We start from the raw sequence: 111,523 nt of genomic DNA, 5'->3' as shown, positions 1-111,523 counted from the left end.
CGGTCCCGACGCCGGCGGTGACGTCGACATAGCCGCCGAACCAGCGCGGACCGGCGGGCGGCGCGGGCGCCGCGCGGTCCTGCAGCATGAACCACGGCACCGCGACGAGCCCGGTGGCGACGGTGAGCGCCACGAGCGCGCCGGTCAGCACGGTCCAGCCCCGGCGGGGCCGGTCCGGGCGGGCCGAGGAGGGAGCGGTCATCGCGGATGCCGCCTTCGGCGGGGGCGACGGATCTGGTGCGGCGCGGGGAGAAGAGGTGCCGGATCCGCGTTCGGGCCGCGGATCCGGCGACGGAGGGGGGTTCCGTCTGTCAGCGATGCTAGGCGGCGCGATATCCCGGTTGAACCGGCTTCGGTGCTTCTTTGGATAACCTTGCGGAAGCGTTGAGCGGACGGGATCCGGATCTGGCCCGTGGACGCATCCGGTGGCGGCGCGGCGCCGCGCAGGGGAGAGGATCGGCATGTCCCGCAGGGCGTCGATCTGGCGTTGGCAGCTCATCTTCGTCGGCACCACGGTCGCCATCGCGGTGCTCGTCGCGGCCCTCAAGCCGACCATCTTCGCCACCCCGGGATTCACCGCAGGGCTGGCGCTCTCGGTGCTGACCACGGTCACGGTGCTCGTGCTGCCGTGGGACCGGATACCGCCCGCGGGCATCCTCGTGGTGCCGCTGGTGGACATCGCCGCGATCGGGCTCACCACCCAGGCTCCCGACTTCCGGCTCGGCTTCCTCTGGGTGATCCCGATCACCTGGATCGCCACCTACTACTCGATGCTCGCCGTCGTCGGCGGCATCGCGCTCATCACCGCCTTCCTGTTCACCATCGCGAACCAGACCGGGCTGTTCTCCGACGTCGTGCTGCGGGTGCTCATCACGGCCTTCGCGCTCGGGTTCCTCGGCACCACGATCCGGGTCGGCGTGCGGCGCTCGCGCGCCTCCAGCAGGCTGCTCCGGCGCCGTTCCGAGCAGATCGACCGGATCGCGCGCCGCGCCGAGACGCACGAACGCCGGGTCACGCAGATCATCGACGCCCTCGACACCGCTCTCGTCGCGATCGGGGACGACGGCGTGATCCTGAAGATGAATGACGCGTACCGGCGGCTGTACGGGGTCGACGCGGACGGCATCGCGCTGCCGGCGACCGCCGTGGAGTACGACGACCGCGAGGGCGAGCCGGTGCCGGTGCGGCGCACGGTGCTCGCCCGGGCGGCGCGCGGCGAGCACCTGGAGGGGGAACGGGTGTGGCTGTACGACGCGGAAGGCACGTGGCGGGCGCTCGAGGTCGACACCCAGCCCATGGCGAGCGACCCCGAGCAGGGCGCCGTCGTGCTGGTCAAGATCGATGACGTGACCGCTCGGCTTCAGGCGGCCGAGGAGCGCCGGCTGATGTCCGCGATCCTGACGCACGAGCTGCGCAATCCGCTCACCGCGATCGTCGGGCATGTGGATCTGCTGCTGGAGCGGGACGACCTGCCCCCTCGGGCGGCCGACCAGCTCACCGTGGTCGCGGGCGCGGCCGAACGCATGCAGGACCTCGTCACCACGGCGCTCGATGCGTCGCGGCCGGCACCCCGCGTGCTGTCCGAGCCCGTCGAGCTGCACGGTCTCGTGCGTGCGTCGGTGGCATCGTTCCTCCCGACGGCGGCGGCGAGCCGGCTCCGGGTCGACGTCACGGGGCCCTCTCCGCTCCTCATCTACGGGGACGCCTTCCGGCTGCGTCAGGTGATCGACAACCTGCTGAGCAACGCCGTCAAGTACACCGCCCCCGGCGGATCCATCGCGGTCTCGCTCGGCGTGGCCGACGACGCGCAGGCGGAGCTCGTCGTCGCGGACACCGGATCCGGCATGGCGCCAGCCGATGTCGAGCGGCTGTTCCAGCCCTACTTCCGCAGCGAGCAGGCTGCGCGCAGCGGCGTGCCGGGCACCGGTCTGGGCCTGGTCGCCGTTCGCGACATCGTGACCGCGCACGGCGGCACCGTCGACGTGCACAGCCGACTCGGCGAGGGCACGCGCGTCCGCGTCCGCCTGCCCCGTCGCCCCGAGAGGAACGACGCATGATCACCGTCACCGCCCCCATCGGCATCACCGTGAACACGTCGGCCACACTGGTGGCCCTGGTGACGCTGTCCACCGCGCTGGTGTTCGGGCTCGCCCTGATGCCGCGCCCGAGCAGAGCCACCATCACGTGGTCGGTCGGATTCGGGATCGCCATGCTCGCGACGTACCTGTGGGTGGCGGCGAACCAGTTCGACAGCGCGCCGCTGCGCGCCCTCTCATCGGGCCTCATCGTGTGCTTCGAGCCGCTGCTGTGGCTCGGCATCCGCTTCTACGCCGGCAGGCGCGCCTTCTGGCCGGCCGCGGTCGCCTACATCGCCGTCGGGCCTGCGCTGCTCACCCTCACCTCGACCACCGACGCGTATCCGCTCATGTTCCGCATCGTGTTCACGGCCGCGGCCGTGTTCGCCGGGATGTCGGCCTGGGAGCTTTTCCGGCTGCGGATCAGCGCACGGGACGTGGTGCTGCCCCTTGCCCTCATCTCCTCGGCGTTCGTCGTGGGGGCCGTGCTCGGGGTGGCCGCGGGGATCGCCGGCATCGGATCAGCACCCGGGGACGAGCTGCGGATGCTCCGGGACGTCAACGGGGTCGGGATCCTGCTGACCAGCCAGTGCGCGGCGATCACCATCGTGCTGCTCGCCCGGGGGGAGACCCTGCTGCGCGGGGGAAGCAGGAGCGGCCAGGACGACCATGCGGCGCTGCGGGCCCGACTCGCCCGTGCGCAGGAGCACCAGGATCCGGACTGGTCGCTGCTGGAGATCCGCCTCGACGATCCGGCGGACGTCCAGGAGGCCGTGGGACCGGCAGAGTTCGCGAGCATCGTGCAGGCGTTCCACGCGCATGTGCGTGACGCGCTGCCCGTGGTCGCCGACGTGGAGCGAGCGGCGGAGGAGCGCGCGCTCGCGCTGCTGCCGGGCTCGGACGAGGAGGTGCGACGGCATCTGCGGGCGCTGCTCGCGCGGGTGTCGACGATCGAGGACTCCGGGCCCGGTGCGGCACTGAGGGTATCGGCGAGCGTCGGCTGGGCGAAGGCGTTCGACGCCGGCTACGACCTGGACGCGCTGACCGCGGCCGCCGCGGACGCCGGGGCCCGCGCGCAGAGCCGTGGCGGGGATCGCTGGGAGAGGGCCGAAGCCGCGGTGCGGTGATGCGGACGGCACCCTCGCCGCGCAATAGCTAACCTGGAAGGGTGATTCTCGGCGTGGACACCTCGCTCGGCTCGGCCGTCGGCCTGATCGGCCGCGACGGCCGCACCCTGGCCGAGGTCGCCCAGGCGGGCCACCTCGGGCACGCCGAGGCGATCGGCGCCCTGCTGGAGCAGGTGCTCGCCGCGGCGCCCTCTGCCGCAGCCGCGGCTCCGCGGTCGTCGGATCCGTCCGGGCCGGCCGGGGAGAGCGCGGGCCGCGACGCCGAAGAGCTCACGCACGTCGCGGCGGGGATGGGCCCGGGTCCGTTCACCGGACTGCGGATCGGGATCGCCGCCGCCCGCGTCTTCGCGCTCGGCAGGGGTGTGCCCGTGGTCGCGGTGCCCAGCCACCACGCCGCCGCGCTCGCGGTCATCGAGGGCGAGCACCCGCCGCAGCACCCGTTCGCGATCCTCACCGACGCCCGGCGGCGGGAGACCGCGGTGACGGTGTACGAGGGGATCGACGTCGACGGCATCCCGCACGTCGTCGTCGACACCGTGCTCGTGCCGCAGGCCGACGTCGACCGCAAGCTCGGCGCGCTCCGTCGCTTCGAGGTGACCGAGATCTCCGGTGCGGCGATCGCACGCGTCGCCCGTCGCGCCGTCGCCGCGGGGCGCACCCTGACCGGATCCGAGCCGCTCTATCTGCGTCCGCCGGACGCCCGCGTGCCCGCCGCACCCAAGAAGGTGGGCCCGTGATCCGCGCCGCGACCCCCGACGACCTCGACGCGATCATGCTCATCGAACGGCGCTCCTTCCCCACCGACGCGTGGAGCGAGGAGATGATGGCGGCCGAGCTCGCCAGCCCGCACGGGCGCTACATCGTCGACGTGGAGCCCGGCGGCGACAGCGAGCTGGTCGTGGGCTACGGGGGAGTGCGAGCCCTGCGCGGTTCGCCCGACGCCGACATCCAGACCATCGCCCTCGACGCCGCGTATCGCGGATCGGGGCGAGGCAGGGCCCTGCTGCGCGCGCTGCTCGCGGAAGCGGCGGAGCGCGGCGCGCGCGAGGTGTTCCTGGAGGTGCGCGCCGACAACCCCGTGGCGGAGGGACTGTACCTCGCCGAGGGCTTCGTCGAGATCGGGCGCCGCGCGGGCTACTACCAGCCTGACGACGTGGACGCGATCGTGATGCGGCTCATCCTGCCCACGACCGGCCGAGGAGGATCCGATGTCTGAACCCCTCGTGCTCGGGATCGAGACGAGCTGCGACGAGACCGGCATCGGCATCGTGCGCGGGCGGACGCTGCTGTCCAACACGATCGCGTCCAGCATGGACGAGCACGCCCGCTACGGCGGCGTCGTGCCGGAGGTGGCGGCCCGGGCGCACCTCGAGGCGCTGCAGCCGGCGATCGAGCGGGCGCTCGCCGAGGCGCAGGTGCGGCTGCAGGATCTCGACGCCGTCGCCGTTACCAGCGGGCCGGGGCTCGCTGGGGCGCTCATGGTCGGCATCGGCGCGGCCAAGGGGCTCGCGGTGTCGCTCGGCAAGCCGCTGTACGCCGTCAACCACCTCGTGGGCCATATCGCCGCCGACATCCTCACCCCGGACTCGGTGCCGCTGGAGTACCCGACGATCGCGCTGCTCGTGTCCGGCGGGCACACCTCGCTGCTGCACGTGCGCGACCTCACCACCGACGTCGAACTGCTCGGCGAGACGGTCGACGACGCCGCGGGAGAGGCATTCGACAAGGTCGCCCGGATCCTCGGACTGCCCTACCCGGGCGGGCCGGAGATCGACCGCGCGGCCGCCGGCGGGGATCCGGATGCGATCCGGTTCCCGCGCGGTCTCTCCCGCGCCTCGGATCTGGAGAGGCATCGGTACGACTTCTCCTTCTCGGGGCTGAAGACCGCGGTCGCGCGCTGGATCGAGCGCGAAGAGGCGGCCGGGAATCCGATCCCCGTCGACGATGTGGCGGCGAGCTTCCGCGAGGCGGTCGTGGACGTGCTGGTGACGAAGGCGCTCGCCGCCTGCGCCGACCGCGGTGTGCCGAGGCTGCTGCTCGGCGGGGGAGTGATCGCGAACCGACGGCTGCGCGATGTCGCGCTCGCCCGCGCCGCCGAGGCCGGCGTCACCGTGCGCATCCCGCCGCTGTCCCTGTGCACCGACAACGGCGCCATGATCGCCGGACTCGCCGCCGAGCTGATCTCTTCGGGTCGGCGCCCGTCGACGCTCGCCTTCGGAGCGGACTCGACGCTGCCGGTGACCGAGATCCAGGTCGCGGAGCGCGACGACGACACCGGGACCGAGGTCGGATGATGACCCACACGGGCGGGAAGGATCCGGAGCGGTACACCCGGCTGCCTACCGCGCCCGTGCCCGCCGTCGTGGAGAGCGGGCCCCTGCTCGACGCGCCGGCGCCCGAGCCGGTGGAGCTGGATCGCGACGGCGCCACCGTGCACGAGGAGCACTGGCATCCGAGCGACGGCACGGAGTTGCCGGCACACCCCTCAGCCGAGCCGCGGCTCGCGCCGTGGGCGCTGCTGTCGGCGATCGTGGCGCTGTTCGCCTCGCTGTTCGTCGGCTGGGGGATCCCCGTGGCGATCGTGTCCGTCGCCGCGGCGATCATGTCGCTGCGCCGGCCGGGGGAGAGCCGCGGGATGTCGGTCTGGGCACTCGTGCTCGGGATCGTCGCGACGCTGTACAGCGCGGGCTGGCTGCTCTGGGCCGCGTACCGGTTCGGCTGGTTCGGGTAGCGGCATGTCGGATCCGGCGGATGACCGCGAGCGCCGCGAACTGGAGCGGCGCGCGTTCGCCCGCGACGGATCCGGCCTGAGCGAGGCCGAAGCCGCGCGTCTTGCGGAGCTGTGGCGGATCGACCTGCCGTCTCCGGTTCCTGAGCGCCCTTCGTCTCGTCGGTTCCTGAGCGAGCGCAGCGAGACGAAGGACGCTCCTCGCTCAGGATCCGTGCAGCGAGACGAAGGACGCCCGTCCGAAGAAGCCCTGGTTCCGGAGCGGGCGCAGCCGGATGAAGGAAGCACCCCGCCTCCGTCCGATCCGCCGACGACGTCGCGTTCCACCGACGGATCCGGCCGGATCCTCGGTCGTTCGGGACCTGCTCGGCTGTTCGGGACGGCACGGGCGCGGATCCGGACGTGGATCGCCGGCGGAGACTGGCAGCGCCCGCGCTACCTCGTCGGCGGACTCGGTGCGCTCGTGCTCGTCGGCGTGCTGATCGGGTGGGCGATCCCGCGACCGCCGGACGTCGGCCTCGCCCTGCGCGCCGGCGAGGCCGAGCGGGAGTCGGCCGTGCGGAAGCACCACGACGACCTGGATCCCGGATCCCTGCTCCTGCTCGCCCGCGAACGCGACGGCCTGCTCTGGTACGCGACCCAGGCGAACGGGCAATTGCTCTGCGCGATCCTCGACGTGCGCGCCATCCCGTCCCAGAAGCAGTGCCTTCCCCGCGACCAGCTGGCAGGGCATCCCCTCGGCGTCTCCAGCCCCAGTCAACGGGAGGGCGTCGTCGCCCAGGACGGTTACTCCGGCACGGTCGTCCTGTCCGGCCGCGGCGTGCCGTTCGGAGTTCTGACGCGCTTCCAGATGATGTACGACGGGAGTCCTGAAATGGGCGCCGAGGAGCGCGCCGCGATGAGACGGGTCGTCGTGCAGAACAACCTCGTCTTCGCGCAGGTCGTCGGCAGAGTGGGCAAGACGCCCGTGTGGCTCGGCGATGACGGCAGAGGCAGGCGATGCCTGGTGGTGGAGGAGCGCGCCATGCAGAAGACCTGTGCACCCAGCACCGCAACCGCCGTCGATCCGTTGTCGGGGCAGGAGCAGCCGGCGCTCAGCATGCGGCTGGTGGAGACGCCCGCGCACCCGGCCGTTCGCCTCGACTTCTGGGCGCCGCCCGATGCGGGGCAGTACCTGGTGATCAGCCCCGATACCGGGGGGTTCCGGACAGCGGCGGACTGAGTCAGACCCGGTCCGCGAGGATCGCGTGGCGCTTGTCGCCGATGCGCACCAGGATGAGCGTCGCCTCCTCGGGACCGCGCAGATTCAGCTTCTTGCGGAACGCCGCCGGATCCACGTCCACTCCGCGCTTCTTGATCTCCAGACGGCCGATGCCGGCCTTCTTCAGGGCGGCGGCGATCGCCTTCGTGTTGACGGGCAGCACCTCACGCACCCGGAACGACGCCGCGAACGGGCTCTCGGCCGGCGCATCCGAGGTGAGGTACGCGATGTGCGGATCCAGCATCCCGGCGTCGAGCGTGCGGGCCAGGTCGCCGATGAGGCGGGCGCGGATGACCGCCCCGTCGGGCTCGTGCACATAGGCGCCGAGGGCGCGGACCTCGGCATCCTCGGCGTCGGCGGGCGCGGTGAGCTCGTAGCCGCGGTCGCCGCGGATCACGAGCGCCGCCCGGCGCACCCCGTCCCGCGCCAGCGGACCCGACCACAGCACGAGCTCGACCACGTCGCCGTCCGCACTGACCCACTGCGCCTCGACATCGGCGGGGATCGTCTCCCGGTCGTGCGCGGGCCCGAGCTTGATCCCGGTCGGCACGCGCTCGGCGAGGGCGAACGCCCAGTCCAGCGACGGGGAGTAGTCGTCGGCGGACACGCGCCGGGTCTCGGAGTGCCCCGCCGTCCGCCGAGCCGGATCCAGCCATACAGCGTCCACGCCGGTCCCTGAGCCTCCGGTCCCTGAGCCCGCGGTTCCGGTCCCTGAGCCTCCGGTCCCTGAGCCTGTCGAAGGGCCGGGCGCGTGCTCCTCCGCGAACCCGTGCCGCACCTCGGCGTCGGAGCCGAACGGCGCCAGGTTGTACGCGGCGAGAGCGGCGGTGACCTCGTCGGCGTCGACCGCCGTCACCGTCAGGCCGGCGCCCGCGAACGCGAGCGCGTCCCCGCCGATGCCGCAGCCGAGGTCGGACACGTGCGTCACCCCGGCGGAGCGCATGCGCCCCGCGTGCCGTGCGGCGACGCCGAGCCGTGTGGCCTGCTCCAGGCCGGCTCGCGTGAACAGCATCCGTCCCGCGAACTCGCCGAACTTCGCCGCCGCCTTCGTGCGCAGTCGCGCCTGCCCTACCACGGCGGACACGAACTCGGGGGAGTGCCCCTCCGACCGCAACCTCATGACGGCGCGCGCGGCCGCGTCCGTGGATCCCACCTCGCCGAGGGCGTCGAGCATGCGCAGCGCCTCGGGCGTCAGCAGGATCCGCAGTTCGCTCATGTCCACGCGCTCCAGGCTATCCGTCGCACCCGGGGCGGCCCGCGGTGGTCGCTCGCGCTCATGACGGCGATTGGCACTCTGATTGCGTGAGTGCCAACGATGCGCCTAGACTGTCGTTAGCACTCTCGGGTCGAGGGTGCTAACAATGTCTTGAACCGTCAAGAAAGAGGTAGACCGTGTCGGTTTCCATCAAGCCGCTCGAGGACCGCATCGTCATCAAGCAGGTCGAGGCCGAGCAGACCACCGCGAGTGGCCTGGTCATCCCCGACACCGCCAAGGAGAAGCCCCAGGAGGGCGAGGTCGTGGCGGTGGGCCCCGGCCGCATCGACGACAACGGCAACCGCGTTCCGCTCGACGTCAACGTCGGCGACCGCGTGCTCTACAGCAAGTACGGCGGCACCGAGGTGAAGTTCGGCGCCGAGGAGTACCTCGTGCTCTCCGCGCGCGACGTGCTCGCCGTCGTGGTGCGCTGAACCCGCACTGACCTTCCGAAGGCCCGGATGCCCCGCGCATCCGGGCCTTCGCCGTCCCCGGACGCCGACGCGGGGAAACGGAGGAGCTCACGGCGTGTCGGCGTCGGATCCGGTCCCGGGAAGCGGGACGCGCCGCCGGCCTCCGCCGTTTTCCGACGCAGCTGACCGCCCCGACGCAGCCGACCGTCCCGACGCGGCGACCGCCCCGGCGGCGCCGGCCCTGCCTGTCCGCTCCCGGCAATAGGGTTGATCGGTGACCACCACCCGCAGCGCGCAGACCATCGGCGTCGCCTCAGCGATCGGCGCCTACCTGCTGTGGGGCGTGCTGCCCCTGTACTTCCTGCTGCTCGCGCCCACCGGTCCGTGGGAGCTCGTAGCCTGGCGGGTCGCGCTCTCCCTGGTGTTCTGCGTGATCCTGCTGGCGATCACCCGGGGCTGGAAGCCGCTGCTCGCGATCATCCGGCAGCCACGCCTGCTGGCGCTCACCGCCCTCGCTGGTGCGCTGATCTACATCAACTGGCAGGTGTTCGTCCTCGCCACGCTGAACGGCGAGATCGTCGAGACGAGCCTGGGCTACTTCATCAACCCGATCGGCACGATGCTGCTCGGCGTCTTCGTGCTGAAGGAGAAGCTGCGCCCGCTGCAGTGGGGCGCCGTGGGCATCGCCACGATCGCGGTGCTCGTGATCGTGTTCGCGCACGGGACGTTCCCGTGGATCGCGCTGTCGCTCACCGCCTCCTTCGGGATCTACGGGCTCGTCAAGAAGCAGATCGGCCCCTCCGTCGACGCGATCAGCGGCCTCACCCTGGAGTCGCTCTGGCTGCTGCCCGTCGCGATCGTGCAGCTCATCGCGGTGGGGCTCACCACGGGTATCACGATGGGCCAGAACGGCCCGCTGCACGCGGGCCTGCTCGCCTTCGCCGGCGTCGCGACCGCGGTTCCGCTGCTGCTGTTCGCGGCCGGCACGCGCCGGATCGGGCTTACCGTGATCGGGATGATCCAGTTCATCACCCCGATCATGCAGTTCCTCGTGGGCGTGCTCGTCATGCACGAGCCGATGCCGCTCGAACGGTGGATCGGCTTCGCCATCGTGTGGGTGGCGATCGCGGTGTTCCTCGTCGATCTCGGTCTCGCCGCGCGGCGGCTGCGGAGCGGCCGCGGCACCGCCGACGAGCCGCCCGTCAGCACCGACTCGATCCCCGTGCCCTGACACCCGGCGGCGGCGCCCGCCCGCGCCGTTCCTGGGAATACCACCCCCCTGCGGACGTTTAGACTCGATACACGCGCGCGAGAAAGAGGAGCCCCGCAACCCATGGAGCAGCACGACCCGTTCGGTTTTGTCGGATTGACCTACGATGACGTCCTGCTCCTCCCGGGGCACACCGACGTGATCCCGAGCGAGGCGGACACGTCGTCCCGCGTGACGCGCCGCATCTCGGTCGCCACGCCCCTGCTCTCCAGCGCCATGGACACCGTCACCGAGGCGCGGATGGCCATCGCCATCGCCCGTGAGGGCGGCCTGGGCATCCTGCACCGCAACCTCTCCATCGCCGACCAGGCCGCGCAGGTCGACCGCGTCAAGCGCAGCGAGTCGGGCATGATCACGGATCCGATCACGACCACCCCCGAGGCGACCATCGCCGAGGTCGACGCGCTGTGCGCGAAGTACCGCATCTCCGGGCTCCCCGTCGTCGACCCCGAGGGGCACATCGTCGGCATCGTCACGAACCGCGACATGCGCTTCATCTCCGGATCCGCGAAGCAGACCACGCTCGCCCGCGACGTGATGACGAGCGAGAACCTCGTGACCGCTCCCGTCGGCGTGCCCGCGGAGAAGGTCATCGAGCTGTTCGCCAAGCACCGCGTGGAGAAGCTGCCCCTCATCGATGAGGACGGCAAGCTCGCCGGCCTCATCACGATCAAGGACTTCGACAAGAGCGAGAAGTACCCGCTCGCCACCAAGGACGAGCAGGGTCGCCTGCGCGTCGGTGCGGCGATCGGCTTCTTCGGCGACGCCTGGGAGCGCGCCGAGGCGCTGCGCGACAAGGGCGTGGACGTGCTCGTCGTCGACACCGCCAACGGCCAGTCGCAGGGCGTGATCGATCTCGTCAAGCGGCTCAAGGCGGATCCGTCGTTCGCCCACATCGACATCATCGGCGGCAACGTCGCGACCCGGGAGGGCGCGCAGGCGCTCGTGGACGCGGGCGTCGACGCCGTCAAGGTGGGCGTCGGGCCGGGCTCGATCTGCACCACCCGGGTCGTCGCCGGTGTCGGCGTGCCCCAGGTCACCGCCGTGTACGAGGCGTCGCTCGCCGCGGGCCCGGCCGGCATCCCGGTCATCGCCGACGGCGGTCTGCAGTACTCCGGCGACATCGCGAAGGCCCTCGTCGCCGGCGCCGACGCCGTGATGCTCGGCTCGCTGCTCGCCGGCACCGACGAGGCGCCGGGTGAGATCGTATTCCAGGGCGGCAAGCAGTTCAAGCAGTACCGCGGGATGGGATCCCTCGGCGCGATGCAGACCCGCGGCAAGCAGACCTCGTACTCGAAGGACCGCTACTTCCAGGCCGACGTGCCCAGCGACGACAAGCTCATCCCCGAGGGCATCGAGGGCCAGGTGCCCTACCGCGGTCCGCTGTCGGCCGTCGCGTACCAGCTCGTCGGAGGGCTGCGCCAGTCGATGTTCTACGTCGGTGCGCGCACCATCGAGGAGCTGAAGGCACGCGGCAAGTTCGTGCGCATCACCCCGGCGGGGCTCAAGGAGTCGCACCCGCACGACGTGCAGATCGTGGTCGAGGCGCCCAACTACAAGCGCTGAGTCGAGACCTCGTTCGACGGCGAAGGCCTCGGATCCTGCGATCGGATCCGAGGCCTTCGTCATGTCGCTCAGGCCGAGACGGGTTCGGCCGCGATGGCCGTCGTCTCGGCGGCACCGTCCCGGTGCCCGCCCTTCCCGGCAGGCAGGAGCAGCGCCACGAGCGTCGCCACCAGCAGCACCGCGGCCCCGGTGAACACCGCGGGGCGCGCGGCGTCCACGTAGTGATCGGGGCGCAGCTGCCCGCCGGCGCCGACGAAGATCGCCGTCATCACGGCGGTGCCCAGCGCCACGCCGAGCTCGCGCACGGTCGAGTTCACGCCCGACGCCTTGGCGTGGTCGACGAGGCCGAGGGTCGCCAGCAGGGCCGTGGCGGAGGGTGCGAACACGAGCCCCATCCCGACGCCCGCGAGGACGAACGGCGCCACCAGCGCCGGGTACGGCACGTCGGCGGAGAGCAGCGCGGCGAGCCAGCCCAGGGCGACGCCCTGCAGCAGCAGGCCCGCGACCAGCAGGGCCCGGGTGCCGACCCGCGGGGCGATGATGCCGGCGATCGGGGCCACGAACATCGGGGCGAGCGTCCAGGGCGTGGTCTGCACGGCGGCCTCGAGCGGCGTCGCACCCTGCACGACCTGCAGGAACTGGATGAGGATGAACACGGATCCGAACGTGCCGAAGCTGAACGCGAAGCCGACGACGTTGGTGACGGAGAACGAGCGGTCCCGGAACAGCCGGAGCGGCACCAGCGGGGCCGTGGCACGCAGCTGCCAGAGAAGGAACGCGATCACCAGCGCGCCGCCGAGAGCGAGCTCCGAGATCACGCCGATCGTGTCCCAGCCGTCGTCGTTGCCGCGGACGATCGCGTGCACGAGCGCGAGCACTCCGGCGGCAGCGAGCAGCGCGCCGGGCACGTCGATGCGCACGCGCGCGCCGAAGTCGTTGTTCAGCACGAGCAGCGCGAACGGGATGGCGATCACCGCCACCGGCACGTTGATCCAGAAGATCGCCTGCCAGTTCCAGCCCTCCATGATCGCGCCGCCGATCAGCGGACCCACGGCGACGCCCAGTCCGGACACGCCGCCCCAGATGCCGATCGCCAGGGCGCGCCGCGCAGCAGGCACGGCCCCGGTGAGCAGGGCGAGGGAGAGCGGCATGACCGCGGCGGCGCCGAGCCCCTGCACCGCCCGGGCTGCGATGAGCTGACCGGGATCGGAGCTGAGCGCGGCGAACAGGGATCCGGCCCCGAACAGCGCGATCCCGAGCGCGAAGACGGTGCGGCGGCCGAACCGGTCGCCGAGCGCGGAGGCCACGAGGATCGCACCGGCGAAGGCCAGGGTGTACGCGTTCACGAACCACTGCAGCTGCTCGATGGTCGCGCCCATCTCGCGATGCAGCACGGGCAGCGCGTTGGTCATGACGAGGTTGTCGAGCGTGGCCATGAACATCGGCAGCGACGCTGCGGCGATGACGAGCGCCACCGGGCGAGGGCGGCGCGGCGAGAGCGACGCGCGTTCGCGACGCACCGGCGTGGGAGAGGAGGTGTCGGTCATGGTGGACTCCGGTTGTAATTGGATGATCACAAGCTCTGAGCACAATGTAGTAATCGCATGATTACAAAGTCAAGTCATTCGCTGATAACCTTTCGGCATGACTTCCGCAGCGACCTCCGCCACCGACGCGACCGAGGACCCGGGTCGTCGCCTGTCCTCCGACGAGCGACGCGCGCAGATCATCCTCGCCGCGCTCACGATCTTCGGATCGCGGGGATACGAAGGCGCCACCACCGATCAGGTCGCGCGCGCCGCCGGGGTCAGCCAGCCCTACGTGGTGCGCCTGTTCGGCACCAAGGAGAACCTCTTCCTCGCCACGATCGAGTTCGCCCTCGAGCGCCTCCTCGCCGCCTTCCGCGCCGCGCTCGCGGCTTCCGACGAGGGCGGTGAACGCCCCGTCGGCAGGCGCATCGGCGAGGCCTACGTGGATCTCATCGAGGTGCGCGGACTGCATCAGACCCTCGCGCACGCCTATCTGCTCGGCAGCAACCCGGCCATCGGCGCCGCCGCACGACGCGGCTTCGCGACGGTGTGGCGCTTCTTCCGCGATGAGATGGGTCTCGACGCCGACGAGGCGCGCGAGTTCCTCGCCGAGGGCATGCTGATCAGCACCATGATCGGCCTGCGGATCGTGGACGATTACGGATCCGATCCGCAGATCACCGAGCTGTTCCGCGCCTGCTTCCCGAACAAGCTGCCCCACGTGCTCGAGGTGCTTCCCCGCAGCGAGCACCGGCTCTGACGCGCGGCGACGGCCGGCGGACCGTGCTTCCGCACGTCGGCGGTGCGGCGTAGCCTGGCGGGCATGTGCCGGAGCATCCACACCCTTCACAACTTCGAACCCGCCGCAACCTCCGACGAGGTGCACGCCGCCGCACTCCAGTACGTGCGCAAGATCGCGGGGACGACGAAGCCGTCCAAGGCGAATCAGGAGGCGTTCGACCACGCCGTCGCCGAGATCGCGCACGTCACCCAGCACCTGCTCGACGCGCTCGTCGCCACCGTGCCGCCGAAGAACCGCGAGGAGGAGGCGGAGAAGAAGCGCGCTCGGGCGATCGCCTCGGGCCGCTACGCCGCCTGATCCACTGGCACCCTGCCGTGGTACATTCGCGGCATGAGTACCACATTCGCTGCAGCCATGGGAGATCGCGGGCGCCTGGTGGTGCCGGCCGAGCTTCGTGCACGTCAGCACTGGGAGTCCGGCACCCCGCTGCTGTTCCTCGAGACGGACAATGGCGTGATCCTCATGACCCGAGACCAGGCGAAGCGTCTGCTGCGCGAGCAGCTCGCCGGCGTCGACCCGGTCGGAGATCTGCTCCGCGAGCGCCGCGCGGCCGCTCGTCAGGAAGACGCGGCGTGATCGTCCTCGACGCTTCGGCGCTGCTCGCCTTCCTGCGTGCCGAACCCGGGGCCGAGCGTGTCGAGGCGGAACTGAACGGCGGCGTCATAGGTGCGGCCAATTGGTCAGAGGTTGCGCAGAAGATCCGTGCACTCGGAGGCGACTGGAATGTCGCGCGAACTCTTCTGCTGAGCTACGACCTGCGTATCGAGCCGGTCACGGTAACCGACGCCGAGCTGGCGGCTGCGTCATGGCGGAAGGGCTCGGGCCTGTCGCTCGGCGACCGACTCTGCCTCGCGGTTGCGGATCGCCTGGGCAGCGCAGCACTCACAGCCGATCGTGCCTGGGGCGAATCAGAGCGCGTCGTCCAGATCCGCTGAGAGATCCGCGCACAACTGCCGGAGGCGAGTGACGGATTCGGCCCGCTGAGAGGCAGGGGCAACCCGGGTAGTCTGAGGGGGTGACCCAGGAGATCGAGCTCGGCCGAGGCAAGCGCGCGCGCCGCGCATACACGTTCGACGACATCGCGGTGGTGCCGTCGCGGCGCACCCGCAACCCGGAGGACGTGTCCACCGCGTGGACGATCGACGCCTTCCCGTTCGAGATCCCGGTGCTGGGCGCGCCCATGGACTCCGTGATCAGCCCGCGCACCGCGATCACGCTGGGCCGGCTCGGCGGACTGGGCGTGCTGGACCTCGAGGGGCTGTGGACCCGGTACGAGGATCCGGAGCCGCTGCTCGCCGAGATCGCTGGTCTCGACGAGGGCACCGCGACCACCCGCATGCAGCAGCTCTACGCCGAGCCGATCAAGCCCGAGCTCATCAAGGCGCGCCTGGCCGAGATCCGCGAGGCGGGCGTCACCGTCGCCGGATCCCTCACGCCGCAGCGCACCCAGGAGCTCTACCAGACGGTCGTCGAGGCCGGTGTCGACCTGTTCGTCATCCGGGGCACGACGGTCTCCGCCGAGCACGTCTCGAGCGTCGCCGAGCCGCTGAACCTGAAGAAGTTCATCTACGACCTCGACGTCCCCGTGATCGTCGGCGGCGCAGCCACCTACACCGCCGCCCTGCACCTCATGCGCACGGGCGCCGCGGGCGTGCTCGTCGGCTTCGGCGGGGGAGCGGCGTCCACCACGCGCGCCACGCTGGGCATCCACGCGCCGATGGCCACCGCCGTGTCCGACGTCGCCGCGGCGCGCCGCGACTACCTGGACGAGTCGGGCGGGCGCTACGTGCACGTGATCGCCGATGGCGGCGTGGGCACCTCCGGCGACATCGTCAAGGCGCTCGCCATGGGCGCGGACGCGGTGATGCTCGGGGTCGCCCTCGCGCGCGCCACCGACGCCCCCGGCCAGGGCTTCCACTGGGGTCCGGAGGCGCACCACCCGAAGCTGCCCCGCGGCCGCCGTGTCCGCGTCGACGGCGTCGCCACGCTCGAGGAGATCCTGTACGGCCCTGCTCCGGTCGCCGACGGCACCGCCAACCTCATCGGCGCGCTGCGCAAGTCGATGGCCACCACGGGCTACTCCGACCTCAAGGAGTTCCAGCGCGTCGAGGTCGTGCTGGCCCCGTACCAGTCCTGAGCTCCGCCCGTTGAACCATCCCGTGTCGTCTCAGCAGCGCCCCGCCGCCCCTGCCCCGGAGTTCCCGCCGACCCTGCGCGAGGTGATGCTGCGCGGCCGCTGGATCGGGATGCTGCTGCTGTGCCTCGTCGTGGCCGGCGTGTTCGCCTGGCTCGGCCAGTGGCAGCTCGGGCGCGCCATCGACACCAGCCCGCCGCCTCCGGGCGCGACCGAGAAGGTGCTGCCGATCGACCAGGTGGTCAAGCCGGGCGCCTACCTCGACGCTCCACTCGTCGGACAGCGGACCGAGGCCAGCGGATCCTGGATCCCCGGTGACTTCCTCGTCGTCTCGTCGCGCTTCAACGACGGCGTGGAAGGGTACTGGGTCACCGGACAGCTGCGGATCTCGGGCACCGCGAAACCCACCTCGCTCGCCGTCGCGATCGGCTGGGCCGCGGACGAGCGGGCCGCGAAGGCGGCCGCAGCACGTCTCGAGAAGACCGCGGACGGATCCGTCATCGCGGTGAAGGGCCGGCTGATCTCCGATGAGGGCCCGGTCGCGCCGCCGAAGGATCAGCCCACTCGCATGGATCGGATGTCGCCCGCCGCTCTGCTCGGCTTCTGGCACGACACGGCCGAGCTCGACGTCTACCGGCCGTATCTCGCGTCCGGCAGCCCGCTCGGCGGCCTCGCGGCGATCTCGTCGCCCGCGCCCGAGGAGCACTCCTCGGTCAACTGGCTGAACATCTTCTACGCCGTGGAGTGGGTGATCTTCGCCGGCTTCGCGTTCTACCTCTGGTACCGGCTGGCCAGGGACGCGTGGGAGCGCGAGGTCGAAGAGGTCGAGGAACGCCGCGGCGCCTCCGGCTCGGATCCGCGCGCCGTCTGAGACTCCCGAAGGGATCCGGTCCGTCGGCGCTGTCACCGAGCCCGTCCTGCTTCACCGGCGTCGTCCCGTTTCGCCGACGGATTCGGCAGGATCCTCGGCTGTTCGCGACAAGGTCCGCCGTTCGGGACGGCCTCCGCGAACGCCTCAAGAACCCGCCCCGACAAACCGGGGCGGCTCTCGGTGCTCTTTCGAGCGCGGATCGCAGTCGTTCTGCACCTTCGCGCGTGAGCCGGTGAAGATCCGTTGTCCTGACAGTGAACTCCTCTCAGCGCGTCCCTAAGGTCCTTGAAGCTCGCACATAGCCTCGCTTAGGGTCTGGTCGTATGCGCCGTCCCCAGGCGGCGCCGTCGGCCATCCCACGAGGGGGTCGGCGTCCCACCCCTTGAGGAGACAGCACCTTGACGAACGCCCCTGCCGACGAGAGCCGCGCGGTTCCCGTCACGAATCGCAGAAGGCGGGCGCGCCTGTGCGCACTCGCCGTCACCACCGTCAGCGCCGTGGGCGCGGGAGCCCTGATCGCGCTCCCGGCCTTCGCCAACACCTCGGGAACGGGGGTGGTGATCAACGAGGCGTACCTCTCCGGCGGCAGCACCGGTGCGGCGTTCACGAACAAGTTCGTCGAGCTCTACAACCCGACCGGATCCGCGATCGCGCTCGACGGCACCTCGATCCAGTACCGCTCGGCCGGCGGGACCGGCGCGTCCAACGGCGTCGTCCCGCTCGCCGGATCCATCCCCGCGCACGGCTACTACCTCGTCCAGGGCGGCAGCAACGGCACGAACGGGGCCGCCCTTCCTGCCGCCGACGCCACGGGCGGCCTGAACCCCAGCGGCTCTGCCGGCACGATCGCCCTCGTCAAGGGCACCGCGGCGATCACCCTGCCGACGGGATCCGTCGTCGGCAGCACCGACGTGATCGACCTGCTCGGCTACGGCACGTCCAACACGTTCGAAGGCGCCGCGGCCGGCGCCCCGGCGGGCAACACCGACGTCAAGTCGCTGAACCGCGCCCAGGGCGCCGACTCCGACGCGAATGCGACGGACTTCACCCTCTCGGCGACCATCACGCCGACGAACACGAAGAACAACGGAACCGACCCCGGCCCGGAGCCCACGCCGACTCCGACGCCTACGCCGACGGACACGTCGGCTCCGGTGGAGACCAAGAGCATCGCCGAGGTGCAGGGCACCACCGACGTCTCGCCGTTCGTCGACCAGACCGTCACCGTCCAGGGCGTCGTCACGGGCGACTACCGCACCGGCGGGTACAAGGGCGTCACGATCCAGACCCAGGGCACCGGCGGCGACACCAAGACCGCCGGCGCCTCGGACGGCATCTTCGTCTACCTGAACGCGCTGGCCCCGGCCGTCGCACGCGGCGACCTCGTCTCGGTCACCGGCAAGGTGTCGGAGTACTTCGGTCAGACCCAGATCACCCCGGCGTCCCTCGGCGACGTCACCGTGGTGACCGCCGGTGCGGGCGTTCCGCAGCCGGTCGCGCTGCCGGACAGCGTGCGCGGCGGCGACCGCGAGGCGTACGAGAACATGCTCGTCGCGCCCAGCGGCACCTACAAGCTCGCCTCCAGCCACCAGCTGTACAACTACGGCACGCTGTGGCTCAACGCCGGCGAGGCGCTGAACGTCAAGGCGACCGAGGTGGTCCGCCCGGGCCCCGAAGCCGACGCGATCACCGCGGCGAACCGCGCGAACCGGATCCTGCTCGACGACGGCTGGTCGTCGCAGATCGGCAAGAGCGGTCACACCGGCGGCCAGCCGTACTTCACGAAGGAGACGGTCGTCCGCAACGGCGACGTCGTGCACTTCCCCGCAGAGGGCGAGATCCTGCAGTACGGCTTCGACGACTGGCGCCTCCAGCCGGTGGTGCCGATCTCGGGCACGAGCGACGCCTCGCACAAGCCCACGTTCGGCGACGAGAACCCGCGCACGGATGCGCCTCCGGCGGTGGGCGGCGACGTGAAGGTGGCGTCGTTCAACGTCTACAACTTCTTCACGACCCTCTCGAGCCAGGATCCGAACGCCCGCGGCGCCAAGACGGATGCGCAGTTCCAGATCCAGCGCTCGAAGATCGTCTCGGCCATCAACGGCCTGGGCGCGGATGTCGTCGGCCTCATGGAGGTCGAGAACGGGCCGAAGTTCGGGCTCCCGCTCGACGCCCCGCTGCAGAACCTCGTGCAGGGGCTCAACGACGCGGCCGGCTCCGAGGTGTGGGACTACGTCCGCACGCCGGCGGCGCTGAACGACACCTCGATCACCGACGTCATCACGACGGCGATCATCTACAAGAAGGCGTCCGTGACCCTCAAGGGCGACGCGTCGACCATCGTGGACGAGACGGTGTTCGGCAACGCCCGCGAGCCCATCGCGCAGACGTTCCAGACGGCGCAGGGGGGCGTGCTCTCGGTCATCACCACGCACCTGAAGTCGAAGTCGCCGCCGCAGAACGCCGGTCCGGAGCCGGCCGACGGCCAGGGCTTCTTCAACGCCGACCGCGTGGCGCAGGCCAAGGCCGAGCTGGCTTTCGCACAGCAGGTGCAGAAGAGCTCGGGCAGCGACGACGTGTTCCTCGTGGGCGACTTCAACGCCTACGGCAAGGAGGATCCGATCGACGTGTTCGCCCAGGCCGGGTGGACCGACGTTGAGCCGACCTTCGCGCACGGGCAGTACACGTACTCCTTCGACGGCGAGCTGGGATCGCTCGACCACGTGATCGCGTCGCCGTCCGCGGCGAAGGCGATCACCGGCGCCGGCGTGTGGAACATCAACTCGCCGGAGTGGAGCGACCGCGGGTACGCGTTCGCGGCCACCGAGCCGGGCACGCCGTACCGCTCCAGCGACCACGACCCGATCGTCGTCGGCCTCAAGGGCGCGGCGGATCCGATCGACATCAACATCGCGACGATCAACGACTTCCACGGACGCATCGAGGCCGACGGCGCCGCCGCCGGTGCCGCGGTGGTGGCCGGTGCGGTCGAGCAGTTCCGGAAGCAGAACCCGAACACGATCTTCGCGGCCGCGGGCGACCTCATCGGCGCCTCCACGTTCACGTCCTTCATCCAGCAGGACAACCCCACGATCGACGCGCTCAACGCGGCCGGTCTCGAGGTGAGCGCGGCGGGCAACCACGAGTTCGACCAGGGCTACGCCGATCTCCGCGACCGGGTGATCCCGCGCGCGGACTGGACCTACCTCAGCTCCAACGTGTTCCTCACCGCCGACGGCACGCCGGCCCTCACCCCGTCGTGGGTGAAGGACGTGCAGGGCGTCAAGGTGGGCTTCATCGGCGCGGTGACCGAGGATCTTCCGACCCTCGTCTCGCCGGACGGCATGAAGGGCCTCGAAGTGCGCGACATCGCCACGTCGGTGAACAAGGTCGCCGCCGAGCTCAAGGACGGCGATCCGTCCAACGGCGAAGCGGACGTGATCATCCTGCTCGTGCACGAGGGGGCGACCACGACCGACGTCGCGAGCATCACGCCCGAGTCGCGTCTCGGCGAGATCGTGAACGGCGTCGACAAGAGCGTGAACGCGATCGTCTCGGCGCACACGCACCTCGCGTACAACCACGTGATCGACGGCCGCCCTGTGGTCTCCGCCGGCCAGTACGGCGAGAACATGGGCCTGATGGATCTGAAGGTCGACCCGGCCACGAAGAAGCTGCTCTCGATCACCAACGAGATCAAGCCGCTCACCGTCAACAAGGTGCCGCAGTACCCGGCCGACCCGGCGGTGCAGGCCATCGTCGACGCCGCCAAGACCAAGGCGGACGAGCTGGGCTCGGTCAAGCTCGGCGACATCACGGCCGACTTCAACCGTGCGCGCCAGAGCGACGGAAAGACGGAGAACCGCGGTGGGGAGTCCACCCTGGGCAACTTCGTCGCCGATGTGCAGAAGTGGTCGACCGGTGCGGACTTCGCGTTCATGAACCCGGGCGGTCTGCGTGCCAACCTCACCTATGCCGCCAGCACAGCTGCAGGGGATGCGGACGGCAGCGTGAGCTACCGCGAGGCGGCCACGGTTCAGCCGTTCGCCAACACCCTGATGACGGTGAAGCTCACCGGCGCCCAGGTGAAGCAGGTGCTCGAGCAGCAGTGGCAGCCCGCAGGATCTGCGCGGCCGTTCCTGAAGCTCGGCGTCTCGAAGGAGCTCACCTACACGTACGACCCGTCCGCGGCGGCGGGCTCGCACATCACGGGCATCCGTCTGAACGGCACCCCGATCGACCCGACCAGCACCTACACGGTGGGCGCGAATGCGTTCCTCGCGGCGGGCGGCGACGCCTTCACGGCGTTCCAGCAGGGCACCGACAAGAAGGACACCGGCAAGGTGGATCTGCAGTCGATGGTCGACTGGTTCGCCGCGAACAAGACGGCATCCCCGGACCTCGCGCAGCGCGCGGTCGGCGCGGTGCTCAGCGCGCCCGCCGACGCGGCCGGCTACAAGCCGGGGGAGAGCGTCACCCTGAACCTCAGCTCGCTCGCGTTCAGCGCGGGGGAGCCGGCTCCGGGCGACGTGACCGTCTCGCTCGGCGGCACCGCGCTCGCCACGTCGGCGGTCAACGCGGCGGTCACCGTCGACGCCTTCGACGAGGCGGGCACGGCGACGCTGACGTTCACGATCCCGCAGGGCGTGAACGGCGCGCAGACCCTGCACGTCGCGGTCGCGGGCACCGGCACGGCGGCCGACCTGCCGATCACCGTCGCCGGGGTCGTCGACCCGGGCCCGTTCACCGGGAAGATCAGCGTCGGCAGCGGCAAGGTCGCAGCCGGCGACACCCTCACGGTGCGCGGCACGGAGTTCCTCGCGAACGAGACGCTCACCCTCGAGCTGCGCGGCAAGAAGGGGGAGACGTACGACCTGGGCACTGCCGTGGTGACCTCCGACGGAACCTTCGCGGTGACCGTCACCATCCCGCGCGACGCGAAGGCCGGGAAGTGGACCCTCGCCGTCGTGCAGCGAAACGGCGAGGCCACGGCCGAGCTGAGCCTCAACAAGGGCAGGAACAGGTGATCCGCTGACCGGCTGATCACGCCGACACGGCCGCCGGATCCGGGCAACCCCGGATCCGGCGGCTTCGTCGTTCCCGGGGGGTGGCCGGCGGCCCGGAGGGTGGCCGGCGGCCCGGAGGCGCACAGGATCCGGCGGCTAGGATGGATCCATGCCCGAACCCAAGCCTGAGAGCTTCCAGGCCATCCGCGGCGCGCTGAGGTTCTACCAGATCGCCTCGATCATCACGGGAGTCATGCTGCTCCTGCTGGTGGCGGAGATGGTGCTCAAGTACACCCCGATCCACCTCGAGCTCTTCGCGGGCGGATCCGGCGGCTTCCTCTGGTTCGCCCCGGTCGTCGAGGGCGTGCACGGTGGCCTCGAGTCCACGGGCAACGGCCTCAACCTCTCGATGGGGATCCTGGTCGCGCACGGCTGGTTCTACGTCGTGTACCTGTTCGCCTGCTTCCGGGTGTGGAGCCTCATGCGCTGGCCGTTCCTGCGCTTCATCCTGCTCGCGCTCGGCGGCGTCGTGCCGTTCCTCTCCTTCATCATGGAGACCCGCGTCGCCCGCGAGGTGAAGGCCTACCTCGCCCGCCGCGAGGCTGCCGGCGCCCCACAGTCCTCCTCGACCGCTCCCGCCACGGAAGGTGCCCGTTGACCGACAAGACTCCCGACACCGAGCAGCGCCCCGCCCTCGTCGTCGACTTCGGCGCGCAGTACGCGCAGCTGATCGCCCGACGCGTCCGTGAGGCGGGCGTCTACAGCGAGATCGTGCCGCACACCGCGACCGCCGCCGAGATCGCGGCGAAGAACCCGGTCGCGCTGATCCTCTCCGGCGGTCCGTCGTCGGTGTACGAGGAGGGCGCGCCGCAGCTCGACCCGGCCGTGTTCGACCTCGGGGTGCCCACGCTCGGCATCTGCTACGGCTTCCAGTACATGGCGCGCACGCTCGGCGGCGAGGTCGCGAACACGGGCCTGCGCGAGTACGGCGCCACCGACGCCATGATCCCCGTGAACGACTCCACGCTGCTCGGCGGTCAGCCCGCGGAGCAGAACGTCTGGATGAGCCACGGCGACCAGGTCGCCAAGGCGCCGGAGGGCTTCGAGGTGCTCGCCTCGACCCCGTCGACGGCCGTCGCCGCCTTCGCCGACGAGGGCCGCAAGCTGTACGGCGTGCAGTGGCACCCCGAGGTGAAGCACTCCGACCACGGCCAGGAGATCATCGAGAACTTCCTGCACAAGGGGGCCGGGCTGCCCGCCGACTGGAACAGCGGCAACGTCATCGCCGAGCAGGTGGAGCGCATCCGCGCCCAGGTCGGCGACGCGCGCGTCATCTCCGCGTTGTCCGGCGGCGTCGACTCCGCCGTCTCCACGGCGCTCGTGCACAAGGCCATCGGCGACCAGCTCACCGCGGTCTTCGTCGACCACGGACTGCTGCGCAAGGGCGAGCGCGAGCAGGTCGAGCGCGACTACGTCGCCTCCACCGGCGTGCGCCTGATCACGGTCGACGCGGCCGACACGTTCCTCGGCCACCTGGCGGGCGTGACGGATCCCGAGACCAAGCGCAAGATCATCGGCCGCGAGTTCATCCGCGCCTTCGAGCAGGTGCAGCGCGACCTCGTCGAGGAGGCGAAGGCCTCGGGCGAGAAGGTGAAGTTCCTCGTGCAGGGCACGCTCTACCCCGACGTGGTCGAGTCGGGCGGCGGATCCGGCACCGCGAACATCAAGTCGCACCACAACGTCGGCGGCCTCCCCGACGACCTCGACTTCGAGCTCATCGAGCCGCTGCGCACCCTGTTCAAGGACGAGGTGCGCGCGATCGGCCGTGAACTCGGGATCCCCGAGGCGATCGTCGGCCGCCAGCCGTTCCCCGGCCCCGGCCTCGGCATCCGCATCATCGGCGAGGTCACCCGGGAGCGCCTGGACATCCTCCGCGAGGCCGACGCGATCGCCCGCGAGGAGCTGTCCCTCGCCGGGCTCGACCAGGCGATCTGGCAGTGCCCCGTGGTGCTGCTCGCCGACGTGCGCTCCGTGGGCGTGCAGGGCGACGGCCGCACCTACGGCCACCCCATCGTGCTGCGCCCGGTGTCGTCCGAGGACGCGATGACCGCCGACTGGACCCGCCTGCCGTACGACGTGCTCGCGAAGATCTCGAACCGCATCACGAACGAGGTGCGCGAGGTCAACCGGGTGGTGCTCGACGTCACGTCGAAGCCGCCGGCAACCATCGAGTGGGAGTGAAACTCCCGCTCGACAGGAGGCGCCGGTGGCACTCGGCCGCGCCAGCGGTCGAGTGGGAGTGACGCAGCAGCTCCGGGATATGACGAGAGGGCGCGGGCTTCGGCTCGCGCCCTCTCGCGTTCCGTGGGCGCTCAGGCCAGGTGCTTCAGCGCCTCGCGGCGGCTGAGCGGCGAGAGGCCGGGATGGGCGTCGACGAACGCGCGCACCCAATCCGGATCCGTCCTCGCGCAGTCGCGCAGCGCCCAGCCGATCGCCTTGCGGAGGAAGAACTCCGGATCCGCGATGTTCGCCTCGATCGCGTCCGTCAGCAGCGCGCGATCCACGCGATCCCTGCGGCCCAGCTGCGCGATGATCGCGGCGCGGCGGATCCAGAGGTCCTCGTCGTCGGCCCAGACGCGCAGTTCCACGGACAGCTCGGCGGGATGCACGTCCAGCAGGTCCGCCAGGCGGTGCGCGACCTCGTCGACGTGATCCCACCAGGCGCCGGTGCGGATCATCTCCTCGTGCACCTCCAGGAGATCGAGCCGTCCGCGCAACGGCTTCAGCGCCATCAGCGCCTGCGCGGCGTAGCGCTCCTCGCGATAGGCGGCGTGGCGCCACAGCTCGAGGGCGGCCTCGCGCAGCAGGTCCGGATCGCCGATGCTGCGCGCGGCCTCCGTCGCGAGCCGACGCGCCTCCGGCACGCGCACGCCCAGGAACGGCATCGCCGACTTCATGTAGGCCTGCTGGCCCGGAGCGAGCGCAGGGTCCGCCGCCGCGCGCAGGGCATCACGGATGTCGGCGGCCAGGGCGGAGGAGACGCGCACCCCCGGAGTCTACGCGGCTCCCGGGGTGGTGGCCGGTGCGATCCCGCCCTCAGCGGACGACGTCGTAGACGAGCTTCTGCACGCCGTTGCCGTAGACCTCGTGCTCGGCGATGGCGAGCTTCTGCGCGTCGCGGTCGGCGGTGCTGAACAGCCTCTCGCCCGAGCCGAGCAGAACGGGGAACACGAGGACGTGGTAGCGGTCGACCAGTCCGGCATCGGCCAGCGCGTGGCCGAGGGCGAGGCTGCCGTGCACGAGGATGGGCCCGCCGTCGGTCTGCTTGAGAGCGGCGACGTCGTCGAGCGAGCGCAGCACGGTCGCCGGCCAGCGCGGGTCGCCGTCCGCGAGCGTCGTGGAGACGACGTAGCGCGGCATGGCGTTGTAGCCGGCGAACTCCTCCATCCGCGGCCACGCCGGGGCGAACATCTCGTAGCTGCGCCGGCCGAGCAGCACCGCGCCGGCCTCCTCCTGTTCGCGGCCCTTCAGCTCGTACGCGGCCATGTCGAACTCGGCCGAGGTGAACGTCCACCCGGCGTTGCGATACGAGTCGTCGTTGCCCGGGGCCTGGGCGACCCCGTCGGCGGAGACGAACGCGGAGACGATGAGCGTGCGCATGGGTGGTTCCTCTCGAGCGCATATTTAACTAATTGGTTGAATGGAAGATACGACGAATGCAGCGACGGCGCAAGCGCGCTCAGTGCGCGGCGATCTCGCCGAGCACGTCGAGGAACGTCTGCCAGCCGGCGATCGTGCCGAGACGCTGCTCCGTGGTGAACCCGGGGGTCTGCTGGTTCATGACGAGCCGCGTGCCGGAGGCGATGGGCGTGAGCTCCACGGTCAGCAGGGCTGCGCCGCCCTCGGCCGGGCGGTCGGTGAGCGTCATCACGATCCGCGACGGCGGATCCACCTCGAGGAACTCGCCGGCCCACGCGATGGTTCCGCCGTCGGGCAGCACCATGCGGGCGGACCACGAGCGGCCGGGCTCGGCGCGGTAGTCCAGGCTGTCCAGGGGGACCTGCACGTCCTTGCCGCCGAACCAGCGCGAGAAGGCCTCCGGCGTGGTCCATGCGGCGAACACCGCATCCGGCGGTGCCGCGAATTCGCGCTCGATCTGGATGCCGTCCTCGGTGATGCCGGTCACGGGGCGTCCTCTCCGTCGGTGGGTTCGGGGGGCGGGGCCATGGTCGCGAGGACGTCGTCGAGGGCGTCGAAGCTGTCGGCCCAGAAGCGGCGGTAGTCCTGGATCCAGGCGGAAGCGGTCTGGAGCGGGCGCGCATCGAGCATCGCGGGCCGGTACTGCGCGTCTCGGCCGCGGGAGACGAGTCCGGCGCTCTCCAGCACGCGGAGGTGCTTCGAGACGGCGGCGAGGCTCATGGAGAACGGCGCGGCGAGGTCGCTGACGTTGGCAGGGCCGCGGCTCAGCCGAGCGAGGATCGCGCGACGAGTGGGGTCGGCGAGCGCGGCGAACGTCCTGCTGAGCGGATCCTCGGCAGCCTTGCTCATCTCGACCTCGCCTCGGTGTTGAACCGATCGGTTCAGTACAGGATAGCGCCGGGGACGACGAAGGCCGCCCTCCGAGGAGAGCGGCCTTCGGGCGGTGTCTGCGACGGCGTCAGTTGTTGCGGGCGATCGCGATCATCCGCAGGATCTCGACGTACAGCCACACCACGGTGACCATGATGCCGAAGCCGCCGAGCCAGCCGTACACGCGCGGGGCGCCGTTGCGCACGCCCTGCTGCACCTGGTCGAAGTCCATCACCAGCGAGTACGCGGCGAGGAAGACGACGAGCACGCCGATGATGAGGCCGAGCGGGATGCCGGCGACCTTCGCGCTGTACAGGCCGAACATCTGGTTCGCCGGCAGCACGTTGAACACCATCAGGACGACGTTGAGCAGCGAGAAGACGAGGTAGCCGAGCATCGCGATCATCACGATCTTGGTCATCTTCGCCGACGCGCGGACCTTGCCGCTCGCGAACAGGGCGAGCGTGACGGCCACGACCGCCGCAGTGGCGAGCGTCGCCTGCAGCACGATGCCGGGCCACAGCACCTCGAAGAATGCGGAGATGCCGCCGATGAAGAGGCCCTCGAACGCGGAGTAGGCGAGGATCAGCGCCGGCCGCACCTTCTTGCGCGAGGTGAAGCTCACGACCATGGCGAGCACGAAGCCGCCGAGCGCGCCCACGGCCCACGGCCAGATCGTGACGGCGGACGCCGTGCGCGGCACAGCGACCCCGCCGAGGGTGAAGACCCAGCCGATCGCCGCGAAGACGAGCAGGATCCCGAACAGGCCCGCGGTCTTCCAGACCGTGTCCTCGACGGTCATCCGGTCGGTCTCGATGGCACCGGCGGACGGCGCCGCGTACATGCCCTCGAGGTTCGCGTTGACGGCGGCCTGCTGGGCGGCGGCCAGCTGGCTCGCCGGGGGCGGCGGCGCGTACTGACCGTTCTGGCCTGCCTGGGCGCCTCCGGGATAGGTCGCGACGGCGCGCGGATCCCGCTCCTGGAACGCCGGATTGTTGAACGCGAAGTTGCTCATGGTCGGCCTCACTCCTCAGAAGTGCTGGTCATCTTCCTTCTACGATAGCCGCGGAACTGTGCGCGGGCACTGCCGTACGCTGAGAGCGTGACCCGACGGATCCCGCCCGACGTCTCGCCGATCCACCGGGCCGCCGGTCCGCTCCTCATCGGGCACCGGGGCGCCCCCGGCTACCGCCCCGAGCACACCGCCTCGTCGTACCGCCTCGCCTTCGCGATGGGCGTGGACGCCGTCGAGCCCGACATCGTCGCCACCGCTGATGGCGTGCTCGTGATCCGCCACGAGAACGAGATCTCCGGCACCACGGACGTCGCCGACCATCCCGAGTTCGCGGATCGGCGCACCACGAAGACCGTCGACGGGGAGCGCCTCGCCGGCTGGTTCACCGAGGACTTCACCTGGGCCGAACTCGCCACGCTGCGCTGCCGGGAGCGGATCCCTGAGCTGCGCCCCGGATCCGCGGAGCACGACGACACCGAGCCGATCCTGCGGCTGACCGACCTGTTGGCGCTCGTCGGCGAGGCCACGGTGCAGCACGGGCGCGACATCGGCGTCGTCCTCGAGATCAAGCACGCCACACACTTCGCCGCGATCGGCCACGATCTGGCCGCCCTGGTCGAGCGCGATCTGCGCGCTGCCGGATGGGCGTCGGGGGAGCATGCTCTCTGGATCGAATCGTTCGAGCAGACGGTGCTGACGGAGCTGCGCGGACGCGGCGTGCGCGGCGCCTTCATCCATCTCCTGGAGGCGTCGGGGTCACCGGCGGATCTCGTCGCGCGGGACGGGAGCCTCGCCGCGACCTACGCCGATGCGCTCACCCCTGGGGGACTCGACCGGCTCGCGGGCGACGGCCTCGACGGCATCAGTGTCGACAAGCAGCTCCTGCTGCGGGACACGGGGGCGAGCCTGGTCGACGAGGCGCATCGGCGGGGACTCCGCGTCTTCACCTGGACATGCCGTCCGGAGAACGCGTTCCTGGATCGGCGCTTCCGCGGCGCCGGGGGAGATGCCGCGTTCGGCGACTACCGCGCGGAGTGGGCCGCGATCGCCGGAACCGGACTCGACGGAGTCTTCCTGGACCACCCCGACCTCGGTGCGGAGTCGTTCCGGAACTGACGGGGCAGTGCGGGCGGCCGGACTCGAGGTCGGTGGCCCGACCTAGACTTGAGGGGTCATGAGCGAAGCCCCTTCTCCCGTCATCCTCCCGCCGGTCCCTGAGCCTGTCGAAGGGTCCTCTCTCGGAGGGCGCCAGGGAGCGGCTCCCGGCGCGCACGCCGATCTGCTCGCGGGACTCAACCCGCAGCAGCTCGAAGCAGTCACCTACCGCGGTCAGGCGCTGCTCATCGTCGCCGGTGCGGGATCGGGCAAGACCAGCGTGCTCACCCGCCGCATCGCCCTGCTGCTGCGTCAGCGCGAGGCGTGGCCCAGCCAGATCCTCGCGATCACCTTCACGAACAAGGCCGCAGGGGAGATGCGCGAGCGCGTCGAGCAGCTCGTCGGCGACACGGCGCGAGGCATGTGGATCTCGACGTTCCACTCGGCGTGCGTGCGGATCCTGCGGCGCGAGGCCGAGCAGTTCGGCTTCACGAAGTCGTTCACGATCTACGACTCCGGCGACTCGCGCGCGCTCATCAAGCGGCTCGTCAAGGAGCACGAGGCCGACGCGTACGGCTACACCCCTGCAGCCATCCAGTCGCGCATCTCGAAGCTGAAGAACGAGCTGCAGGACGCGGAGTCCTTCGCGCGGCAGGCGAACATGTCGGATCCGGCCGAGCGCGTCTTCGCCGAGGTGTTCGCCGACTACCAGCGCCAGCTGCAGAAGGCGAACGCCTTCGACTTCGACGACCTCATCGGGCAGACCGTCTACCTGTTCCGTGCGTTCCCGCAGATCGCCGACACCTACCGCCGCCGCTTCCGGCACATCCTGGTCGACGAGTACCAGGACACCAACGCCGCCCAGTACGCGCTGATCCACGAGCTCACCCGGCCGGTGCAGGGCGGCGGCGCGCCGGAACCGTATGCCTCGAACGGCATGATGATCTTCGAGCCCGACCCTCAGGACGCCGCGGGCGCCGAGCCGGGCGCCGCCCTCACCGTCGTCGGAGACTCCGACCAGTCCATCTACGCGTTCCGCGGTGCGGACATCCGCAACATCAGCGAGTTCGAGCGCGACTTCCCGGGCGCCAAGGTCGTGCTGCTGGAGCAGAACTACCGGTCGACGCAGAACATCCTGTCGGCGGCCAATGCCGTGATCAGCAACAACTTCGACCGCAAGGAGAAGAAGCTCTGGAGCGACAAGGGATCCGGTGACGCGATCGTCGGCTTCACCGGCTACTCCCAGCACGACGAGGCCCAGTTCGTCGCCGACGAGATCGAGGCGCTGCGCCGGGCCGGCATGCCGTACGGCGAGATGGCCGTGTTCTATCGCACCAACTCGCAGTCCCGTGCGCTGGAGGAGATCTTCATCCGCTCCGCGGTGCCCTACAAGATCATGGGCGGCACCAAGTTCTACGAGCGCGCCGAGATCAAGGACGCGCTGGCCTATCTCGTCGCGGTCGCGAACCCGGCCGACGAGATGGCCGTGCGGCGGATCCTGAACAAGCCGCGCCGCGGCATCGGCGACGTCACCGAGACCTCCATCGCGCGCTTCGCGGAGGAGCACTCGCTGAGCTTCCGCGACGCGCTCGCGCACCCGACCCAGCTCGGTGTGGGGCCGAAGATCCAGGCCGCGATCGCGCAGCTGGACGCGCTGCTGCGCGAGGCGACGGAGATCATGCTGCCCGCCAGCGGCGAGATCGCACCTCCGACAGCCGTCGCCGAAGGGCTCACGCTGCTGCTGCAGAAGAGCGGCTACATGGACGCACTGCGCGCCAGCCGGGACCCGCAGGACGAGGCGCGCCTGGAGAACCTGGACGAGCTCATCGCCGTCACCCGCGACTTCGCGCGCAACAACCCCGAGGGCACGATCTCCGACTTCCTCACCGAGGTCGCGCTCGTCTCGGATGCGGACGACCTCGACGACGAGTCCGGGGTGGTGTCGCTGATGACGATGCACACCGCCAAGGGGCTCGAGTTCGACGCCGTGTTCGTGACCGGTGTCGAGGAGGACCTGATCCCGCACCGCATCTCGGTGAACGAGCCGGGCGGGCCGCAGGAGGAGCGCCGCCTGTTCTACGTCGGCATCACCCGCGCCCGTAAGCGCCTGCATCTGTCGCTGGCGATGACGCGTGCGCAGTTCGGCGAGGTGTCGGTGGCGATGCCGAGCCGGTTCCTGCAGGAGATCCCCTCCGAGCTCATCGACTGGCGGCAGTCGCCGGGCGACGTGAACTCCCGCGGCGGAACGCAGTCGCGCGCGCTCAACGCCCGCCGCCCGGGCGGCTTCGGCGGCTCCGGGGGTTCGGGCGACCGCTTCGCCCCCCGAGCGCTGCCCCAGCGCGAAGGCCTCAAGCCCCTGTCGACGGCGATGGACAAGTTCCCGAACCGGGTGACCGCGAAGGTGCGCGACAATGGCGATCTCGAGCTGAACGCCGGGGATCGGATCCGCCATGACGACTTCGGCGAGGGAAAGGTCGAGGCGATCACGGGCGAGGGCGCCAAGCGCATCGCCCACGTGCGCTTCGACTCCGCGGGGCAGAAGAAGCTGCTCGTCAAGATCGCGCCGATCCACAAGCTGTGAGGAACCGGAGGAGCCGATCGGCGGCTTTCGCGGCCGGCCCGCGCGGTTAGGCTGGGCCCATGGGCCTTTTCTCGCGCCGTAACAAGCAGGACGACTTCGTCACGCCGGAGTCCGCTCCCGCCGCAGCCGAGGAGGCCGCCACGGAGGCTGCTCCCGATACGACCACGGACGCCGGCGTCGACACCGCCGCGGACACGGCCGCCGACGCGGCCCCCGTGGTGAACGTCTCCGTGCAGGCGTTCCGCGGGCTCGGAGCACCGGCCGGCCCGGAGGTCGCGGCGCCTGCTCCCGCCCCCGAGGCCGGCCACGACCTGATCGATCCCGGTATGGACGAGGTGCCGGCGGCGCCCGCCCCGACCCCGTCCGCCCCGGCATCGTCCGGCCGCCCGCCGCTCCCGCTCGCTCCCGCGGACCCGCCGGAGCAGACCGAGTCGATCCCGGGCATGCCCGACAACGTGCTGCTGCGCGAGGCGCTCGCCATGCTCGGGTCCGACCCGAGCCAGGCCGAGCTGCTCGGCGTGCTCCGCCAGTCGCTGCAGGGCAACCTCTTCCTCCGTGTCAGCGGGGATGCCAGCGAGCAGATCAGGGAGGGCAAGCCGCTCGCCGTCGCCGTGGTGAACGACGGGGAGAACTCGTTCATGCTGGCATTCAGCTCCGCGGCCGCGGTGCGCGACTCCGTGCAGCAGGGCGATGAGGACCCGTCCGAGACGTCCGCGGTCGTGCAGCCGGTCCAGGCCGTCTACCAGAACGTCGTGCAGGGGCCGTTCGCCGGCCTGATCATCGACAACGCCTCCGAGCCGCACCGTGTCGTGTTCCCCTCCGAGATCCTGCAGAAGGCGCTGGAGGAGGCGGATCCGACTTTCGCCGTCAAGTCGCTGCTCGCGACGCCGCGCGCCGCGGACTCCGAGGCGCGCGTGGCGGAGGCCCTCACCACGGCGCGGCTGTGGGTGGCCGTGAGCGATGTGGACGGCGATGGTCAGTACGGCGTCGCCGAGGCGCACACGCCCGACGGGCGGCGGTTCTTGCAGCTGTTCAGTCACCCGCTCGAGGTGATCGCGCTCGGCCGGGGAGACCAGCCGCTGCCGTTCTCCGCAGAGCAGATCGGCGCGGTCATGGTCCAGCAGCCGGGACTGGACGGCGTGCTCGTCGATGCGGCCGGCCCCGCCATCACGGTGAGCCGGGGAGCCCTGACGCCGGTGATCGCGCTCGCTCCCGCGGAATAGGGCGCAGAGGGGCGGTTCTGCCCGTACGGGGCGGTCGCTCCTCAAGGTTGTGTGAAGGAAGCCTGAAGACCCGTTCAGTGGTCTTGTCAACCGGTATTCCGGAATCCGCCATGGACATAAAGATCCCAGCCGATTCAAAGGATTCCTCATGACCACCGTGACACGCACCACCCGCACTCGCCGCAAGGTCCTGGCCGTCTTGGCCGGCGGTCTCGTCCTCGGCGTCGGCGCCGCCATCACGCTCGCCGCCTGGAACGACTCCGAGTACGCGACCGGCACCTTCACCGCCGGCTCGTTCAACCTCCAGGGCTCGACCGACGGCACCACCTACGCCGATCACGCCACCGCGCCCGGGGCGGGCCTCACGTTCACCGCGAACTTCAGCAACCTCACGCCGGGTGACAGCGTGTACGCGCCGTACTGGCTGCAGCTCGACAAGAACACGACCAACCCGGCGACGGTCACCCCCGCGCTCGACGCAACGTCCGGCACGGGCGTGAACGCGTCCGCCATCTCGTACAAGGTCTACACGATCCCCAGCGCCACCGCGTGCGACGTGAACGTGGCCACGACCGGCACCCTCATCCTCTCAGGAGCGAACCTCAGCACCGCCACCGGAGCGACCACGTTCTCGCTCGCCAAGGGCACGCCGCCGACCACGGCCGGCGTCGCGCAGAAGCTCTGCTTCGTCGCGACGGCCGGAACCCAGGCGGTGCTGCAGCAGGGCGGCGCCGGAACGGCGGTCTGGAAGTTCACCGCGACCTCGAACTGACCCGTGATGCGGGCCAGCGGGGGGAGGCGGGCCGCACGGCCCGCCGGCGAGCGGAGCATCCGACTGCTTCGGATCCGGGCCCTGCTCGCCGGCGGGCTCGTGCTCGGCACGGGCGCGACCTCGACACTGGCGAGCTGGAACGACGCGGAGTACGCGAACGGCACGTTCACGGCGGCGAGGTTCGGCATCGAAGGCTCGCTGGACGGGACGAACTACGCGAAGCACACCAGCACGAGCGCCGCGGCGCTGAGCTTCAGCCCCGCGGTGACCGGGCTGTTCCGGGCGGCACGTCGTACGCCGCGTTCGCCGTGCGAGCGACGAGCGGCTCGATCGCGGTGCACGTCCTGGTCTCCGCGGGAACGCCGAGCGGCGGCCTGTCGGACCTCCGATACGGCGTGAGGACCGTGAGCGCCATGGGTCAGTGCAGCGCCACCGGTTACGCCGGCGGCGCGTCGGTGATCCCGGACGGCTCGACCCTCGGGACCTCGGCCGTCGTGTCGCAGACGCTCGCCGCCGACCGCACCCCGGTGTACTACTGCTTCGCCATCTCGCTGCCGGTCGCGGCGTCGAACGGCATGCAGGGCCTGGCGCTCAGCCAGACCTGGCAGCTCGTTGCGACGTCGGGCTGATCCCTCCGCAACGACCTGCAGCTCCCCGATCCATCACCGCACATCCGCCGCCGTTCACACCGAGAGAAGGACAGCATGACCGAGACGACGCAGCCGACCACTCGCCGTGCCGCGCGCGACCAGGCGGCGACGGCCACGCATCGCGATGAGCCGCCGGTCACGGACCGCATCGCCACCGAGGAGGCCCGCGACACCGGGCCGGGCGCGGACGACGGCAGGCGGCGTCGCGGCTCCGTCCGGGGAGTGCTCAGCGAGGTCCTGCTCTGGATCGCGGCGCTGGCGGGCCTCGTCTGCATCGTGCTCGTGATCCTGGCCTTCGCTGCGCACATCACGCTCATCATGTTCCGCACCGGTTCCATGGCACCGACGATCCCGACCGGATCCGTCGCGATCGTGCAGCAGATCCCCGCATCACAGGTGCATGTCGGCGACGTGGTGACCGTGGATCGCCCGGGGGAGCTTCCGGTGACGCACCGCGTGCGAGCGATCGCGGACGGATCCACGTCCGGTGAGCGCCTCCTGACGCTGCGAGGCGACGCGAACGCGCAGGACGATGTGGCCCCCTATCCGGTCTCGACCGTGCGGATCGTGCGCTTCGCGATCCCCGGTCTCGCGCCGGTCATCGTGGCGTTCGGCAATCCCTTCGTGCTCGGCGGGATCACGATCGGCGTCGCCGTCCTGGTGGTGTGGGCGTTCTGGCCGCGCCGTCGTGCGTCCGAGGACGAGGCGGAGGCTCCCGGGCCCCGTCGGGAGACCCATGAGTCGCCGTGACCCGCGGGTTCGGTGGGTGACGGCAGCCCTCTTGTCGGCGCTGCTGCTGGTCGTCGGGGCGCCCGCGGCCGACGCGGATCCGGCGACCCAGGTCGTGCAGGGCCGCTACGTCCGCATCGTGTCGAGCGCCGACTGGGCAGCTGCGGCCGCGATGGGGCCGGGTGCCGGTGTGCGCTGGGACCTCGAGATCAGCGCCGCCGCGCCGAGCCCCGGAACCGTGCGGGTCGGCGTCAGCGCCACGGGAGACGCCGCGGTCTCCGCGGACGTCCGCCTCTGCGCCGTCGCCTGGCAGGGGGACGCGTGCGCCGGCGCCACTCGGGTGCTGCGCAGGGCATGGGATGTGCCACGCGACGGTCGGACCGTCGCGCTCGACGCGATGTCCTCGGACGACGTGGCGCACGTGCGGCTGGACGTGCGGCTCGCGGCAGGCGGCGGCACGGGAGCGACGCAGATCCGCGTGCACGCGGACGGGCTCGGCGATCGGATCCAGGCCGGACCCGGCGCGCAGCTGCCGCCGACCGGCGGAACCGTGCCGCTTCCCGCGGTCGTCGGCGGAGGAGTCCTGCTCTCGGCTGCGACGCTGCTGCAGCTGATCGGGCGCCGCCGCGGGAGGGAGGGCTCATGACCTCCGCGTTGCGAGCGCCGTGGCGCCGCTCCGTCCTCGGTGCACTCGTCGTGGCCGCGTGCGCGGCAGCGCTGTTCTGGCACCGGCCGGCGCTGACCGATGCGTCGTACACGGATTCGGAATACGCCGCGAGCGGCACGATCACGGCCGGAAGGCTGTCGAACCCGACCAACATGACCTGCACGGTGACGAAGGCCGCCGGAATCCTGACGGAGGTCACGGTGACCTGGCAGTCGGCGTACCCCCTGTCACCGACGACGGCGCCGATCTCGACGCTGACGGCCAACCCGTCGAACTACGTGGGCACCTTCAGCTCCATAGGCACGGGTCCGTACACGCACACGATGGTCCTCAACCAAGGGCTGCTCGGCGGGATCCTCAACAATATTCTGGGCAGCACGGTCACCTTCACCGTCACCGATCAGGTGGGGACGAATTGGAAGTCGGCGAGCCTCACCAAGACGTTGACCACGGGCGCGCTCGGAGCCAACCCTCAGTGCCGCTGACCGCCTGAGACCCGGCGGCTCGCTGGATCAGTCCGCGAGGGCGAGCGCGCGGAACATGTCGCGCTCGCGCAGCGCATCGCGACGGCTCTCGGCGACGACCTGCGTGCGCGACGGGGGAGTGCGGCCGGTCGTGCGGTGGTAGAGCTCGTCGATGAGCCGGGTGGCGAGGCGCACCAGGTTCTCGATCTCGCGCTCATCGCGATCGATCCAGACGCAGTGCGGCTCGTCGTGCACCGGGCGGAAGTCGTCGTGCTCCTCCCAAACGAACAGAGTGCGCTCGGCGCCGAGCACATGCTGCTGCCACCACACCTGGCGCAGGTACGTGCGCGGGATCTGGCGCCACGACTTGTTGGTGGTCTTGATCTCGGCGAGGGTGATCCGGCCGGTCGGGTCCTGCATGATGCCGTCCGGCGTCGCCAGGTGCCGCGCCTCGACCTCGGCGCGGAACAGCGCGGACGACGGCATGATGCCGTGGGTGGCGGCGACCCAGGCGGCGATCTCGGGCTCGCGCCGGCGCCCGTGATCGGTATAGGCGTTGCCGCCGAAACGCGGACCGGCGCCGAGCTTGGCGTCGGCGGCGCGGGCGATCGAGGTCTCGCTGGTGAGCCCGGCGACGTCGGTCGCGGTGATGCCGCGAGCTCGTGCGCGCAGCCATGCGACCCGGTCACGCGAGTCGGCGACGATGCGCGCTTCGAGTTCCGGGGTCACCCATCGAGGCTACCTCCGCACGCCGACGCCGACGTGCCGGGCACGCCGATGCGCCGGACAGGCCAGGGCCGATCGCGCGGCCCGATTTGGGGGGAGGGCGCCGATGCCGTAGTCTGGGGGTAACCGAAGACCGCTGGTCATCGTCGTGTGCGCGAGCACGGGACGATCGAAGCACTGCCGGATCCCCGGATCCGTACGGCAGAGGCCCGCGCAGGTGACACGAACGATCTCCAGATCCTGGATCCCGCTCCGTGCGCTTGCGCCGGAGCGTTTTTGTTTGCCTGCAGAGCGCGGCGGTCGAGGCCGGTGCTCCACCGCCGTGGAGCATCCCGTACTCATCAAGGAGTGACCATGGCGCAGAAGGATGCATCGGTCGCCGAGCTCACGAAGAATTTCGAGGACTCGAACGCCGTTCTGCTGACCGAGTACCGCGGTCTGACGGTTGCCCAGCTGAAGCAGCTGCGCAACAGCATCCGTCAGGACGCGAGCTACGCCGTGGTGAAGAACACGCTGACCAAGATCGCCGCGAACAACGCGGGGATCACGGCGCTGGACGACGACCTCAAGGGTCCGTCGGCCGTCGCGTTCGTGCACGGTGACTTCGTCGCCACCGCCAAGGCTCTGCGTGACTTCGCCAAGGCCAACCCGCTTCTCGTGATCAAGGGCGGCATCTTCGAGGGCAACGCCCTGAGTGCCGACGAGGTCAACAAGTACGCCTCCCTGGAGAGCCGCGAGGTTCTGCTGGCGAAGGCCGCGGGCATGATGAAGGCGACGATGGGCAAGGCCGCGGCCACCATCGACGCTCTTCGCGAGAAGCTGGAGACCGCCGAGGCCGCCTGAGCCTCGAGGTCTTCATCCCACAAACCCCCATCTATCTAGGAGATACATCATGGCGAAGCTCACCACTGAGGAGCTGCTGGACCAGTTCGCTGGTCTGACCCTTGTCGAGCTCAGCGACTTCGTGAAGGCGTTCGAGGAGAAGTTCGACGTCACCGCTGCTGCCCCCGTCGCCGTCGCCGGCGCCGCTGGTGGCGCCGGTGCCGCTGAGGCCGAGGAGGAGAAGGACTCGTTCGACGTCATCCTCGAGGCTGCCGGCGACAAGAAGATCCAGGTCATCAAGGTCGTCCGCGAGCTCACCTCGCTCGGCCTCGGCGAGGCCAAGGCCGTCGTCGACGGTGCCCCGAAGGCCGTCCTCGAGGGCGCCAACAAGGAGACCGCCGAGAAGGCCAAGGCTTCCCTGGAGGAGGCCGGCGCGACGGTCACCCTCAAGTAAGGTCTGTCGAGTCGAGGCGCACGGCGCCTCTCCTCGCGTTCCGACGCTGCGAAGGCCCCGGGTTCTCCCGGGGCCTTCGTGCGTTCACCGGGAGGCCGCGAGGCGCGGGGCAGCGGTCGATTGCCGGGCCATGAGGGTCGAGGGGGCGATCACGTGCTCCAGCGGCGCATCGGGAGCCTGCATCCGGGCGAGCAGCAGCCGGACCGCTTCAGCGCCCTGCTCGCGCGGGTTCTGCCGGATCGTGGTGAGGCTGAACATCTCGGCGTAGCGGTGGTCGTCGATGCCGATCACGCTGAGTTCGCTGGGAACCCCGATCCCCAGCCGCTGCGCGGCGAGGATCGCACCGATCGCGGCCTCGTCGCACACGGCCGCGATCGCGGTCGGACGATGGCGACGGTCGGCCAGCAGTGCTGCGACGGTCTCGAACGATTCGGGAATGGACGAGCCGGTCGGCACCGCCCGGATCCGCGGACTCAGGTCCGCCGCCGACATGGCGAGGCAGTAGCCCTCGTGGCGCTGACCTTCGCCGTAGTTGAACAGGTCCTCGCGGCGCTCGTCGCCGAGGAACGCGATGTCCTCGTGCCCCAGTTCGATGAGATGCTCCGTGGCGACTCTGGCGGCGGCGACGTCGTCGATCGTGACGGTGTCCGCGAGCTCCGGGAAGGGTCCGGCGGAGACCAGGGGGAGTCCGGTCTCCGCGAGCCGCTCGAGCTCGTGCGCACCGGGTTCCAGGCAGATCGCGATGATGCCGTCGAAGCGCCGACCGGCGAGGGCATGATCGAGCATGCGGGCCCGGTCGGCGCTGCCCTCGGGCGCGCAGTACAGGCCCAGGTCGAGGCCGTTCGCGATCAGCGCATGCTGGATGCCGAGCAGGATCTCGGAGAAGAACCAGCGGTCCACCATGGGCATGATGACGCCGATCGTCGAGGTGCGCCCGGTGGCGAGACTCGAGGCACTCGAATGCGCGGAGTACGCGAGCTCCCGGGCGGCGCGGACGACCCGCTGGCGTGTCTCCGCCGACACATAGCCGTTGCCGCTGAGCGCGCGACTGGCCCTCGATTTCGCCACGCCCGCGCGCAGCGCCACATCGATGATCCCCGTCACGGGCGTCTCCTCCTCGAAACCGATTCCCTCACCCTAGCGATATCCCGGAACGCATGGAACCGGTTCCTTGAAAGCGCTCCCACGATTCCCGCGTCCGCGCGGCTCAGGTTATCCAGTTGTGATCCGCACCACGTTGCGCAACCGGCGGGAGGGTCACTAGTGTCGCCTGGAAGCGGTTCCTGAGAGGAGCCCCCAGCGTTGGGGAAATGGCCCCCGCGAATTCGAAGGAGAAAACGTATGGGAATGTCTCAGCGACGTCGCCTGATCGCGCCTCTGGCGCTGATCGCGGTGTCCGGCCTCGCTCTCGCGGGTTGCGCCGAAGGCGGCTCGTCGGGCGGCGGAGATTCGTCCGGCAAGGGTGAGACCGTCAAGATCTCCGGCGGCATCACGGGATCCGAGGCGGACCTGCTGAACAAGTCTTTCGACCAGTTCACCAAGGACACCGGCATCAAGGTCGTCTACACGGGCGACAAGGGCTTCGAGGGCAACATCGTCACCAAGGTGTCCGGCGGCAGCGCCCCCGACATCGCGATCGTGCCGCAGCCGGGTCTGCTGAAGAGCCTGGTCGGCACGGGTCAGGTCAAGGAGGCGCCGTCCGAGGTCTCCGCCAACGTCGACAAGAACTGGTCGAAGGACTGGAAGACGTACGGCACCATCGACGGCAAGTTCTACGCCGCCCCGATGCTCGCCAACGTCAAGGGCTACGTCTGGTACTCGCCCGCGAAGTTCAAGGAGCTCGGCGTCGAGGTTCCGAAGACCTGGGACGAGCTGCTCTCACTGACCAAGACGATCCAGGAGAAGACCGGCGCCGCCCCGTGGTGCGCGGGCTTCGCCTCCGGTGATGCTTCCGGCTGGCCGGGCACCGACTGGATCGAGGACCTCGTCCTGCGCCAGAGCGGCACCGATGTCTACGACAAGTGGGTCGCCGGCGACGTGAAGTTCACCGACCCGCAGATCAAGCAGGCCTTCGACGCCGTGGGCTCGATCCTGCTCGACCCGAAGTACGTCAACGCGGGCTTCGGCGACGTCAAGAGCATCAACTCGACCGCCTTCGCGGACGTCGCGGCCAAGGTCGCCGACGGCACCTGCATCATGACCCACCAGGCCTCGTTCCTCTCGTCGAACTTCCTCGACGTGAAGACCAAGGCCGGGGCCGCGCCGAAGGTCGCCCCCGACGGCGACGTGTACGCCTTCGTGCTCCCCGGTCTGAAGGAGGGTGAGAACACCATCGAGGGCGGTGGCGAGTTCGTCGCCGGGTTCAGCGACAACGCCGCGACCAAGAAGGTCCTGGAGTTCATGTCCTCGCCCGAGTTCGCGAACGCCCGCGTCAAGCTCGGCGGCGTGATCTCCGCGAACAAGAACGCGGACGCCTCGCTCGCCTCCAGCCAGTTCCTTCAGGACGCGATGAAGACGCTGCAGGACCCCAAGACCACGCTGCGTTTCGACGCGAGCGACCTGATGCCGGCCACCGTCGGCTCCGGATCGTTCTGGAAGGGCATGGTCAGCTGGGTCGATGGCAAGCCGACCGATCAGGTGCTGAGCGACATCCAGGCCGGTTACAAGAACTAGTCTGAGTACCACCTGGGAGACTGCGGGGCTGTCCGCCGGCGCGGGCGGCCCCGCAGTCGTCTCCAGGAGGTCCTGAAGTGTTCACCGTCGAACCGTCATAAGGGGTCCACATGTCGCAAACCACAGCGACCGAGACCACGCGATCCGCTCGCAAGACCGAATCCGTGCACTCCGGCCGCACGACCGCTTCCCGATCAGTCACGGTCGGCGCCTACATCGTCGGCGCCGTCGTGATCATCGGGGTCTTCATCGCTCTCCTCGCCGGTGGTCCGGCGGACAACCCGAAGCCGACCTCTCTCGGCTTCTCCCTGAACAGCTTCTTCACCTGGCTCGGCCAGTTGAACCCGCTGCTTCAGATCCCTCTCGTGCTCCTCGTCTTCGCCGTCGTCGCCGGGGTGCTGCTGGTGCTCATCGAGTACGCGCCGCGGCACGGGAAGGGCTACTTCTGGCTGCGCCTGGTGGCGTGCTTCGCCATCCCGGTCCTGGCGTTCATGATGCTGCGGCCCTACCAGAACGCCGTCGTCTACGTCATGATCATCGCGCTGGTCGCCGGCGGGCTGCTGTTCTTCGCCGACTACCGCGCGCGCGAGGGATCCGGCTACCTGTTCCAGCTCACGCTGTTCATGGCGCCCGCCACGCTGCTGCTCCTCCTCGGACTCATCTACCCGGCCGTGAGCACGATCATCCAGTCGTTCTTCGACAAGACCGGCAAGGACTTCGTCGCGCTCGAGAACTACCAGTGGGTGTTCACGAACCCGGAGGGCTTCTGGTCCGTCATCAACACGCTGATCTGGGCGCTCATCGCCCCGATCGTCTCGACCATCTTCGGGCTCGCGTACGCCGTGTTCATCGACCGGGCGCGCGGCGAGAAGATCCTCAAGGTCTTCGTCTTCATGCCGGTCGCGATCTCGTTCGTCGGCGCCGGCATCATCTGGAAGTTCATCTACGACTTCCGGCAGGGCGCGCAGATCGGTCTGCTCAACGCGATCGTCACCCTGTTCGGGGGCAAGCCGGTCTCCTGGCTCGACACCACCCCGCTCGTCAACACCATCTGCCTGCTGATCGTGTTCATCTGGACACAGACCGGCTTCGCGATGGTGATCCTGTCGGCGGCCATCAAGGCGGTCCCGACCGAACAGATCGAGGCCGCGTCGCTGGACGGCGCGAACGCCTGGGAGAGGTTCCGCAACGTCACTGTGCCGGGGATCCGCTCGTCGCTCATCGTGGTGCTGACCACGATCACGATCGCCTCGCTCAAGGTCTACGACATCGTCGCGGTGATGACCGGCGGCCGGGCGAACAGCACCGTGCTCGGCTTCGAGATGGTCAACCAGCAGCAGCGGTTCCAGAGCTACGGTCACTCGTCGGCGCTGGCCGTGGTGCTGTTCCTGTTCGTGCTGCCGCTGATCATCTACAACGCCCGGCAGATGGCCAAGCAGAGGGAGATCCGCTGATGAGTGCGACACAGGCGATCGTCACCGACAATCGCAGCAAGCGCCAGGTGGAGCGCGACACCCGCCGCAACGAGGCGACTGCGCAGAAGCGGCTCACGTCACGGGGTGCCACGATCGCGGCGGTGATCATCGCGATCTTCTGGACGATCCCGACGTTCGGCCTGCTGGTCACGTCGTTCCGTCCGGGCGCTGACTCGAACAGCACCGGATGGTGGACGGTGTTCGTGGATCCCTCGTTCACCCTCAGCAACTACGCCTCCGCCCTCACCTCGGGGGGAACGGCGCTGACGCTGGGAGCATCGTTCATCAACTCGCTGGCGATCACGATCCCGGCCACCGTGGTGCCGATCTTCATCGCCTCGCTCGCCGCCTACGGCTTCGCATGGATGAACTTCAAGGGCAAGAACCTCGTGTTCGTGTTCGTGTTCGCCCTGCAGATCGTGCCGATCCAGATGGCTCTGGTGCCGCTGCTGTCGTTGTTCTCGCGGGGGCTCACGCTGTTCGGGACGCAGATCTTCCCGGGCTTCACCCTGCGTGATGTCGACCACAGCTTCGCCACGGTGTGGATCGCTCACGCGATCTTCGCGATGCCGCTGGCGATCTTCATGCTGCACAACTTCATCGCGGAGATCCCCGGTGAGGTCGTCGAGGCGGCCCGCGTCGACGGGGCGGGCCACGGACAGATCTTCTTCCGGATCATCCTCCCGCTCGCGATGCCGGCCATCGCGTCGTTCGCGATCTTCCAGTTCCTGTGGGTGTGGAACGACCTGCTCGTGGCGACGATTTTCGCGCCGGAATCCTCCCTGCCACTGACCCAGACGCTGAACTCGCTGTCCGGCACCTGGGGCAACCAGTGGTACCTGCAATCGGCCGGAACCTTCATCTCGATCATCGTCCCGCTGATCGTGTTCTTCGCGCTGCAGCGCTTCTTCGTGCGCGGTCTGCTGGCCGGCGCGACGAAGGGCTGAGCGCCTGAGGGTCCGGAGCGGGGTGCGATCACGTCGATCGCACCCCGCTCCGCGTCCACGGCCCGGAACCGTGCCCTTCGACGGGCTCAGGGTCCGGATCCGGGGGAGAATGGCCCGATGACGCGTCGGCTGGCTCTGATCCTCGGTCTCCTCGGCGTGGGGGTGACGCTGGCAACCGCGGTCGTGCTCGCCACAGCACCGCACCTCATCGCGACCATGGACGATGCGTGGAACCTCGAGATGGTCGAGTGGCGCAATCCGGCGCTGACGGGCTGGGCCCTGGTGATGAACGTGCTCGGCGGCGGATGGGTCGCGACCATCCTCAGTCCGCTGCTGGTCGCGGCGCTGGCCTGGATCGCGCGCGGGTGGCGCGGCGCCCTGTTCACCCTGATCGTGTTCGTCGTCAGTGCGGGCCTGGTGCAGCTGGTGAAGAAGGCGCTGGGGCGCGATCGGCCGCAAGACCTCCTGATCGCCTCGGATTTCGGATCCTTCCCCTCCGGGCACACCGCCCACGCCGCGACCTTCGCGGTCGTGCTGTGGCTGCTGTTCCCGACGCTGTGGGTGGCCATCGGCGGCGCCGTGTGGACGATCGCGATGGGCTTCTCGCGGACCGTGCTCAGCGTGCACTGGTTCAGCGACACCGTGGGCGGCGCGCTGATCGGTGCCGGTGCGGCCCTCCTCGTCGCCGCCGTGCTGTGGCGGTGGGTGCGGCTGCCGGGTGAGCTCGAGGCGCCCGCGGACGGGAGCCCGGATCCGCGTCGCTAGGCTGAGCAGATCCGCAGATCCGCAGGCCCGCGAGCGCGCAGCGATCGAGGGCGTCGATCGAAGGGCACTCCGTGGCACGCATCCGACCGTTCCGCTCCGAAGACGTCGACGGACTCTACGACGTGTGCGTGAAGACGGCCGACGTGGGCGGTGACGCCACCGGGATGCTCTCCGACGACGCGCTCTGGGGCGACTTGTTCGCCGTGCCGTACGCGCTGCGGGATCCGGGCCTGTGCTGGGTGGTGGAGGCCGAGGACGGTCGCGTGATCGGGTACGTGGTCGCCACGGACGACACGAACGCGTTCGCCGCCTGGTTCCGGGACGAATGGTGGCCGTCGCGTCGCGACCGCTACCGTCACTCCGGGGCACCGGAGCCCACCGCCCAGGATCGGTTCCTCGCCTATGGCGACCGGCAGGCGCCCCGCGGTGACGCGATCGCGCGCGACTACCCGGCGCACCTGCACATCGACCTGCTGCCGGAGACCCAGGGACAGGGCCTCGGTCGGCGCTTGATCGACACGCTGCTCGCCGAACTCGGGCGCCGAGGCGTGCCGGCGCTGCACCTCTCCATGAACGCGGACAACGCCGCGGCCGGCGCGTTCTACGAGCGGCTCGGGTTCACGCAGTTCGCCACGGGGGAGGGCAGCACGACCTACGGCATCCGGATCCCCGGTCCGGAGAGCTGAGGACCTGCGGCGGATCCGCGGCCCGGGGCGATGGCGGTGCGCGGCGGGCGGGAGATCCCCCGACATCCCGTCCGCCGCACACCGCGTCTGCTCCCTCGCGCCGAGACCGACGGTCGCGCATGACCGTCCGGCCCCGCCGCGGGGCGTCTCATCCTCGGCGCTCCCCGAGCAGGTTCATCCCGAGAAGGTCGCTGAGCTCGGCGCCGGTGAACCCGGCACGCGCCAGCGCGCCCAGCTTTCCGAGTGCGGCTTCGCTCGTCATGTCGCCGGCCCCGATCGCGCCGGCCTCGGCCAGCGCGGATCCGACCGCGTAGCGGTCGAGCGTCACGGGCCCGTCCTCGCACTGCGTCACCGCGAGCACGACCGTGCCCCGCTCGGTCGCCGCGTGGATCGCGGCGCCGAGCCCGCCGCTCGCCATCGGTGCGGTGCCGGATCCGTAGCATTCGAGGACGATCCCGGTCGGGCATTCGTTCATCACGGCGGCGAGCTGCGCGGCGTTCACTCCCGGGACGACCTTCACGAGCCCTGTTCTGGGGGCGGAGGTGCCGGCCGCCTGCCGCAGGGCCGCTGCGACGCGCAGGTCCACTCCGATCGGGTCGTCCGCGAGCGGCCGTGGGGCCGCGAACGCCTGACGACTCTCCGTCGAGCGCTTGGTCGCACGGATGGCAGGCAGGAGGTACCCGCCGAACGCGATGTGCACGCCGCTCGAGGCGGTTCCATCGGCCGAGGCGACCGCGAGCGAGAAGTTCTCGATCGCGTCCGTGTCCTCGAAGCCGATCGGGTGCTGAGAGCCGGTGAACACGATCGGCGTCGGCAGATCGGCGAGGGCGAAGGCTGCGAAGGAGGCGCTGTAGGCGAGGGTGTCGCTGCCGTGGATAACGACGACCCCGCGCGGTTGGTCCCGGACGACGATCTCGCGGATCTGATCCGCCAGGCGACCGAGCGCGTCGCAGTCCATCTCGGCGCTGTCGACCGCCTGCGCCGTCTCGGAGTAGGTCCAGTCGAGCGCCTGCCTTCCGCGTGCGCGGACGACGGTCATGAGCGCTTCGATCTCGTTCCGCAGACGCGGGTTGGGCACCAGGCCGCGATCTGACGGCAGCATGCCGAACGTGCCCCCCGTGTAGAGGATCGCGAGCGGACCGGCGGCCGCGGATCCCTCGAGCGGGAGGAGTCCGCCGCTGCTTCGTCCCGGCTCAGTCATCCGCATCCGCACCTTCCCGCACGACCGCGCGGGTGGGTCCTTCCGGCACCTCGATCGCGGTGGTGAGCGCCTGCGCGTCGACCCGCCCCCGCACTGCGTACCAGCCGACCACCAGCAGCACGATCACGGCGACGAACGCGATGAGCGTGATGCGGCCGACGCCCTGGTCCAGGGCCATCAGCAGGACGACGAGTGCGAGGAAGCCCAAGGTGACGCCGTTGGTCACGGGTGCCCAGGGAAGCCGGAATGCCGGGCGCTCCCGTCCCTCCCGCTTCATCTTCCGGATGAACAGCCAATGGCAGACGATGATGGACGCCCAGACGCCGACGATCCCGAGTCCCGCGAGGTTGAGCACGATCTCGAACACCTGTCCGGGGACCACCATGTTCAGGAACACGCCGATCACGCCCAGACCGGTGGTGATCAGGATCCCGCCATAGGGCACGCCGGCCTTGTTCATCCGCTTGGCGAACTTCGGGCCGGTGCCGGCCATCGCGAGCGAGCGGAGCGTGCGGCCCGTGGAGTAGAGGCCGGCGTTCAGACTGGACATGGCGGCGGTGAGCACGACGAGGTTCATGATGTCGCCGGCGTGCGGGATGCCGATGGCGCTCATGACCGTCACGAAGGGGCTCTCGTTCGCCTTGTACGCGTTCCAGGGCATCAAGAGCGTGAAGAGCACGACTGAGCCCGCGTAGAAGAGCATGATGCGCCACATGATCGAGTTGACCGCGCGCGGGACGACGGAGCGCGCGTCCTTGGCCTCGCCTGCGGCGACCCCGACCATCTCGGTTCCGCCGTACGCGAAGACGACGCCGAGCGCGATCACGAACATCGCGCCGATGCCCATCGGGAAGAAACCGCCGTTGTCCGCGATCATGGCGAGGCCGGGACGGTGCCCGTGGATGGGGGTCTGGGTGACGATGAGGAACACGCCGAGGATGCCGAACAGCACGATCGCACCCACCTTGACGAGCGCGAACCAGTACTCCAGCTCGCCGAACAGCACGGCCGAGGTGACGTTCATCGCCATGACGATCAGGAGCGCGACCAGCGCGATGACCCATTGCGGGATCGGCGTGAAGAACGACCAGAAATGGGTGTAGAGAGCGATCGCGGTGATGTCGGCGATGACCGTCGTGCCCCAGTCGAGGAAGAACAGCCAGCCGACCGTGAAGGCCCCCTTCTCGCCCATGAACTCGCGTGCGTACGAGACGAACGCGCCCGAAGACGGCCGGTACATCACCAGTTCGCCGAGCGCCCTGACGACGATGAAGGCGAACAGACCGCAGACGATGTACACCACCGCCAGTGACGGGCCCGCGATCTCCATGCGGCCGCTGGCGCCCAGGAACAGGCCCGTTCCGATCGACCCGCCGATGGCGATCATGTTCATGTGCCGGCGCTTGAGCGCCTTCCGATACCCCTGGTCGCCCACATCAGCGACGGCTTCCCGCATCCCGTTGTCGACCTGAACGTCGTTGTTCCGCGTCACCTCGAACCTTTCCTTCACCATTGACGGTATTTCTGTCTAGCTGTCGGACAGCTTAGAGTGCGCGAAGAGCGGTCGCAACAGCCCCGCTCGGGCGCCTGCGGGGCGCCGGTATGCTGGGGCTTCCCGAAGAGCTGGGGGAGATCGTGCTCGACGACGCAGTTCCCGTCACCCCGATCAAGCGTGTGAGCGCTGCGGAGGCGACGTTCCAGGCATTGCTGTCCCTCATCGCGAGCGACGGCGTGGCGGTCGGGGACCGCCTTCCCGGAGAGGTCGAGCTGGCGAAGCGGTTCGGGGTGAGCCGTGCGATCCTCCGCGAAGCGCTCGGGGCATGTGCGACCCTCGGCCTGACCGAGACGCTGACCGGCAGCGGCACATACGTCCGCGCGAAGAGCCCTCGACCGAAGCTCACGTTCGGCGGCTATTCGGCGGTCGACCTGATCGAAGCGCGGCCGCACATCGAGATCCCTGCCGCAGGCTACGCCGCGGAACGGCGAACCCCCGAGCAGCTCGACCGCATGCGCTCGCTCGTCGACCGGATGCGTCACGCTGCCGATCTGCGGACGTGGGTCCGCCTGGACGGGGATCTTCATCGCCTGATCGCGGAGGCGAGCGGCAACCCGGTGCTCGCGGCCATGGTCGATTCGCTGCGGCACGCGCTGGATCCTCAGTCGGATTTCCTCAACATCACCAAGGCCAGGCAGTCGTCGTCGGACGAAGAGCACGCGCAGATCGTCGAGGCGATCGCCTCGGGGTCGGCCGAGACCGCGCGGGAGATGCTGGCCCGACATCTGTCCCAGGTCGCGGAGGCGCTGATCGAATAGCCGCCGGCTCATGACGAAGGCCCCGCCTCCCCGTGTTTCTCGGGGAGGCGGGGCCTTCTGCCTGGCGGTGACGGCGGGATTCGAACCCGCGGTTGCTTGCACAACACACGCTTTCCAAGCGTGCTCCTTCGGCCGCTCGGACACGTCACCAGGAGGACAACCTGATCAGTCTATCGGATCCCGAAGACTGATCCGGACCAGGCCCCGCGCGCAAGGCGGTCGCCCGTGCCAGGATGAGGACGACCGCGAAGGAGGATCCTCGTGACCGGCATCGATCCCGCGCACGCAGACCGGCAGCACCCGTCGAGGCGGCGCTGGGCGCTGCGGATGCAGCAGCCGCTGCCGTCAGCCACGATCTTCGACCGGATCGCGTTCCTTGTGGGGACGGCGTCCGCCGTCTGGCTCGCGGTGATCATCTCGCTGCAGACGTTCCGCTACGCCTGGTCGGTGCTGCTGTTCGTGCCGGTGTGGGCGATCATGGCCTACCTGGTGCTCCCGCGTCTGCATCGGCTGCTGTCCGATCTCTACGTGCCGGACTACTTCTTCGGGCGCACCCGCACCGCGGACGGCCTGCTCGGGGATCCGGTCAATCTCGGCGTCGACGGCACGGCGGAGCAGCTGGACCAGGTGATGACACGCGCCGGCTGGCACCGCGCCGACGAGATCACCGCCGCGTCCACCTGGGGGATCATCGTCTCGACGCTCACCCGGCGCAGCTACCCGACGGCACCTGTGTCGCCGCTGATGCTGTTCGGCCGTCGTCACGATGTGGCGTATCAGCAGGAGGTCGCCGGCAACCCGAAGCAGCGGCACCACGTGCGGTTCTGGCACAGTCCGCCCGGCTGGCTGCTGCCCGGCGGCGCCAAGGCCGACTGGCTCGGCGCCGGCACTTACGACACGGACGTGGGGCTCAGCCTGTTCACGCTGCAGGTGACGCACCGCATCGATGAGAACACCGACATCGAGCGCGACTTCGTGGTGCAGAGCGCGTGCGACGCCGATCCGGCGGTGCGGGTGCGCGATCTGCGCGATTTCACCACCGGGTACCACTCCCGCAACGGCGGCGGCGACCGCTTCATCACAGACGGGCACCTGCCGATCCTCGACATGACGCGCGTGTCCGTGCCCGGCGAGGCGGACTCGCTCGCCGCCGGCCCCGGGGCGGTTCCGGCTGCGGGCACCGAGCACGCCGCGGACTCCGGCCCGGCCCCGGCGCGGCATCGCGTGCGCGAGGGCCACGGCGAGTCGCTCCGCACCACGGCCGAGCGGTCGATCCGGCGCGCCCCGCTCGCGACCTTCTTCGCCGTGGGCGTCGTGGTGCTGGGTGCGCTCGTCGATCTGGTCGGCCTCGTCGTCGGGGTGGTCGCCGATCCCGACGCCCGTCGGATCCTGACCGACGGGCCCTCGGACGAGGCGACCGTGCTGCTCGTCGCCATCGGGTTCGGGGCGCTCGTCTCGGTCGCGCAGCTGCTCATGGCCTGGGCGGTGCTGCGCCGCGGCCGGCGCTCGCGGGCGGTGCTGATGGTTCTGCTCGCGATCGGCGTGCTCTCGACGGCGATCGACTACCTCGACGGCCGGACCGCGCTCGCCGTCAACGGCACGCTGCTGTCGGCATCGCTGCAGTGCCTCGCACTGCTCGCCCTGTCCAGCGAGTCGGCCGGGGCGTGGGCGCGGCGGCCGTCGGCCGCGCACGAGGAAGCGTGACGCACGACGTCCACCCGAAGGGGGCCGACACGGACGGACCCGAGGCGCGGGCGAATTAGGATCTCTGGGTGCCCACCCCGAAGATCGTGCTGTTCTACGCATTCGCGCCCCTGCCGGATCCCGAGGCGATCCGGCTCTGGCAGCGCGACGTGTGCGACGCGCTGCATCTGCGCGGCCGGATCCTGATCTCCCGGCACGGCATCAACGGCACCCTCGGCGGCGACCTGCCCGCCGTGAAGAAGTGGCTGAGGTCGTTCCGCGGCTACGCGGCCTTCCGCGACGCCGACGTGAAGTGGAGCGAGGGCACCGCGGTCGACGCCGACGGCTACAGTGCGGACTTCCCCAGGCTGAGCGTCAAGGTGCGCGACGAGATCGTCTCGTTCGGCGCTCCGGACGAGCTGCGCGTCGACGAGCACGGCGTGGTCGGCGGCGGCACGCGGCTCACGCCGGACGACCTGCACGAGCTCGTGGCCGAGCGGGGCGACGAGGTGGTGTTCTTCGACGGGCGCAACGCCCTCGAGGCGCAGATCGGCCGGTTCCGCGGCGCGATCGTGCCCGAGGTCGAGACCACGCGCGACTTCGTGAGCCTGCTGGACTCCGGCGCCTACGACGACCTCAAGGGGCGGCCGGTCGTGACGTACTGCACGGGCGGGATCCGCTGCGAGGTGCTGTCGAGTCTGATGACCGCGCGCGGGTTCGGCGAGGTCTACCAGCTCGAGGGCGGGATCGTCCGCTACGGCGAGCGATTCGGCGACGACGGGCTGTGGGACGGATCCCTGTACGTGTTCGACGGTCGCGGATCCGTCGACTTCTCCGACCACGCCGCGGTCATCGGCGTGTGCGCGGGCTGCGGCGCGGCCACCAATCGCACCGCGAACTGCCCGGATCCGTCGTGCCGCCACCAGGCGGTGGTCTGCCCGACCTGCATCGCCGTGCCCTGCGCGGAGCACGCCGGCGCCGCCTGAGCACGCGTCGCTTCCGCTCACGCCGAGCTGGGTGAACAGTTCGGAACATCACTCTCCGGGATGACGACCGCGGTTCGTGCGGGACGTAGCGTGGTGCGCATGGACCTGCTGAACACCTGGCTGCTGCATGCGGCGGGGCAGCTCTGGCTGTTCCCGGTGCTGCTGGTGTTCTTCTTCGTCGACGGTTTCGCGACGATCCTGCCGAGCGAGACGGCGCTGGTCGCCCTCGCCGCCCTCTCGCTGCACAGCGGGCAGCCGAACCTGGTCGTGCTCGGCCTCATCGCGCTCGTCGGCGCGGTGGCGGGGGACAACACGGCGTACCTGCTGGGGCGAACGATCGGCACCGAGCGGTGGGCGTGGATGCGCCGACCGCGCGTGCACAAGATGTTCGAGTGGGCCAGGTACGAGCTCGACAAGCGCGGCGCCGCCCTCATCTTCACGGCGCGGTACATCCCGTGGGGGCGGGTCGCGGTGAACTACGTGGCGGGACAGACGGGGTATCCGCACCGCCGGTTCTTCCTGTTCGACCTGTTCGCCTGTGTGACCTGGGTCGGGTACGCCCTCGCCATCGGCCTCGTCGCGGGGCAGTGGGTGCACGAGAACCCGCTGCTCGGAGTGGGCATCGCGGTCGTGTTCGCGGTGGTCCTCGGCTTCGGCATCGATCACGTCCTGCGCTGGTGGCACGGGCGTCATGGCGTCCCGGAGCCGGCTCGACCGGGATCCGGATCCGCCGGAGCGTCGCCGGCGGCCCCGTCTTCGACCGCCGTCTCGAGGAACACCGCGTCGAGGACGACGCCGGAGCGCTGACGAAGCCGCACCGTGCCGTCGATCAGGAGGCGGAGGCCGCCAGCAGGCGCGCCCCGAGCAGGGACCTCGGCGTGAACGCCGCGGTCAGCCGGTCCCGGCGGGACACGGTCTCGCGCAGTTCGCGCCGGAGGGCGTCGAGCGGCGCCCGGAGGTCCTCGCGTGCCGCCGTGCCTGAGCCGGGCGGGGCGTAGCTGCTCCGCTCGATGGCCCGCACGAGCGCGTCCGCGGCCTGCGGATCCACGCCCCGCTCCCGCACCAGGCGCTCGCCGCGGGCGCGCGGCGACTCCGACGGCGGGGCGGGCAGTCCCAGGTCCTGCAGAGTGGCGCGCAGCTCGGCCCACGCGGCGACCGCGTCTCCGCGTGCGGCGGCGGTGCGCCTGCGCAGCCACTGCACACGACGGACGAGCGCCGGGATCAGCAGCACCGCGAGCACGCCCGCCACGGTCCACAGCACCGGGGCGGTGGCCAGCGGCCGCGGGCCCGCCGCACCCGCGGCACCGGCGTCGGGCACGTCGAGGTTCTTCGGATCCTTCGCGTTCCCGCTCGAGGTCGGGGCGGGAGTCGGACCGGCCGAGGGTGTGGCGCCGGTGTTCCCGCTCGTGCCGGAGGACTCTGCGAACGCCGTCGGCACGCCGCGCGTCGCCGTCGGATCGAACGGCACCCAGCCGAGGCCGGCGAAATACACCTCCGGCCAGGAGTGCAGCTGGTCCGTCGACACCTCGAAGACGACGCGACCGTCGTCCGAGCGGCGATCGGTCGCGGTCCCCGGCAGGTAGCCCACGACGATCCGCGTCGGCATGCCCAGAGAACGCGCCATGAGCGCGAAGGCCCCGGCGAAGTGCACGCAATAGCCTTCGCGAACGCTGAGGAACTTCGCGACCGCTTCCACGTTGGTGCCGTCGAAGCGGTCGTCCACGGGGGTCTGCAGCGAATAGCGGAAACCGGCGCGGAACCAGGTCTGCAGGGCGATCAGCTTGTCATAGTCGGTGGTCGCGCCCCCGACCACCTGCCGTGCTTCTTCGGAGATGATCGCGGGCATGTCGGCGGGCAGCGCCCGCAGCTCCGCCGGGGCGTCGGCACCGGTCGAGGTGGCGGCGCGGATCTGGCCCACGGTCGGGACGAGGCTCTTCGTGTCGATCGTGTAGTTCTGGCCTGCGGCGTCGGCGTTGGCCGCGATCACGGTGCGGTTGTCGGCAGCCGCGCTCCAGCTGCCGACCTCGCCGCGCACGGCGGTGGCCTGATACGGCACCGGCAGCCAGGATCCGGCGATCCCGGCGGTCCGGATCGTCGTCCTGGTCGCATGCACGGCGACGCCGGGCGGCGCGGCGACCTCGCCGAAGCCCTGCGCGAGCGGCACGGTGGACGGGTGGTCCGGCTGCCAGGTCGACCCGTCGAAACGGCTGAGCGTCGCGATGCGCAGGTACGGAGGCGTGCCGTCCTGGGTGATGAGGGTGAGTGCCGTCACGGGGGAGGGGCGGCGCAGGTCCTGCCCCAGGTTCAGCGTGGCGCTCAGGGTCGCGGTGCCGCTGCCGGCGCTGATGCCCGAGGCGGACAGCGGCAGCAGCGGGGTCACGACGAGCGCGCCGACGACCGCGAGCGCGCCGATCACGACGGCCGGCAGCCGCCGCGTGCGCACCGGGGTGTCGCCCGGCGTCTTCGTGCGCCGCGGGACGGATCCGTCGTCTGCAGGCTGCGCGGACCATCCGGTTCCTGTCGGGGTGAAGCGCACGCGCAGGAACAGCAGGATCACGACGGCGAGCCCGACGAACCACACCGGGTCGAGGCCGTGGTGCACGATGATCGCGGGCACCGCACCGAGCGCTGTGACCAGGACCGCGGCGATGATCGGCGCCCGCAAGGGCACCAGCACGAGATCCAGGACGACGGCGATGAGTCCTGCGGCGGCAGCGATGGACGCCGCGAGTGCGGCGGAGGACGCCAGAGGGGCGACGCCCCCTTGGATCTCACGTACCGCCGCGGAGACGAGAGCGTCGACCGCGCGGGACAGCTCGGGCGTCGGCAGCAGCCACCCCCTCCCCAGCTGGCGTCCGGCGAAGACCGTCAGCGCGACAGCGCCCACGATCAGCTGCATCACGGGGACGGCAGGGATCGCGACCCACGCCGGCGCGCGCCGGCCCAGAAGCCGCACGACGGCGCCCGTCAGGATCACGGCGGCACCCGTGGTCGCGGTGCCGCTGCTCCAGCTCCCGGGCTGCACCACCGCGGTCAGCGGCCACACCGCGGCGAGCAGGCCCAGCGCGGTGAGCACGGCGGCGGCGACCGGCCCCGCCTCGGCGCGCGGCGGTCGCGGCGGGCCCGCGTAGGCGCTGGTGTCAGCGGGCATGCGACGGCTCCGGTGTCACGGTGGCGGTGGCGGATCCGGTGGCGGATCCGGGATCCGTCGCACCCGCGTCGGCCCAGGCGTCCGCGGGATCGTCACCCAGGACGGCTGTGTGCCAGCCGTGGTTCCCCGCCGCGGACAGCGCGTCGGTCGTGGGCGCGGTCGCCAGCAGGATCGGCGTGCCGGCGCCGCCGTGCGGCAGCGATCCGGCGTCGGCGGCGTCGATCGCGCCGGTGATGACGACGAGGGGACCGACGGTGTGCCCCTCGGCGGCGGCCGGGAGACCGTGGTCCCGCTCCCCGGTGCGCGGCGACGTGCCCGCCAGCACGACCAGCAGGCCGTCGCGCTCGTCCTCCGCGCCGCGCAGCCGTCCGATGAGCACCCCCGTCGCGTCGACCACATCGACGGCGAACCCCTGATCCACGAGGTGCACGGCGATCGAGGCGCAGGCGGTGACGGCGCGGTCGAAGCCCTCCAGGTCGGTGTCGCCGTCGGCGGTCTGCCAGCGCGTCCCGGCGCGGTCCAGCACGACGAGGGCGTCAGGGCTGGACTCCTGCTCCTCCTGGCGCACCATGAGATCGCCGCGATGCGCCGTGGCGCGCCAGTGGATGCGGCGCATCGAGTCGCCCGGGACGTACCGGCGCGGCGACAGGTTGTCCGACCCCTGGCCGAGGCGGTGCGAGGAGGTCTGCGCGGTGCCGCCCGCGCGGCCGGTGCGGTCGGCGAGCCGAGGCAGGGGCAGCACCGCCGGCACGATCGTGATCGGTGTCACATCGCCGAGCTCGTCGGTGCGGGCGAACAGGCCGAAGGGGTCGGTGGTGCTGAGCTGGAGCGGCCCGAGCGAGGCGAGCCCGCGGCGCGCCCCCGAGATCGGGTACACCATCGTCATCGTGGCGCCGCCGGGGACGCTCTCCGCGTCCTCGGCGGGGAACGCTCCCGACGCGGAGCCGTGCACGGCGCGCGGCAGAGCGTCGCGCCAGCGGCCCGCGGGTGCGCGCAGCAGGGTGCGCACGTCGACCCGCATCCGCACCGTCGTGTCGTCGCCGACGGTCAGCAGGTCGGCCGCGACGGTGCGGTTCACCCGTGCGCGTCGCCGTGGGGCGAAGACGAACAGAGCGGCGAGCACGAGCAGGCTGAACAGCAGCACGGCGACGGCCAGCAGTGCGGGGGCGGCGAGCACGTTCGCGCCGATCACGAGCATGACGCCTGCCAGGAGCGTGCTCACGCCGCGGCCGGTCATCCGCCGGCCGGGTGGATCCGCCGCGCGCCGCGGCCGCTCCCGCCGGTTCACCGTGACAGGCCGACCGGCACCGGGATCCGTCGCACGATCCCCTCGAGTGCCGCTTCGATCGGGCGGGCGCCGGCCCGGTGCAGCCCGCGGGCGGCGATCAGCCGGTGCGCGAAGACCTCGGGCAGCAGTGCGGTGAGGTCGTCGGGGATGACGTAGTCGCGCCCGTCCAGGGCCGCCTGCACCTTCGCGGCCCGGACGAGCTGCAGAGTGGCCCGCGGGCTCGCGCCCAGGTGCAGGTTCGGATCGCTCCGCGTCGCCTGGGACAGCGCCACCGCATACTCCTCGAGCGCCGGGGCGACGTGCACGGCGCGCGCCCAGGTGATCAGCGCGCGCACATCGGTCGCGGCCAGCACCGGCCGGATCGCGTCCAGCGGGTTGACGGTGTCGCGCTGGCGCAGCATCAGGGTCTCGGACGCGGCGTCCGGATAGCCCATCGAGATGCGCATCATGAAGCGGTCGCGCTGGGCCTCCGGCAGGGCGTAGGTGCCCTCCATCTCCAGGGGGTTCTGCGTGGCGACGACGAGGAAGGGATCCGGCAGCGGTCGCGAGTGCCCGTCGACGGTGACCTGGTGCTCCTCCATCGCCTCGAGCAGGGCCGACTGGGTCTTGGGGGAGGAGCGGTTGATCTCGTCGGCGATGACGATGTGCGCGAACACGGCGCCGGGCTTGAACTCGAACTCCTGGGCGACCGGGTTGTACACACTGACGCCCGTGACGTCCCCGGGGAGCAGATCCGGGGTGAACTGGATCCGGCGCACGGTGGCGTCGATGCTCGCGGCGAGGGCGCGGGCGAGCATGGTCTTGCCGACGCCCGGGACGTCCTCGACGAGCAGGTGCCCCTCCGCGAGCAGGCAGATCAAGGCGCTGCGCACGGCGTCGTCCTTGCCGTCGATCACCTCCGTGATGGAGCGCAGGATCGCCGAGGTCTGCCGGGCGAACTCGGCGGCGTCGATCCCGCCGGAGGAAGCGGCGCGCGTCGGCGCCTCGTCGGTGGCGGCAGTCGCAGCAGTCGTGGTGCTGGTGGCGACGTCGGCGGCGTTCGTGGCGTGCATGCGTCCCTCTCACCGGGCGCCGCGGTGCGCCCGCGTCTCGATCGTAACCCGGGGCGGCGACGGACGGGCGGGAGACCGGATCCGACGGTCGGCGAAGCATCCGGGGAGAGCACGGGCGGGCGACCGGATCCGACCGTCAGGCGAACTGCACGCGAGGTACCGGCTGATCGATGTAGCTGCGTCCGTCGGGGTGGATCCATTCGAGGACGCCGCCGGGACGCTGGATCACGGACCAGCGCCATCGATCGTCCAGGTCGGGGTGCTTCAGGGCGTGATGACCGCGACAGAGGCAGGCCAGATTGCCGAGGTCGGTCGGCCCGCCGCGGGCGTGGTCCTCGTTGTGGTCGATCTCGCAGGGACGAGCCGGCATCCGGCAGCCCGGGAAGCGGCAGTGCTGGTCCCGCGCGCGCAGGTGCCGGCGCATCCGCTCGGTCGGGGCATAGGTGTCGGTGCGGGTCAGCATGCCCCGCGGATCCAGGAAGAGCCGATCCCACACCTCGGCGGACGCAGCGAGGAGGCGGGCGAGGTCGACATCGATCGGGCCGTGCCCGTCGAGCTCGGCCGGGCGGTCATCGGCGCCGGCCAGGGTCGAACCGGCGATCGTGACCTGGACGCTGCCGCGGATGCTGTCGAGCCCGCTCTCCCGCATCCGGTCGGTGTCGGCGGCGAGCAGCAGGTCGGCCGCGATGTCGGCCCGGATCTCGTCGAGCGAGCGGGGATCCGCGGCCGGCTCCTGCAGATCGTCCGCCATCGACGCGAACAGCTCGAGCCGCCGCCAGTCTTCGTCGGTGAGCTCCTGCCCCGGCTGCGGGGCCCTTGGGCCGTGAAACGCGCCGGACACCTCTGCGGCGCCCGTCATGCGGATCTGCCGAGCGATCGCCGTCAGCCGATCATGGGCGGCATGCGCGAGCGGCGCGGGCATCAGGATCCCCAGCCAGGACATGCCGTCGTCGACGTCGGTGACCCGCACCTGCCGGTCGCCTCGGGCGCGACGGTGACGTTCGGTCACGCTCTGCGGCGCGACCGCGGCGGCCGCGGACTTCGCGAACGCCTCTGCGCGGGGCGCGGTCTCGGCAGTCGCGTAGGGCACGACGAGCTCCTCGAACCGCCGGTGCGCATCGAGGTCGGTGGTCTCCAGCGGCGCTGCCGCCTGCACGATCACGACCGCGTGCCGGAGCGAGATCTCGCCGGCCGCGAGCGCCGCCCGCGTCGTGGGGAACCGGTCGTTCAGCGACCAGCCCGTCGCGAGAGCCCTGGCCGCTGCGGCGCGCGAGATGCGCAGCCCTGCCGACACCTCCGCGAACATGGAGCGTTCCGCCGACTCGAACCCGTCGGATCCCGGCGGCGCCTCGTCGAGCAGCAGTTGCACTCGCTCCCCGAGCAGCCCTGCCTTCTCCGCCTCCAGCGCGGCGATCCGGCGATCGATCTCGGCGCACCGCTCCACGATCTCGCCGCGGCGGGCGAGGTGCGAATCGGTGCTGCCGGCCATGGGTCAAGTATAGAACAGAAGTGCGAATACGGGAAGGGAGTCAGAAGACGTGTATAGAAAAGAAGTACAAGATGGAAGCGTCCGCCACCCGTGACCGCGAGGCCCTGGCCGTCGTGCCCGACGTCTGCCGGTCCCGAGCACGGCGCGGCCTCGGGTAGACTGGTCCTCGGCTCTCCGCGTGGCGGCATCCAGGCCAACTCCCCCAGGGCGGAAACGCAGCAAGGGTAACCGGGCTCTGTCGGGTGCGCGGAGGGTCTTTTCTTTGCCCGGCATCTGCCTGATCCGGCTTTTCCGAGCTTCCCCAGATCCGCCGCGCGCGCTGGTCAGGGCTCGTCTGCTCTCCGAGTGCAGGAGCGACCTCGCCGAATGCAGGAGCTTCCGCGCGGGGCCTTCGCGGCGCAGCCCCGATTTTCCGCGGGTGACCCGCCGGTTTCACCGGCTTCCGGCGAGCCCGGTCCTGCATTTCGCAGGAGGGCTCCTGCATGCGGTTCGCAGCGGCGAAGCACCGGGCGGATTCGGGCGTCGCGCGCCTTCCCGGGCGCACGCGCGAGCACTACTCTGGACAGGGTGGCACCCCGACGTGCCGATCCGATCGATCCCGTTCCAGCCACCCGGAGGCCTCGCCGTGCCCGACACCCCCGACGCCCTTCCCGACCTGCACCGCGCGGCAGCTGTGCTGTTCGACCTGGACGGCGTGCTGACGCCGACGGCCGAGGTGCACATGCGGGCCTGGAAGGCCGTGTTCGACGAGGTGTTCACGCTGTGGGACATCCGGCCCGAGTACACCGACGACGACTACTTCGCCTACGTCGATGGCAAGAAGCGCTACGACGGCGTCGCGAGCCTGCTGCGCAGCCGCAACGTCGAGATCCCCTGGGGGTCCGTCGACGACGACCCCGAGGCGGACACGATCTGCGGCATCGGCAACCGCAAGAACGTCGCCTTCTCCGAGGCGCTGCGCCGCGACGGCATCGCACCGTATCCGGGATCGCTGGCGCTGCTGGAGGAACTGCGCGCCGCCGGCGTGCCCCTCGCCGTCGTGTCCAGCTCGAAGAACGCGGAGGAGGTGCTGACGAGCGCCGGCATCCGTGACTTCTTCACGGTCGTCGTCGACGGCGTCGTCGCCGAGCGCGAGCACCTGGCCTCCAAGCCCGCCCCCGACGTGTTCCGCGTGGCGGCCGAGCGCATCGGCGTCGAGCCGGCAGCGGCCGTCGCGGTCGAGGACGCCACCAGCGGCGTGGCGTCCGCCGCCGCCGCCGGCTACGGCACGGTCGTCGGCGTCGACCGCGGTGCCGGCGCCGAATCCCTCCTCGCGAACGGCGCGACCGTCGTGGTCGACGATCTCGCCCGCTTCCTGTCCTGAATTCATCCCCCTTTTCACGGAGACCACTGCATGATCGACCGCGACCTCTTCCCCGTCGACCCGTGGCGTCTCATCGAGACGCAGTATCCGCACGCGAATCAGGGCGTCTCGGAGACGCTGCTCGGACTCGGCAACGGCTATCTCGGCCTGCGCGGCAACCACATCGAAGGGCGGAGCGCCCTCGAGCACGGCACGTTCATCAACGGTCTGCACGAGACCTGGAAGATCCGCCACGCGGAGCAGGCGTACGGCTTCGCCGAAGTGGGCCAGACCATCGTGAACGCCCCCGATGCCAAGGTCATGCGCGTGTACGTCGACGACGAGCCGCTGAGCTTCGATGACGCGGACGTGCGCGAATACCGGCGCTCGCTCGACTTCCGCACCGGGATCCTGGAGCGCGAGGTGCTCTGGGTGACGCCGTCCGGCAAGCGCGTCCGGATCCGCGACGAGCGGATCGTGTCCTTCGTGGAGCGTCACCTCGCAGTGCTGCGGCTGGAGGTCGTCGTGGAGAACGCGGACGCCCCGGTGACGATCTCCTGCCAGATCCTGAACCGTCAGGACGGCGAGGACGTGTACGGCGGCGTGCCGTCGATGGCCGCCGGGTCTCCGGGGGAGAAGGCCGGCTTCGACCCGCGCAAGGCGGAGCGGTTCGGGGATCGCGTGCTGCAGCCCGCCGAGTACTGGCAGGACGGCGGGCGCTCGGCGCTCGGGTATCGCGTGGCAAACTCGGGCATGACGATCGGCGTCGTGGCGGACCACCTCGTCGAGACCGAGAACGACTACACGGCGCGGCAGCTCGTGGAGCCCGACATCGCGAAGAACGTGTTCCGCGTGCAGGCGAAGGCCGGCGTCCCGACCCGTGTCACGAAGCTCGTCAGCTATCACACCTCGCGCGGCGTGCCCGCGCGGGAGCTCATCGACCGCTGCCGGCGCACCCTCGACCGCGCCGCCGTGGAGGGCGTGGAGGCGCAGTTCGCCAAGCAGGCGGAGTGGCTGACCGCGTTCTGGGCGCGCAGCGACGTGCGCATCGCCGGCCACGACGACCTGCAGCAGGCCACTCGCTGGTGCCTGTTCCAGATCGCGCAGGCATCCGCGCGCGCGGACGGCGCCGGGGTCTCGGCGAAGGGCGTGTCGGGATCGGGCTACGGCGGGCACTACTTCTGGGACACCGAGGTGTACGTGCTGCCGTTCCTCACCTACACGTCGCCGCAGTTCGCCCGCAACGCCCTGCGCTGCCGGGTGCACATGCTGCCCGCCGCCCGCCGTCGCGCAGGCCAGCTCAACGAGGGCGGGGCGCTGTTCCCCTGGCGCACCATCAATGGCGAGGAGGCCAGCGCCTATTACGCTGCGGGCACCGCGCAGTACCACATCAACGCCGACATCAGCTATGCCCTCGGCAAGTACGTGCGCGCCACCGGCGACGACGACTTCCTCTACCGCGAGGGCGTCGACATCGCCGTGGAGACGGCGCGGATGTGGGCCACGCTCGGCTTCTGGCGGTCGGCGGGCGGCGTGGAGACCTTCCACATCCACGGCGTCACCGGCCCCGACGAGTACACGACGGTCGTCAACGACAACCTGTTCACGAACGTGATGGCGCGGTACAACCTGCGCTTCGCCGCCCGGGTGGTGCGGGAGATGGCCGCGGACGCGCCGGAGGCCTACGACGCGGCTGTCGAGCGGCTCCGGATCGAACCCGCCGAGGTGGAGCGCTGGGAGCGCGCCGCGGACGCCCTGCACATCCCGTTCAGCCCGGCTCTGGGGATCCACCCGCAGGACTCGCTGTTCCTCGAGCGCGAGGTCTGGGACCTGCCGAACACGCCGGCCGAGCAGCGCCCCCTGCTGCTGCACTTCCACCCGCTCGTGATCTACCGCTTCCAAGTGCTGAAGCAGGCTGATGTGGTGCTCGCCCTGTTCCTGCAGGGCAACCACTTCACCGAGGCTGAGAAGCTCGCCGACTTCGAGTACTACGACCCGCTCACCACGGGCGACTCGACCCTGTCGGCGGTGGTGCAGTCGATCCTCGCCGCGGAGGTCGGCTACCAGGATCTCGCGCACGAGTACTTCGAGCACGCGATCTTCGTCGACCTGGGCGACCTGCACCGCAACGCCTCGGACGGCGTGCACGTGGCGTCGGCAGGAGGGGTGTGGACGGCGCTCGTGTGCGGCTTCGGCGGCATGCGCGACTACGACGGCGAGCTCAGCTTCGACCCGCGCCTGCCGTCGGACTGGCCGGAGCTGTCGTACGCCCTGCAGTGGCACGGATCCGCGCTGCAGATCACGCTCACGGTGGATCGGCTGCTCGTCGAGGTCCGCGACGGAGATCCGGTCACGTTCTCGGTGCGCGGCCGGTCGTGGACGGCGGCCGTCGGCGCGCCCGCCAGCGTGCCGCTGCCCGACCAGGGCCCGATCATCCACGGGCGTCCGGAGTTCGGCCGCCAGGCGCGCCGCGAGGACGGCACGATCCTGTCGCCGACCGTGCCGACGACCTCGGCGATCCCGATCGTCGGATACGTCGGCGAGTCGGGGGAGTAGTCCGTCGCGTCCCGGGAACGGCCCCGTCCCCGGGACGCGACGCATCCGATCTCCTGCTCGGCTCTACTGCTCGGCGTGCCTGATCTCACAGTCGCTGCCGGGGGAGAGCACCGCTTCGTGCCCGTCGTCGTAGCGCACCACGAGAAGCTCGCCGCGCACCTCGACGACCACGCCGGAGCGCTCCCCGTCGCCGACCACTCGGCCGTGGATGCGGATCCGGTCGCCTGCCACCACCTGCGTCATCGTTCCACCTCCGTCTCCAGGGTACGTCCGTCCGCGCCTCCGCGGCAGGGGTGCGAGGAGTCCCGGCGGCGGGGTGCACGGCTCCCGGTCCGAATGTCGCGGGCACGCTCTAGGCTTGTCGGGTGAGCACAGCCCTGTACCGCCGTTACCGGCCCGAGAACTTCGGGGAGATGATCGGGCAGTCGCAGGTGACCGATCCGCTCATGACGGCGCTGCGCAGCGACCGTGTGGGCCACGCCTACCTGTTCTCCGGCCCCCGCGGCTGCGGGAAGACCACGTCCGCGCGCATCCTCGCGCGCTGCCTGAACTGCGCCGAGGGGCCGACCGACACCCCGTGCGGCGTCTGCCCGAGCTGCGTCGAGCTGTCGCGCAGCGGCGGCGGATCCCTCGACGTGGTCGAGATCGACGCGGCCAGTCACAATGGTGTCGACGACGCCCGCGACCTGCGCGAGCGGGCCACCTTCGCGCCCAGTCGCGACCGGTTCAAGATCTTCATCCTCGACGAGGCGCACATGGTGACGCCGCAGGGTTTCAACGCGCTGCTCAAGCTCGTCGAGGAGCCGCCGCCGCACGTCAAGTTCATCTTCGCGACCACCGAGCCGGAGAAGGTGCTCGGGACCATCCGCTCCCGCACGCACCACTATCCGTTCCGGCTGGTGCCGCCTGCCGCGATGCTCGAGTACGTCGAGAAGCTCTGCGCCGAAGAGGGCGTGACGGTCGCCCAGGGCGTGCTGCCGCTCGTCGTGCGCGCCGGCGGCGGGTCCCCGCGTGACACGCTCTCCCTGCTCGACCAGCTCATCGCGGGATCCGACCCTTCGACAAGCTCAGGGACCATCGCCGTGACCTATGAGCGCGCGGTCGCGCTGCTCGGCTACACCCACTCCGCCCTGCTCGACGAGATCGTCGATGCGCTCGCCGCAGGCGATGCCGCGGCCGCGTTCCCGGCCGTCGACCGGGTGGTGCAGACGGGGCAGGATCCGCGCCGCTTCGTGGACGACCTGCTCGAGCGGCTGCGCGACCTCATCGTGATCGCCGCGGTCGGCGATGCCGCGTCGGCCGTGCTGCGCGGCGTGCCCGAGGACGAGCTGGCCCGCATGCGGGCGCAGGCCGCCGCGTTCGGCGGTCCGCGGCTGTCCCGCGCCGCGGACCTGGTGAGCGCCGCGCTCGACGACATGATGGGCGCCACCTCGCCGCGACTGCACCTCGAGCTGCTCGTCGCCCGGGTGCTCACCGCACTCGCCGGTGGCGAGAGCGCCCCGGCGGCTCCCGCCGTGACCGCCTCCGCCGTCCCTGCCGCGGCGCCCGCCGCGTCCGCGGCTCCTGCCGCCACAGCGCCTGCCACCGCGGCGGCGCCGACACCCGCGTCTGCTCCCGCATCGGTCGCGGAGCGCTCCGACGCAGCCGGAGCGGAGACGAGACGCGGCCTCCCGCCGGAGCCCGCCGGAGACCCCGTTTCGTCTCGGTCGGACGCTGCGCGTCCGTCCTCGCTCGACGACCACGATGAGACCGCGGGTTCGACGCCCTCCGCTCCCGAGCCCTCGCCCGAGCCGACGCCGGCAGCCGGACCCATCGACATCGACCGGATCCGCGCCGCCTGGCCCGCCGTGCTCGCGCGACTGGAGAAGATCAGCCGCGGGTCCTGGCTCGTCGTCACCGCCGTGCAGCCGCTCGCCTACGACACCGCGTCGGACGTGCTCACCCTCGGCTTCCCCGGGCCCAACGACGTCGCCCGGTTCAAGGGCACGACGCCGGGCAGCGGTCCCTCCGACCACCTGCGCACGGCGATCGAGGGCGAGCTCTCCGTCACGGTCAAGTACCTGCCCGCGCCCCTCCCGGCTGCGGATCCGGCCGGCGCCGAGCGGAACTTAGCCGAGAGCGGGAAGGCCCCGCGCCCCTCCGACCAGAGCGGTACCGATCAGAGCCGTCCCCAGCGCGAGGAGCGCCGATCCGCGACCGGCACGCCCGCGGACGCCGCTCGTGCGACCCCCGGAACCACCAGCGGGCGCGCTGCGGCGGCACCCGCCCCCGCAGCAGCCGCTTCTGCGCGCACCGCGGCCGCGCCTGTCACCGAGTGGGCCGTGGCGGCGATCCCGCAGGGCGACCCCGAACCCGCGCCCGAGCCCGCACGGGCACCTGAGCCTCCCGCACCAGCGACGAGCACGCGGATCGGCCAGTTCCCGGTCGACGAGGAGCCCGCGGACGTGGAGGCGATGCCGGCCTCCGGCTGGTACGAGCCCGGCCACGACGGCGACGTCCTGGACGACGAGCCGCCGTTCCCCGACGACGCCGACGCGCCGCCCCCCGACGACGAGCGCGACGCCTACCGCCCCGTCCCGGAGCCCGCGATGGCCGCGGTGCCGAGCGGGCCCGGGCGGTCCGGAACGGAATCGGCACCGGTTCCGGGCGCCTCCGCTGCGCCTGACCGGTCCCCGCGACCGGATCCGGCCCCGCGGCCCGCACCGGCCGCCGATCGTGCCCCGCGCTCCGGCCCGCCCGGTGTGCAGCGCTACGGCGAGGCCGTGGTGCGACAGGTGCTCGGCGCCACCTTCCTGCGCGAGGAGCCCTACGAGCCGCAGACCCGATTCCAGTGACGACATGACCGGTGAAGGAACCCCTTAGATGTACGACGGCATCGTCCAGGAGCTGATCGACGAGTTCGGCCGTCTGCCGGGCATCGGGCCGAAGTCCGCGCAGCGCATCGCGTTCCACATCCTGCAGACGCCCTCCTTCGACGTGAAGCGGCTCGCCGAGCTGCTCACGGAGGTGCGCGAGCGCGTGCGGTTCTGCGAGATCTGCGGCAACGTCGCCGAGCAGGAGCGCTGCGCGATCTGCCGCGACCCCCGCCGCAACGCCGCGCTCATCTGCGTCGTGGAGGACGCGAAGGACGTCGCCGCGATCGAGCGCACCCGGGAGTTCCGCGGCCTCTACCACGTCCTCGGCGGCGCGATCAGCCCGATCGCGGGCGTCGGTCCCGACGACCTGCGCATCGCCCAGCTGATGACGCGCCTCGCGGACGGCACCGTGCAGGAGGTCATCCTCGCCACGAACCCGAACCTCGAGGGCGAGGCGACGGCGAGCTACCTCAGCCGTCTGCTGACCAGCATGCAGATCACCGTCTCGCGGCTCGCCTCCGGCCTGCCGGTGGGCGGAGACCTGGAATACGCCGACGAAGTGACGCTCGGTCGTGCGTTCGAGGGCCGGCGCGTCCTGTGAGCGGCACCGGCTTCAGCCGCCGCGGCTGGCTGCTCTTCGCGGCGATGTGCCTGCTCTGGGGCGTGCCCTACCTCCTGATCAGCGTGGTGGTGGAGTCGTTCTCGCCCGCCGCGATGGTGGCGGGGCGGACCCTCATCGCCGCCGTGCTGCTGCTCCCGTTCGCGCTCCGCAGCGGCGCGCTCAAGGCGGCGTGGAAGCACTGGCCCTGGGTGCTGGCGTTCGGCCTGGTCGAGATGGCGGGTCCCTTCTTCCTGCTCGGTCACGCCGAGCAGTCGCTGCCGTCCGGGCTGACCGGGCTGCTCGTCGCCACCGTTCCGCTCTTCGCCGCGCTCATCGCGCTCGGCGGCGGCGACCGCAGCGTGCTGCGCCCGGCCCGGCTGATCGGGCTCCTCATCGGCTTCGTCGGCGTCGGCGTAGTGGTGGCCGGCCCCAGCCTCACCGGCGGCAAGGTGGACCTCCTCGCGGCCGGGGAGGTGCTGCTCGTGGCAGTGCTCTACGCGACGGCGCCGTTCATCGTGGCCCGCAAGCTCGGCCATGTGCCGTCGATGGGCACGATCACCCTCGCCATGCTCTTCATCGGGATCCTGTACCTGCCCATCGCGGTGCTCACGCAGCACACTGTGCCGACCGTCCCGTCGATCGCGGCGCTGGTCGCGCTGGGCGTCGTGTGCACGGCGATCGCATTCCTCGCCTTCTTCGCCCTCATCAAGGAGGTCGGGCCGGTCCGCGCGCCCCTGTTCACCTACGTCAACCCGGTGATCGCGATCATCCTCGGCGCGATCGTGCTCGCCGAGCCCCTCACGGTCGGTCTGCTGATCGGGTTCCCGCTCGTGATCATCGGGTGCTGGTTCGCGGGAACCGGCGGCCGACTCCGTCCCCGGGCGGCGGTCGACGAGGCCGCGGTGGAGCTGACGGCCGAGCCCGTGCCGCCGGCGTCACCGGAACGGTAGGGCGTTCCAGCGACGCCGCACGGGACCGGCCCGGCCGAGTGGCCGGCGGTCAGGACGCCCGGCGGATCCCCTTCCACAGAGTGATCAGCAGCAGCACGAAACCGGCCCCGACGAGGATGTGTCCCGCGCCGGCGATGCCGGCGATCGCCTTGGACGCCTCGACCTTCTGCACGTCGAGGATCCCGTGCCAGGTCATCATCGTCGCGGTCAGCAGCACGCCGGCGTTGTAGATCCAGAAGAACCAGCGGAACAGGCGGCTCGCGGACAGCGTGAACAGCTTCTCCAGCGCGAGCACGATGAGCGTGACCAGGGCGCCGAGCGCGAGCAGGTGCGTGTGCACCAGCGCGAGCTGCCCGCTGAAGCCGTTGGGGAATCCCTGCGCCTTCGTGAACTCGCGATAGAACAGCCCTGCCGCGAGTCCCAGGGCGATCCAGGTGACCGTCGCGATGAAGAGCTGGGACAGCGCGCGGCGCTGTGCGGGGGAGGAGGGGGCGATGAGGTCGGTCGAGGATGTCATGATCCCAGCCTGCTCCGGCCCGGGTCTTGGCGGATCCATCGAACGATCGATCCTGACGGTACGGCAGTCGCGGCGGCGACGCGGGAGAATCGGACCATGAGCAGCGCGCCGGCCTCCGCCCGCAGGAGGATGCTGCGCGGCGCGCGCTTCGCCCTGCATCTCATCACCGTGGTGCTCGTCGTCGTCACGACCACGCGCGCAGGGATCGAAGGGGAACTGCTCCCGGTCCTCCTGGCGGCAGCGGTCTATCTGGCCTGGTACGGCGCCGGTGCGGGCTTCGCGCACAAGCGCGCCGCCGCGTGGTGGATGCTCGGCCTGTTGGCGATCTGGATCGGAATGCTCGCCCTGTCCGCCGAGTTCGTCTGGCTCGCATTCCCGTTGTTGCTGCTCGCGGGGCACGTGCTGCGGCTGCCGTGGTCGCCGCTGTTCGTGGTGGTCGTGCTGGCGGCGGCGATCGCGGCGCCGCTCCTGCATCCGGGAGGAGTGCAGCCCGGCACCGGCGTCGCGCACCTCATCGGGCCGATCGTCGGCGGCGGTTTCGCGTTCGCGGTGTCGCTGGGCTACGACGCCATGCTCCGGGACGCCGTCGAACGCGAGCGGCTCATCGACTCCCTGCTGCGCGCCCAGCGCGAGGCGGCGCAGCTGCACGACGAGCTCGCGGCGACGCAGCGCGAAGCCGGGGCGACACGCGAGCGCACGCGGCTCGCCCGCGACCTGCACGACACGATCGCGCAAGAGCTCAGCACGATCGTCATGCTGGCGAGAACGGATCCCGCCGCCGACCTCCCGCGCCCCGATCGCACGGCGCAGATCGAGCAGCTCGCCCAGCATGCCCTGACCGAGCTGCGCCGGATCGTGGCAGCGCTGGCTCCGGCGGATCTCGACGAGTCTGCGCTGGCCGGGGCGCTCGGCCGCATGCTCGACGCCCTGCACGCGGACATCGGGATCGAAGTCCAGCTCGACGTGGATCCGGAGCTGCCCGCCCTCACCACGCCCACGGAGGTGGCGCTGCTCCGCGTGGCACAGTCGGCGCTCGCCAATGTGCGCCAGCACGCTGCGGCAGGGCGGGTCGCCGTCGAGCTGGGCGCCGACGCCACCAGTGTGCGGCTGCGTATCGACGACGACGGCGTGGGGTTCGACCCGGCGGTGCGGCCGTCCGATGCCTCGTACGGACTCGCCGCCATGCGCTCGCGGTTGCGCGAGGCCGGGGGAGAGCTGACCGTGCGCTCGGCCCCCGGCGAGGGCACGACGATCGAGGCGGCGCTGCCGCGCGTCGCCGTCGCGGTGCCGTCCGTCGGGCGGGAGGGAGCGGCATGAGCGCCGGGCCCAGCGATCGAGGGGAGCGGACATGAGCGTGCGGCTGATCATCGTCGACGACCATCCGATCGTGCGGGCGGGGATCCGCGCCGTCGTCGAGGCGCGAGGGTTCGCGGTCCTCGCCGAGGTGGGCACCGGGGAGGAGGCCGTCGAGGCGGCGCGAGAGCTGCGTCCCGACGTGGTGCTCTGCGACCTGCGCCTCGGCGAAGGCATGGACGGGGTGGCCACCACCGCCGCCCTGCGTGCGCTGCCGAACCCGCCGGCCGTGCTGATCCTCACCACCTTCGACCACGACGCGCAGATCGTGCGCGCCGTGGAGGCGGGCGCGGCCGGATACCTCCTCAAGGAGGTGGGCGTCGAGGTCATCTCCCGGGCGATCGTGGATGCCGCCGGCGGCGCGAGCGTGCACACGCCCGGCGGCGACGAGCGGCTCGTCGCCGCGCTGCGCGCACCCCGGGTGGAGCTCACCGCGCGGGAGCAGGAGGTGCTTGCCCTGGTCGCCGAGGGCCTCAGCAACCGGGAGATCGCCGTCCGCCTCTTCGTCGCCGAGGCCACCGTGAAGACGCACATCGTGCACCTGCTCGACAAGCTCGGCGCGGACAGCCGCACGGGCGCGGTCTCGGAGGCCCGCAGACGCGGCCTGCTCTGACCCGTGCCGACGGCCGCGGAGCCGTCACATACCGGATCGGGCATGGACGGCGCTCGTAGAATGTGCGATGGTGCGCCGCTTCCGGCGCCCGGCATCCCCCAGGAGTGATCCCGTGGCACTCATCGTGCAGAAGTACGGCGGCTCGTCCGTCGCCGACGCAGAGAGCATCAAGCGCGTCGCGAAGCGCATCGTCGACACCCGCCGCGCCGGTCACGACGTCGTCGTGGCCGTGAGCGCCATGGGCGACACCACCGATGAGCTGCTCGACCTCGCTGCACAGGTCGCGCCCATCCCGGCGCCGCGCGAGCTCGACATGCTGCTGTCCAGCGGTGAGCGCATCTCGATGGCGCTGCTCGCGATGGCGATCCACTCCATGGGCTTCGACGCGCGCTCCTTCACCGGCCCGCAGGCCGGCATGCGCACCGACAGCCGGCACGGCTCCGCCCGTATCGTCGAGGTCGCCCCGACGCGTCTGCGCGAGGCGCTCGACGAGGGCGCGATCGTCATCGTCGCCGGGTTCCAGGGCATCAACGAGGACACGCAGGACATCACGACGCTCGGCCGGGGCGGATCCGACACGACCGCGGTCGCACTCGCCGCCGCGCTCGACGCGGACGTGTGCGAGATCTACAGCGACGTCGACGGGATCTTCACCGCGGATCCGCGCGTGGTGCCGCTCGCGCACAAGCTCTCGCACGTGTCCAGCGAGGAGATGCTCGAGCTCGCCGCCAACGGCGCCAAGGTGCTGTACATCCGCGCCGTCGAGTACGCCCGCCGGCACGGCGTCCTGATCCACGCCCGCTCGACCTTCACGTCGAACGAGGGCACCTACGTTCTGGGCGAGGGCATGAAGAACCCCCGCGAATCCGAGGGAGAAGCCATGGAAGAGCCGATCGTCGCCGGTGTCGCCACCGACCTCAGCCAGGCCAAGGTCACCGTCGCCGGCGTGCCCGACGTGCCGGGCAAGGCCGCGGAGATCTTCAAGATCGTCGCGAAGTCCGGAGCCAACGTCGACATGATCGTGCAGAACGTGTCGGCGGCGTCGACCGGACGCACCGACATCTCGTTCACGCTGCCGAAGTCCGACGCCTCTGCGGCGCTCAAGGCGCTCGCCGCCGAGCAGTCGGACGTGGGCTTCGAGAGCCTCCTGCACGACGACCAGATCGGAAAGCTCTCGGTCGTCGGCGCCGGCATGCGCACGCACTCGGGCGTCTCCGCCATCCTCTTCGAGGCGCTGTCGACCGCGGGCGTGAACCTGGAGATGATCTCGACCTCCGAGATCCGCATCTCCGTGGTCGTCCGCGGCGACGAGCTCGCCGAGGCCGCGCGCGTCGTGCACGCCGCCTACGGCCTGGACGGCGAGGTCGAGGCCGTCGTCGCCGCCGGCACCGGTCGCTGACCGCACTGCGCCAGGTCCCCCTGCGGACCCGGTAGAATCACCCAAACCCTGACACCGGCGCCAGGCGCGGAGGCTCCGCCGTACCCGGCGACCGCGCCTGCGTCTCGTCCGCCGCCCGTCGCGGCGCCAAGCCGAGGAACAGCATCCCCATGACCCGCATCTCCGACTCAGGATTCTCCGTCGCCATCGTCGGCGCCACCGGCCAGGTGGGCACCGTCATGCGCGACATCCTCGCGGAGCGCTCCTTCCCCATCCGCGAACTGCGCCTGTTCGCCTCCGCCCGGTCCGCCGGCACGGCCATCGACTTCGGCGGCATCCCCGTCATCGTCGAGGACGTCGAGACCGCCGACCCCGCCGGCGTCGAGATCGCGCTGTTCTCCGCCGGTGCCACCGCGAGCCGCGCCTACGCGCCGCGCTTCGCCGCGGCCGGCGCGATCGTCGTCGACAACTCCAGCGCGTGGCGGATGGATCCGGAGGTCCCCCTCGTCGTCAGCGAGGTGAACCCCGAGGCCATCGCGGAGACCCCCAAGGGCATCATCGCGAACCCGAACTGCACCACGATGGCCGCGATGCCCGTGCTCAAGGCGCTGCACGCCGAGGCGGGCCTCGAGCGTCTCATCGTGTCCACGTACCAGGCGGTGAGCGGATCCGGTCTCGCCGGCGCGCAGGAGCTCCTCGGTCAGCTCGAGGGCGTGCTCGCGCAGGGCGACACCCTGCGGCTCGTGCACGACGGATCCGCGCTCGACTTCCCGCAGCCGGAGAAGTACGTCGCGCCGATCGCCTTCGACGTCATCCCGCTCGCCGGCTCCGTCGTCGACGACGGGCTGAACGAGACCGACGAGGAGAAGAAGCTCCGCAATGAGAGCCGCAAGATCCTCGGCCTGCCCGACCTGCGCGTCGCCGGCACCTGCGTGCGGGTGCCGGTCTTCACCGGGCACTCGCTGTCGATCAACGCCGAGTTCCGCGACGACATCACCCCGCAGCGCGCGTACGAGGTGCTCGCCGACGCCCCGGGCGTCGTGGTCGAGGAGGTTCCCACGCCGCTGTACGCCGCAGGCAAGGACCCGAGCTACGTCGGCCGGATCCGCGCCGATCAGTCCGCTCCGGAGGGCAAGGGTCTGGTGCTCTTCATCAGCAACGACAACCTGCGCAAGGGCGCCGCGCTGAATGCCGTCCAGGTGGCGGAGCTCGTCGCAGAGCGTCTGCACGCCGGAGCCGCGACGCCCGCCGTCTGAATCGACGGACGCGACACCGCGGATCGTGGAGCGCTGGCACTCCCCACCGGAGGGCCGGCGCTCCTGATGTCCGGGGTGGCGAATGTGCGCCGCGGGATGGCCGCCCGGGCGAATATGGCGGCTCGTGCGGCGAACTAGACTGAACGCGTGACTGAATCCGTCGACGTCGTCCTCATCGGCGGTGGCATCATGAGCGCCACCCTCGGAACCCTGCTCCGCGAGCTCCAGCCCGACTGGAAGGTCGTGGCCTTCGAGCGCCTGGGCGAAGTCGCCGAGGAGAGCTCGAACGCGTGGAACAACGCTGGCACGGGCCACGCCGCCCTGTGCGAGCTGAACTACATGCCCGAGGGCAAGGACGGCGCGCTCGACCCGGCCAAGGCGATCGGCATCAACGAGCAGTTCCAGCTCAGCCGTCAGCTGTGGTCGACTCTCGTCGACCGCGGCGTGCTCGACGCGCCCAGCACGTTCATCAACTCCACGCCGCACATGACGTTCGTGCGCGGGCAGAAGGACGTCGACTACCTGCGCCGCCGCTACGAGATCCTCAAGGAGCAGCCGCTGTTCGCGGGAATCGAGTACAGCGAGGACTCCCGTGTCATCAACCAGTGGGCGCCGCTGCTGATGGAGAAGCGTCGCAAGGGCGAGCCGTTCGCGGCGACGCGCGTGCCCAGCGGCACCGACGTGGACTTCGGATCCCTCACGCATCAGCTGTTCGACCACCTCGCCGAGAGCGAGAACTTCACGCTGCTGCGCAACCACGAGGTGCGCAAGCTCCGGAAGCAGAAGGACGGCTCCTGGAAGGTCCGCTACCGCAACACGATCGGGAACACCCCGGGCGAACTCAACGCGAAGTTCGTGTTCGTCGGCGCCGGCGGCTGGGCGCTCAAGCTGCTGCAGGGCTCGGGCATCTCCGAGATCAAGGGATACGGCTGCTTCCCGATCGGCGGCCAGTGGCTGAAGACGTCCAACCCCGCGATCGTCGCCAAGCACAAGGCCAAGGTGTACTCGCAGGCCCCCGTCGGCGCCCCGCCGATGTCGGTGCCGCACCTGGACACCCGCGTCGTCGACGGCGAGACCAGCCTGCTGTTCGGCCCGTTCGCGACATTCAGCCCGAAGTTCCTCAAGCAAGGCCACATGCTCGACATCGTCACCCAGGTGCGCACGCACAACCTGGGCAGCATGCTCAAGGTCGCCTTCACCAACTTCGACCTCATCAAGTACCTGGTCAGCGAGCTGCTCAAGACGCACCGGCGCAAGGTGGCGACCCTGCGCGAGTTCATGCCGACCGCGGAGGACGGCGACTGGGAGCTGCTCCAGGCCGGGCAGCGCGCCCAGGTGATGAAGGGCGGCAAGCTGCAGTTCGGCACGGAGGTCGTCGCGGCCGCCGACGGCACCATCGCCGGCCTGCTCGGCGCCTCGCCGGGCGCCTCGACCGCGGTGCCCGTCATGCTCGACGTGCTGCAGCGCTGCTTCCCGGAGCAGTACGCGGCGTGGGAGCCGAAGCTCCAGGAGCTGATCCCCACGCTCGGCGAGAAGCTGAACGACTCGCCGGCCGACGCCGCGGCGTCAATGGGCGCCACCGCGAAGACGCTCGATCTGACCGCCTGATCGCGCGCCGTGGCCAAGCTGTACTTCCGCTACGGGGCGATGAACTCCGGCAAGTCCACGGCGCTGCTGCAGGCGGCGTACAACTACGAGGAGCGGGGGCAGGGGGTCCTGCTGGCCAAGCCGGCGATCGACACCAAGGGCGCCAGCCAGATCGAGAGCCGACTGGGGATGACCCGCGAGGTCGACTTCCTGATCGCCGCAGGCGAGAGCGCGCGGAACCTGTTCCGTGCCGAGCGCGAGAAGGCGCGAGAGGACGGGTCCGACATCGCGTGCCTCCTCGTCGACGAGGCGCAGTTCCTCGAGCCCGAGCAGATCGACGACCTCTTCCGCATCGCGGTGGAGGACGAGATCCCCGTGCTCGCCTACGGGATCCGCAACGATTTCCTCACCCAGGCGTTCCCCGGATCCGGACGGCTGCTGGCGATCGCGCACACCCTCGAGGAGCTGAAGACGATCTGCCGCTGCGGTCGCAAGGCGGTGTTCAACGGACGCAGGGTCGGGGACCGGTTCGTGTTCGACGGCGACCAGGTCGCGATCGACGGCGAGGCCGTCACGTACGAATCGCTCTGCGGCCATTGCTACCTCGAGGAGTCCGGCGGGCGCCTGGGCTGACCGCGGCGCCTCCGGCTGCCGTCTGAGCTGACGGCGGTACCTCCGGCTTGCGTGGTCTGACCACACGTTCTATCCTGTGGTCAGACCACAGGAGGACCCATGCCCGACGGCAGCGACGCCCCCGCCCGCACCTGGCGCGCGGTGCTTCAGCACGTCGAGCGGCGCCTGCTCGACGGCGAGCTCGGACCGGGGGACCGCCTGCCCAGCGAACGCGACCTCGCGGCGGAGCTGGGCGTCGGCCGCTCCAGCGTGCGCGAGGCGATCCGCGTGCTCGAGGTGATGGGCCTGATCCGCACCTCGACCGGATCCGGCCCGCAGGCGGGAGCGATCGTCATCGCCGCGCCCGGGGGAGCGCTGTCGGCGCTGCTGCGCCTGCAGGTCGCCGCGCAGGGCTTCCCGATCGCGGACGTCGTCGGAACCCGCCTCGTGCTCGAGCAGGCCGTCGTGGCCGCGCTCGCCGCCGGACCGCGGGACACTGTCGCGGCGCACCGGATCCTCGACGCCATGGAAGCCGACCTCGGAGCCGACGACTTCCTCGCCCTCGACGCGCAGCTGCATCTCGCCCTCGCCGAGGCGAGCGGCAACGCCGTGGTCGCGGCGATGATGACCGGCCTGCGCGACAGCATCGAATCGTACGTGCGGGCGGGATCCGCACGTCTCACGGACTGGCCGCGGATGGCCGATCGGCTCCGCGTCGAGCACCGCGACATCGTGCGCGCCATCGACGAGGGCCGCGGCGACGACGCTGCCGCACTCGTCCGCGACCACATCACCGGCTATTACGCCGCCACCGACCTCGCCCGCGAGGGCGACATCCCCGCCTGATCGGAAGGACCACACAGATGGTGCAGCGCCAGCTCCCGAACCCCGCCGAGATCTTCGAGCTGATGAAGTTCAAGGCGCCCGAGCTCGACGGCACGAAGCGCCGGCTGCAGGCGGCGCTCACGATCGCCGACCTCCGCACGATCGCGAAGCGGCGCACGCCGAAGGCGGCCTTCGACTACACCGACGGCGCGGCCGAGGGCGAGCTGTCGCTCGCGCGGGCTCGGCAGGCGTTCCAGGACGTGGAGTTCCACCCCGGGATCCTCGCGCCCGCACCGCTGCTGGACACGTCGACCACGGTTCTCGGCGGCCCCAGTGCGCTGCCGTTCGGCATCGCCCCGACCGGCTTCACCCGGCTCATGCAGACCGAGGGCGAGGTCGCCGGCGCCGGTGCCGCGGCCGCAGCGGGAATCCCGTTCACCCTCTCCACGCTCGGCACCACCTCGATCGAGGACGTCAAGAAGACCAACCCCGCCGGGCGCAACTGGTTCCAGCTCTACGTGATGCGCGAGCGCGAGATCTCGTACGGGCTCACCCGCCGTGCGGCAGAGGCCGGATTCGACACGCTGATGTTCACGGTGGACACGCCCGTGGCGGGCGCCCGGCTGCGGGACAAGCGCAACGGCTTCTCGATCCCGCCGCAGCTCACCCTCGGCACCATCATCAACGCGATCCCGCGCCCCTGGTGGTGGATCGACTTCCTGACCACGCCCAAGCTGGAGTTCGCCTCGCTGTCGACGACCGGCGGCACGGTCGGCGAGCTGCTGGACGCCGCCATGGATCCGACGATCGGCTACGACGACCTCGCCGTGATCCGGGAGATCTGGCCGGGCAAGCTCGTCGTGAAGGGCGTGCAGACCGTCGAGGACGCCGTGCGACTGAAGGACACGCACGGGGTCGACGGCGTCGTGCTGTCCAACCACGGCGGCCGCCAGCTCGACCGCGCGCCGATCCCGTTCCACCTGCTGCCCCAGGTGCGGGCTGCGGTCGGCGACGACTTCACCGTCATGATCGACACCGGCATCATGAACGGCGCCGACATCGTCGCCTCGGTGGCCCTCGGTGCGGACTTCACGCTGATCGGCAGGGCGTACCTGTACGGCCTGATGGCCGGCGGCCGTCGCGGCGTCGACCGGGCCATCGAGATCCTGCGCAGCGAGATCGAGCGGACCATGCGGCTGCTCGGGGTCTCCTCGCTCGCCGAGCTCGAGCCGCGCCACGTGACGCAGCTCACGCGTCTGGTGCCGGTGAACCCGGCCGTCGCGGGGGCCGTGGCACGATGACCGCTGGCGCGGCGCTGCGCGTCGAGGAGCACCGGATCCCGGGCCCGCACGGCCCCATCCCGGCCCGAGCCTACACGCCGGACGAGCCGGCCGGCCCTGGCCTGGTCTGGCTGCACGGCGGCGGCTTCTGGGCCGGCGACCTGGACATGCCCGAGGCGGACTGGGTCGCGCGCTCCTTCGCCGCCCGGGGGATCGCGGTGGTCTCGGTCGACTACCGGCTGGCGCCCCCGCTCGCGGGCGCCCCGGGGCGCGATGGCGTGAACGGCTTCCGCCATCCCGTGCCCGTCGAGGATGTGGTCGCGGCGTTCCACTGGGCGACCGGATCGGGCCTCGCCGAGGGGCCCTGGGCGATCGGCGGCACCAGCGCCGGGGGCAACCTCGCCGCGGCAGGAACGCTGCGCCTCGTCGCCGACGGAGACGTCCGCCCCGCGCTCGCCCTGCTGGCGTACCCCACTCTGCTCGCCGTGCAGCCGGCGCCGGATCCGGCGCTGCGCGCGGCTCTGGATGCGGATCCTGCGGCGGACGTGTTCGGTCCGGAGTCGGTGCGCGGGATGTACGAGAACTACCTCGGGCTGCCCGCGGAGGAGGCGATGTCGTCAGCGGCGCCGGGCCTCGCCTCCCCGGGCGAGCTCGTCGGCTTCCCGCCGGTGATCATGATCAACGCGGAGGTCGACGAGCTGCGCGTGTCGGGAGAGGCGTTCGCGCGGACGCTCGCCGAGGCCGGGGTGCCGGTCGACGTGTCGATCGAGCCGGGTACGACGCACGGCTACCTGAACCGGCCCGAGGAGGCCGCGGCGAGCAGATCCCTCGACCGCTACGCCGAGCGGATCCTCGCGCTGTCCTGAGGTCCTGAGCGTCCGCGGGGGGCGGTCAGGAGGCCGCCGTGGGCGCGGGAGCGCTCAGGGTCGGCAGGAGCGCGTCGAGGCGGTCCGCGGTGTCCTCCCAGCCGTCGACGGCGACGCAGGGCACGCCGAGGGCCTTCACGGGGTAGTCGTTGCCGCCTTCGTCGAGGCGGTCGCCGTAGAACAGCATCTCGGCGAAGGGGATGCCCGTGCGTTCGGCGAGCTCGGTCATCCCGTAGGCCTTGTCGATGCCCGCGCGGGTGATATCGATCGAGGTGGATCCGCCGGAGCGGACCTCCAGGTCGGGCACGCGAAGGGCCACGGCGTCGCGGAGCGCGGCGCGGCGGGATCCGTCCGGGTCCCAGGCCTTCTTCGCGTCGTGCGGGGCGCGCTGGCCGAGGGCGGAGAAGGTGATCTGGGATCCGCGGTCCTCGAGGATGGGACCCCACGTCTCGCTCTCCCACAGGCCGAGGCGACGGGCTTCCTCCTCGAGGGCGGCCAGGGCGGCGTCCTTCTGCTCGGTGCTGAGGTCGCGGGCGTAGACCAGCGCGAATCCGTTCCCGTCGTGGCGGAGGTAGCGGGTGCCGCAGGTGGGCAGCAGGTGGATGCGCTGAAGGGTCGCGGCGCCGGCGTCCCCGAGGCGCGAGACGACCTGGGTGCGGAACTGCTCCTCGTTGCCGCCCGAGATGATCGCGACCTCGACGCGCTCGGCGAGGGCGAGCAGGAGAGCGGCGATGCGCGGTTCGATCGCGCTCTTGGAGGCGGCGAGGGTGTCGTCGAGGTCGAAGGCGACCAGGCGTGGCGTCGTCATAACGGTTCCAGGATACGGGAGAAGCCTGAGCGGAGCCGTCGAGGTGCTGCTGCGCCGGGCTGTCGTGAGAAATGCAGGATCCTGCGAACGAACTGCAGGAGCATCGTCTTGGCCGGACGATCGCCCGCATGATCTCGCGGGCGTTCCCGTCGATTCCGCGTCCCGCTCCTGCATCTTGCGGCATGGCTCCTGCACTTAAGGGAAGACAGCGACAGCGCCACGCGCGGGTTCCGCCTCGATTCGCACCGACGCCTCGCTCCGTATAGACTTGAACGGTTGCCGCGGGGTGTGGCGCAGCTTGGTAGCGCGCTTCGTTCGGGACGAAGAGGCCGCAGGTTCAAATCCTGTCACCCCGACCAACGAGAGAGGGACCGACCCAGAGGGTCGGTCCCTCTCTCGTTGTCTCGGTAAGTCAGGCGGGGCCCCAGCGCAGAGGCTCCACGCGTCGCGAATGCGACGTGTGGAGAGGCGCCGGGGGAGCACCCCTGGTGACCAGACCTGCAGATCGCCCGGGGGGCGATCGTAGACGCAACCCCCTCACCGGTGCCGTTGCGGGCAAGCGTCGAGCGCACGAAGTGCCGCTCGAAGAAGTGCGGTGCTCTCCTGGACCGGCGTCGAGCGCACGCAGTGCCGCTCGATATCGTGCGGTGCCTTCTAGACCAACGTCGAGCGCACCCAGTGCCGCTCGAAGACGTGTGCGGTGCCCCTGGCGGACGCCGACGTTCTCAGTCGCGCGGCAGCAGCGTGAGCAGGGTGGCCTCGGGGCGGCAGGCGAACCGGACCGGGGCGTAGATCGAGTGCCCGCACCCGGCGCTCACGTTGAGCGGCACGGTGCGTCCGGCGTGCGACCAGGAGCTGAGACCCTTGGCCTGCTTCAGCGGGATGTCGCAGTTCGCGACGACGGCCCCGAACCCCGGGATGCACACCTGGCCGCCGTGCGTGTGACCGCCGAGGATCGCGTCGGCGCCGAGATCCGTGAACGCGTTCAGCACGCGCTGATACGGCGCATGCGTCACGCCCAGCACGGGTATGTCGGCAGAACGGGGGCCCAGCGCGTCGATCGCCGACGGCAGCGCCTCGAGGTCGTCCCAGTCGCGATGCGCGTCGTCCACGCCGAACAGGTCGATGCGCGAGCCGGCGACCGTGAGGGTGGCGGCCGTGTTGTTCAGGTCGGTCCAGCCCAGCTCGTCCGTGAAGAAGGCGTCCATCGCGGCGGTGTCGAGCTTCGGGGCGGTGGGCACCCGTGCCGACGGCCCCATGAAGTACCGGAACGGATTGCGCGGCGACGGCGCGTGCACGTCGTTCGAGCCGTGCACGAAGACGCCCGGGATGCCCGCGAACGGTGCGAACGCGGCGCGCACGCCCTCGAGGCCGCGCTCGTGACCGAGGTTGTCGCCGGTGTTCACGACGAGGTCGGGTCGCAGCTGGGCGAGCGAGGCGAGCCAGCGCTGCTTGCGGTACTGCCACGGCGCCATGTGCGCGTCCGAGACGTGCAGGATCCGCAGCGGGCGGGATCCTGCCGGCAGCGACCGCGCCGTGGCGTGGCGCAGCGTGAACAGGTAACGCTCGATGCCGATGCCCCAGGTCGCCGCCGCGACACCGGCGGCCCCCACCGCACCGAGTGCGATGAGGGCCGGACGCGTGGCGCGAGCAGACGTCATGGCTTGCAGTTCTTCGTCGTGTAGTTCAGCGTGACGGAGGATCCCTTCGGGGCGGCGGTGCCGGCTGCCGGATTCGTCGCCGTCACTGTGCCGGATTCGTCGCCGTTACCGGGCGTGCAGGCGCCCTTCACCGCTTGGAAGCCCGCTGTCTTGAGCGCGTTCGCGGCGTCGCCCATGGTCATGCCGACGACGTTCGGCACGGTCGCGCCCTGCCCGTTGCTCGGGCTGATCGTGATGGTGCTGCCGGAGACCACCTGACCCGGACCTGGATCCTGCTGCGCCACCTGGTCGGTCGGCAGATTGCTCTGCACGGGGGCACCAACCGAAACCGAGAACCCGACGCCCTCGAGCGTCTGCGTCGCCTGGTCGACGGTCATGCCGACGACGTTCGGCAGATTCGTGTACGACTGCTTGAGTAGACTCTGCGCCGGATCAGGGAACGGCCCGCCGGGGAAGAGCTCGTCGGCCGCCCCCGTGATCTGGCGGCTGAGCCCGTAACGAATGTCGGGGACGTTCACGTCGTGCGAGTAGAAGTCGTAGATGTCTGCGTTGCCGTTGGCCTGGCCTACCCACACGGCCGTGGTCGCGGCGGTGGATGAATCCACCAGCATGGTCTGCGCGCTCTCGTGGGTACCCGTCTTGCCGATCAGCGGGGTGCCGTCGTCAGGGTTCGCGCGCGATCCGGTGCCGCCCGAGTTCATGACGCCCTGCAGCGCGTAGGCGGCGGTTGCCGCGATCTCGGGCTTGATGACCTGAGTGCACGTAGTCGGAGGGATCGGCAGCTCGGAACCGTCGGGCCCCGTGATCTTGTCGATCGCGTGCGGTTCGCAACGGGTGCCGTTGTTGGCGACCGCGGCGTACGCGGAAGCCATGTCGAGCGCGGCGATGTTCTTCGGACCGAGCACGTCGTAAGGCACGTTCTCGTCGGTCACGCTGCCGCCGTCGCCGAGATGCACACCCATGCGCTGGGCCAACTGGTTGATCTCGCAGATATCCAGTTTCGATGCCATCGCCAAGAACCCGCTGTTGAGCGAGTCGCGCGTGAACTCCATTGGGGTGCCGGTGTAGCCGCTGCGGTTCTGGAAGTTCTTGATCGGGGTGTCGCCCGTCGACATCGTCGAGGTGCCGCACTTCATGGTGTAGTTCTTCACGGGAGCCGCCAGCGTCTCCCGCACGGAATGGCCCTTCTCCAGCCAGTCGAGAAGCGTGAAGATCTTGTACGTCGAACCCACGGAGAAGCCGATGCCACCGCCATGCGCGGAGTCGGCGGCGTAGACGATGGACGTCAGACCGCTGGTGGCGGTGTCTGTCTGTTCCTCAGTGAAGCCGGTGTTTTGTGCGATGGCGAGGATCCGGCCCGTCTTGGGATCGATCGTGGTCGCGGCAGCGCCGAAGTCCATGCCCTCGATGGTCGGCGTGGTGTGATCGGCCATCGCCTGCACCGCCGCTGCCTGCATGGGGGCGGAGAGCGTCGTGTAAACGTTCAGACCACCGCGCAGGAGTTTGTCGGAGCGGTCCTTGGTCGGTCCGAGCACCGAGTCGAGCGACGGGTCGTTCTCGAGGGTCGCCTTCACGTACTGGCAGAAGAAGGCGTTGCTCCCGGCATCGCCGCAACCCGAGCTCGGAGCCTTGATCACCGGAGCGACCGGCTGCTTCTTGGCTTCCTCGTACTCGGCCGTCGTGATCTTGCCGAGCGTGTGCATCCGGCTCAGCACGTAGTTCCGGCGCACAAGAGTGTCGTGGTAGCCGTCGGCCTGCGAGTTCTTGCAGTTCTTGCCGTCCTTGTCGCAGTCGTACGTTCCGCCGGGCAGGTCGATGCGGAACGCGTTCGGGTTCTGCACCATGCCGACGAGGGTGGCGGCCTGAACGGCGTTGAGCTGCGATGCCGAGACGCTGAAGTAGCGCTGCGCGGCGGCCTCGATGCCGTAGACCGTGCCGCCGAAGTTCACCAGGTTGAGATACCCGATGAGGATGTCCTGCTTGGAGTACTGCTTCTCGATCGCCGTCGCATAGCGGATCTCCTGCAGCTTGCGCGCGATGCCCTTGGAACCGACGGCGGAAGCCGCATCGACCCAGCACTGGTGCAGCTTGTCGTCGCGCTTCTTGTCGTCGAGCGCGACGCCCTTCTCGCACTCCTGCAGCAGCACGTTCTTCACATACTGCTGGCTGATCGAGGATCCGCCGTTGGTGGCGGATCCGGTCACGTTGCCGACGATCGCCTTGAGCGTGCCGGCGATGTCAATGCCGCCGTGCGAGTAGAAGTTCTTGTCCTCGCTGGCGAGCAGCGCGTCGTACAGCACGGGCGCGACCTGGTCGTACTTCACCGGGACGCGGTTCTGGTCGTAGAAGCGCGCCATGACCTGGTCGGTGCCGTTGGCGTCCTTCGCGTAGATCGTCGTCGGCAGCATCGGACGGTCGACCTTCAGGTTGGAGGGCAGGCCCTCGAACAGGTCGATCGACTGAGCGGCGGTCGCGCCGGTCACCGCGAACACCGGAGTGACGGCGGCCGTCACGAGCACACCGGCGACGACGCTGAGACCGACGAGGCCGGCCAGGCCGCTGAGCACACCGGTGAGCGTGCGTTTGGTCTGAGGCATACGCTTGATCGTAGGGGAGTTCCCTGAATGCAAACTTTGACGCGCCCGCGCGCGTCCGTCCCTCCGGGAGAACCATGACCACGTGGGAGTACCTCACCACTCCGCTGCTGATCCACAACACCGCCGCGATCCTGAACAACTGGGGCAAGCAGGGGTGGGAGCTCGTCCAGGTCGTCACCGGTCCCGAGGGCGGGCTCGTGGCGTATCTCAAGCGTCCGGTCGGCGGCGACGCGGCCGCCAACACGGGTCTCGGCGCCGCCGCGGAGGCCGCTCGTCAGTTCGAAGGAGACAACGCATGACCATCAGTTCCCGCCTCGCCGAGCTCGGCATCGAGCTTCCGGCCGTTGCCGCACCGGTGGCCGCATACGTGCCCGCCCGGGTGCACGCCGGACTCGTGTACACCTCGGGGCAGCTGCCGTTCGTGTCGGGGTCGCTCCCCGCGACCGGCAAGGTCGGTGCCGAGGTTCCGGCGGAGGACGCCAAGGGGCTCGCACGGCTGTGCGCTCTGAACGCCCTCGCCGCCGCGGCGGATGCTGCCGGCGGTGTGGACCGGATCGGCGGCGTGCTGCGCGTGGGCGGGTTCGTCGCCTCGGCCCCGTCGTTCTCCGGCCAGCCCGGCGTCATCAATGGCGCGAGCGAGGTGCTCGGCGAGATCTTCGGCGATGCCGGTAAGCACGCCCGCGCCGCCGTGGGCGTCGCGGTGCTGCCCCTCGACAGCCCCGTCGAGGTCGAGGTGGTCTTCACCCTCGCCTGACCCATCGACAAGACCCCCGATCCGGGCCCTTCGACAAGCTCAGGGACCGGATCGGGGGTCTTGTCGTAGACCGGCGGCCTACTTGACCTGGGCCGAGATCACGCTCATCACCGCGGTGTCGGCGAGAGTCGTGGTGTCGCCGACCTCACGGCCCTCCGCGACGTCGCGCAGCAGGCGGCGCATGATCTTGCCGGAGCGGGTCTTCGGCAGCTCGCCGACGATGTATACGTCGCGCGGACGGGCGATCGGGCCGATCTGCTCGCCGACCCAGCCGCGCAGCTGGTGGGCGAGGCCCTCGGGGGAGTGCGCCCTGATGTAGCTCTCCTTGATGATGACGAAGGCGACGACGGCCTGTCCCGTGGTCTCGTCGGACGCGCCCACCACTGCGGCCTCGGCGGTCGCCTCGTGGGCGACCAGGGCCGACTCGATCTCCGCCGTGGACAGGCGGTGGCCGGAGACGTTCATCACGTCGTCGACGCGGCCGAGCAGCCAGAGGTCGCCGTCCTCGTCGAAGCGGGCTCCGTCGCCGGCGAAGTAGTAGCCCTTCTCGGCGAACTTCTCCCAGTACGTCTCGACGAAGCGCTCCGGGTCGCCCCAGATGCCGCGCAGCATGCTCGGCCACGGCTCGGTGATCGCCAGCAGGCCACCGCCGCCGACGCCCACGGAGTTGCCGTCGTCGTCCACGACGTCGATGGAGATCCCCGGCAGCGCAACCTGCGCCGAGCCCGGCTTGGTCGCGGTGACGCCGGGCAGGGGAGAGGCCATGATGGCGCCGGTCTCGGTCTGCCACCAGGTGTCCACGATCGGCGTGCGTCCGCCGCCGATCACGTCGCGGTACCAGATCCACGCCTCCGGGTTGATCGGCTCGCCGACCGATCCGAGCAGGCGCAGGCTGGACAGGTCGTACCGGTTCGGGATCTCGCGACCGAGCTTCATGAACGACCGGATCGCGGTCGGCGCGGTGTAGAGGGTGGTCACGCCGTACTTCTGGATGATGTCCCACCAGCGGCCCTGCTGCGGGGTCTCCGGGGTGCCCTCGTACATGACCTGGGTGGCGCCGTTCGCGAGCGGCCCGTAGGTCACGTAGGAGTGGCCGGTGACCCAGCCGATGTCGGCCGTGCACCAGTACACATCCGTCTCCGGCTTGAGGTCGAAGACGACGCGGTGCGTGTACGACGCCTGGGTGAGGTATCCGCCGGAGGTGTGCAGGATGCCCTTCGGCTTCCCGGTGGTGCCGGAGGTGTACAGGATGAACAGGGGGTTCTCCGCGGGGAACGCCTGGGCCTCGTGCTCATCGGACGCGGCAGGGACGGCCTCGTGGTACCAGATGTCGCGGGCATCGTCCCATTCGATCTCGTTCTCGCACCGCTTCACGACGATGACGTGCTCGACCGTCTGCTGCTCGCCCTCGCCGCGGTCCGCCAGCGCCTGGTCCACGGTCGGCTTCAGCGGGGACGCCTTGCCCTTGCGGTATCCGCCGTCCGCCGTGATGACGACCTTCGCGCCGGCGTCGTCGATGCGCGAGCGCAGGCTGTCCGCGCTGAACCCGCCGAACACGACGGAGTGGATCGCGCCGATGCGGGCCACGGCGAGCATCGAGGCGACGGCCTCGGGGATCATCGGGAGATAGATCGCGACGCGGTCGCCGTGACCGACGCCGAGACCCTCCAGCACGTTCGCGAGGCGCTTGACCTCGGCGGTGAGCTCGGCGTAGGTGATGCGGCGCTCGTCGCCGGGCTCGCCCTCCCAGAGCAGGGCGACGCGGTCGCCGTCGCCGGCCTCCACGTGGCGGTCCAGGCAGTTGTAGGCGACGTTCAGCTCGCCGTCGGCGAACCACTTCGCGAACGGCGGCGTCGACCAGTCCAGCACCTGGGTGAACGGGGTGTGCCAGTGCAGCTCCCGCGCCTGCTTCGCCCAGAACGCCTCGCGATCGGTGGCGGCTTCCGAGTAGATCTCGGGCTGCGCGACGGCTGCTGCCGCGAATTCAGGAGAGGGCGGGAACACACGGGTCTCATCGAAGACGTGATCGATCTGGCTGCTCATGTGACAGGGCGCTCCTTTGCGGCGGTGATGCGTCGGGGCGTAGGCCACGACATCGGTGAATCTAGCCGTGCCCATCGTCCCTCAATACCGCCGGAAGTCGGTAGCGTCGTTCGTTTTGTTCGGTCTCTTTTCAGTCGTACACTGTCCGACGGCCGATCATTCGAATCCGGCTTTCCCGTGGCAGCGACGGCCCCCCTCCGTCCACCGCGGCTGGGCGGCATCCCATTCCCCCCGTGGGGTGCCGCCCACTTCCGTTTCCGAGGCTCCCGCCCTCGGTTCCCGCCCGACGCCCCCGGTCCACGCTCGACTTCCCCGGTTCCCGCCCGGCGTCCCTCGCCCTGCACAGGCGCTGCGGGCGCGGACTTCTGCACGGGATGCGCGCAGCCCGCTCTGCGGGACCCGGCGGGTGCCTAGCGTCGGGTCATGCCCTCGCCCTTCGTGATCGTCCCCCGCGGTTCCACCGGCAGCGTCGACCAGCTCGAGCTGGATCCGGCCTTCGGCGAACTGGCCGTGCATGCCACCGATCCGCGGGTGACCGACCTCTTCCTCAACGGGGCGGGCGGCCTGTTCCTGGATCGCGGTGCCGGCGCCGAGCCCGTGGCGGGGTGGAGCGCGTCGGAACGCGAGGTGCGCGAACTCGCCGTGCGCCTGGTCGCGCTCGGCGGCCGACACCTGGACGACCAGGCGCCCTGTGTCGACGTGCGGCTGGCGTCGGGCGTGCGTGTGCATGCCGTGCTCGCGCCAGTCGCCACCACCGGGACGGCGGTCTCGGTGCGGATCCCGCGGGTGCGCGCGGCCGATCTGGACGATCTGGGTCGCCTGGGCGCGATCGACGCGGCGCAGCGGGTCTGGCTGGAGCATCTGGTCGCCGCTCGCAGGAACGTGCTGATCACCGGGGGAACCGGGACCGGCAAGACCACCATGCTCGCGGCGCTGCTCGCGCACGTGCCGCCGCACGAGCGGATCGTGACCATCGAGGATGTCGCGGAACTGCGGCCCCGACACCCGCACCACGTCTCCCTCGAGGCGCGGCAGCCGAACCTCGAGGGCGTCGGCGCCATCACGGTCGCCCGGCTGGTGCGAGAGTCGCTGCGGATGCGGCCCGACCGTCTCATCGTGGGCGAGTGCCGCGGCGAGGAGATCCGGGATCTGCTGACCGCGCTCAATACCGGCCACGACGGCGGAGCGGGCACGCTGCACGCGAGCGGGCTCGCCGATGTGCCGGCGCGTCTGGAGGCGCTCGGCGCGCTCGCCGGGATGGATCCGCCCGCCCTCGCCCGGCAGGCCGTCAGCGCCTTCGCGTACGTGCTGCACCTGGTGCGCGCAGGCGGCAGTGTCCGTCGGCTCGCGCAGGTGGGGGCGCTGAGGCTGGACGGCGAGCACCTGGGCATCGAGGAGGTGCGGCCGTGGTGAGGAGCATGGATCGTGGCGGGGGACCGACGCGGACCGCGCGGCGCTCGGGCCCGCTCTTCAGATCACACGCGCGGGGGCGGCGCCTCAGGCTGCCGCGGCGCACGGTGCGCGTCCGCGAGGCCGAGGTGGCCGAGGTCGTGCGGACGCTGGCGGTGCTGCTGCAGGCGGGCGCGGCGCCCCTGTCCGCCTGGCGGCATCTGGCCGAGAGCGGGGCCGCCGTCGCGGTGGAGGTGGTGACCGAAGCGGAGGAGCACGGGCGCCCGCTGGTCGAGGCGATCCGCGCGCAGGGCGGCTTCTGGCGCATCGTGGCAGCGGCGTGGGGCATCGCGGGCACGGTCGGCGCTCCGCTCGGCGAAGTGCTCCGGGCGATCGCCTCCGCGCTCGAGGGCGCCGGCGATATCCGCGACGAGGTGTCGGTCGCCCTCGCCGAGCCCGCGGGCACCGCACGTCTCATGCTGTGGCTCCCGCTCGTGGGGCTGCTCCTCGGCACCGCGCTCGGCTTCGACACCGTGACGGTGCTCCTCACCCGGCCGGCGGGGTGGATCCTGCTGGTGGCAGGTCTGTCACTGCTGCTGCTCGCACGGGCATGGACTCGTGCGATGGTCCGCCGGGCGGCCCCGCCGCCGGGGATCCCGGGGGTGCGCGCGGAGCTCCTCGTCGTCGCGCTCACCGGCGGCACGGCGATCCCGCGGGCCCGCGCCCTCGTGGAGCAGGAGCTGGCCGAGGGCGACGACCCGGCGGCCGCCGAGGAGACGATCGAGCGCGTGCTGCGTCTGTCCGCAGCGGCCGGCGTGCCCGCGGTGGAGCTGCTGCGCGCCGAGGCGGATCGCGCCCGCCGGGACGCCCGCACGGCGGGGCGGACGGGGGCGGCGCGGCTGAGCTCGCGCCTGCTGCTCCCGCTCGGCGCCTGCACGCTGCCGGCGTTCATGCTCCTCGGCGTGGCCCCCCTGATCCTCAGCGTGCTGTCGACGACGCCGCTGCCGTTCGCCTGAACCCCGACGGCGCCGGCCGGCGCCGTCGTCCGAGAGAAGAGAGAAGGAAGACCATGGAACAGACGAATCCCAACCCGGTGACGCAGCTCCCGCCGTTGACCCGGCGGCGCGCCGCGCGGCTGTTCGGCGACGAGACGGGAGCCGCGACGGCGGAGTATGCGATCGCCACGATGGCCATCGTTGGTCAGTTAGAGCATAGGTCTAGAACTCAGGCTCGACGTCTTCGGGGGAGAGCTTCACCTGGCACTGTTCGCACCACCAGATCGGGAACCGCGGGTGCAGCTGCATCGGCTCCAGGCACTCGGGGCAGTTCGGCGCGAGGATCATCGGGCCAGGCTACCCGTCTAATAGAAGTCGTCCGGCCGGGGGTCTTACCGTTGCGCGAAACCTGAGGAAGATCAACGGCATGACGAACACACTCTGGTCCGAGATCATCGACGGGACGGCCACCGGCCCCACGGTCGCCGTCGTCGCGGAAGGGCAACTCATCGCGACGCTGGCGGCCATCTGGAGCGACGTGGACGGCGTCCGGGTATCCCTGGACTACCAGCGTGCCCTAGGCGATCTGAGCGGCCTCCAGGCGCTCGCGCTGGCCGACGCGCTGCGCGAGGTCGCGGGGATGATGCCGCCGAAGTGACAAGCCGGTGCCTGCCCTTCGCGGATCCCATTGCCGCTCCCGTTCCGGGTGTTGCCGTACAGCTCGGCATGAGTAGCGAAGTCGTAGGGTGAGGCGGGCACTTCTGTGCCTGTCGCAGAAGTGCCCTTGGTGCTCCCCGCGACGCCAGGGGCGTGCACGTTACCCATGCCCTGACTCCGGATCGACCCATCCGCCTGCCCATCGCGGAGGGCGATACCGAGAGCGTTCTCGGCACGGCGCTGGAGGATCTGAGCGCCCGTGTCGATGTTCTCCACGGCCTCACGCGCTGCCTCTCTCGTCTCAATGGGCTGGGTTTCGTCGGTCGCGGTCGTCACCAGCGTCTTCATGCGCCGGTAGGACGCCTCCCCCATGCCGATGGCTTCGGCGGCGATATCACGGGGACGGACCTCGACCTTCGGGTCCCGGGACCCGGAAGTTGACTTCAGGTCATTGCGCGCGCCCTGCCTCGCGCGTGGATCCGCCCTTCTCCGGGAAGAACGCTTCCGGGTCCGTCTCCGCGCACAGGGCATCGACCCGCCACGCCTCGCGGCCCTCGTCACGCTCGGAGGGCGGCGACTCCCCGGTCACGGGATCCGCCGACCGGTGATGACGTCGAACAGCTCGCCGTCGTACAACTCGACCTCGACCAACGGGCCGCCCGACAAGCCAGGGACCAGCCAGAGGCGCGCGTCCTCGGGATCGGTCGCGTGAATGTGCTTGGAGGCCTCGGCGTCGAGTCCGGCGAACATGCAGTCGGAGAACAGCTCGGAGCTGGTCAGAATCATGTCCTCCCCGGCATCCCAGGATGCCCGCTCGGCGCTCCAGGCGGCTTCGTTGGCCTCCGTATGCCACTGGGACACGTCGCGGTCCCTGCGGGCCACATGCGCCTCCCGGATGGCCTGCACAACCGGATCGACACGGCCCCGGCGCGGCCCAGCAGCCCTAACCACGAGCCCGCCACCTTGCATCAGCAGCAGCACGAGCCTGCTCAGAGCGGGTGCGGTACTTCCGCCCCTCCTCCTTCGCCTCCGGCACGTCGAGCTGCAGTTGGCGGAGGTTCGCCGCGATCTGAGCGCGGCTGCGGCGGGCCTCCGCGACGTGCGGATGCGTCACCAGCTGCCCCATGCTCCCGCGCGTCGTCAAGGTGCCTGCAGCGGTTGCTGCGGCCAGCTCCTCCTGCAGCAGCGCGAGAACGTCGGCCTCGTGGCAGGCGTCAGCGAGCAGCCGATGTTCGCGAGCGTCCGGCAGCACGTTGTTCTCGGCCCAGTCGGCTGCGATCTGCCTCCATAGCGCGCGGCCTGCGGATCCGAGCCCTGCGGGAGCGCGGAGCTGCTTCGGTGTGGCCATCGTCCGGCCTCCTTGTCTGAATCGTTGAATGCGGATCCCAGCTCGTGGGCTGGCTGGCTGAAAACCGGCGATGCTGCGATTAGCACGCTGGATGGGAGCCCGTATACGCGAGTCGCCCTAGAGGCCGGGGGGCGGGGGGTTACCCCGGTCCCCCCCCCTGTTCGCGTGCGGTGCCGGTCATGTCTCGGCCTTCCTGATCAAGTCGGCCGGGGTGATGCCGAGCGCGGTGCAGCAGCGTGACAGCATCGTTGCGAGCGACATGCATGCTGCGAGACGTTCGGCGGTGTCCATCGTCAGCGTGACCTGAGCGACGGCCAGTAGGTCATCGTTCATCAGGGCCGTGGTGAGTGCCACGGCGTCGGCCTGTGCGTCGTCGGTCACACGGTCCAGGTTGGTGAGTGCAGCGAGCAGCGCTGCGGCGTCAGCATCCATATCAGGCACTTCCCGTTCGAGCCTGGACCCGGTTGGCCGATGCCAGCTCCCTGGCGGTGAAGGCCTTGCCCGCCATGCTCTGCAAGTAGCCCTCGATCTTGGCCAATCGGTCGTTAGTGGTGCTTGCGGTCCCGCCGCCCAGGGTGGACATGTCGAGCTGCGCCGCCATGGTCGCGCTGGCGGTCGCCGTGATACCGGGGATGCCGTTGCGGAGCTGTGTCTTTGCGGAGTCGAGTGCCGTACCGATGGATGACGTCATGCCCTGCTGAAGGCCGAGCCCGACGTATCCGCCGATTTCCGCGAAGACCTTCGACGGCGACGCGATGCCGAGCACGTCGCGAACCGCCTTCGGAATCTGATCGATCATGCCCCGGATCCAGCCCAGGAACCCGTCCCAGGCGTTCCTGATGCCATTCCACAGCCCCTGCACGATCTGAGCGCCCGTGTCGAGCAGCCATTGTCCGGCGCTGGCGAAGATGCCCAGGATCGTGCCGGGGAGGGAGTTGAACCACTGGACGACGGACGACACCATGTTGGAGACGCCCTGCACGAGCCCGTTCCAGATGCCTGCGAAGAACTGGCCGACGCCTGCGAAGAACGACATGACGGCGCCCCAGACGGCCTGCAGTTGGTCCCCGGCTTCCTGGTTCCCGGTGGCGAGCTTCACGAGCCAGTTGACGGCATCGGTGATCCACGTGATGACGGCCGTCAGGACGGCGACGAGCACCTGCAGCACCGGCACGAGCAGCGCGACGATGACTTGCGTGATCAGCGTGGCGGGCGGCACCAGGGCGGCGATCAGCGGAGAGATCGCGGTGAAGAGCGGGATGAGCGGCTGGAGGAGCTGGCCAAGGATCCCGAGCGCCGGGGTGAGCAGCTGCAGGATCACTTCTCCGAGAGGCGCGAGGGCCTGCAGCAGCGGCCCGACCACGGCAAGCAACGCCCCGAGAAAGCTCGCCACCATGGGCGCTTCCTTCATGACGGTGGCCAGGAAGTCCTTGAACGCCTGCGTGTTGGCGAAGTCAGCGAAGGCCGCCGACATCTTCACGAGCCCATCGAGCAGTGTTCGCCCGAACGGGGCGAAGGCGGCCATCATGCGCCCGAGCCCGAGGGCAACGTTCTCCAAGATCTTCCCGAATCCGGTTATCGCTGGTCCCACCAGGGGCGTGAGTTGCGCGATGAACTTCGAGAACTCCCCGTTGTTCACGGCATCCTGGATCGGCTTCATGAGCGCCACGAGCGCCTGAGAGCCCGCCTGCAGCAGCGGGGAGAGCTGCGGGAGGATCGACGCGAGCAACTGCAGCCCCGACTGCAGGGGGGCGAGGATCGCGCCCTGGTTCGCGTTGACGAGGTTGTCGAACGCGCCTTTGAGCCCGTCCAGGGAGGGCTGCAAGGCGTTCTTGAATCCGTCGTTGGTGGCGAGCGCGGCCACGGTGACGCCTGCCAGCGCGCCGACCCCGAGCGTTGCGGCGCTGACCATGGCGGCGAGCCCGAGCGCCGCGCCGGTCGCGACCGATGCAATCGGGACCAACGCCGGAGAGAGCGCGAGCGCTGCCTGCATCAAACCCTGCATGCCCTGGGCATCCGGCGGCCCGCCGTCCCCACTCCCACCAGGGCCACCACCACCGGGGCCGTCCGCGACGACGGGCGCGACGCGGGGGTGGGTCAGCTCATCCAGCTCAGCCCGCGCCAGCGCATCGTGCAGGTCCACGTCAACGCCGACTTTCAGGTCGGTGATCTCTGCCACGCGGGCGCGGAGCCCGAGAATGTCGGGGTCCAGCTGGACCGATGCCCTCAGTTCACCGATCAGGGCGTCGGCCTTCGCGTCGAAGCCCTTCGCGGACGGGACGAGCTCAACTTCTGCGGATCCGACGACGTAGCTCACAATGTCTCCAGGTTCTTGCGCGGCCTAGGGATTGTCTTGTGGGATCCGGGGCGGCAGGCACCACACCGCCGCCCCGGTGCCCGCGCCAGGGGAGTCGCGGGCGGTCTTTGGTCAGGCGCGGTAGCCGTTACTGTTGCTCACCTGCGCCGCGAGCATGGCCGACTTCGCCCTGATCGCGTCGCGCGTGCCCTGGAGCCGATCCGGCGTCGATCCGGTCTGCAGCCCGAGCTGCGCCTGCTGCTCGGCCAGCTCCGCGACGCTCTCGTGGAACTCGACCTCTTCGTTCTCGGCGGCCTGGCGGGCGGCGGCGGCGCGGCCTTCGGGGGTTGCGAGGTATGCCGCCTCTGCCTGGCGGCGCGCCTGCAGCGCCGCGTCACGTTCGTCGCGCTCCCGCTGTTCCCGGGCGGCGATGACTTCGGCCAGCGCGGCGCGGGCAGCGTCCTCGGCTGCGTCCACGCTCGTGATGATCTGGGTATGCTGCTCAGCCTTCTGGATGGGCTGTCCGTTGCGGATCATGATGTTCTTCCTCTCAGTGCGAGCCGGTCGGCTCGGGGTCGGATGCCTCGGCCGGGGTGGCCTCGACAAGGTGGGCTTCGCTCAAGTGCTGGACGACGACGGGCGCGCTGCTCTCCGCGGTCCAGCCACACGTGCAACGGGCGTGATGCTGTGGGTCGCGGCGCTGCGTGGACCAGTAGGCGGCGACGCCGTGAGGCCACTGGGTCGGCCAGGAAACGCTGCGGGTGATCTCGTGCCCGGCCACGGTCAGCTCGCTCATCGCTGGCTCCAGGCTTCGGCGGGCAGCGGTTCGAGTCGGCGGGCGCGGGTGCGCTCGACGTCCTGGATCACGCGCTCGACGGCGTGCGGGTCGCTGCGGTGCAGATGACAGGCGGCGACAGCGTGCACCGCGGCCTCCAACAGCTCGGGGTCGGTCATGGTCAGAGTCCCTTCGGGGTGGCCTCAGCAGCGGTCGCTGCGAGGTTGTCGAGTTGGCGTTCGATGCGGCTCAGGCAGGCGCGGACCTCGCGATCCCGAGCCCAAGCGGAAGAGCCCTCGGCGGCGGTCCCGTCGTCGCGGCGGCCACACGAGCAGTAGCCCGAGAGGCCGTCGAAGGCGTGCACGTGCGGCGCGGGGATAGCCGTAACAGCCCGCTCCGTTGTTACGGCTCGACGGCTCGGCGTTGTGACGTACGCGCCCAGGCCGCCCAGCTCAGCCCAGCTCTCGCTGATCATGCGGCAGCCCTCCCGACGAAGTGGACCCGATTCAGCTCGGCCCGCTGGCCCTCGACGACGTGGCGGGCGGCCTGCAGCTCGGCCGCGAGGGTCGCGATCTCCCGCTCCTGGCGCGTCAGTCGGTCGGCCTGGTCTGCACGCTCGGCCAGTAGCGCCCGCAGACGGTGGATCTCGCGTGCCATCCACGAGCAGGCCTCGCATCCCTCGCCGTGGTGGCGAACGATGGGCGACGGGGTGGTCTGCGGCTCGTCGGCGGTCATGATGCGCGCTCCGCCTCGATGATCTTCCAGCCGTGAGATTCGGCATGCCCGATCAGCACGGCGCGGCATTCCATGTAGGCGTCGGTGCCGTAGCGATCCAGGTAGGCCATCAGCGCCGCGCCGATCTCGGCCGTAGCCTCCAGGGCGTCGGGCTCGGCCTGCGTCCAGTCGGTCATGCCGCACCGCCGATCTCGCCGGGCGTACCGGGTGTACCGGCCGTACCGGGTTCGTCAGGGGTGACCCGTGTGTAGCGGTCCCAGGCGTCCTCAAAGTCGGCGCGAAGGTAGCCGCGCGTCTTCACGCCTCCGATGCGGATCTGCAGCGGCTCGATCTCGTAGTCGCGGAGCATCCGGGCCAGGAACATGGCGTCGATGGGTTCGCCCTTGAGGGACGCCCACGGGGCCGTCTCCAACTGGTGGAGCCGGTTGAGCAGGTCGGCCGTCTGGATCTTGTCCTCTGTGAAGACGCGCTGAATATCGGTGAGCAGCTGCACGCCCAGCGACAGTGGCCGGTGCTTCGAGTCGGTGACCATCTTGACAGCGACCTCCCGGGCCAGGGAGGGCCACTGTCCGCCTGCGGCGTCAGCGATGGCGATGAGAGGTTCCCAGACGTCCTGATCCCGATCCTCGACGCCAGCAGGCATGTCAGGCCAGGCGTCCACGAGCACCGGGGCGACGGACTCGGCCCACGTCGCGATCTCGACGTTCAGCTGCTCGGCCTCTGCACCGTGGGCACGGCGGCGGAACGGCTCGACCCTCTGATCGGGCTTGCGGCGCTTCATCGGGATGATGACGCTGCGGGTCATGATCGTGTCGGGCAGTCGGTTGAGGCCTGCGAGAGCGACAGGGCAGTACGAGGGCCAGTCCTTGACGCCCACGCCCTTGTCGGTGACCTCCGCACGGCCCGCGGTCGCGCCCCTCCGGTAGCCGCTGTTCAGCAGCCCGCGAAGGTCCTCGCTGCTGTCGCTCTTCGTGCTCTTGAAGATCGCGTCGCACTCGTCAATCAGCAGGGTCGGCAGCCCGGCCGGGTCACTGATCTTGCGGAAGACGTAGGCGGCACTCACGTTCACCGTGAGCACGGCACGCGGCACCAGCAGCTCGGTGACCTCCATCGCCCTCGACTTGCCAGAGCCCGGCTCCGGCGACAGGAACGCGATCCGGGGGGTGTTCTCGAAGCACTCGACGGCGTGCGTGTGGACGATCCAGAGTGCGTGAGCGACAGCTGCTTCCCGCGACGGGTAGGCGATGAATCGCGATGTGAAGGCCAGCACGTCATCCAGTACGGGAGTCACCCTCGGGGAAGCCGGTACGGCCGGTACACCCGGTACAGCGGCCGGGACGGCAGGGACCGCCAGAGCGGCATCGACCTGCGCGGCGCTCATCGGGTCGTCGCCTTCGGGGCGGCGGTGCGGATGATCGTCGCCAGGCGCTCGCGCTGCTCGGGGTAGAGCGGCGGCGCGGCGTCAACGACGCGCTGGATGGCCGACGTGATCTTCGCCTCAGCGATGTCGCGCTGTGCGTCTGCGATGCGGGCAGAGTCGCCCGACTTGCGGGCGTAGCGGGTGTTGGCGATGGCTCGGGCCATCTGAGCCGAGAGAGTCATGAGGGTTCGGTCCCTAGGTACGCGAACGCCGGAGTGACAACGGCCTACTTCGATTCGGCTGTGCTGTCCCTCGGCGGTTCGGGCACCTGTCCCTCATCCATCCGACCCGAGTCGCGGGTCCTGCCGCGCGTCCTCGTTGTCACAGCTGGTTTCGATTGGGAGTGCGCCTCCTGGACGCCTCAACCTCTCGACCTTCGCTGCGCTAGGTCATCGGTCGTTCTGACTCTGATCTTATGGCCCTGCGTACTTGAAACGCAAGTAGCAATTTACTGTTTCATCGGGGGTTTAGCGTCTAAACCTAATAGACGTTCTCAAGCTGCCACACGCCACTCGAAGGCCAGCGTCTCATCGACGTTCGCGAGGTTCACGCGGCGGCCGGGACCGACACGACGGATCACCGGGACGAACAGCGCGTCGATGACGGCACGGCGGCGGGCCAGGCTGGCACCCTCCCACCACGCCAGCACGTCGCCGCTCGTCACAGCCTCCGCGAGGGGATCGACGTTCACGGCCGCCGCGATGGCCTTGTTGATGCGCGCAAGCTCTGCAGCGAGATCGTCTAGTGCCTGCTCGGCGTCGGCACCGGAGAGCTTGCCCGCGGCCACCAGGCGCGCGATCTCGGACCCTCGACCTTCGTGCGCCTCACGCTGCGCGTTCAGCACGGCCAGGTCGGGACCGTCGTTGGCGGGCTGCAGCAGGTCGATGGCATCGGGCCGCGACAGGCGCGCGATGGCCACGCCCGAAACGAAGTCGTCAATCACGTCCGCTTTCCGCTGGAAGTGCCCGCCGTTGTCCGCGTGGCAGCGGTAGCCGCGGTTCCCAGCCATCTGCGCCGAGATCACCGGCTTGCGGCACACGTCGCAGATAGCCAGGCCGGAGAGCAGCCACTTTCGCGCTGTGTTTCCGCCGTTCTGAGCCGGGTTGGCCTCCACCTTGGCGCGGCTGGCGAGGTACTGTTCGACGGGCACCAGCGCCTCCCATGCGCCGGGGATGCACGTCGCCACGTCCACGCGAGAGGGATCGAAGTCGGCCCACCCTTGAACGGTCGGGAGTAGCGCCGCATAGAACGGCGACACCAGCATGCGCTGGATGCTGGTCGCGCCCCACTTCGTGCCTGTGCGCGTGGTGTAGCCATCGGCGTTCAGGTCGCGCGCTATCTGCCTCATCGACGCTCCAGCCAGGTACTCGGCGTACACCCTGCGCACGATGGCAGCTTCAGCCTCCACCACGGCCCAGCGGGTGCCCTGTGCGTCTCGCTGCAGCTTCGGAACCCACCTGTAGCCGAACGGCACTCGACCGGGCCAGGGGTGCCCTGCAGCGCGCCGGTTCTGTGCGTAGGGGATGTTCCGAGCGCGCTTTGTCTCGATCTCGCCCTCTGCGAGCGCCACCAGAATCGTGAGCACCACGTTCCCCATGGGCGTCGCGGTGTCGATGCCGTCGCGCGTCGTCACGATGCGCATGTTGCGCCGTCGAAGCTCCACCACGTCTACTACTCGCCTCAACAGTCGGTCAACGGATACAACCACGAGCACATCGAAGTCCCCACGGTCATAGGCCGCGAGCATCTGACCCCATGCTGTGCCCGGGCCGCGAGCGTGGAAAGCCCCCACGGCGTTGTCCTCGAAGATCAGATCGTCGCTGACGATCCAACCGCGCACCTGCTCCGCGATGATTCGGCAGTCTTTCACCTGCTCCTTGATTCCCTCGTCAACCTTGACGGACTGGCGCGCGTAGATCGCTGCGCGGAGAGTGGAAGTGGCCATATCCGAATTATGCCATTAGTGCTCAACGATTGCGGCGGTCGCATTCGCGGGCCTCCTCGTCGTCATCATGCGCAGCGATGAGGTGCGCGGGATCCTCACCGACCTCGTTCGCCGCGCGCTGACGGTGGCATGACCGTCCGAGGCGTGCTCCGCGCTCTCCGCGGCCGCGGTCGCGCCACCACGTGCGGCATCGGCCTCGGCCGGGAGCGCGGCTCGGCGACCGCCGAACTCGCCGTCGCGCTGCCGGTCGTGGTGCTGACCCTGCTGCTCGGCGTCGGGGCGCTCGGCGCCGGCATGCGGCTGGTAGCGCTGCAGGACGCGGTGGCCGACGCCTCGCGCATCCTCGGCCGCGGCGACGACGCCGGGAGAGCGGGGGCTGCGGTGGCCCGGGCGGATCCGGCGGCGGCATTCGGGGTGCGCAGATCTGCGGACCTGGTGTGCGTCACGGCGTCGACCGAGGCGCGCGTGCTGGGCGCGATCGCGGTGCCGCTGCAGGCGACGGCGTGCGCGCTGGATGGAGGACGGTGATGGGCGGATCCGCACTCGCGGTGGGCGGGATCGCGGTGACTGCCGTGCTCGGTCTCGGCGCCGCGATGGTCGGCGGCGCCGGCGCGACGTCCCAGCGCGTCGCGGCGGCGGCTGATGCCGCAGCGCTCGCCGCGGCCGACGCGGTCTCCGGCGCGGTCGCCGTGGAGGCGGAGCCGTGCGCTCTCGCGGCGCGGGTCGCCGAAGCGCACGGCGCGACGCTGCAGGACTGCCGCATCGACGGACTCGAGGTCGTCGTCCACGTCGTGGCCGGGTATGCGGGGCTCCCGGCCCCCGCCGGAGCGCGTGCCGGGCCCTCCTCGCCCGAGGGCGGGGAGTGACGTCTCATGGTCATGACGCCTCCGGAGGCGGCGTACGCTGGGTTCCCGGCCGGCGCCGGATCCGAGCAGGAGAAACCCGAAACTCCTGCGGGCGCCGATTCATCGTGCTGAGTCCCCTCCTCCGGCACGGTGTGTATGGTGTGCTTCGACCCATCCTCGAAGCTCAGGACCCGAAAGGACGCACTCGTGGCGCAAGGCAAGAAGCTTGTCATCGTCGAGTCCCCGACGAAGATGAGGTCCATCCAGGGCTACCTCGGCGACGGCTTCGAGGTGCTCAGCTCGGTGGGTCACATCCGCGACCTCGCCGACAAGAAGGACATCCCGCCTGCCGACAAGGCCGCCTACGGCAAGTACTCGATCGACGTCGAGCACGACTTCGACCCCTACTACGTCGTCTCGGATCGCAAGACCAAGACGGTCGCCGAGCTCAAGCGCGCCCTGAAGAACGCCGACGAGCTCCTGCTCGCCACCGATGAGGACCGCGAGGGCGAGGCCATCGCGTGGCACCTGCTGGAGACCCTGAAGCCGAAGGTGCCGTACCGGCGGATGGTGTTCCACGAGATCACCAAGGACGCGATCCAGGCCGCCGTGCAGAACACCCGCGACCTCGACCTGGCCCTCGTCGACGCGCAGGAGACCCGCCGGATCCTCGACCGCCTCTACGGCTGGGACGTGTCCCCGGTGCTCTGGTACAAGGTGAAGTCCGGGCTCTCGGCGGGCCGCGTGCAGTCTGCCGCGACCCGCATGATCGTCGACCGGGAGCGCGAGCGCATGGCGTTCACCTCCGCCGAGTACTGGGACGTCGACGCGCAGGCCGCGGCGGGCGGAACGTCGTTCACGGTGCGTCTGGTGCGCCTCGACGGCGGCGCGATCGCCCGCGGCACCGACTTCGACGACAACGGCGCGCTGAAGAAGGCCGTCGTCGTCCTCGACGAGAAGGCCGCCGCCGCGCTCGCCGCTGCGGTGGACACGGCCGGATCCGGCACGGTGACGAAGGTCGAGGCGAAGCCGGGCACTCGCAGCCCCTATGCGCCGTTCACCACCTCCACGCTGCAGCAGGAGGCGGGGCGCAAGCTCTCGATGAGCGCGAAGCAGGCGATGAGCGTCGCCCAGCGCCTCTACGAGAAGGGCTACATCACCTATATGCGCACCGACTCGACCGCGCTCAGCACGCAGGCGGTGCAGGCGGCCCGGTCGCAGGCGGTGGCGCTCTACGGCGACGCCGCAGTGCCGCTCAAGCCGCGGGTCTACAAGTCGAAGAGCAAGAACGCGCAGGAGGCGCACGAGGCCATCCGGCCCTCCGGCGACCAGTTCCGCACGCCCGCCTCGGTCTCCTCGCAGCTCGACCGCGAGGAGCTGCGCCTCTACGACCTCATCTGGAAGCGCACGGTCGCAAGCCAGATGTCCGACGCGAAGTACGAGACGACCACGGTCACGATCGCGGTCGACGCCGACGGCCGCAACGCCGAGTTCACCGCTTCCGGCACCGTCTACACGTTCAAGGGCTTCCTCGAGGCCTACGAGGAGGGCAGGGACGAGCGCCGCAACGCGGCGGACGCCGCGGAGAACCAGTCGCTGCCGGCGGTCGCCGTCGGTGACGTGCTCGGCGTCTCCGAGGCCGACGCGAAGCCGCACCGCACGACCCCCAAGCCCCGGTACACCGAGGCCTCGCTGGTCAAGGCGCTCGAGGAGCACGGGATCGGGCGCCCCTCGACCTTCGCGAGCATCATCGGCACGGTGATCGACCGCGGCTACGCGACCAAGCGCGGACAGGCGCTGGTGCCGACCTGGATGGCGTTCAGCGTGGTGCGGCTGCTCGAGCAGCACTTCGCCGACCTCATCGACTACGACTTCACCGCGGCTCTCGAGGACGACCTCGACGCGATCGCGCGGGGCGAGCAGAAGCGCATCGAGTGGCTGCACGACTTCTACTTCGGATCCGACCGGCAGGTGGGCCTGCGTCAGGTGGTCGACAACCTCGGCGAGATCGACGCGCGCGCGCTCAACGCGACGCCCATCACCGAGACCGCCACGCTCCGGTTCGGCAAGTACGGCCCGTACCTCGAGGTCATCGACCCGCAGCACCCCGATGCGAAGCCCCGCATCGTGAACGTGCCGGAGGATCTGGCTCCCGACGAGCTCACCGCCGAGAAGGCGCAGGAGCTCATCGACGCGCCCGTCGCCGGCGACCGCGTGCTCGGCGAGAATCCGGACAACGGCAAGATCATCGTCGTCAAGGACGGCCGCTTCGGCCCCTACGTGCAGGAGAACGACCCCGTCTCCGACGACGATCAGGTGGACGAGGCCACCGGGGAGGTCGTGGAGAAGCCCAAGGCGAAGCGGGGCGCGAAGAAGGAGGCGGCGCCCAAGCCGCGCACCGCCTCGCTGTTCCGTTCCATGTCCGTCGACACCATCGACCTCGACACGGCGCTCAAGCTCCTCGACCTGCCGCGGGTCGTCGGGGTGGATCCGGCGACGAACGAGGAGATCACCGCCCAGAACGGCCGATTCGGCCCGTATCTGAAGAAGGGTGCCGACTCGCGCTCCCTGGAGAACGAGCAGCAGATCTTCGACATCACGCTCGAGCAGGCGCTGGAGATCTACGCCCAGCCGAAGTACGGCGCGCGCCGCGCATCCAGCGCGCTCGCCGAGTTCGACGCGGACCCGGTCAGCGGCAAGCCGATCCGGATCCGCGACGGGCGCTTCGGTGCCTACGTCACCGACGGCGAGACGAACGTGACGATCCCGCGGGGCCAGCAGGTGCAGGACATCACCTTCGAGATCGCGGTGCAGATGCTCGCCGACAAGCGCGCCAAGGGCCCGGCCCCGAAGCGCGGCGCTCGCACGGCGGCGAAGGCGACCTCCGCCAAGAAGGAGCCCGCCAAGAAGGCACCCGCGAAGAAGGCCCCGGCCAAGACGACGGCGAAGACGGACGCGGAAAAGGCGGCGGCTCGCTCCGCGGCGGCGAAGAAGGCCGCCGCCACCCGTGCCGCCAACGCGGCCAAGAAGCAGGCCGGCGCGTGAGCGCAGCCCCCGGCGTCTGGATCACCCTCGAAGGCGGAGACGGCTCCGGCAAGACCACGCAGGCCGTGCTGCTGGAGGAGTGGCTGCGCTCGCAGGGGCGCGAGGTCCTGCGCACGCGCGAGCCGGGCGGATCCGAGGTCGGCGACCTGATCCGCGACATCGTGCTGCACCACCGCGGCGACATCGCGCCGCGTGCGGAGGCGCTGCTGTACGCCGCCGATCGGGCCCATCACGTCGCGACGGTCGTCCGTCCGGCGCTCCAGCGCGGGGAGGCGGTCATCCAGGACCGCTACCTCGACTCCTCCGTCGCCTACCAGGGCGCCGGTCGCGTGCTGGACGCGGAGGAGGTGCGCGGGCTCTCGCTGTGGGCTGCCGAGGGCGCGCTGCCCGACCTCACCGTGCTGCTCGACCTCGACCCGGCGGTCGCGCGCCGCCGGCTCGACTCCGACGACAAGCCCTTCGACCGGCTCGAGGCCGAACGCGAGGAGTTCCACCAGCGGGTGCGCGAGGCCTACCTCGACCTCGCCGCGGCCGAACCCGAGCGCTTCCTCGTCGTCGATGCAGCACAGGATCCCTCGACGATCGCGGAGGCTGTGCGCGCCCGCGTTGCGACCCTGCTCTGAGCCCGCGCCGCGTCGTGAGCGCGATGCGTCCACAGGCGCCGTCGATGTCGTCCTCAGCGCATAGGCTTGATCGCATGCCCGCCACCGTCCTCGCGCCCTTCCCGTGGACCGACGTGTGGGGGCAGGATGCGGCCGTCGAGACGCTGCGCGCCGCGGTCGACAACCCGGCGGCGATGTCGCACGCCTGGCTGATCACCGGGCCTCCCGGATCCGGCCGCTCGACCCTCGCGACCGCCTTCGCCGCATCGCTGATCGCCTCGGGCCCCGAGGACGAGCAGACCATGCACCAGGTGCTGGCCGGCACGCACCCCGACGTGACAGTCCTGCGCACCGAGAAGGTGATCATCTCGATCGCCGAGGCCCGCGCCCTCGTCGAACGCTCCTACTTCGGTCCCTCCAGCGGGCGGCATCGGGTGATCGTCGTCGAGGACGCCGACCGCATGACCGAGCGCACCTCGAACGTGCTGCTGAAGGCGCTGGAGGAGCCGCCGGAGCAGACCGTGTGGATCCTGTGCGCGCCGAGCGAGGCGGACCTGCTGCCGACGATCCGCTCCCGCGTGCGGTCGGTGCGCCTGCGCGAGCCGGACGTCGCCTCGGTCGCCGAACTCATCGTGCGCCGCACGGGTGCGGACCCGGTCGTCGCCGAGCAGGCCGCACGTCACGCGCAGCGGCACATCGGCATGGCCCAGCGGCTCGCCACCGACGAGGCGGCCCGCGGACGCCGTGAGCAGACCCTGCGCGCCGTGCTGGGCGCCCGCGGCGTGAGCGACGCCGTCGAGGTCGCCGGGCAGATCGTGCAGGCTGCCACGGAGGATGCGAAGGCCCTCACCGCAGAACGCGACGAGGCCGAGCGGCGCGCGCTGCTGCACACCGTCGGCATCGCCGAGGGGCAGGCCGTCCCACCGGCGGTGCGCTCGCAGATCAACGCCCTCGAGGAGGAGCAGAAGCAGCGGGCCAAGCGCAGCGTGCGGGACGGCCTCGACCGCGTGCTCACCGATCTGCAGTCCCTGTTCCGGGATGTGGTCATGCTGCAGTTCGGCCGCGACGACGGCCTCATCAACCGTGAGCTCGCCGCGGAGCTCTCCGCGGTCGCGACCGCGTGGGAGCCGGCACGCACGCTCGTCGTGCTGGACCACCTCGCCGAGACCAGGGAGTCGCTCGAGCGCAACGTCGCCCCCGCGCTCGCCCTCGAGAGCTTGCTCGTGACCGTCACGAGCGGGAGGAGACCATGAACTCGCGCACACCGTCCCGTCTGCGCCGTCTCAGCACGGTCGTGGCGGGGCTCACGCTCGCCGCCTTCCTGCTGTCGGGCTGCCTGTACTCGATGATCCCCTCCGGCTCCGCCTCGGCCGGCCCCACGGCGGCGCCCGACACCTCGGGCGTGCCCGACGAGCTGAAGTCGTTCTACGGGCAGAAGCTCGTCTGGTCCGGGTGCGGCGGCGGCATGGACTGCACGACGGTGAAGGCGCCGCTCGACTGGCAGCACCCGGGCGCAGGGACCATCGACCTCGCCGTGGTGCGCCACCGTGCGACCGGCGCATCGAAAGGGTCGCTCCTGACCAACCCCGGCGGCCCCGGTGCGAGCGGCGTCGAGCTGATCAAATCGAACCTGACATTCGCCGTCAGCTCCACGCTGATCAAGAACTACGACGTGATCGGCTTCGATCCGCGGGGCGTCGGATCCTCCACAGCCGTGAAATGCCTCGACGCCCGGCAGATGGACGACTACCTCTACGCGATCCGCCCCGGCGCGCGCGGAAGCGATCAGTGGACGGCTGCGCAGAAGGCGGCGAACAAGACCTTCGCCGACGCCTGCGAGAAGAACAGCAACGGCATCCTGCCGTACATCACGACCGTTAACGCGGCCAGGGACATGGATCTGCTGCGTGGCGTGCTCGGCGACAAGAAGCTGAACTACCTCGGCTACTCGTACGGCACATTCCTCGGGGCGACCTACGCGCAGCTGTACCCGGAGCGCGTCGGGCATCTCGTCCTCGACGGCGCGCTCGACCCGGCGGTGTCGAGCCTCGACGTGAGCACGACCCAGGCCATCGGCTTCGAGTCCGCCTTGCGCGCCTACATGGCCGACTGCCTCAAGGACAAGAAGTGCCCGTTCCAGGGCACCGTGGACGACGCGATGGGCGACCTCGCGGCGCTGCTCGCGAGCGTCGACCGGTCGCCGCAGAAGAACGCCGACGGACGCATGCTCGGTGCGGACACGCTGATGACCTCGATCGTCTCCGCCCTGTACTCCCAGGACAGCTGGTCGTACCTGACCGAGTCGCTCACGGGCGTGCTCAAGGGCGACCCCTCGGTGGCGTTCCAACTCGCGGACTTCTACAACAACCGCCAGGACGGCTCGTACGCCGACAACTCCACCGAGGCGTTCCGGGCGTACAACTGCATGGACTACCCGCTCGAGAACGACCCCGCGGCCAAGGCGGCGTCCGACGCGAAGATCGCGGCGGAGGCCCCCACGATCGCTCCCTACTGGGACGCGCCGGATCCATGCGAGGAGTGGCCGTATCCGCCGACCGGAACGCGTGGCGAGATCACCGCCGCGGGATCCGGCCCGATCCTCGTCGTCGGCACGACCAATGACCCGGCCACCCCCTACGCCTGGGCGGAGTCGCTCGCGAAGCAGCTCGAGGGCGGGATCCTCATCACGCGGGTCGGTGAGGGGCACACCGGCTACAACAAGGGCAACTCGTGCGTGGACGACGCCGTGGACGCCTACTTCGTGGACGGCACGGTTCCGGCGAAGGCGGGCATCCGCTGCGAGTAGCGTGCAGGGTGCCGCGCCCGGGGTGCGCGTGGTTCGCAGCACGCCCACGGACAGGGTAAGATCGTTGATCGTGCGGTTCACCGCATGCGCACCTCCGGGTGTGCGCCGCCCTAGCTCAGTCGGCAGAGCATTTCACTCGTAATGAAAAGGTCAAGGGTTCGATTCCCTTGGGCGGCTCCACAGGAAGCCCCCTCTTCGGAGGGGGCTTCGTCGTTGCGGCGTACGCTCGGAACATGACCCGTGCGCTTCTGATCGTCGACGTCCAGAACGACTTCACCGAGGGCGGCTCCCTCGCCGTCTCCGGAGGAGACGCCGTCGCGCAGGGCATCAGCGCCCTGCTGCGGGAGCACTCGGCCGACTACGACGTCATCCTGGCCTCGCGCGACTGGCATGACGGATCCGGTGACAACGGGGGCCACTTCTCGGCCGAGCCCGACTACGTGGACACCTGGCCGGTGCACTGCGTGAGCGGCACCGAGGGGGCCGCCTACGACCCTCTGCTCGAGACCGCCGCCATCACGCACCATGTGTTCAAGGGGCAGGGGCGCCCCGCCTACTCCATGTTCGAGGGCGCGACCGAAACGGGGGAGACCGCGGCCGGCGTCCTCTCCGCGCACGGTGTGATCACCGCGGACGTGGTCGGCATCGCGACCGACCACTGCGTCCGGGCCTCGGCGCTCGACGCGATCGCGCATGGCGTGCACGTGCGGATCCTCACCGACCTCGTCGCCGGGGTCGGCGCCGACTCCAGCGCGGCCGCTTTGGCCGAGCTGGCCCACGCCGGCGCCGAGCTCGTGGATTCGGGTACCGGCACGGGCAGCGGCACCGGTGCCGGCCAGGACACCGGTGCCGAGCGCGAGGCGGGTGGCGACGCGTGAGTGCACAGCGCTGCGTGCTGCTGCTGCGCGCGGTGAACGTGGGCGGCACGAACCGGGTGCCGATGGCCGAGCTGCGGACGCTCCTGAACGAGCACGGCGGATTCGGCGCGGTCACCACGTACATCGCGAGCGGCAACGTGATCTGCGACACCCCGGCGGATGCGGCCGCCGCCTGCGCCGAGGTGCGCACCTTCATCCACGACGCGTTCGGCGTCGACACCCCTGTCATCCTGCGCGCGCACGACGACCTGATGCGGGCGCTCGAGGAGAACCCGTTCCCGGATGCGGCGCAGGACAAGATGCTGCACGCGATGTTCCTCGAGGGCGAGCCGCTCCCGACCGCCATCGAGACGCTCACGCCGAGACTGCAGCCGGGGGAGCGGATCGCTCTGCGGGGCACCGACCTCTGGATCGACTACGGGGCCGGCGGCGTGCAGTCCACGAAGCTCACCCGCGCGGTGCTGGACCGCGCTCTCGGCGTCGCGGGCACCGCGCGCAATCTCCTCACCGTGCGCAAGCTCGCCGACCTCACCAAGGCCTGAGGACCGCTCAGCCGGCGTGGGAGTGGCCGTGGTGCTCGGCATCCTCGCCGCAGTGCTGCCCGGATCCGCCCGGATCGGGAACGGATGCGGCGGCCGAGGGCACGCCGAGCTCGCCGCGGTGGTCGTGCACGGCGGTGCCGCCGACGACGGTGAGGTCGGCGTGCTGCGCGAGGATCTCGGCGGGCTCCATGGCGTACAGATCCCCCGACCAGACCACGAGGTCGGCGAGGTAGCCGGGGCGCAGCATGCCGAGCGAGCCCTCATGGTGGAGCGCGCCGGCGCCGCCCTTGGTGTAGGCCTCGAGCGTGCGGTCGAGGTCGAGGCGCTCGTCCGGCGTCCACGCGTCGGCGCCGTCGAGCCGCGCGCGGGTCATCGCGCTGTAGACGCCGACGAGCGGATCCATCTCGCCCACCTGCCAGTCACTCGAGAACGTGACGCGCGCGCCCGACTCGATCATCGAGCGGAAGCGCCACGCCCGATCCCACCGCGCCTCGCCGATGTTCTCCATCCACGTTCCGGCGACGAGATCGGGGGAGGCGTGCCGCGGCTGCATCGCCGCCACCACGCCCAGCTCGCAGAAGCGCGGAAGATCGTCCGGAGCCAGGCACTCGACGTGCACGATGCCGTGCCGGGCGTCACGGGCGCCGTTCGCGCGCTGCGCCGCTTCGATCGCGTCCAGCGTGAGCCGGATCCCCCAATCGCCGGTGGCGTGGGTGTGCACCTGGTAGCCCAGGCGGTCCAGCTCCACGAAGAGCCGCGTGAACTCGGTCGGCTCCAGGCTGGTGTGGCCGCGGTGGCCGGGACGGTTCGCGTAGTCCTCGAGCATCGCCGCCGTGTGCGGCTCGATCACGTCGTCGGCGTAGAGCTTGACCATGCCCAGCCGGAACCGGTCGTGCTGCGGGGTCTCCCGGATCGCCTCGGTGATCCGCGCGCGGAAGCCGCCGTCGGCCCCCACGGGGTGGTAGATCGCTGCGATGGTGCGGGCGGTGAGTCGTCCCTCGCGCTCGGCGCGCTCGAACAGCGGCAGTTCAGCCAGCGGCACCTGCGGCTCGACGACGGTGGTGATGCCCGAGCGTCGTGCGAGGTCGAGACTGTTGACGATCTTGCGGTAGCGGCGGTCGGGGGAGTACATCGGGATGTCGCGCTGCAGCTGGGCGAGCCCGTCCACGGTCATCGCGCTCGTGTAGAAGTCGGTGACCCAGCCGGTGGGCTCGCCGGTGGTGCGGTCGATCTCGGGATTGCCCCAGGCGATCTCGCCGCCGTTGAGGATGCCGAGCTTGGCGAGGGCAGGTCGGTTCAGCCACACCGAGTGCTGGTCGTAGGTCGTGATGAACACGGGTCGGTCGGTGATGCCGGCCAGGTCGTCGGCGTTGGGCCGGCGGTTCTCGACGACCGAGTAGAGCGCGTTCTCCGCGCAGATCCAGTCCAGTTCGGGGTGGGCTTCCGCGAACGCGGCGATGCGGGAGCGGACCACGTCCAGGCTCTGCACCTGGTCGAGGCTCACCGCGAGGTCATCGAAGCCGAGGAGCAGATGGTTGTGGGTGTCGGCGACGCCGGGGGTCACCAGGCGCCCCTCGAGGGCGACGGTCTGCCGCGCGGCGGGTGCGTCCGCAGCCGGCCCGACGTACGTGATGCGGTCACCCGTGATGCCGACGGCTTCCGCCCAGGGCTGCTCCGGGTCGAACGTGCGGACGCGTCCGCCGGTGTAGAGGGTGTCGACCGCCATGTCGCAGCTCCAAGGTCTCAGGAAGGCGCACAGCGCGCCGAGGTTCTTTGACTCAAGAGTAAATTATTTCACTCAAATGTCAAGAAACTCGACGGAGATGGATCCGGCCCGGCGCCGAGCCTGCGATACTGGCTTCATGGCACGCCCCAGCACCCAGGAGCAGCGACGCCGCGAGGTGGTGGACGCGGCGCTCGATGCCGCGGCGGAGCACGGGCTGCGCAACCTCTCGCTGACCGACGTCGCCAACCAGGCGGGGGTCACCCGGGGTGCGCTGCTCTACTACTACGAGGATCTCGACGCGATCCTCGTCGAGGCTCACGCCGCCGGGATGCGCCGGGTGGGCGAGGAGCGTGAGGCTCTCGTGGCCCGGGCCGAACGACCGGCGGAGCAGCTGGCGATCGCGATCCGCGCGGGGCTGCCGTCCGGATCCGACGACGCTCTGATGCGCCTGCTCTACGAGTTCGACGTGCTCGCCGGAAAGTCGCCGCTGCACGACGAGCTCGTGCAGCAGCTCTACGCGCAGCAGCTCGCGCTGTATCGCCGGATCCTCGAGGCCGGCGCGGCCGGCGGCGACTTCGCGCTGAACGGCCCGATCGATGACATCGCGATGAACTTCGTCGCCCTGGAGGACGCGTACGGCCTGCACATCGTCGCCGGCGGCAGCATCACCGTCGCCGATGCCGAGCGCGCGATCGCCCTCTTCGCCCGTCAGGCCGGCGCACCCCTGCCCGCCACCGAGACTTCCCCCGCCGAGAACGGAACGCATCCATGACCGCTCGACCTCTGATCCTCTTCGTGTGCGTGCACAACGCCGGTCGATCCCAGATGGCGGCCGGCTTCGCCCGCGCGCTCGGCGGCGATCGCGTCGAGGTGCGCTCCGGCGGATCCGAGCCGGGAGAGCGGATCAACCCTGCGGCCGTCGCCGTGATGGCGGAGAAGGGGATCGACATCTCCGCGGCGGTGCCGCAGCTGCTGCGCACCGAGGACGTGCGCGAGGCCGATGCCGTGATCACGATGGGCTGCGGTGACGCCTGCCCGATCTTCCCGGGCAAGCGCTACGAGGACTGGGAGCTCGCCGACCCGGCCGGCAAGGATCCGGAGTTCGTCCGCGGCGTCCGCGACGACATCGAGTCCCGCGTGCGGGAGCTGCTGCACAGTCTGGGCGTCTGACGTCACGCGGTTTCCAGGGGAACGCGCGACGCCGCCGCGCTGCGCCACCGACATCGCGGCATGGGAAGAGGCCCGGTCGCGATGACCGGGCCTCTTCCCCGGTGGGCCCCGTGGGGCTCGAACCCACGACCCGCGGATTAACCTGCCACTTCGGCTTTCGCCGCCGCCCTCAGGGCGTTCGTGGTCTGGACTGTCCCTTCACCCTGGCTTTCGCTGTAGGTGCCACCCGTCCAGTCTCTACACCTTCCGGACACGTCCGGCTTGGCTCGGGATTGCCAACTGGTCTCCCAGGAAGGGTTCCCCGACTTTGAGTGGTGTCATCCCCGGGGTTTCCCCCGAGGCGCTCCTATTGTGTTGAAGTCCGATGCTCTGCCAACTGAGCTAGAGGCCCGCATCCGAGTGTAACGGTCGCAGCAGGGTGCCACCCTCGGGCAGCGCGCGTACCCTGGGTCGGTGCCCGCACCCTTCCACCGCCCCGTCCGCCTCTCGCCCGAGGTGATGGCCAACCTGCTCGGATCGCACGACCCTGCCGAGCAGACCCGCATGGCGCACGCCACCGCCTCCGCGCTGCTCGCCCGGGTGCGCGCCGACGACAGCGGCGTGAGCGCGGAGCGGCTCGTCGCGTACGCCACCGAGCACGGCATCGACGAGATCGCCGAGCTGTGGGCGAAGAGCCCGGCCGTGTCGCTGCCTGGTGCGCTGTGGCGGCTGTACCTGCTGCAGGCGGCGATCCATGCGGATCCGCGCACCGCGGCGCTGCTGCATGAGCGCGGTCGGGTCGAGCTCCCCTCGGTCGATGCGCTCGTGGCGGGCGCGCCGGTGCCCGCGGGGCCGGAGGAGCTCGTCGCCCTCATCGACACCATCCTCCGCGGCGCCTTCTCCGGCGACTTCGCGGTCGCGTTGGAGCGTGCGGCCGCATTCTGCCGCGTGCAGGCCTCGGGCGCGACGCACGTCGCCGACGACTACGAGGCCACCGAGCCTGTCCGGGCGAGCGACCTCACCGCGCGCGCTGCGCGGCTCAGCGCCTATGCGCACGATCTGACGGCCTCCGCGGCGGCGTGGCGCGCCGGATCGCTGAACTGACCGTCTGATCCGGAACCCCGGGCAGGATGCGCAGCGGAGGGGATCCGATCAGCACGACAGGATCCGATGCGCGCGGATCCGGATACGAAGAAGCCGGGCCGCAAGAACGCCTCTCGGCGGAAGGCCGCTCGCAGCGGCGAAAAATGGAGCCCGGGGTTATGCGGCCCGGCCGATCAAGTGTAACGCGAGACTCGCGGGGGTATTCCCGGGCCGCGGGATATCGGGGACCGCGTGCGCGACCTCGGGCGTGTCCGCGGTCATGTCGGACGCCCTCGACAGCACGAGCGCAGGCACGTCCTAAGCTCGTCGTATGGCCGCTGCCCGATTCGCCCTGCTGATCACTCCCGCCGAATCCACCGACGAGGAGCGGGCCGACTTCAGCGACAGCTTCCGTCGGATCGACCCGGGGGCTCCCGCCCTGAGCGTGGGCGAGCTGAGCACGCAGCGCGGCGACGGCATCTTCGAGTCCATCGGCGTGGTCGACGGCCACGCGCAGGAGGTCGAGGCGCACGTGCAGCGTCTGGCGCACTCCGCCGCGCTGTGCGAACTGCCGGAGCCGCACCGGGAGCAGTGGCGGCAGGCCGTCGCGGTCGCGGCGGCCGAGTGCGGTCAGGGGGAGTGGGTCATCAAGCTCATCCTCAGCCGCGGCGTCGACCACGGGCCCGCGCCCACGGCCTGGGTCACTGCCGCCCCCGCGGGCGACTTCACCGGCGCGCGCACCCAGGGCATCCGCGTGGTCACGCTCGATCGCGGCTACGACAGCGGCGCCGCCGTGCGCTCGCCGTGGCTGCTGCTGGGTGCGAAGACGCTCTCGTACGCGGTCAACATGGCGGCCCTGCGCGAGGCGCACCGCCGCGGCGCCGATGACGCGATCTTCGTGACCACCGACGGCGTCGTGCTGGAGGCCCCGACGGCGTCGCTCATCCTGCGCGTGGGGGGCCGCTTCATCACGCCCGCTCCGCACGGAGGGATCCTGCAGGGCACCACGCAGATCAGCCTCTTCGCGCACCTCGAGGCACAGGGCTTCACGACCGAGTACGCCACCGTGCCCACCGCCGACCTCGCAACCGCGGACCAGGCGTGGCTCGTGTCCAGCGTGCGCCTCGCCGCGCCGATCGCCGCGATCGATGACCGACCGCTGGCGATCGACCACGCGTTCACCGACGGCCTCAACGCCTACCTGCTCTCCGCACGCGACTGATCTCCGTCCAGGTCTGGGCACCGGTCGGCGAAAGGTCTAGCCATGCCCCCATGGCAGAGCACCTGGCCGCCCCTGCGGCCTATGACGACCTCCGCGCCGTGTTCGTCAACTGCACCCTGAAGCGCAGCCCCGAACTCAGCCACACCCAGGGCCTCATGGACCGCAGCATCGCGCTGATGCGGTCGCAGGGGGTCTCCGTGGAGAACATCCGGTTCATCGATCACGACGTCGCCACCGGCGTCTATCCCGACATGCGTGAGCACGGCTGGGCCGACGACGCCTGGCCGGACGAGATCTGGCCGCTCGTCGACGCCGCCGACATCCTCGTCGTGGGCGGGCCGCTGTGGCTCGGCGACAACGCCTCCGTCACCCGCAAGCTCATCGAACGGCTCTACGCGATGAGCGGCCTGTTCAACGACAAGGGCCAGTACGTCTACTACGGCAAGACCGGCGGCGCGATCATCACCGGCAACGAGGACGGCGTCAAGCACGCCGCGATGTCGATCCTGTACAGCCTGCAGCACATCGGCTTCACGATCCCGCCGGCCGCGGACGCCGGGTGGATCGGCGCGATCGGCCCGGGACCGAGCTATCTGGATCCCGGATCCGGCGGCCCCGAGAACGACTTCACCAACCGCAACACCACGTTCATGACCTGGAACCTGCTGCACACCGCGCGCCGGCTCAAGGACGCCGGCGGCATCCCCGCCTACGGCAACCTGCGCCAGGCCTGGAACGACGGCGAGCGCTGGGGCTACGACGCCAACCCCGAGTACCGCTGACCCGCGGCGCTCGCAACGCGAAGGGGCCCGACGCCGCAGCGCCGAGCCCCTCGAAGCGGAGCGGATCCGGGATCACCCGAAGCGGCCGGAGACGTAGTCCTCGGTCGCCTGCACGGACGGCGTGGTGAAGATCGTGGTGGTGTCGGCGTACTCGATGAGCTTGCCGGGCTTGCCGGTGCCGGCGATGTTGAAGAACGCCGTCTTGTCGCTCACCCGCGAGGCCTGCTGCATGTTGTGCGTGACGATGACGATCGTGTAGTCCTGCTTGAGCTCCTCGATCAGCTCCTCGATCGCGTAGGTGGAGATCGGGTCGAGGGCCGAGCAGGGCTCGTCCATCAGCAGCACGTCGGGGGAGACGGCGATGGCGCGGGCGATGCAGAGACGCTGCTGCTGACCGCCGGACAGACCGGATCCGGGCTTGTCGAGGCGGTCCTTGACCTCGTTCCAGAGGTTCGCGCCCTTGAGCGACTTCTCCACGAGCGCGTCGGCGTCGGACTTGGCAATGCGCTTGTTGTTCAGGCGCACGCCGGCGAGCACGTTCTCGCGGATCGACATCGTCGGAAACGGGTTCGCCCGCTGGAACACCATGCCGACGTGGCGGCGCACCGCCACCGGGTCGACGCCGGGGGCGTACAGGTCCTCGCCGTCGAGCAGCACCTCGCCCTGCACGCGTGCGCCGGGGATGACCTCGTGCATGCGGTTCAGGGTGCGCAGGAAGGTGGACTTGCCGCAGCCCGACGGCCCGATGAACGCGGTGACGCTGCGCGGCTGGATCTCGAGGGAGACGCCCTCCACGGCGAGGAAGTCGCCGTAGTAGACGTTGAGGTCGTTGACTTCGATGCTCTTGGACACGTGATTTCCTTCGGGTCGGCTCAGCGGCCGGTCTTGGGCGCGAACAGCTTCGCGACGAGTCGGGCGATCAGGTTCAGCACCATCACGATGATGATCAGGGTGAGCGCCGCCGCCCAGGCGCGCTCGATGTAGGCCTCCGGCGGGATGCCCTGATAGGCGTACTGCGAGTACACGAACACCGGCATCGTCTGCATGCGGCCGCTGCACAGGTTGTAGTTCATCTGGTCGGTGAAGCCGGCGGTGATGAGCAGCGGCGCGGTCTCGCCGATGACGCGCGACACCGCGAGCATCACGCCGGTCGTGATGCCGGCGATCGACGTCGGCAGGACCACCTTCGTGATCGTCAGCCAGCGCGGCACGCCGAGCGCGTAGGAGGCTTCGCGGAGGTCGTTCGGGACCAGCCGCAGCATCTCCTCGCTGGAGCGCACGACGACCGGGATCATCAGCACCGACAGGGCGACGGA

At 70.5% G+C, this 111,523-nt stretch carries 109 protein-coding genes, 3 tRNA genes, 1 other RNA gene and 3 pseudogenes (2 of these 116 running past the window's edge); 76 read left to right on the top strand and 40 right to left on the bottom strand.

Annotation, left to right across the window (positions count from 1 at the left end; translation table 11 throughout):
- Positions 1–202, bottom strand: the beginning of a protein-coding gene (locus ACYQ1L_RS15445) for a glycoside hydrolase family 18 protein (RefSeq protein WP_460004939.1). The gene continues 971 nt to the left of window position 1, outside the view; 202 of the gene's 1,173 nt are visible here — the first part of the coding sequence; it begins with the start codon at positions 200–202; its stop codon lies off the left edge, out of view.
- Between the two features lie 259 nt (positions 203–461).
- On the opposite strand from ACYQ1L_RS15445, the gene ACYQ1L_RS15440 reads away from it, so the two are divergent.
- The 7 genes from ACYQ1L_RS15440 to ACYQ1L_RS15410 are packed head-to-tail and all read left to right on the top strand — an operon-like array spanning position 462 to position 7,152.
- On the top strand, positions 462–2,057 hold the full coding sequence (locus ACYQ1L_RS15440) for a sensor histidine kinase (RefSeq protein WP_460004938.1): 1,596 nt from the start codon (positions 462–464) through the stop codon (positions 2,055–2,057).
- Positions 2,054–3,202: a hypothetical protein gene (locus ACYQ1L_RS15435; protein WP_460004937.1), complete on the top strand. Its 1,149-nt coding sequence runs from the start codon at positions 2,054–2,056 to the stop codon at positions 3,200–3,202. Before ACYQ1L_RS15440 ends, ACYQ1L_RS15435 begins: the two co-directional genes overlap by 4 nt.
- 41 nt (positions 3,203–3,243) lie before the next feature.
- Positions 3,244–3,939 carry a tRNA (adenosine(37)-N6)-threonylcarbamoyltransferase complex dimerization subunit type 1 TsaB gene (gene tsaB, locus ACYQ1L_RS15430; protein ID WP_460004936.1) on the top strand — a complete coding sequence of 232 codons (696 nt, stop codon included), beginning with the start codon at positions 3,244–3,246 and terminating at the stop codon, positions 3,937–3,939.
- A gap of 35 nt (positions 3,940–3,974) precedes the next feature.
- Entirely contained in the window at positions 3,975–4,418 is a 444-nt protein-coding gene (gene rimI / locus ACYQ1L_RS15425) for a ribosomal protein S18-alanine N-acetyltransferase (RefSeq protein ID WP_460005836.1), read from the top strand.
- Positions 4,411–5,496 (top strand): tRNA (adenosine(37)-N6)-threonylcarbamoyltransferase complex transferase subunit TsaD, encoded by a 1,086-nt coding sequence (gene tsaD, locus ACYQ1L_RS15420; protein WP_460004935.1) that lies wholly within the window; start codon positions 4,411–4,413, stop codon positions 5,494–5,496. The genes rimI and tsaD overlap by 8 nt, the downstream gene beginning before the upstream one ends.
- On the top strand, positions 5,493–5,933 hold the full coding sequence (locus ACYQ1L_RS15415; RefSeq protein ID WP_460004934.1) for a hypothetical protein: 441 nt from the start codon (positions 5,493–5,495) through the stop codon (positions 5,931–5,933). The genes tsaD and ACYQ1L_RS15415 overlap by 4 nt, the downstream gene beginning before the upstream one ends.
- A 4-nt stretch (positions 5,934–5,937) precedes the next feature.
- A complete protein-coding gene (locus ACYQ1L_RS15410; RefSeq protein ID WP_460004933.1) occupies positions 5,938–7,152 on the top strand; it encodes a hypothetical protein in 1,215 nt (404 codons plus the stop codon).
- A gap of 1 nt (position 7,153) precedes the next feature.
- On the opposite strand, the gene ACYQ1L_RS15405 is transcribed toward ACYQ1L_RS15410, so the two are convergent.
- Positions 7,154–8,413: a class I SAM-dependent methyltransferase gene (locus ACYQ1L_RS15405; RefSeq protein ID WP_460004932.1), complete on the bottom strand. Its 1,260-nt coding sequence runs from the start codon at positions 8,411–8,413 to the stop codon at positions 7,154–7,156.
- Between the two features lie 170 nt (positions 8,414–8,583).
- On the opposite strand from ACYQ1L_RS15405, the gene groES reads away from it, so the two are divergent.
- From groES to guaB, 3 genes are all read left to right on the top strand, one after another.
- Entirely contained in the window at positions 8,584–8,880 is a 297-nt protein-coding gene (gene groES / locus ACYQ1L_RS15400) for a co-chaperone GroES (RefSeq protein WP_159575188.1), read from the top strand.
- A gap of 253 nt (positions 8,881–9,133) precedes the next feature.
- Positions 9,134–10,090 carry an EamA family transporter RarD gene (gene rarD / locus ACYQ1L_RS15395; RefSeq protein ID WP_460004931.1) on the top strand — a complete coding sequence of 319 codons (957 nt, stop codon included), beginning with the start codon at positions 9,134–9,136 and terminating at the stop codon, positions 10,088–10,090.
- 102 nt (positions 10,091–10,192) lie between these two features.
- On the top strand, positions 10,193–11,695 hold the full coding sequence (gene guaB / locus ACYQ1L_RS15390; RefSeq protein WP_460004930.1) for an IMP dehydrogenase: 1,503 nt from the start codon (positions 10,193–10,195) through the stop codon (positions 11,693–11,695).
- Positions 11,696–11,763: 68 nt separating this feature from the next.
- Here guaB and ACYQ1L_RS15385 read toward each other — a convergent pair whose 3' ends face one another.
- The gene (locus tag ACYQ1L_RS15385) at positions 11,764–13,242 is read right to left on the bottom strand and encodes an MFS transporter (protein WP_460004929.1); all 1,479 of its coding nucleotides are present in this window, start codon (positions 13,240–13,242) and stop codon (positions 11,764–11,766) included.
- Positions 13,243–13,339: 97 nt separating this feature from the next.
- On the opposite strand from ACYQ1L_RS15385, the gene ACYQ1L_RS15380 reads away from it, so the two are divergent.
- From ACYQ1L_RS15380 to guaA, 9 genes are all read left to right on the top strand, one after another.
- Positions 13,340–13,984, top strand: a complete 645-nt coding sequence (locus ACYQ1L_RS15380; protein ID WP_159575192.1) for a TetR/AcrR family transcriptional regulator — start codon at positions 13,340–13,342, stop codon at positions 13,982–13,984.
- Positions 13,985–14,047: 63 nt separating this feature from the next.
- A complete protein-coding gene (locus tag ACYQ1L_RS15375; RefSeq protein ID WP_460004928.1) occupies positions 14,048–14,323 on the top strand; it encodes a DUF2277 domain-containing protein in 276 nt (91 codons plus the stop codon).
- A gap of 33 nt (positions 14,324–14,356) precedes the next feature.
- Positions 14,357–14,602 carry an AbrB/MazE/SpoVT family DNA-binding domain-containing protein gene (locus ACYQ1L_RS15370; protein ID WP_460004927.1) on the top strand — a complete coding sequence of 82 codons (246 nt, stop codon included), beginning with the start codon at positions 14,357–14,359 and terminating at the stop codon, positions 14,600–14,602.
- Positions 14,599–14,961 carry a type II toxin-antitoxin system VapC family toxin gene (locus ACYQ1L_RS15365; RefSeq protein ID WP_460004926.1) on the top strand — a complete coding sequence of 121 codons (363 nt, stop codon included), beginning with the start codon at positions 14,599–14,601 and terminating at the stop codon, positions 14,959–14,961. Before ACYQ1L_RS15370 ends, ACYQ1L_RS15365 begins: the two co-directional genes overlap by 4 nt.
- Positions 14,962–15,041: 80 nt before the next feature.
- Positions 15,042–16,163 (top strand): GuaB3 family IMP dehydrogenase-related protein, encoded by a 1,122-nt coding sequence (locus ACYQ1L_RS15360; protein WP_460004925.1) that lies wholly within the window; start codon positions 15,042–15,044, stop codon positions 16,161–16,163.
- 85 nt (positions 16,164–16,248) lie between these two features.
- Positions 16,249–17,031: an SURF1 family cytochrome oxidase biogenesis protein gene (locus ACYQ1L_RS15355; protein WP_460005835.1), complete on the top strand. Its 783-nt coding sequence runs from the start codon at positions 16,249–16,251 to the stop codon at positions 17,029–17,031.
- Positions 17,032–17,429: 398 nt separating this feature from the next.
- Positions 17,430–22,058, top strand: a complete 4,629-nt coding sequence (locus tag ACYQ1L_RS15350; RefSeq protein ID WP_460004924.1) for an ExeM/NucH family extracellular endonuclease — start codon at positions 17,430–17,432, stop codon at positions 22,056–22,058.
- Positions 22,059–22,206: 148 nt separating this feature from the next.
- Positions 22,207–22,695, top strand: a complete 489-nt coding sequence (locus tag ACYQ1L_RS15345) for a DUF3817 domain-containing protein (protein WP_460004923.1) — start codon at positions 22,207–22,209, stop codon at positions 22,693–22,695.
- Positions 22,692–24,278 carry a glutamine-hydrolyzing GMP synthase gene (guaA, locus tag ACYQ1L_RS15340; RefSeq protein ID WP_460004922.1) on the top strand — a complete coding sequence of 529 codons (1,587 nt, stop codon included), beginning with the start codon at positions 22,692–22,694 and terminating at the stop codon, positions 24,276–24,278. Before ACYQ1L_RS15345 ends, guaA begins: the two co-directional genes overlap by 4 nt.
- A 131-nt stretch (positions 24,279–24,409) precedes the next feature.
- Here guaA and ACYQ1L_RS15335 read toward each other — a convergent pair whose 3' ends face one another.
- From ACYQ1L_RS15335 to ACYQ1L_RS15315, 5 genes are all read right to left on the bottom strand, one after another.
- Positions 24,410–25,084 carry a DNA alkylation repair protein gene (locus ACYQ1L_RS15335; RefSeq protein WP_460004921.1) on the bottom strand — a complete coding sequence of 225 codons (675 nt, stop codon included), beginning with the start codon at positions 25,082–25,084 and terminating at the stop codon, positions 24,410–24,412.
- 49 nt (positions 25,085–25,133) lie between these two features.
- On the bottom strand, positions 25,134–25,697 hold the full coding sequence (locus tag ACYQ1L_RS15330; protein WP_460004920.1) for a dihydrofolate reductase family protein: 564 nt from the start codon (positions 25,695–25,697) through the stop codon (positions 25,134–25,136).
- A 79-nt stretch (positions 25,698–25,776) separates the two neighbouring features.
- Positions 25,777–26,223 carry an SRPBCC family protein gene (locus ACYQ1L_RS15325; protein WP_460004919.1) on the bottom strand — a complete coding sequence of 149 codons (447 nt, stop codon included), beginning with the start codon at positions 26,221–26,223 and terminating at the stop codon, positions 25,777–25,779.
- Positions 26,220–26,585, bottom strand: a complete 366-nt coding sequence (locus tag ACYQ1L_RS15320; protein WP_460004918.1) for an ArsR/SmtB family transcription factor — start codon at positions 26,583–26,585, stop codon at positions 26,220–26,222. Before ACYQ1L_RS15320 ends, ACYQ1L_RS15325 begins: the two co-directional genes overlap by 4 nt.
- Positions 26,586–26,694: 109 nt before the next feature.
- Positions 26,695–27,621 (bottom strand): Bax inhibitor-1/YccA family protein, encoded by a 927-nt coding sequence (locus tag ACYQ1L_RS15315; RefSeq protein WP_460004917.1) that lies wholly within the window; start codon positions 27,619–27,621, stop codon positions 26,695–26,697.
- An 87-nt stretch (positions 27,622–27,708) separates the two neighbouring features.
- Between ACYQ1L_RS15315 and ACYQ1L_RS15310 the strand changes: the two genes are divergently transcribed.
- The 9 genes from ACYQ1L_RS15310 to ACYQ1L_RS15270 all read left to right on the top strand — a co-directional run bounded on the left by ACYQ1L_RS15310 (position 27,709) and on the right by ACYQ1L_RS15270 (position 35,823).
- Positions 27,709–28,737 carry a glycerophosphodiester phosphodiesterase family protein gene (locus ACYQ1L_RS15310; RefSeq protein ID WP_460004916.1) on the top strand — a complete coding sequence of 343 codons (1,029 nt, stop codon included), beginning with the start codon at positions 27,709–27,711 and terminating at the stop codon, positions 28,735–28,737.
- A 58-nt stretch (positions 28,738–28,795) separates the two neighbouring features.
- Complete coding sequence (locus ACYQ1L_RS15305) at positions 28,796–31,297, top strand: ATP-dependent helicase (RefSeq protein WP_460004915.1); 2,502 nt, start codon at positions 28,796–28,798, stop codon at positions 31,295–31,297.
- 59 nt (positions 31,298–31,356) lie between these two features.
- Positions 31,357–32,520: an SseB family protein gene (locus tag ACYQ1L_RS15300; protein WP_460004914.1), complete on the top strand. Its 1,164-nt coding sequence runs from the start codon at positions 31,357–31,359 to the stop codon at positions 32,518–32,520.
- Between the two features lie 148 nt (positions 32,521–32,668).
- A complete protein-coding gene (locus ACYQ1L_RS15295) occupies positions 32,669–33,292 on the top strand; it encodes a SipW-dependent-type signal peptide-containing protein (RefSeq protein ID WP_460004913.1) in 624 nt (207 codons plus the stop codon).
- Positions 33,293–33,298: 6 nt separating this feature from the next.
- Positions 33,299–33,691, top strand: coding sequence for a SipW-dependent-type signal peptide-containing protein (locus ACYQ1L_RS15290; RefSeq protein ID WP_460004912.1), 393 nt, complete (start codon positions 33,299–33,301; stop codon positions 33,689–33,691).
- A gap of 14 nt (positions 33,692–33,705) precedes the next feature.
- Positions 33,706–33,921, top strand: a complete 216-nt coding sequence (locus ACYQ1L_RS15285) for a hypothetical protein (RefSeq protein WP_460004911.1) — start codon at positions 33,706–33,708, stop codon at positions 33,919–33,921.
- A 75-nt stretch (positions 33,922–33,996) separates the two neighbouring features.
- On the top strand, positions 33,997–34,692 hold the full coding sequence (locus ACYQ1L_RS15280; protein ID WP_460004910.1) for a signal peptidase I: 696 nt from the start codon (positions 33,997–33,999) through the stop codon (positions 34,690–34,692).
- Between the two features lie 16 nt (positions 34,693–34,708).
- Complete coding sequence (locus ACYQ1L_RS15275; RefSeq protein WP_460004909.1) at positions 34,709–35,317, top strand: hypothetical protein; 609 nt, start codon at positions 34,709–34,711, stop codon at positions 35,315–35,317.
- Positions 35,314–35,823, top strand: a complete 510-nt coding sequence (locus tag ACYQ1L_RS15270) for a hypothetical protein (RefSeq protein ID WP_460004908.1) — start codon at positions 35,314–35,316, stop codon at positions 35,821–35,823. The genes ACYQ1L_RS15275 and ACYQ1L_RS15270 overlap by 4 nt, the downstream gene beginning before the upstream one ends.
- A gap of 27 nt (positions 35,824–35,850) precedes the next feature.
- Here the strand turns inward: ACYQ1L_RS15270 and ACYQ1L_RS15265 are convergent, their stop codons facing one another.
- The gene (locus ACYQ1L_RS15265) at positions 35,851–36,531 is read right to left on the bottom strand and encodes a YqaJ viral recombinase family protein (protein ID WP_460004907.1); all 681 of its coding nucleotides are present in this window, start codon (positions 36,529–36,531) and stop codon (positions 35,851–35,853) included.
- A 351-nt stretch (positions 36,532–36,882) separates the two neighbouring features.
- On the opposite strand from ACYQ1L_RS15265, the gene rplJ reads away from it, so the two are divergent.
- Together rplJ and rplL are read left to right on the top strand one after the other, a co-directional pair.
- Positions 36,883–37,371, top strand: coding sequence for a 50S ribosomal protein L10 (rplJ, locus tag ACYQ1L_RS15260; RefSeq protein WP_105686198.1), 489 nt, complete (start codon positions 36,883–36,885; stop codon positions 37,369–37,371).
- A 49-nt stretch (positions 37,372–37,420) separates the two neighbouring features.
- On the top strand, positions 37,421–37,804 hold the full coding sequence (gene rplL / locus ACYQ1L_RS15255; RefSeq protein ID WP_159575208.1) for a 50S ribosomal protein L7/L12: 384 nt from the start codon (positions 37,421–37,423) through the stop codon (positions 37,802–37,804).
- 84 nt (positions 37,805–37,888) lie between these two features.
- On the opposite strand, the gene ACYQ1L_RS15250 is transcribed toward rplL, so the two are convergent.
- Complete coding sequence (locus ACYQ1L_RS15250; RefSeq protein WP_460004906.1) at positions 37,889–38,908, bottom strand: LacI family DNA-binding transcriptional regulator; 1,020 nt, start codon at positions 38,906–38,908, stop codon at positions 37,889–37,891.
- Positions 38,909–39,145: 237 nt separating this feature from the next.
- On the opposite strand from ACYQ1L_RS15250, the gene ACYQ1L_RS15245 reads away from it, so the two are divergent.
- The 5 genes from ACYQ1L_RS15245 to ACYQ1L_RS15225 all read left to right on the top strand — a co-directional run bounded on the left by ACYQ1L_RS15245 (position 39,146) and on the right by ACYQ1L_RS15225 (position 44,350).
- Positions 39,146–40,477, top strand: coding sequence for an ABC transporter substrate-binding protein (locus ACYQ1L_RS15245; RefSeq protein ID WP_460004905.1), 1,332 nt, complete (start codon positions 39,146–39,148; stop codon positions 40,475–40,477).
- Positions 40,478–40,587: 110 nt separating this feature from the next.
- Entirely contained in the window at positions 40,588–41,931 is a 1,344-nt protein-coding gene (locus ACYQ1L_RS15240) for a carbohydrate ABC transporter permease (protein ID WP_460004904.1), read from the top strand.
- Positions 41,931–42,899 carry a carbohydrate ABC transporter permease gene (locus tag ACYQ1L_RS15235; RefSeq protein WP_460004903.1) on the top strand — a complete coding sequence of 323 codons (969 nt, stop codon included), beginning with the start codon at positions 41,931–41,933 and terminating at the stop codon, positions 42,897–42,899. Before ACYQ1L_RS15240 ends, ACYQ1L_RS15235 begins: the two co-directional genes overlap by 1 nt.
- Positions 42,900–43,016: 117 nt before the next feature.
- Positions 43,017–43,664: a phosphatase PAP2 family protein gene (locus ACYQ1L_RS15230; RefSeq protein WP_460004902.1), complete on the top strand. Its 648-nt coding sequence runs from the start codon at positions 43,017–43,019 to the stop codon at positions 43,662–43,664.
- Positions 43,665–43,735: 71 nt separating this feature from the next.
- Positions 43,736–44,350: a GNAT family N-acetyltransferase gene (locus ACYQ1L_RS15225; RefSeq protein WP_460004901.1), complete on the top strand. Its 615-nt coding sequence runs from the start codon at positions 43,736–43,738 to the stop codon at positions 44,348–44,350.
- A gap of 148 nt (positions 44,351–44,498) precedes the next feature.
- Here ACYQ1L_RS15225 and ACYQ1L_RS15220 read toward each other — a convergent pair whose 3' ends face one another.
- Entirely contained in the window at positions 44,499–45,551 is a 1,053-nt protein-coding gene (locus tag ACYQ1L_RS15220; RefSeq protein ID WP_460004900.1) for an asparaginase domain-containing protein, read from the bottom strand.
- On the bottom strand, positions 45,544–47,043 hold the full coding sequence (locus tag ACYQ1L_RS15215; protein ID WP_460004899.1) for an amino acid permease: 1,500 nt from the start codon (positions 47,041–47,043) through the stop codon (positions 45,544–45,546). The genes ACYQ1L_RS15220 and ACYQ1L_RS15215 overlap by 8 nt, the downstream gene beginning before the upstream one ends.
- A 110-nt stretch (positions 47,044–47,153) precedes the next feature.
- On the opposite strand from ACYQ1L_RS15215, the gene ACYQ1L_RS15210 reads away from it, so the two are divergent.
- Positions 47,154–47,864 carry a FadR/GntR family transcriptional regulator gene (locus tag ACYQ1L_RS15210; protein ID WP_460004898.1) on the top strand — a complete coding sequence of 237 codons (711 nt, stop codon included), beginning with the start codon at positions 47,154–47,156 and terminating at the stop codon, positions 47,862–47,864.
- A 62-nt stretch (positions 47,865–47,926) separates the two neighbouring features.
- Here the strand turns inward: ACYQ1L_RS15210 and ACYQ1L_RS15205 are convergent.
- Positions 47,927–48,014 (bottom strand) — tRNA-Ser (locus tag ACYQ1L_RS15205).
- Between the two features lie 111 nt (positions 48,015–48,125).
- Here ACYQ1L_RS15205 and ACYQ1L_RS15200 point away from each other — a divergent pair.
- The 3 genes from ACYQ1L_RS15200 to ACYQ1L_RS15190 all read left to right on the top strand — a co-directional run bounded on the left by ACYQ1L_RS15200 (position 48,126) and on the right by ACYQ1L_RS15190 (position 51,340).
- Positions 48,126–49,568 carry an LssY C-terminal domain-containing protein gene (locus ACYQ1L_RS15200; protein ID WP_460004897.1) on the top strand — a complete coding sequence of 481 codons (1,443 nt, stop codon included), beginning with the start codon at positions 48,126–48,128 and terminating at the stop codon, positions 49,566–49,568.
- Between the two features lie 68 nt (positions 49,569–49,636).
- On the top strand, positions 49,637–50,533 hold the full coding sequence (trhO, locus tag ACYQ1L_RS15195) for an oxygen-dependent tRNA uridine(34) hydroxylase TrhO (RefSeq protein WP_460004896.1): 897 nt from the start codon (positions 49,637–49,639) through the stop codon (positions 50,531–50,533).
- Between the two features lie 99 nt (positions 50,534–50,632).
- Complete coding sequence (locus tag ACYQ1L_RS15190) at positions 50,633–51,340, top strand: DedA family protein (RefSeq protein WP_460004895.1); 708 nt, start codon at positions 50,633–50,635, stop codon at positions 51,338–51,340.
- Positions 51,341–51,362: 22 nt separating this feature from the next.
- On the opposite strand, the gene ACYQ1L_RS15185 is transcribed toward ACYQ1L_RS15190, so the two are convergent.
- The 4 genes from ACYQ1L_RS15185 to ACYQ1L_RS15170 form a co-directional block, all read right to left on the bottom strand.
- On the bottom strand, positions 51,363–53,684 hold the full coding sequence (locus ACYQ1L_RS15185) for a transglutaminase TgpA family protein (protein WP_460004894.1): 2,322 nt from the start codon (positions 53,682–53,684) through the stop codon (positions 51,363–51,365).
- Positions 53,674–54,906 carry a DUF58 domain-containing protein gene (locus ACYQ1L_RS15180; RefSeq protein WP_460004893.1) on the bottom strand — a complete coding sequence of 411 codons (1,233 nt, stop codon included), beginning with the start codon at positions 54,904–54,906 and terminating at the stop codon, positions 53,674–53,676. Before ACYQ1L_RS15180 ends, ACYQ1L_RS15185 begins: the two co-directional genes overlap by 11 nt.
- 62 nt (positions 54,907–54,968) lie before the next feature.
- A complete protein-coding gene (locus ACYQ1L_RS15175; protein WP_460004892.1) occupies positions 54,969–56,024 on the bottom strand; it encodes an AAA family ATPase in 1,056 nt (351 codons plus the stop codon).
- 136 nt (positions 56,025–56,160) lie between these two features.
- Positions 56,161–57,513 (bottom strand): HNH endonuclease signature motif containing protein, encoded by a 1,353-nt coding sequence (locus ACYQ1L_RS15170; protein WP_460004891.1) that lies wholly within the window; start codon positions 57,511–57,513, stop codon positions 56,161–56,163.
- A gap of 165 nt (positions 57,514–57,678) precedes the next feature.
- Between ACYQ1L_RS15170 and ffs the strand changes: the two genes are divergently transcribed.
- The 3 genes from ffs to ACYQ1L_RS15155 all read left to right on the top strand — a co-directional run bounded on the left by ffs (position 57,679) and on the right by ACYQ1L_RS15155 (position 61,411).
- Positions 57,679–57,775: signal recognition particle sRNA small type (ffs, locus tag ACYQ1L_RS15165), an RNA gene on the top strand.
- Between the two features lie 363 nt (positions 57,776–58,138).
- Positions 58,139–58,876: a beta-phosphoglucomutase family hydrolase gene (locus ACYQ1L_RS15160; protein ID WP_460004890.1), complete on the top strand. Its 738-nt coding sequence runs from the start codon at positions 58,139–58,141 to the stop codon at positions 58,874–58,876.
- 30 nt (positions 58,877–58,906) lie between these two features.
- A complete protein-coding gene (locus ACYQ1L_RS15155; RefSeq protein WP_460004889.1) occupies positions 58,907–61,411 on the top strand; it encodes a glycoside hydrolase family 65 protein in 2,505 nt (834 codons plus the stop codon).
- Positions 61,412–61,474: 63 nt separating this feature from the next.
- Here the strand turns inward: ACYQ1L_RS15155 and ACYQ1L_RS15150 are convergent, their stop codons facing one another.
- Positions 61,475–61,654, bottom strand: a complete 180-nt coding sequence (locus tag ACYQ1L_RS15150) for a DUF1918 domain-containing protein (protein ID WP_460004888.1) — start codon at positions 61,652–61,654, stop codon at positions 61,475–61,477.
- 122 nt (positions 61,655–61,776) lie between these two features.
- On the opposite strand from ACYQ1L_RS15150, the gene ACYQ1L_RS15145 reads away from it, so the two are divergent.
- From ACYQ1L_RS15145 to ACYQ1L_RS15135, 3 genes are read left to right on the top strand one after another with little or no spacing between them, the layout of a single operon-like run.
- Entirely contained in the window at positions 61,777–64,245 is a 2,469-nt protein-coding gene (locus tag ACYQ1L_RS15145) for a DNA polymerase III subunit gamma and tau (RefSeq protein WP_460004887.1), read from the top strand.
- A gap of 28 nt (positions 64,246–64,273) precedes the next feature.
- Positions 64,274–64,867, top strand: coding sequence for a recombination mediator RecR (recR, locus tag ACYQ1L_RS15140; protein ID WP_045249540.1), 594 nt, complete (start codon positions 64,274–64,276; stop codon positions 64,865–64,867).
- A complete protein-coding gene (locus ACYQ1L_RS15135) occupies positions 64,864–65,817 on the top strand; it encodes a DMT family transporter (RefSeq protein WP_460004886.1) in 954 nt (317 codons plus the stop codon). Before recR ends, ACYQ1L_RS15135 begins: the two co-directional genes overlap by 4 nt.
- 49 nt (positions 65,818–65,866) lie before the next feature.
- Here the strand turns inward: ACYQ1L_RS15135 and ACYQ1L_RS15130 are convergent, their stop codons facing one another.
- Positions 65,867–66,334, bottom strand: a complete 468-nt coding sequence (locus ACYQ1L_RS15130) for a DUF2871 domain-containing protein (protein WP_460004885.1) — start codon at positions 66,332–66,334, stop codon at positions 65,867–65,869.
- 96 nt (positions 66,335–66,430) lie between these two features.
- Between ACYQ1L_RS15130 and ACYQ1L_RS15125 the strand changes: the two genes are divergently transcribed.
- The 9 genes from ACYQ1L_RS15125 (at position 66,431) to ACYQ1L_RS15085 (ending at position 76,104) form a co-directional block, all read left to right on the top strand.
- The gene (locus ACYQ1L_RS15125) at positions 66,431–67,651 is read left to right on the top strand and encodes a sensor histidine kinase (RefSeq protein ID WP_460004884.1); all 1,221 of its coding nucleotides are present in this window, start codon (positions 66,431–66,433) and stop codon (positions 67,649–67,651) included.
- A gap of 31 nt (positions 67,652–67,682) precedes the next feature.
- Positions 67,683–68,300 carry a response regulator gene (locus tag ACYQ1L_RS15120; RefSeq protein ID WP_460004883.1) on the top strand — a complete coding sequence of 206 codons (618 nt, stop codon included), beginning with the start codon at positions 67,683–67,685 and terminating at the stop codon, positions 68,298–68,300.
- 112 nt (positions 68,301–68,412) lie between these two features.
- Positions 68,413–69,699 (top strand): aspartate kinase, encoded by a 1,287-nt coding sequence (locus ACYQ1L_RS15115; RefSeq protein ID WP_460004882.1) that lies wholly within the window; start codon positions 68,413–68,415, stop codon positions 69,697–69,699.
- A 149-nt stretch (positions 69,700–69,848) separates the two neighbouring features.
- Positions 69,849–70,934, top strand: coding sequence for an aspartate-semialdehyde dehydrogenase (locus tag ACYQ1L_RS15110; protein WP_460004881.1), 1,086 nt, complete (start codon positions 69,849–69,851; stop codon positions 70,932–70,934).
- A gap of 147 nt (positions 70,935–71,081) precedes the next feature.
- Positions 71,082–72,542 (top strand): malate dehydrogenase (quinone), encoded by a 1,461-nt coding sequence (mqo, locus tag ACYQ1L_RS15105; RefSeq protein WP_460004880.1) that lies wholly within the window; start codon positions 71,082–71,084, stop codon positions 72,540–72,542.
- A 9-nt stretch (positions 72,543–72,551) separates the two neighbouring features.
- Positions 72,552–73,154 carry a thymidine kinase gene (locus ACYQ1L_RS15100; protein ID WP_460004879.1) on the top strand — a complete coding sequence of 201 codons (603 nt, stop codon included), beginning with the start codon at positions 72,552–72,554 and terminating at the stop codon, positions 73,152–73,154.
- Between the two features lie 99 nt (positions 73,155–73,253).
- The gene (locus tag ACYQ1L_RS15095) at positions 73,254–73,979 is read left to right on the top strand and encodes a FadR/GntR family transcriptional regulator (protein ID WP_460004878.1); all 726 of its coding nucleotides are present in this window, start codon (positions 73,254–73,256) and stop codon (positions 73,977–73,979) included.
- Between the two features lie 17 nt (positions 73,980–73,996).
- Positions 73,997–75,259 (top strand): alpha-hydroxy acid oxidase, encoded by a 1,263-nt coding sequence (locus ACYQ1L_RS15090; RefSeq protein ID WP_460004877.1) that lies wholly within the window; start codon positions 73,997–73,999, stop codon positions 75,257–75,259.
- The gene (locus ACYQ1L_RS15085) at positions 75,256–76,104 is read left to right on the top strand and encodes an alpha/beta hydrolase fold domain-containing protein (protein WP_460004876.1); all 849 of its coding nucleotides are present in this window, start codon (positions 75,256–75,258) and stop codon (positions 76,102–76,104) included. Before ACYQ1L_RS15090 ends, ACYQ1L_RS15085 begins: the two co-directional genes overlap by 4 nt.
- A 25-nt stretch (positions 76,105–76,129) precedes the next feature.
- On the opposite strand, the gene ACYQ1L_RS15080 is transcribed toward ACYQ1L_RS15085, so the two are convergent.
- Positions 76,130–76,912 (bottom strand): HAD-IIB family hydrolase, encoded by a 783-nt coding sequence (locus ACYQ1L_RS15080; protein WP_460004875.1) that lies wholly within the window; start codon positions 76,910–76,912, stop codon positions 76,130–76,132.
- A 282-nt stretch (positions 76,913–77,194) separates the two neighbouring features.
- Here ACYQ1L_RS15080 and ACYQ1L_RS15075 point away from each other — a divergent pair.
- Positions 77,195–77,271, top strand: a tRNA-Pro gene (locus ACYQ1L_RS15075).
- Positions 77,272–77,637: 366 nt separating this feature from the next.
- Here the strand turns inward: ACYQ1L_RS15075 and ACYQ1L_RS15070 are convergent.
- On the bottom strand, positions 77,638–78,573 hold the full coding sequence (locus tag ACYQ1L_RS15070; protein ID WP_460004874.1) for a metallophosphoesterase: 936 nt from the start codon (positions 78,571–78,573) through the stop codon (positions 77,638–77,640).
- Positions 78,570–81,170 (bottom strand): transglycosylase domain-containing protein, encoded by a 2,601-nt coding sequence (locus tag ACYQ1L_RS15065; protein WP_460004873.1) that lies wholly within the window; start codon positions 81,168–81,170, stop codon positions 78,570–78,572. The genes ACYQ1L_RS15070 and ACYQ1L_RS15065 overlap by 4 nt, the downstream gene beginning before the upstream one ends.
- A gap of 74 nt (positions 81,171–81,244) precedes the next feature.
- Here ACYQ1L_RS15065 and sp36 point away from each other — a divergent pair, with 74 nt between their 5' ends.
- Together sp36 and ACYQ1L_RS15055 are read left to right on the top strand one after the other, a co-directional pair.
- Positions 81,245–81,469 (top strand): Sp36 family protein, encoded by a 225-nt coding sequence (gene sp36 / locus ACYQ1L_RS15060; protein WP_045249527.1) that lies wholly within the window; start codon positions 81,245–81,247, stop codon positions 81,467–81,469.
- A complete protein-coding gene (locus tag ACYQ1L_RS15055) occupies positions 81,466–81,924 on the top strand; it encodes a RidA family protein (protein WP_159575241.1) in 459 nt (152 codons plus the stop codon). Before sp36 ends, ACYQ1L_RS15055 begins: the two co-directional genes overlap by 4 nt.
- Before the next feature lie 78 nt (positions 81,925–82,002).
- On the opposite strand, the gene acs is transcribed toward ACYQ1L_RS15055, so the two are convergent.
- Entirely contained in the window at positions 82,003–83,967 is a 1,965-nt protein-coding gene (acs, locus tag ACYQ1L_RS15050; protein WP_460004872.1) for an acetate--CoA ligase, read from the bottom strand.
- A 423-nt stretch (positions 83,968–84,390) separates the two neighbouring features.
- Between acs and ACYQ1L_RS15045 the strand changes: the two genes are divergently transcribed.
- The 3 genes and pseudogenes from ACYQ1L_RS15045 to ACYQ1L_RS15035 form a co-directional block, all read left to right on the top strand.
- Positions 84,391–85,380, top strand: a complete 990-nt coding sequence (locus ACYQ1L_RS15045) for a TadA family conjugal transfer-associated ATPase (protein WP_460004871.1) — start codon at positions 84,391–84,393, stop codon at positions 85,378–85,380.
- Between the two features lie 104 nt (positions 85,381–85,484).
- Positions 85,485–86,372: a type II secretion system F family protein gene (locus ACYQ1L_RS15040; protein ID WP_460004870.1), complete on the top strand. Its 888-nt coding sequence runs from the start codon at positions 85,485–85,487 to the stop codon at positions 86,370–86,372.
- Between the two features lie 53 nt (positions 86,373–86,425).
- Positions 86,426–86,554, top strand: a pseudogene (locus ACYQ1L_RS15035) (DUF4244 domain-containing protein); the annotation flags it as partial.
- Between the two features lie 19 nt (positions 86,555–86,573).
- Here ACYQ1L_RS15035 and ACYQ1L_RS15030 read toward each other — a convergent pair.
- Positions 86,574–86,699 (bottom strand): hypothetical protein, encoded by a 126-nt coding sequence (locus tag ACYQ1L_RS15030; protein ID WP_460005871.1) that lies wholly within the window; start codon positions 86,697–86,699, stop codon positions 86,574–86,576.
- A gap of 79 nt (positions 86,700–86,778) precedes the next feature.
- On the opposite strand from ACYQ1L_RS15030, the gene ACYQ1L_RS15025 reads away from it, so the two are divergent.
- Positions 86,779–87,009 (top strand): hypothetical protein, encoded by a 231-nt coding sequence (locus tag ACYQ1L_RS15025; protein WP_460004869.1) that lies wholly within the window; start codon positions 86,779–86,781, stop codon positions 87,007–87,009.
- Between the two features lie 462 nt (positions 87,010–87,471).
- Here ACYQ1L_RS15025 and ACYQ1L_RS15020 read toward each other — a convergent pair.
- The 13 genes and pseudogenes from ACYQ1L_RS15020 to ACYQ1L_RS14960 all read right to left on the bottom strand — a co-directional run.
- Positions 87,472–87,597, bottom strand: a pseudogene (locus ACYQ1L_RS15020) (WhiB family transcriptional regulator); the annotation flags it as partial.
- On the bottom strand, positions 87,594–87,989 hold the full coding sequence (locus ACYQ1L_RS15015) for a hypothetical protein (RefSeq protein WP_460004868.1): 396 nt from the start codon (positions 87,987–87,989) through the stop codon (positions 87,594–87,596). The gene ACYQ1L_RS15015 and the pseudogene ACYQ1L_RS15020, both read right to left, overlap by 4 nt.
- On the bottom strand, positions 87,952–88,356 hold the full coding sequence (locus tag ACYQ1L_RS15010) for a hypothetical protein (protein ID WP_460004867.1): 405 nt from the start codon (positions 88,354–88,356) through the stop codon (positions 87,952–87,954). The genes ACYQ1L_RS15015 and ACYQ1L_RS15010 overlap by 38 nt, the downstream gene beginning before the upstream one ends.
- Positions 88,357–88,533: 177 nt before the next feature.
- Positions 88,534–88,788: a hypothetical protein gene (locus ACYQ1L_RS15005; protein WP_460004866.1), complete on the bottom strand. Its 255-nt coding sequence runs from the start codon at positions 88,786–88,788 to the stop codon at positions 88,534–88,536.
- A gap of 1 nt (position 88,789) precedes the next feature.
- Positions 88,790–90,673, bottom strand: a complete 1,884-nt coding sequence (locus tag ACYQ1L_RS15000; RefSeq protein WP_460004865.1) for a phage tail protein — start codon at positions 90,671–90,673, stop codon at positions 88,790–88,792.
- A gap of 111 nt (positions 90,674–90,784) precedes the next feature.
- Positions 90,785–91,189: a hypothetical protein gene (locus ACYQ1L_RS14995; RefSeq protein ID WP_460004864.1), complete on the bottom strand. Its 405-nt coding sequence runs from the start codon at positions 91,187–91,189 to the stop codon at positions 90,785–90,787.
- A 13-nt stretch (positions 91,190–91,202) separates the two neighbouring features.
- Positions 91,203–91,448, bottom strand: a complete 246-nt coding sequence (locus ACYQ1L_RS14990; RefSeq protein ID WP_460004863.1) for a hypothetical protein — start codon at positions 91,446–91,448, stop codon at positions 91,203–91,205.
- Positions 91,445–91,606 (bottom strand): hypothetical protein, encoded by a 162-nt coding sequence (locus ACYQ1L_RS14985; protein ID WP_460004862.1) that lies wholly within the window; start codon positions 91,604–91,606, stop codon positions 91,445–91,447. Before ACYQ1L_RS14985 ends, ACYQ1L_RS14990 begins: the two co-directional genes overlap by 4 nt.
- Positions 91,607–91,898: 292 nt before the next feature.
- Positions 91,899–92,162 carry a hypothetical protein gene (locus tag ACYQ1L_RS14980; RefSeq protein ID WP_460004861.1) on the bottom strand — a complete coding sequence of 88 codons (264 nt, stop codon included), beginning with the start codon at positions 92,160–92,162 and terminating at the stop codon, positions 91,899–91,901.
- Positions 92,159–92,338, bottom strand: coding sequence for a hypothetical protein (locus ACYQ1L_RS14975; RefSeq protein ID WP_460004860.1), 180 nt, complete (start codon positions 92,336–92,338; stop codon positions 92,159–92,161). The genes ACYQ1L_RS14980 and ACYQ1L_RS14975 overlap by 4 nt, the downstream gene beginning before the upstream one ends.
- Positions 92,335–93,543: a DUF3631 domain-containing protein gene (locus ACYQ1L_RS14970; protein WP_460004859.1), complete on the bottom strand. Its 1,209-nt coding sequence runs from the start codon at positions 93,541–93,543 to the stop codon at positions 92,335–92,337. The genes ACYQ1L_RS14975 and ACYQ1L_RS14970 overlap by 4 nt, the downstream gene beginning before the upstream one ends.
- Positions 93,540–93,764, bottom strand: a complete 225-nt coding sequence (locus tag ACYQ1L_RS14965; protein ID WP_460004858.1) for a hypothetical protein — start codon at positions 93,762–93,764, stop codon at positions 93,540–93,542. Before ACYQ1L_RS14965 ends, ACYQ1L_RS14970 begins: the two co-directional genes overlap by 4 nt.
- A 311-nt stretch (positions 93,765–94,075) precedes the next feature.
- Positions 94,076–95,527: a recombinase family protein gene (locus tag ACYQ1L_RS14960; protein WP_460004857.1), complete on the bottom strand. Its 1,452-nt coding sequence runs from the start codon at positions 95,525–95,527 to the stop codon at positions 94,076–94,078.
- Between the two features lie 22 nt (positions 95,528–95,549).
- Here ACYQ1L_RS14960 and ACYQ1L_RS14955 point away from each other — a divergent pair.
- From ACYQ1L_RS14955 to ACYQ1L_RS14910, 10 genes and pseudogenes are all read left to right on the top strand, one after another.
- Positions 95,550–95,660, top strand: a pseudogene (locus ACYQ1L_RS14955) (DUF4244 domain-containing protein); the annotation flags it as partial.
- Positions 95,657–96,055: a TadE family type IV pilus minor pilin gene (locus ACYQ1L_RS14950; RefSeq protein WP_460004856.1), complete on the top strand. Its 399-nt coding sequence runs from the start codon at positions 95,657–95,659 to the stop codon at positions 96,053–96,055. The pseudogene ACYQ1L_RS14955 and the gene ACYQ1L_RS14950, both read left to right, overlap by 4 nt.
- Positions 96,055–96,393: an Rv3654c family TadE-like protein gene (locus ACYQ1L_RS14945; protein WP_460004855.1), complete on the top strand. Its 339-nt coding sequence runs from the start codon at positions 96,055–96,057 to the stop codon at positions 96,391–96,393. The genes ACYQ1L_RS14950 and ACYQ1L_RS14945 overlap by 1 nt, the downstream gene beginning before the upstream one ends.
- 186 nt (positions 96,394–96,579) lie before the next feature.
- Positions 96,580–99,417, top strand: a complete 2,838-nt coding sequence (topA, locus tag ACYQ1L_RS14940) for a type I DNA topoisomerase (RefSeq protein WP_460004854.1) — start codon at positions 96,580–96,582, stop codon at positions 99,415–99,417.
- Positions 99,414–100,040 carry a dTMP kinase gene (tmk, locus tag ACYQ1L_RS14935; protein WP_460004853.1) on the top strand — a complete coding sequence of 209 codons (627 nt, stop codon included), beginning with the start codon at positions 99,414–99,416 and terminating at the stop codon, positions 100,038–100,040. Before topA ends, tmk begins: the two co-directional genes overlap by 4 nt.
- 74 nt (positions 100,041–100,114) lie before the next feature.
- Positions 100,115–101,272: a DNA polymerase III subunit delta' gene (locus tag ACYQ1L_RS14930; protein ID WP_460004852.1), complete on the top strand. Its 1,158-nt coding sequence runs from the start codon at positions 100,115–100,117 to the stop codon at positions 101,270–101,272.
- The gene (locus ACYQ1L_RS14925) at positions 101,269–102,825 is read left to right on the top strand and encodes an alpha/beta hydrolase (RefSeq protein WP_460004851.1); all 1,557 of its coding nucleotides are present in this window, start codon (positions 101,269–101,271) and stop codon (positions 102,823–102,825) included. The genes ACYQ1L_RS14930 and ACYQ1L_RS14925 overlap by 4 nt, the downstream gene beginning before the upstream one ends.
- A gap of 104 nt (positions 102,826–102,929) precedes the next feature.
- Positions 102,930–103,005: transfer RNA gene (locus tag ACYQ1L_RS14920), tRNA-Thr, on the top strand.
- Positions 103,006–103,058: 53 nt separating this feature from the next.
- Positions 103,059–103,703: an isochorismatase family protein gene (locus tag ACYQ1L_RS14915; RefSeq protein WP_460004850.1), complete on the top strand. Its 645-nt coding sequence runs from the start codon at positions 103,059–103,061 to the stop codon at positions 103,701–103,703.
- The gene (locus ACYQ1L_RS14910) at positions 103,700–104,245 is read left to right on the top strand and encodes a DUF1697 domain-containing protein (RefSeq protein ID WP_460004849.1); all 546 of its coding nucleotides are present in this window, start codon (positions 103,700–103,702) and stop codon (positions 104,243–104,245) included. Before ACYQ1L_RS14915 ends, ACYQ1L_RS14910 begins: the two co-directional genes overlap by 4 nt.
- A gap of 7 nt (positions 104,246–104,252) precedes the next feature.
- Here ACYQ1L_RS14910 and ACYQ1L_RS14905 read toward each other — a convergent pair whose 3' ends face one another.
- Positions 104,253–105,971 (bottom strand): amidohydrolase, encoded by a 1,719-nt coding sequence (locus tag ACYQ1L_RS14905; RefSeq protein ID WP_460004848.1) that lies wholly within the window; start codon positions 105,969–105,971, stop codon positions 104,253–104,255.
- A gap of 136 nt (positions 105,972–106,107) precedes the next feature.
- Here ACYQ1L_RS14905 and ACYQ1L_RS14900 point away from each other — a divergent pair, with 136 nt between their 5' ends.
- From ACYQ1L_RS14900 to ACYQ1L_RS14880, 5 genes are all read left to right on the top strand, one after another.
- On the top strand, positions 106,108–106,743 hold the full coding sequence (locus ACYQ1L_RS14900; protein ID WP_460004847.1) for a TetR/AcrR family transcriptional regulator: 636 nt from the start codon (positions 106,108–106,110) through the stop codon (positions 106,741–106,743).
- Positions 106,740–107,141 (top strand): arsenate reductase ArsC, encoded by a 402-nt coding sequence (locus ACYQ1L_RS14895; protein ID WP_460004846.1) that lies wholly within the window; start codon positions 106,740–106,742, stop codon positions 107,139–107,141. The genes ACYQ1L_RS14900 and ACYQ1L_RS14895 overlap by 4 nt, the downstream gene beginning before the upstream one ends.
- Before the next feature lie 453 nt (positions 107,142–107,594).
- Positions 107,595–108,224 carry a DNA-directed RNA polymerase subunit beta gene (locus ACYQ1L_RS14890; protein WP_460004845.1) on the top strand — a complete coding sequence of 210 codons (630 nt, stop codon included), beginning with the start codon at positions 107,595–107,597 and terminating at the stop codon, positions 108,222–108,224.
- Between the two features lie 310 nt (positions 108,225–108,534).
- Complete coding sequence (locus ACYQ1L_RS14885) at positions 108,535–109,425, top strand: aminodeoxychorismate lyase (RefSeq protein ID WP_460004844.1); 891 nt, start codon at positions 108,535–108,537, stop codon at positions 109,423–109,425.
- Between the two features lie 50 nt (positions 109,426–109,475).
- Positions 109,476–110,207 carry a flavodoxin family protein gene (locus tag ACYQ1L_RS14880; protein WP_460004843.1) on the top strand — a complete coding sequence of 244 codons (732 nt, stop codon included), beginning with the start codon at positions 109,476–109,478 and terminating at the stop codon, positions 110,205–110,207.
- Positions 110,208–110,279: 72 nt separating this feature from the next.
- Here the strand turns inward: ACYQ1L_RS14880 and pstB are convergent, their stop codons facing one another.
- Both pstB and pstA read right to left on the bottom strand, forming a co-directional pair.
- Complete coding sequence (gene pstB, locus ACYQ1L_RS14875) at positions 110,280–111,059, bottom strand: phosphate ABC transporter ATP-binding protein PstB (RefSeq protein ID WP_460004842.1); 780 nt, start codon at positions 111,057–111,059, stop codon at positions 110,280–110,282.
- Between the two features lie 20 nt (positions 111,060–111,079).
- On the bottom strand, positions 111,080–111,523 hold the 3' portion of the coding sequence (gene pstA / locus ACYQ1L_RS14870) for a phosphate ABC transporter permease PstA (protein WP_460004841.1). 660 nt of this gene lie beyond the right edge of the window; the window shows 444 of its 1,104 coding nt (coding positions 661–1,104); its start codon lies off the right edge, out of view; the stop codon is at positions 111,080–111,082.

The organism is Microbacterium xylanilyticum (genome assembly GCF_054654695.1).
Note: the sequence above shows the minus strand (reverse complement) of the source record. Positions and strands in the feature narration are given on the sequence as shown.

Excerpts from the sequence above, each read along its gene's own strand:
- ACYQ1L_RS15175 (WP_460004892.1), bottom strand. The coding sequence starts at position 56,024 with ATGCACGCCACGAACGCCGCCGACGTCGCCACCAGCACCACGACTGCT.
- ACYQ1L_RS14960 (WP_460004857.1), bottom strand. The coding sequence starts at position 95,527 with ATGGCCACTTCCACTCTCCGCGCAGCGATCTACGCGCGCCAGTCCGTC.
- ACYQ1L_RS14895 (WP_460004846.1), top strand. The coding sequence starts at position 106,740 with ATGACCGCTCGACCTCTGATCCTCTTCGTGTGCGTGCACAACGCCGGT.
- ACYQ1L_RS14980 (WP_460004861.1), bottom strand. The coding sequence starts at position 92,162 with ATGACCGCCGACGAGCCGCAGACCACCCCGTCGCCCATCGTTCGCCAC.
- ACYQ1L_RS15315 (WP_460004917.1), bottom strand. The coding sequence starts at position 27,621 with ATGAGCAACTTCGCGTTCAACAATCCGGCGTTCCAGGAGCGGGATCCG.
- ACYQ1L_RS15190 (WP_460004895.1), top strand. The coding sequence starts at position 50,633 with ATGGACCTGCTGAACACCTGGCTGCTGCATGCGGCGGGGCAGCTCTGG.
- ACYQ1L_RS15120 (WP_460004883.1), top strand. The coding sequence starts at position 67,683 with ATGAGCGTGCGGCTGATCATCGTCGACGACCATCCGATCGTGCGGGCG.
- ACYQ1L_RS15415 (WP_460004934.1), top strand. The coding sequence starts at position 5,493 with ATGATGACCCACACGGGCGGGAAGGATCCGGAGCGGTACACCCGGCTG.
- ACYQ1L_RS15005 (WP_460004866.1), bottom strand. The coding sequence starts at position 88,788 with ATGGATGCTGACGCCGCAGCGCTGCTCGCTGCACTCACCAACCTGGAC.
- ACYQ1L_RS15150 (WP_460004888.1), bottom strand. The coding sequence starts at position 61,654 with ATGACGCAGGTGGTGGCAGGCGACCGGATCCGCATCCACGGCCGAGTG.
- acs (WP_460004872.1), bottom strand. The coding sequence starts at position 83,967 with ATGAGCAGCCAGATCGATCACGTCTTCGATGAGACCCGTGTGTTCCCG.
- ACYQ1L_RS15065 (WP_460004873.1), bottom strand. The coding sequence starts at position 81,170 with ATGCCTCAGACCAAACGCACGCTCACCGGTGTGCTCAGCGGCCTGGCC.
- ACYQ1L_RS15090 (WP_460004877.1), top strand. The coding sequence starts at position 73,997 with ATGGTGCAGCGCCAGCTCCCGAACCCCGCCGAGATCTTCGAGCTGATG.
- ACYQ1L_RS14880 (WP_460004843.1), top strand. The coding sequence starts at position 109,476 with ATGGCAGAGCACCTGGCCGCCCCTGCGGCCTATGACGACCTCCGCGCC.
- ACYQ1L_RS14965 (WP_460004858.1), bottom strand. The coding sequence starts at position 93,764 with ATGACTCTCTCGGCTCAGATGGCCCGAGCCATCGCCAACACCCGCTAC.
- ACYQ1L_RS14975 (WP_460004860.1), bottom strand. The coding sequence starts at position 92,338 with ATGACCGACTGGACGCAGGCCGAGCCCGACGCCCTGGAGGCTACGGCC.
- ACYQ1L_RS15285 (WP_460004911.1), top strand. The coding sequence starts at position 33,706 with ATGGGTCAGTGCAGCGCCACCGGTTACGCCGGCGGCGCGTCGGTGATC.
- ACYQ1L_RS14925 (WP_460004851.1), top strand. The coding sequence starts at position 101,269 with ATGAACTCGCGCACACCGTCCCGTCTGCGCCGTCTCAGCACGGTCGTG.
- ACYQ1L_RS15385 (WP_460004929.1), bottom strand. The coding sequence starts at position 13,242 with ATGACCGACACCTCCTCTCCCACGCCGGTGCGTCGCGAACGCGCGTCG.
- ACYQ1L_RS14995 (WP_460004864.1), bottom strand. The coding sequence starts at position 91,189 with ATGATCCGCAACGGACAGCCCATCCAGAAGGCTGAGCAGCATACCCAG.
- ACYQ1L_RS14885 (WP_460004844.1), top strand. The coding sequence starts at position 108,535 with ATGGCCGCTGCCCGATTCGCCCTGCTGATCACTCCCGCCGAATCCACC.
- ACYQ1L_RS15330 (WP_460004920.1), bottom strand. The coding sequence starts at position 25,697 with ATGCGCACGCTCATCGTCTCCGCGTTCGTCTCCGCCGACGGGGTCGCC.
- ACYQ1L_RS14900 (WP_460004847.1), top strand. The coding sequence starts at position 106,108 with ATGGCACGCCCCAGCACCCAGGAGCAGCGACGCCGCGAGGTGGTGGAC.
- ACYQ1L_RS14985 (WP_460004862.1), bottom strand. The coding sequence starts at position 91,606 with ATGACCGACCCCGAGCTGTTGGAGGCCGCGGTGCACGCTGTCGCCGCC.
- ACYQ1L_RS15030 (WP_460005871.1), bottom strand. The coding sequence starts at position 86,699 with ATGATCCTCGCGCCGAACTGCCCCGAGTGCCTGGAGCCGATGCAGCTG.
- ACYQ1L_RS15110 (WP_460004881.1), top strand. The coding sequence starts at position 69,849 with ATGACCCGCATCTCCGACTCAGGATTCTCCGTCGCCATCGTCGGCGCC.
- rimI (WP_460005836.1), top strand. The coding sequence starts at position 3,975 with ATGCTCATCGAACGGCGCTCCTTCCCCACCGACGCGTGGAGCGAGGAG.
- ACYQ1L_RS15355 (WP_460005835.1), top strand. The coding sequence starts at position 16,249 with ATGCTGCGCGGCCGCTGGATCGGGATGCTGCTGCTGTGCCTCGTCGTG.
- ACYQ1L_RS15440 (WP_460004938.1), top strand. The coding sequence starts at position 462 with ATGTCCCGCAGGGCGTCGATCTGGCGTTGGCAGCTCATCTTCGTCGGC.
- ACYQ1L_RS15025 (WP_460004869.1), top strand. The coding sequence starts at position 86,779 with ATGACGAACACACTCTGGTCCGAGATCATCGACGGGACGGCCACCGGC.
- ACYQ1L_RS15295 (WP_460004913.1), top strand. The coding sequence starts at position 32,669 with ATGACCACCGTGACACGCACCACCCGCACTCGCCGCAAGGTCCTGGCC.
- ACYQ1L_RS15380 (WP_159575192.1), top strand. The coding sequence starts at position 13,340 with ATGACTTCCGCAGCGACCTCCGCCACCGACGCGACCGAGGACCCGGGT.
- ACYQ1L_RS14930 (WP_460004852.1), top strand. The coding sequence starts at position 100,115 with ATGCCCGCCACCGTCCTCGCGCCCTTCCCGTGGACCGACGTGTGGGGG.
- sp36 (WP_045249527.1), top strand. The coding sequence starts at position 81,245 with ATGACCACGTGGGAGTACCTCACCACTCCGCTGCTGATCCACAACACC.
- ACYQ1L_RS15410 (WP_460004933.1), top strand. The coding sequence starts at position 5,938 with ATGTCGGATCCGGCGGATGACCGCGAGCGCCGCGAACTGGAGCGGCGC.
- ACYQ1L_RS15270 (WP_460004908.1), top strand. The coding sequence starts at position 35,314 with ATGACCTCCGCGTTGCGAGCGCCGTGGCGCCGCTCCGTCCTCGGTGCA.
- ACYQ1L_RS14915 (WP_460004850.1), top strand. The coding sequence starts at position 103,059 with ATGACCCGTGCGCTTCTGATCGTCGACGTCCAGAACGACTTCACCGAG.
- ACYQ1L_RS15185 (WP_460004894.1), bottom strand. The coding sequence starts at position 53,684 with ATGCCCGCTGACACCAGCGCCTACGCGGGCCCGCCGCGACCGCCGCGC.
- guaB (WP_460004930.1), top strand. The coding sequence starts at position 10,193 with ATGGAGCAGCACGACCCGTTCGGTTTTGTCGGATTGACCTACGATGAC.
- ACYQ1L_RS15130 (WP_460004885.1), bottom strand. The coding sequence starts at position 66,334 with ATGACATCCTCGACCGACCTCATCGCCCCCTCCTCCCCCGCACAGCGC.
- ACYQ1L_RS15170 (WP_460004891.1), bottom strand. The coding sequence starts at position 57,513 with ATGGCCGGCAGCACCGATTCGCACCTCGCCCGCCGCGGCGAGATCGTG.
- ACYQ1L_RS15080 (WP_460004875.1), bottom strand. The coding sequence starts at position 76,912 with ATGACGACGCCACGCCTGGTCGCCTTCGACCTCGACGACACCCTCGCC.
- ACYQ1L_RS15435 (WP_460004937.1), top strand. The coding sequence starts at position 2,054 with ATGATCACCGTCACCGCCCCCATCGGCATCACCGTGAACACGTCGGCC.
- ACYQ1L_RS15095 (WP_460004878.1), top strand. The coding sequence starts at position 73,254 with ATGCCCGACGGCAGCGACGCCCCCGCCCGCACCTGGCGCGCGGTGCTT.
- ACYQ1L_RS15235 (WP_460004903.1), top strand. The coding sequence starts at position 41,931 with ATGAGTGCGACACAGGCGATCGTCACCGACAATCGCAGCAAGCGCCAG.
- ACYQ1L_RS15010 (WP_460004867.1), bottom strand. The coding sequence starts at position 88,356 with ATGGCCACACCGAAGCAGCTCCGCGCTCCCGCAGGGCTCGGATCCGCA.
- rplL (WP_159575208.1), top strand. The coding sequence starts at position 37,421 with ATGGCGAAGCTCACCACTGAGGAGCTGCTGGACCAGTTCGCTGGTCTG.
- ACYQ1L_RS15345 (WP_460004923.1), top strand. The coding sequence starts at position 22,207 with ATGCCCGAACCCAAGCCTGAGAGCTTCCAGGCCATCCGCGGCGCGCTG.
- ACYQ1L_RS14990 (WP_460004863.1), bottom strand. The coding sequence starts at position 91,448 with ATGAGCGAGCTGACCGTGGCCGGGCACGAGATCACCCGCAGCGTTTCC.
- ACYQ1L_RS15230 (WP_460004902.1), top strand. The coding sequence starts at position 43,017 with ATGACGCGTCGGCTGGCTCTGATCCTCGGTCTCCTCGGCGTGGGGGTG.
- rplJ (WP_105686198.1), top strand. The coding sequence starts at position 36,883 with ATGGCGCAGAAGGATGCATCGGTCGCCGAGCTCACGAAGAATTTCGAG.
- ACYQ1L_RS15370 (WP_460004927.1), top strand. The coding sequence starts at position 14,357 with ATGAGTACCACATTCGCTGCAGCCATGGGAGATCGCGGGCGCCTGGTG.
- ACYQ1L_RS14945 (WP_460004855.1), top strand. The coding sequence starts at position 96,055 with ATGGGCGGATCCGCACTCGCGGTGGGCGGGATCGCGGTGACTGCCGTG.
- ACYQ1L_RS14970 (WP_460004859.1), bottom strand. The coding sequence starts at position 93,543 with ATGAGCGCCGCGCAGGTCGATGCCGCTCTGGCGGTCCCTGCCGTCCCG.
- ACYQ1L_RS15220 (WP_460004900.1), bottom strand. The coding sequence starts at position 45,551 with ATGACTGAGCCGGGACGAAGCAGCGGCGGACTCCTCCCGCTCGAGGGA.
- ACYQ1L_RS15300 (WP_460004914.1), top strand. The coding sequence starts at position 31,357 with ATGGGCCTTTTCTCGCGCCGTAACAAGCAGGACGACTTCGTCACGCCG.
- ACYQ1L_RS15125 (WP_460004884.1), top strand. The coding sequence starts at position 66,431 with ATGAGCAGCGCGCCGGCCTCCGCCCGCAGGAGGATGCTGCGCGGCGCG.
- ACYQ1L_RS15085 (WP_460004876.1), top strand. The coding sequence starts at position 75,256 with ATGACCGCTGGCGCGGCGCTGCGCGTCGAGGAGCACCGGATCCCGGGC.
- ACYQ1L_RS14950 (WP_460004856.1), top strand. The coding sequence starts at position 95,657 with ATGACCGTCCGAGGCGTGCTCCGCGCTCTCCGCGGCCGCGGTCGCGCC.
- ACYQ1L_RS15280 (WP_460004910.1), top strand. The coding sequence starts at position 33,997 with ATGACCGAGACGACGCAGCCGACCACTCGCCGTGCCGCGCGCGACCAG.
- ACYQ1L_RS15305 (WP_460004915.1), top strand. The coding sequence starts at position 28,796 with ATGAGCGAAGCCCCTTCTCCCGTCATCCTCCCGCCGGTCCCTGAGCCT.
- ACYQ1L_RS15155 (WP_460004889.1), top strand. The coding sequence starts at position 58,907 with ATGATCGACCGCGACCTCTTCCCCGTCGACCCGTGGCGTCTCATCGAG.
- ACYQ1L_RS15070 (WP_460004874.1), bottom strand. The coding sequence starts at position 78,573 with ATGACGTCTGCTCGCGCCACGCGTCCGGCCCTCATCGCACTCGGTGCG.
- ACYQ1L_RS15055 (WP_159575241.1), top strand. The coding sequence starts at position 81,466 with ATGACCATCAGTTCCCGCCTCGCCGAGCTCGGCATCGAGCTTCCGGCC.
- tsaD (WP_460004935.1), top strand. The coding sequence starts at position 4,411 with ATGTCTGAACCCCTCGTGCTCGGGATCGAGACGAGCTGCGACGAGACC.
- ACYQ1L_RS15210 (WP_460004898.1), top strand. The coding sequence starts at position 47,154 with ATGCTGGGGCTTCCCGAAGAGCTGGGGGAGATCGTGCTCGACGACGCA.
- ACYQ1L_RS15320 (WP_460004918.1), bottom strand. The coding sequence starts at position 26,585 with ATGAGCAAGGCTGCCGAGGATCCGCTCAGCAGGACGTTCGCCGCGCTC.
- ACYQ1L_RS15290 (WP_460004912.1), top strand. The coding sequence starts at position 33,299 with ATGCGGGCCAGCGGGGGGAGGCGGGCCGCACGGCCCGCCGGCGAGCGG.
- ACYQ1L_RS14905 (WP_460004848.1), bottom strand. The coding sequence starts at position 105,971 with ATGGCGGTCGACACCCTCTACACCGGCGGACGCGTCCGCACGTTCGAC.
- ACYQ1L_RS15245 (WP_460004905.1), top strand. The coding sequence starts at position 39,146 with ATGGGAATGTCTCAGCGACGTCGCCTGATCGCGCCTCTGGCGCTGATC.
- recR (WP_045249540.1), top strand. The coding sequence starts at position 64,274 with ATGTACGACGGCATCGTCCAGGAGCTGATCGACGAGTTCGGCCGTCTG.
- ACYQ1L_RS15240 (WP_460004904.1), top strand. The coding sequence starts at position 40,588 with ATGTCGCAAACCACAGCGACCGAGACCACGCGATCCGCTCGCAAGACC.
- ACYQ1L_RS15045 (WP_460004871.1), top strand. The coding sequence starts at position 84,391 with ATGCCCTCGCCCTTCGTGATCGTCCCCCGCGGTTCCACCGGCAGCGTC.
- ACYQ1L_RS15375 (WP_460004928.1), top strand. The coding sequence starts at position 14,048 with ATGTGCCGGAGCATCCACACCCTTCACAACTTCGAACCCGCCGCAACC.